General features: G+C 64.5%; 99 protein-coding genes and 8 tRNA genes (2 of these 107 running past the window's edge). 55 read left to right on the forward strand and 52 right to left on the reverse strand.

The features are described 5' to 3' along the window. The 4 genes from NFG58_RS03375 to nhaD all read right to left on the reverse strand — a co-directional run. Positions 1-2,791 carry the 5' portion of an EAL domain-containing protein gene (locus NFG58_RS03375; RefSeq protein WP_348827607.1) on the reverse strand. 71 nt of this gene lie to the left of the window's left edge, so only the first 2,791 of its 2,862 coding nucleotides appear in the window; the start codon lies at positions 2,789-2,791; its stop codon lies off the left edge, out of view. Next, entirely contained in the window at positions 2,791-4,011 is a 1,221-nt protein-coding gene (locus NFG58_RS03380; protein WP_348827608.1) for a hypothetical protein, read from the reverse strand. The genes NFG58_RS03375 and NFG58_RS03380 overlap by 1 nt, the downstream gene beginning before the upstream one ends. Further along, positions 3,980-4,492, reverse strand: a complete 513-nt coding sequence (locus NFG58_RS03385) for a substrate-binding domain-containing protein (RefSeq protein WP_231498441.1) — start codon at positions 4,490-4,492, stop codon at positions 3,980-3,982. Before NFG58_RS03385 ends, NFG58_RS03380 begins: the two co-directional genes overlap by 32 nt. Before the next feature lie 259 nt (positions 4,493-4,751). Next, positions 4,752-6,230 carry a sodium:proton antiporter NhaD gene (nhaD, locus tag NFG58_RS03390; RefSeq protein ID WP_045991758.1) on the reverse strand — a complete coding sequence of 493 codons (1,479 nt, stop codon included), beginning with the start codon at positions 6,228-6,230 and terminating at the stop codon, positions 4,752-4,754. Between the two features lie 258 nt (positions 6,231-6,488). Here nhaD and NFG58_RS03395 point away from each other — a divergent pair, with 258 nt between their 5' ends. Beyond that, positions 6,489-7,205 (forward strand): DUF3581 family protein, encoded by a 717-nt coding sequence (locus NFG58_RS03395; RefSeq protein ID WP_222568215.1) that lies wholly within the window; start codon positions 6,489-6,491, stop codon positions 7,203-7,205. Positions 7,206-7,457: 252 nt separating this feature from the next. On the opposite strand, the gene chrA is transcribed toward NFG58_RS03395, so the two are convergent. Together chrA and NFG58_RS03405 are read right to left on the reverse strand one after the other, a co-directional pair. Continuing rightward, positions 7,458-8,621, reverse strand: a complete 1,164-nt coding sequence (gene chrA, locus NFG58_RS03400; protein ID WP_308812407.1) for a chromate efflux transporter — start codon at positions 8,619-8,621, stop codon at positions 7,458-7,460. Between the two features lie 435 nt (positions 8,622-9,056). Continuing rightward, entirely contained in the window at positions 9,057-9,782 is a 726-nt protein-coding gene (locus NFG58_RS03405; RefSeq protein WP_052704305.1) for a hypothetical protein, read from the reverse strand. 397 nt (positions 9,783-10,179) lie between these two features. Between NFG58_RS03405 and NFG58_RS03410 the strand changes: the two genes are divergently transcribed. Beyond that, a complete protein-coding gene (locus NFG58_RS03410; RefSeq protein WP_045992174.1) occupies positions 10,180-10,536 on the forward strand; it encodes a DUF427 domain-containing protein in 357 nt (118 codons plus the stop codon). Between the two features lie 163 nt (positions 10,537-10,699). Here NFG58_RS03410 and NFG58_RS03415 read toward each other — a convergent pair whose 3' ends face one another. Continuing rightward, entirely contained in the window at positions 10,700-11,233 is a 534-nt protein-coding gene (locus tag NFG58_RS03415; RefSeq protein WP_108131303.1) for a methylated-DNA--[protein]-cysteine S-methyltransferase, read from the reverse strand. Next, positions 11,217-12,728 (reverse strand): AlkA N-terminal domain-containing protein, encoded by a 1,512-nt coding sequence (locus NFG58_RS03420; protein WP_231498443.1) that lies wholly within the window; start codon positions 12,726-12,728, stop codon positions 11,217-11,219. Before NFG58_RS03420 ends, NFG58_RS03415 begins: the two co-directional genes overlap by 17 nt. A gap of 113 nt (positions 12,729-12,841) precedes the next feature. Here NFG58_RS03420 and NFG58_RS03425 point away from each other — a divergent pair, with 113 nt between their 5' ends. After that, positions 12,842-14,152, forward strand: coding sequence for a DUF2252 family protein (locus NFG58_RS03425; protein ID WP_045992173.1), 1,311 nt, complete (start codon positions 12,842-12,844; stop codon positions 14,150-14,152). 13 nt (positions 14,153-14,165) lie between these two features. Here the strand turns inward: NFG58_RS03425 and NFG58_RS03430 are convergent, their stop codons facing one another. The 10 genes from NFG58_RS03430 to dctP form a co-directional block, all read right to left on the reverse strand. After that, complete coding sequence (locus NFG58_RS03430) at positions 14,166-15,041, reverse strand: SDR family oxidoreductase (protein WP_108131304.1); 876 nt, start codon at positions 15,039-15,041, stop codon at positions 14,166-14,168. A 95-nt stretch (positions 15,042-15,136) separates the two neighbouring features. Further along, complete coding sequence (locus NFG58_RS03435; RefSeq protein ID WP_108131305.1) at positions 15,137-17,101, reverse strand: acyl-CoA synthetase; 1,965 nt, start codon at positions 17,099-17,101, stop codon at positions 15,137-15,139. Positions 17,102-17,175: 74 nt separating this feature from the next. Continuing rightward, positions 17,176-18,615 carry a coniferyl aldehyde dehydrogenase gene (locus NFG58_RS03440; protein ID WP_108131306.1) on the reverse strand — a complete coding sequence of 480 codons (1,440 nt, stop codon included), beginning with the start codon at positions 18,613-18,615 and terminating at the stop codon, positions 17,176-17,178. Then, the gene (locus tag NFG58_RS03445; protein ID WP_348827609.1) at positions 18,612-20,426 is read right to left on the reverse strand and encodes a GMC family oxidoreductase; all 1,815 of its coding nucleotides are present in this window, start codon (positions 20,424-20,426) and stop codon (positions 18,612-18,614) included. Before NFG58_RS03445 ends, NFG58_RS03440 begins: the two co-directional genes overlap by 4 nt. An 81-nt stretch (positions 20,427-20,507) precedes the next feature. Further along, positions 20,508-21,533, reverse strand: coding sequence for an AraC family transcriptional regulator (locus NFG58_RS03450; RefSeq protein WP_045992169.1), 1,026 nt, complete (start codon positions 21,531-21,533; stop codon positions 20,508-20,510). A gap of 189 nt (positions 21,534-21,722) precedes the next feature. Further along, positions 21,723-23,246, reverse strand: coding sequence for a malonyl-CoA synthase (locus tag NFG58_RS03455; protein WP_348827610.1), 1,524 nt, complete (start codon positions 23,244-23,246; stop codon positions 21,723-21,725). Continuing rightward, positions 23,243-24,598 (reverse strand): malonyl-CoA decarboxylase, encoded by a 1,356-nt coding sequence (locus tag NFG58_RS03460; protein WP_108131309.1) that lies wholly within the window; start codon positions 24,596-24,598, stop codon positions 23,243-23,245. Before NFG58_RS03460 ends, NFG58_RS03455 begins: the two co-directional genes overlap by 4 nt. Positions 24,599-24,674: 76 nt before the next feature. Next, the gene (locus NFG58_RS03465; protein ID WP_348827611.1) at positions 24,675-26,024 is read right to left on the reverse strand and encodes a TRAP transporter large permease; all 1,350 of its coding nucleotides are present in this window, start codon (positions 26,022-26,024) and stop codon (positions 24,675-24,677) included. Beyond that, positions 26,024-26,581, reverse strand: coding sequence for a TRAP transporter small permease (locus tag NFG58_RS03470; RefSeq protein WP_348827612.1), 558 nt, complete (start codon positions 26,579-26,581; stop codon positions 26,024-26,026). Before NFG58_RS03470 ends, NFG58_RS03465 begins: the two co-directional genes overlap by 1 nt. A gap of 67 nt (positions 26,582-26,648) precedes the next feature. Further along, positions 26,649-27,644, reverse strand: coding sequence for a TRAP transporter substrate-binding protein DctP (gene dctP / locus NFG58_RS03475; protein ID WP_108131311.1), 996 nt, complete (start codon positions 27,642-27,644; stop codon positions 26,649-26,651). A gap of 291 nt (positions 27,645-27,935) precedes the next feature. On the opposite strand from dctP, the gene NFG58_RS03480 reads away from it, so the two are divergent. Both NFG58_RS03480 and NFG58_RS03485 read left to right on the forward strand, forming a co-directional pair. Beyond that, the gene (locus NFG58_RS03480) at positions 27,936-28,634 is read left to right on the forward strand and encodes a GntR family transcriptional regulator (RefSeq protein WP_045992163.1); all 699 of its coding nucleotides are present in this window, start codon (positions 27,936-27,938) and stop codon (positions 28,632-28,634) included. A gap of 112 nt (positions 28,635-28,746) precedes the next feature. Further along, positions 28,747-30,270: a protein adenylyltransferase SelO gene (locus tag NFG58_RS03485; protein ID WP_348827613.1), complete on the forward strand. Its 1,524-nt coding sequence runs from the start codon at positions 28,747-28,749 to the stop codon at positions 30,268-30,270. Between the two features lie 90 nt (positions 30,271-30,360). Here NFG58_RS03485 and NFG58_RS03490 read toward each other — a convergent pair whose 3' ends face one another. After that, positions 30,361-34,305, reverse strand: coding sequence for a NahK/ErcS family hybrid sensor histidine kinase/response regulator (locus NFG58_RS03490; RefSeq protein WP_222515632.1), 3,945 nt, complete (start codon positions 34,303-34,305; stop codon positions 30,361-30,363). Between the two features lie 391 nt (positions 34,306-34,696). Here NFG58_RS03490 and NFG58_RS03495 point away from each other — a divergent pair, with 391 nt between their 5' ends. The 6 genes from NFG58_RS03495 to ttcA all read left to right on the forward strand — a co-directional run bounded on the left by NFG58_RS03495 (position 34,697) and on the right by ttcA (position 41,064). Further along, positions 34,697-34,954 carry a DUF4212 domain-containing protein gene (locus NFG58_RS03495; RefSeq protein ID WP_045992160.1) on the forward strand — a complete coding sequence of 86 codons (258 nt, stop codon included), beginning with the start codon at positions 34,697-34,699 and terminating at the stop codon, positions 34,952-34,954. Positions 34,955-34,992: 38 nt separating this feature from the next. Beyond that, positions 34,993-36,786: a sodium:solute symporter family protein gene (locus NFG58_RS03500; protein ID WP_108131315.1), complete on the forward strand. Its 1,794-nt coding sequence runs from the start codon at positions 34,993-34,995 to the stop codon at positions 36,784-36,786. A gap of 102 nt (positions 36,787-36,888) precedes the next feature. Then, on the forward strand, positions 36,889-38,712 hold the full coding sequence (locus NFG58_RS03505; protein WP_213228117.1) for a DUF294 nucleotidyltransferase-like domain-containing protein: 1,824 nt from the start codon (positions 36,889-36,891) through the stop codon (positions 38,710-38,712). Continuing rightward, on the forward strand, positions 38,709-39,401 hold the full coding sequence (locus NFG58_RS03510; RefSeq protein ID WP_308812406.1) for a 3'-5' exonuclease: 693 nt from the start codon (positions 38,709-38,711) through the stop codon (positions 39,399-39,401). Before NFG58_RS03505 ends, NFG58_RS03510 begins: the two co-directional genes overlap by 4 nt. Positions 39,402-39,473: 72 nt before the next feature. After that, on the forward strand, positions 39,474-39,713 hold the full coding sequence (locus tag NFG58_RS03515) for a hypothetical protein (protein ID WP_239452527.1): 240 nt from the start codon (positions 39,474-39,476) through the stop codon (positions 39,711-39,713). A 391-nt stretch (positions 39,714-40,104) separates the two neighbouring features. Beyond that, a complete protein-coding gene (gene ttcA / locus NFG58_RS03520) occupies positions 40,105-41,064 on the forward strand; it encodes a tRNA 2-thiocytidine(32) synthetase TtcA (protein WP_231498446.1) in 960 nt (319 codons plus the stop codon). Between the two features lie 160 nt (positions 41,065-41,224). On the opposite strand, the gene fnr is transcribed toward ttcA, so the two are convergent. The 10 genes from fnr to ccoN form a co-directional block, all read right to left on the reverse strand. Continuing rightward, positions 41,225-41,965 (reverse strand): fumarate/nitrate reduction transcriptional regulator Fnr, encoded by a 741-nt coding sequence (fnr, locus tag NFG58_RS03525; protein WP_045992157.1) that lies wholly within the window; start codon positions 41,963-41,965, stop codon positions 41,225-41,227. 154 nt (positions 41,966-42,119) lie between these two features. Further along, a complete protein-coding gene (locus NFG58_RS03530; protein ID WP_253029125.1) occupies positions 42,120-42,806 on the reverse strand; it encodes a sulfite exporter TauE/SafE family protein in 687 nt (228 codons plus the stop codon). Then, a complete protein-coding gene (gene ccoS, locus NFG58_RS03535; protein WP_253029124.1) occupies positions 42,803-43,033 on the reverse strand; it encodes a cbb3-type cytochrome oxidase assembly protein CcoS in 231 nt (76 codons plus the stop codon). The genes NFG58_RS03530 and ccoS overlap by 4 nt, the downstream gene beginning before the upstream one ends. Continuing rightward, a complete protein-coding gene (locus NFG58_RS03540; RefSeq protein WP_287163153.1) occupies positions 43,030-45,504 on the reverse strand; it encodes a heavy metal translocating P-type ATPase in 2,475 nt (824 codons plus the stop codon). The genes ccoS and NFG58_RS03540 overlap by 4 nt, the downstream gene beginning before the upstream one ends. Continuing rightward, the gene (locus tag NFG58_RS03545) at positions 45,504-46,025 is read right to left on the reverse strand and encodes a FixH family protein (RefSeq protein WP_348827614.1); all 522 of its coding nucleotides are present in this window, start codon (positions 46,023-46,025) and stop codon (positions 45,504-45,506) included. The genes NFG58_RS03540 and NFG58_RS03545 overlap by 1 nt, the downstream gene beginning before the upstream one ends. Continuing rightward, positions 46,025-47,443 carry a cytochrome c oxidase accessory protein CcoG gene (gene ccoG, locus NFG58_RS03550; protein WP_287163150.1) on the reverse strand — a complete coding sequence of 473 codons (1,419 nt, stop codon included), beginning with the start codon at positions 47,441-47,443 and terminating at the stop codon, positions 46,025-46,027. The genes NFG58_RS03545 and ccoG overlap by 1 nt, the downstream gene beginning before the upstream one ends. 116 nt (positions 47,444-47,559) lie before the next feature. After that, positions 47,560-48,504 carry a cytochrome-c oxidase, cbb3-type subunit III gene (gene ccoP, locus NFG58_RS03555; protein WP_287163147.1) on the reverse strand — a complete coding sequence of 315 codons (945 nt, stop codon included), beginning with the start codon at positions 48,502-48,504 and terminating at the stop codon, positions 47,560-47,562. After that, positions 48,501-48,713 (reverse strand): CcoQ/FixQ family Cbb3-type cytochrome c oxidase assembly chaperone, encoded by a 213-nt coding sequence (locus NFG58_RS03560; RefSeq protein ID WP_045992151.1) that lies wholly within the window; start codon positions 48,711-48,713, stop codon positions 48,501-48,503. The genes ccoP and NFG58_RS03560 overlap by 4 nt, the downstream gene beginning before the upstream one ends. A 2-nt stretch (positions 48,714-48,715) precedes the next feature. Next, positions 48,716-49,333: a cytochrome-c oxidase, cbb3-type subunit II gene (gene ccoO, locus NFG58_RS03565; RefSeq protein WP_287163145.1), complete on the reverse strand. Its 618-nt coding sequence runs from the start codon at positions 49,331-49,333 to the stop codon at positions 48,716-48,718. Between the two features lie 23 nt (positions 49,334-49,356). Then, positions 49,357-50,781, reverse strand: coding sequence for a cytochrome-c oxidase, cbb3-type subunit I (gene ccoN / locus NFG58_RS03570; RefSeq protein WP_045992149.1), 1,425 nt, complete (start codon positions 50,779-50,781; stop codon positions 49,357-49,359). A 165-nt stretch (positions 50,782-50,946) separates the two neighbouring features. Between ccoN and NFG58_RS03575 the strand changes: the two genes are divergently transcribed. The 10 genes from NFG58_RS03575 to NFG58_RS03620 all read left to right on the forward strand — a co-directional run bounded on the left by NFG58_RS03575 (position 50,947) and on the right by NFG58_RS03620 (position 60,074). Next, positions 50,947-51,657: an alpha/beta family hydrolase gene (locus NFG58_RS03575; protein ID WP_124802784.1), complete on the forward strand. Its 711-nt coding sequence runs from the start codon at positions 50,947-50,949 to the stop codon at positions 51,655-51,657. A gap of 179 nt (positions 51,658-51,836) precedes the next feature. Further along, positions 51,837-51,912: transfer RNA gene (locus tag NFG58_RS03580), tRNA-Val, on the forward strand. A gap of 40 nt (positions 51,913-51,952) precedes the next feature. After that, positions 51,953-52,029 (forward strand) — tRNA-Asp (locus NFG58_RS03585). A 29-nt stretch (positions 52,030-52,058) separates the two neighbouring features. Continuing rightward, positions 52,059-52,135, forward strand: a tRNA-Asp gene (locus tag NFG58_RS03590). 63 nt (positions 52,136-52,198) lie between these two features. Further along, a tRNA-Val gene (locus tag NFG58_RS03595) sits at positions 52,199-52,275 on the forward strand. Between the two features lie 3 nt (positions 52,276-52,278). Beyond that, positions 52,279-52,355, forward strand: a tRNA-Asp gene (locus NFG58_RS03600). Positions 52,356-52,785: 430 nt separating this feature from the next. Beyond that, positions 52,786-54,798 carry an NADPH-dependent 2,4-dienoyl-CoA reductase gene (locus NFG58_RS03605; protein ID WP_287163144.1) on the forward strand — a complete coding sequence of 671 codons (2,013 nt, stop codon included), beginning with the start codon at positions 52,786-52,788 and terminating at the stop codon, positions 54,796-54,798. 337 nt (positions 54,799-55,135) lie between these two features. Beyond that, entirely contained in the window at positions 55,136-57,058 is a 1,923-nt protein-coding gene (locus NFG58_RS03610) for a PrkA family serine protein kinase (protein WP_108131323.1), read from the forward strand. A 63-nt stretch (positions 57,059-57,121) separates the two neighbouring features. Continuing rightward, positions 57,122-58,408 (forward strand): YeaH/YhbH family protein, encoded by a 1,287-nt coding sequence (locus tag NFG58_RS03615; RefSeq protein ID WP_045992146.1) that lies wholly within the window; start codon positions 57,122-57,124, stop codon positions 58,406-58,408. A 100-nt stretch (positions 58,409-58,508) separates the two neighbouring features. After that, complete coding sequence (locus tag NFG58_RS03620; RefSeq protein WP_108131324.1) at positions 58,509-60,074, forward strand: SpoVR family protein; 1,566 nt, start codon at positions 58,509-58,511, stop codon at positions 60,072-60,074. Between the two features lie 127 nt (positions 60,075-60,201). On the opposite strand, the gene NFG58_RS03625 is transcribed toward NFG58_RS03620, so the two are convergent. Then, a complete protein-coding gene (locus NFG58_RS03625) occupies positions 60,202-60,516 on the reverse strand; it encodes a high-potential iron-sulfur protein (RefSeq protein WP_045992144.1) in 315 nt (104 codons plus the stop codon). 346 nt (positions 60,517-60,862) lie between these two features. Between NFG58_RS03625 and NFG58_RS03630 the strand changes: the two genes are divergently transcribed. Together NFG58_RS03630 and NFG58_RS03635 are read left to right on the forward strand one after the other, a co-directional pair. Beyond that, positions 60,863-61,138: an Lrp/AsnC ligand binding domain-containing protein gene (locus NFG58_RS03630; protein WP_045992143.1), complete on the forward strand. Its 276-nt coding sequence runs from the start codon at positions 60,863-60,865 to the stop codon at positions 61,136-61,138. Positions 61,139-61,253: 115 nt separating this feature from the next. Next, positions 61,254-62,126, forward strand: a complete 873-nt coding sequence (locus NFG58_RS03635; RefSeq protein WP_287163138.1) for a DNA/RNA non-specific endonuclease — start codon at positions 61,254-61,256, stop codon at positions 62,124-62,126. 200 nt (positions 62,127-62,326) lie between these two features. Here the strand turns inward: NFG58_RS03635 and NFG58_RS03640 are convergent. From NFG58_RS03640 to NFG58_RS03650, 3 genes are all read right to left on the reverse strand, one after another. Beyond that, a tRNA-Leu gene (locus tag NFG58_RS03640) sits at positions 62,327-62,413 on the reverse strand. 65 nt (positions 62,414-62,478) lie between these two features. Beyond that, positions 62,479-62,565, reverse strand: a tRNA-Leu gene (locus NFG58_RS03645). A gap of 65 nt (positions 62,566-62,630) precedes the next feature. Continuing rightward, positions 62,631-62,717: transfer RNA gene (locus NFG58_RS03650), tRNA-Leu, on the reverse strand. A 263-nt stretch (positions 62,718-62,980) separates the two neighbouring features. On the opposite strand from NFG58_RS03650, the gene rnr reads away from it, so the two are divergent. The 9 genes from rnr (at position 62,981) to NFG58_RS03695 (ending at position 71,137) form a co-directional block, all read left to right on the forward strand. Next, the gene (gene rnr, locus NFG58_RS03655) at positions 62,981-65,428 is read left to right on the forward strand and encodes a ribonuclease R (RefSeq protein ID WP_348815382.1); all 2,448 of its coding nucleotides are present in this window, start codon (positions 62,981-62,983) and stop codon (positions 65,426-65,428) included. A gap of 165 nt (positions 65,429-65,593) precedes the next feature. Next, positions 65,594-66,334, forward strand: coding sequence for a 23S rRNA (guanosine(2251)-2'-O)-methyltransferase RlmB (rlmB, locus tag NFG58_RS03660; protein ID WP_204248931.1), 741 nt, complete (start codon positions 65,594-65,596; stop codon positions 66,332-66,334). Positions 66,335-66,498: 164 nt separating this feature from the next. Next, positions 66,499-66,870: a 30S ribosomal protein S6 gene (rpsF, locus tag NFG58_RS03665; protein ID WP_045992140.1), complete on the forward strand. Its 372-nt coding sequence runs from the start codon at positions 66,499-66,501 to the stop codon at positions 66,868-66,870. A 45-nt stretch (positions 66,871-66,915) separates the two neighbouring features. Then, entirely contained in the window at positions 66,916-67,143 is a 228-nt protein-coding gene (rpsR, locus tag NFG58_RS03670; protein ID WP_016853668.1) for a 30S ribosomal protein S18, read from the forward strand. Positions 67,144-67,153: 10 nt separating this feature from the next. After that, positions 67,154-68,005 carry a hypothetical protein gene (locus tag NFG58_RS03675; protein ID WP_045992139.1) on the forward strand — a complete coding sequence of 284 codons (852 nt, stop codon included), beginning with the start codon at positions 67,154-67,156 and terminating at the stop codon, positions 68,003-68,005. 16 nt (positions 68,006-68,021) lie between these two features. After that, positions 68,022-68,468 carry a 50S ribosomal protein L9 gene (rplI, locus tag NFG58_RS03680; protein ID WP_045992138.1) on the forward strand — a complete coding sequence of 149 codons (447 nt, stop codon included), beginning with the start codon at positions 68,022-68,024 and terminating at the stop codon, positions 68,466-68,468. 209 nt (positions 68,469-68,677) lie between these two features. Then, the gene (dnaB, locus tag NFG58_RS03685; RefSeq protein ID WP_045992137.1) at positions 68,678-70,066 is read left to right on the forward strand and encodes a replicative DNA helicase; all 1,389 of its coding nucleotides are present in this window, start codon (positions 68,678-68,680) and stop codon (positions 70,064-70,066) included. A gap of 78 nt (positions 70,067-70,144) precedes the next feature. Then, positions 70,145-70,438, forward strand: coding sequence for a hypothetical protein (locus NFG58_RS03690; protein ID WP_045992136.1), 294 nt, complete (start codon positions 70,145-70,147; stop codon positions 70,436-70,438). Between the two features lie 396 nt (positions 70,439-70,834). Beyond that, the gene (locus tag NFG58_RS03695) at positions 70,835-71,137 is read left to right on the forward strand and encodes a DUF6482 family protein (protein WP_045992135.1); all 303 of its coding nucleotides are present in this window, start codon (positions 70,835-70,837) and stop codon (positions 71,135-71,137) included. Between the two features lie 141 nt (positions 71,138-71,278). Here NFG58_RS03695 and NFG58_RS03700 read toward each other — a convergent pair whose 3' ends face one another. Both NFG58_RS03700 and NFG58_RS03705 read right to left on the reverse strand, forming a co-directional pair. Then, a complete protein-coding gene (locus tag NFG58_RS03700; RefSeq protein WP_124802774.1) occupies positions 71,279-71,659 on the reverse strand; it encodes a DUF393 domain-containing protein in 381 nt (126 codons plus the stop codon). After that, positions 71,656-73,236, reverse strand: a complete 1,581-nt coding sequence (locus NFG58_RS03705) for a cryptochrome/photolyase family protein (RefSeq protein ID WP_348827615.1) — start codon at positions 73,234-73,236, stop codon at positions 71,656-71,658. The genes NFG58_RS03700 and NFG58_RS03705 overlap by 4 nt, the downstream gene beginning before the upstream one ends. Before the next feature lie 108 nt (positions 73,237-73,344). Between NFG58_RS03705 and hemH the strand changes: the two genes are divergently transcribed. Next, entirely contained in the window at positions 73,345-74,415 is a 1,071-nt protein-coding gene (gene hemH, locus NFG58_RS03710; protein ID WP_108448054.1) for a ferrochelatase, read from the forward strand. A 91-nt stretch (positions 74,416-74,506) separates the two neighbouring features. On the opposite strand, the gene NFG58_RS03715 is transcribed toward hemH, so the two are convergent. From NFG58_RS03715 to NFG58_RS03740, 6 genes are read right to left on the reverse strand one after another with little or no spacing between them, the layout of a single operon-like run. Then, positions 74,507-74,890, reverse strand: coding sequence for a Na+/H+ antiporter subunit G (locus NFG58_RS03715; protein WP_045992131.1), 384 nt, complete (start codon positions 74,888-74,890; stop codon positions 74,507-74,509). Positions 74,891-74,905: 15 nt separating this feature from the next. Next, the gene (locus tag NFG58_RS03720) at positions 74,906-75,175 is read right to left on the reverse strand and encodes a K+/H+ antiporter subunit F (protein ID WP_045992130.1); all 270 of its coding nucleotides are present in this window, start codon (positions 75,173-75,175) and stop codon (positions 74,906-74,908) included. Next, entirely contained in the window at positions 75,169-75,669 is a 501-nt protein-coding gene (locus NFG58_RS03725; RefSeq protein ID WP_045992129.1) for a Na+/H+ antiporter subunit E, read from the reverse strand. Before NFG58_RS03725 ends, NFG58_RS03720 begins: the two co-directional genes overlap by 7 nt. Beyond that, on the reverse strand, positions 75,666-77,174 hold the full coding sequence (locus tag NFG58_RS03730; RefSeq protein ID WP_108448056.1) for a monovalent cation/H+ antiporter subunit D: 1,509 nt from the start codon (positions 77,172-77,174) through the stop codon (positions 75,666-75,668). Before NFG58_RS03730 ends, NFG58_RS03725 begins: the two co-directional genes overlap by 4 nt. Next, complete coding sequence (locus tag NFG58_RS03735) at positions 77,171-77,515, reverse strand: Na+/H+ antiporter subunit C (RefSeq protein ID WP_045992127.1); 345 nt, start codon at positions 77,513-77,515, stop codon at positions 77,171-77,173. Before NFG58_RS03735 ends, NFG58_RS03730 begins: the two co-directional genes overlap by 4 nt. 1 nt (position 77,516) lies before the next feature. Beyond that, positions 77,517-80,369: a monovalent cation/H+ antiporter subunit A gene (locus NFG58_RS03740; RefSeq protein ID WP_213228097.1), complete on the reverse strand. Its 2,853-nt coding sequence runs from the start codon at positions 80,367-80,369 to the stop codon at positions 77,517-77,519. 320 nt (positions 80,370-80,689) lie between these two features. On the opposite strand from NFG58_RS03740, the gene NFG58_RS03745 reads away from it, so the two are divergent. From NFG58_RS03745 to NFG58_RS03755, 3 genes are all read left to right on the forward strand, one after another. Further along, positions 80,690-81,991 (forward strand): DASH family cryptochrome, encoded by a 1,302-nt coding sequence (locus NFG58_RS03745; RefSeq protein WP_348827616.1) that lies wholly within the window; start codon positions 80,690-80,692, stop codon positions 81,989-81,991. Between the two features lie 220 nt (positions 81,992-82,211). Beyond that, on the forward strand, positions 82,212-83,510 hold the full coding sequence (locus NFG58_RS03750) for a lytic murein transglycosylase (RefSeq protein WP_348827617.1): 1,299 nt from the start codon (positions 82,212-82,214) through the stop codon (positions 83,508-83,510). Positions 83,511-83,675: 165 nt separating this feature from the next. Beyond that, positions 83,676-84,227 carry a RimK/LysX family protein gene (locus NFG58_RS03755; RefSeq protein ID WP_231498512.1) on the forward strand — a complete coding sequence of 184 codons (552 nt, stop codon included), beginning with the start codon at positions 83,676-83,678 and terminating at the stop codon, positions 84,225-84,227. A gap of 39 nt (positions 84,228-84,266) precedes the next feature. Here NFG58_RS03755 and NFG58_RS03760 read toward each other — a convergent pair whose 3' ends face one another. Continuing rightward, on the reverse strand, positions 84,267-84,980 hold the full coding sequence (locus tag NFG58_RS03760; RefSeq protein WP_045992123.1) for a 16S rRNA (uracil(1498)-N(3))-methyltransferase: 714 nt from the start codon (positions 84,978-84,980) through the stop codon (positions 84,267-84,269). A 119-nt stretch (positions 84,981-85,099) separates the two neighbouring features. Here NFG58_RS03760 and phaR point away from each other — a divergent pair, with 119 nt between their 5' ends. From phaR to NFG58_RS03780, 4 genes are all read left to right on the forward strand, one after another. Then, positions 85,100-85,573 (forward strand): polyhydroxyalkanoate synthesis repressor PhaR, encoded by a 474-nt coding sequence (phaR, locus tag NFG58_RS03765; protein WP_045992122.1) that lies wholly within the window; start codon positions 85,100-85,102, stop codon positions 85,571-85,573. 102 nt (positions 85,574-85,675) lie between these two features. Then, complete coding sequence (gene purD / locus NFG58_RS03770) at positions 85,676-86,959, forward strand: phosphoribosylamine--glycine ligase (protein ID WP_045992121.1); 1,284 nt, start codon at positions 85,676-85,678, stop codon at positions 86,957-86,959. 63 nt (positions 86,960-87,022) lie between these two features. After that, complete coding sequence (locus NFG58_RS03775; protein ID WP_108448062.1) at positions 87,023-87,457, forward strand: thioesterase family protein; 435 nt, start codon at positions 87,023-87,025, stop codon at positions 87,455-87,457. Beyond that, a complete protein-coding gene (locus NFG58_RS03780) occupies positions 87,457-88,329 on the forward strand; it encodes a phosphoribulokinase (protein ID WP_045992119.1) in 873 nt (290 codons plus the stop codon). Before NFG58_RS03775 ends, NFG58_RS03780 begins: the two co-directional genes overlap by 1 nt. Here the strand turns inward: NFG58_RS03780 and NFG58_RS03785 are convergent. Beyond that, positions 88,299-89,270 carry a DMT family transporter gene (locus tag NFG58_RS03785; RefSeq protein WP_348827618.1) on the reverse strand — a complete coding sequence of 324 codons (972 nt, stop codon included), beginning with the start codon at positions 89,268-89,270 and terminating at the stop codon, positions 88,299-88,301. The two genes, NFG58_RS03780 and NFG58_RS03785, sit on opposite strands and share 31 nt — an antisense overlap. 136 nt (positions 89,271-89,406) lie before the next feature. Here NFG58_RS03785 and NFG58_RS03790 point away from each other — a divergent pair, with 136 nt between their 5' ends. Continuing rightward, positions 89,407-90,834: a PLP-dependent aminotransferase family protein gene (locus tag NFG58_RS03790; protein WP_108448063.1), complete on the forward strand. Its 1,428-nt coding sequence runs from the start codon at positions 89,407-89,409 to the stop codon at positions 90,832-90,834. A gap of 43 nt (positions 90,835-90,877) precedes the next feature. On the opposite strand, the gene NFG58_RS03795 is transcribed toward NFG58_RS03790, so the two are convergent. After that, positions 90,878-92,122, reverse strand: a complete 1,245-nt coding sequence (locus NFG58_RS03795; RefSeq protein ID WP_045992117.1) for a sodium:proton antiporter — start codon at positions 92,120-92,122, stop codon at positions 90,878-90,880. A gap of 222 nt (positions 92,123-92,344) precedes the next feature. On the opposite strand from NFG58_RS03795, the gene NFG58_RS03800 reads away from it, so the two are divergent. After that, positions 92,345-92,686: a histidine triad nucleotide-binding protein gene (locus tag NFG58_RS03800; RefSeq protein ID WP_045992116.1), complete on the forward strand. Its 342-nt coding sequence runs from the start codon at positions 92,345-92,347 to the stop codon at positions 92,684-92,686. Positions 92,687-93,059: 373 nt separating this feature from the next. Next, positions 93,060-93,704, forward strand: coding sequence for a 2-polyprenyl-3-methyl-6-methoxy-1,4-benzoquinone monooxygenase (coq7, locus tag NFG58_RS03805; protein WP_348827619.1), 645 nt, complete (start codon positions 93,060-93,062; stop codon positions 93,702-93,704). A 138-nt stretch (positions 93,705-93,842) separates the two neighbouring features. On the opposite strand, the gene NFG58_RS03810 is transcribed toward coq7, so the two are convergent. The 3 genes from NFG58_RS03810 to NFG58_RS03820 form a co-directional block, all read right to left on the reverse strand. Next, positions 93,843-94,262, reverse strand: coding sequence for an OsmC family protein (locus tag NFG58_RS03810; protein WP_108131335.1), 420 nt, complete (start codon positions 94,260-94,262; stop codon positions 93,843-93,845). Positions 94,263-94,350: 88 nt separating this feature from the next. Beyond that, positions 94,351-95,028: an N-acetylmuramate alpha-1-phosphate uridylyltransferase MurU gene (murU, locus tag NFG58_RS03815; RefSeq protein ID WP_045991846.1), complete on the reverse strand. Its 678-nt coding sequence runs from the start codon at positions 95,026-95,028 to the stop codon at positions 94,351-94,353. Further along, a complete protein-coding gene (locus NFG58_RS03820) occupies positions 95,025-96,065 on the reverse strand; it encodes a phosphotransferase (RefSeq protein WP_348827620.1) in 1,041 nt (346 codons plus the stop codon). The genes murU and NFG58_RS03820 overlap by 4 nt, the downstream gene beginning before the upstream one ends. A 188-nt stretch (positions 96,066-96,253) precedes the next feature. Here NFG58_RS03820 and NFG58_RS03825 point away from each other — a divergent pair, with 188 nt between their 5' ends. The 8 genes from NFG58_RS03825 (at position 96,254) to NFG58_RS03860 (ending at position 104,141) form a co-directional block, all read left to right on the forward strand. Next, positions 96,254-98,716 carry an LPS-assembly protein LptD gene (locus NFG58_RS03825; RefSeq protein ID WP_348827621.1) on the forward strand — a complete coding sequence of 821 codons (2,463 nt, stop codon included), beginning with the start codon at positions 96,254-96,256 and terminating at the stop codon, positions 98,714-98,716. Between the two features lie 77 nt (positions 98,717-98,793). Next, positions 98,794-99,435 carry a SurA N-terminal domain-containing protein gene (locus NFG58_RS03830; RefSeq protein WP_348827622.1) on the forward strand — a complete coding sequence of 214 codons (642 nt, stop codon included), beginning with the start codon at positions 98,794-98,796 and terminating at the stop codon, positions 99,433-99,435. An 11-nt stretch (positions 99,436-99,446) separates the two neighbouring features. Beyond that, on the forward strand, positions 99,447-100,496 hold the full coding sequence (gene pdxA, locus NFG58_RS03835) for a 4-hydroxythreonine-4-phosphate dehydrogenase PdxA (protein WP_348827623.1): 1,050 nt from the start codon (positions 99,447-99,449) through the stop codon (positions 100,494-100,496). 41 nt (positions 100,497-100,537) lie between these two features. Then, positions 100,538-101,350: a 16S rRNA (adenine(1518)-N(6)/adenine(1519)-N(6))-dimethyltransferase RsmA gene (gene rsmA / locus NFG58_RS03840; RefSeq protein WP_108448069.1), complete on the forward strand. Its 813-nt coding sequence runs from the start codon at positions 100,538-100,540 to the stop codon at positions 101,348-101,350. After that, a complete protein-coding gene (apaG, locus tag NFG58_RS03845) occupies positions 101,347-101,727 on the forward strand; it encodes a Co2+/Mg2+ efflux protein ApaG (RefSeq protein ID WP_045991851.1) in 381 nt (126 codons plus the stop codon). Before rsmA ends, apaG begins: the two co-directional genes overlap by 4 nt. Positions 101,728-101,766: 39 nt before the next feature. Further along, the gene (locus tag NFG58_RS03850) at positions 101,767-102,579 is read left to right on the forward strand and encodes a symmetrical bis(5'-nucleosyl)-tetraphosphatase (RefSeq protein WP_045991852.1); all 813 of its coding nucleotides are present in this window, start codon (positions 101,767-101,769) and stop codon (positions 102,577-102,579) included. A 66-nt stretch (positions 102,580-102,645) separates the two neighbouring features. Continuing rightward, on the forward strand, positions 102,646-102,984 hold the full coding sequence (gene glpE / locus NFG58_RS03855; protein ID WP_045991853.1) for a thiosulfate sulfurtransferase GlpE: 339 nt from the start codon (positions 102,646-102,648) through the stop codon (positions 102,982-102,984). Continuing rightward, positions 102,981-104,141 carry a polynucleotide adenylyltransferase gene (locus NFG58_RS03860; RefSeq protein WP_348827624.1) on the forward strand — a complete coding sequence of 387 codons (1,161 nt, stop codon included), beginning with the start codon at positions 102,981-102,983 and terminating at the stop codon, positions 104,139-104,141. Before glpE ends, NFG58_RS03860 begins: the two co-directional genes overlap by 4 nt. Before the next feature lie 13 nt (positions 104,142-104,154). On the opposite strand, the gene folK is transcribed toward NFG58_RS03860, so the two are convergent. Both folK and folB read right to left on the reverse strand, forming a co-directional pair. Then, positions 104,155-104,697: a 2-amino-4-hydroxy-6-hydroxymethyldihydropteridine diphosphokinase gene (gene folK, locus NFG58_RS03865; protein ID WP_045991855.1), complete on the reverse strand. Its 543-nt coding sequence runs from the start codon at positions 104,695-104,697 to the stop codon at positions 104,155-104,157. After that, complete coding sequence (gene folB, locus NFG58_RS03870; protein ID WP_045991856.1) at positions 104,697-105,062, reverse strand: dihydroneopterin aldolase; 366 nt, start codon at positions 105,060-105,062, stop codon at positions 104,697-104,699. Before folB ends, folK begins: the two co-directional genes overlap by 1 nt. A 204-nt stretch (positions 105,063-105,266) precedes the next feature. On the opposite strand from folB, the gene NFG58_RS03875 reads away from it, so the two are divergent. Next, a complete protein-coding gene (locus tag NFG58_RS03875) occupies positions 105,267-105,854 on the forward strand; it encodes a glycerol-3-phosphate acyltransferase (protein WP_348827625.1) in 588 nt (195 codons plus the stop codon). Positions 105,855-105,933: 79 nt separating this feature from the next. Here the strand turns inward: NFG58_RS03875 and tsaD are convergent, their stop codons facing one another. Then, positions 105,934-106,962 (reverse strand): tRNA (adenosine(37)-N6)-threonylcarbamoyltransferase complex transferase subunit TsaD, encoded by a 1,029-nt coding sequence (gene tsaD, locus NFG58_RS03880; RefSeq protein ID WP_348827626.1) that lies wholly within the window; start codon positions 106,960-106,962, stop codon positions 105,934-105,936. 389 nt (positions 106,963-107,351) lie between these two features. Here tsaD and rpsU point away from each other — a divergent pair, with 389 nt between their 5' ends. From rpsU to rpoD, 3 genes are all read left to right on the forward strand, one after another. Next, positions 107,352-107,567, forward strand: coding sequence for a 30S ribosomal protein S21 (rpsU, locus tag NFG58_RS03885; RefSeq protein WP_013333229.1), 216 nt, complete (start codon positions 107,352-107,354; stop codon positions 107,565-107,567). 198 nt (positions 107,568-107,765) lie between these two features. Beyond that, positions 107,766-109,580 (forward strand): DNA primase, encoded by a 1,815-nt coding sequence (dnaG, locus tag NFG58_RS03890; protein ID WP_045991859.1) that lies wholly within the window; start codon positions 107,766-107,768, stop codon positions 109,578-109,580. Between the two features lie 312 nt (positions 109,581-109,892). Continuing rightward, positions 109,893-111,728 (forward strand): RNA polymerase sigma factor RpoD, encoded by a 1,836-nt coding sequence (gene rpoD, locus NFG58_RS03895; RefSeq protein ID WP_108131339.1) that lies wholly within the window; start codon positions 109,893-109,895, stop codon positions 111,726-111,728. Positions 111,729-111,944: 216 nt separating this feature from the next. Here the strand turns inward: rpoD and NFG58_RS03900 are convergent, their stop codons facing one another. Together NFG58_RS03900 and NFG58_RS03905 are read right to left on the reverse strand one after the other, a co-directional pair. Then, on the reverse strand, positions 111,945-112,592 hold the full coding sequence (locus tag NFG58_RS03900) for a hypothetical protein (RefSeq protein ID WP_348827627.1): 648 nt from the start codon (positions 112,590-112,592) through the stop codon (positions 111,945-111,947). A 179-nt stretch (positions 112,593-112,771) separates the two neighbouring features. Then, a protein-coding gene (locus tag NFG58_RS03905; protein ID WP_108448077.1) for a LysR substrate-binding domain-containing protein crosses the window boundary here: on the reverse strand, positions 112,772-113,079 show its 3' portion. The gene runs 616 nt beyond the window's last position; only the last 308 of its 924 coding nucleotides appear in the window; its start codon lies off the right edge, out of view; the stop codon is at positions 112,772-112,774.

Raw genomic sequence — 113,079 nt, forward strand, 5'->3', positions numbered from 1 at the left:
GGTGATACCCCTGGCCATAGGTGATGTTGTAGGACGACAGCAGCGGAATCAGCGCCTCCTGGTCGACGAACTCCGCCACGGCCTGTTTGCCGAAGCCGGTGGCGATGTCGGACACCGCCTTGACGATGACGCGGCTGTCGGGATTGGTCGCCAGGCTGCGGATGAAGGAGCCGTCGATCTTGATATAGTCCACCGGCAACTGGCCCAGATAGTGGAAACTCGAGAAACCGACGCCGAAGTCGTCCAGCGCGGTCCGACAGCCTAGATCACGCACGCTCTGCAGCACCCCGCGGGCGGTGGAGAAGTCGGTGACGGCGGCGGTCTCGGTGACTTCCAGCACCAGATGATGGGGATCGGCCTGACTGACCGTCAGCAGGTTGGCCAGGTACTGCTTCAGCCCTTCGTCGTGGAGCGACTGTCCCGACAGGTTGACCGCCAGGCTGATGCCCTCGAGCCTCGCCAGGGCATGCACGCAGTGATGCAGCACCCAGCGATCGATGGCCACGATCTGGCCTGAATGTTCGGCCACCGGGATGAAGCGTGCCGGTGATATCAGGCTGCCATCGTCGTCGCGCATGCGCAGCAGCACCTCGTAGTGGCGGATCGAGCGATCCTCCAGCCGCACGATGGGCTGTACCATCAGCACGAAGTCACCCTCCACCAGGGCTCGGCGAATGCGGTCGACCCAGTAGACTCGCTCGTTGAGCTCATCCCGGGCGTTTTCCAGGGTGGCCAGCAGGTGCCAGCGCTGCAGGTTGCTGGCCTTGGCCTTGTACATGGCCACGTCGGCGCTGGCCATCAGGTCAGCGGGGGTGGCGCCCTCGGTGGGGAAGGGGACGATACCGATGCTCGCGGTGACCCGGTGGCGACGTCCTTCGGCGACGAACCCGAGGCTCTCGAACAACTGGTTGAGGTGCTGGGCGACGCGGATCGCGTGGTCGTCGTCGACCCCAGGCAGCAGCAGGGCGAACTCGTCGCCGCCGAGGCGCGAGATGACCCCTCGGTGGGCGTACTCCTGCTGCAGCAGGCGGGCCACGGTATGCAGCATGCGATCCCCGGCATGATGGCCGCTGAGCTCGTTGACCTCCTTGAACTGGTCAAGGTCCAGCAGCATGACCACGCCCTGCTCGTCACGGGCCAGGGCCTTGCGCAGCGACTCCAGGAAGAAGCGACGATTGTAGAGCTCGGTCAGCGGATCGCGCTCGGCGAGCCAGGTCAGTCTGGCCTCGGCGGCCTTGCGCTCGGTGATATCAAGTCCCACCGATATGCGTGCCAGGGAGGCTTTGGCACCGCTGTTCAGCGGGCTGTGGTACCAGATGATGGTGCGTGGCTCCCCATCGGGAAGGGTCAGGGTGCGTTCTTCCTGATGCAAGGGCTGGCTGGGCTCGCTGTCCCCCGGGCCTGCGCCGAAGATGTCGTCGAAACGACGCCCCAGCAGTTCCTGGGAGGGGCAGCCGAGCTGGTCCTTGAGGTAGTCGTTGACCATGTCGATGCGCCCCTCTTCGTCCAGCGTGAGGATATGCACCTGGGCGGTATCGATCAGATTGCTGACAAAGTCCCGCTCCCTGGCCAATTCATCGATACGACGTGCCAGCTCATCCCCCCGCTGAGCCACCTGGCGCTGCAGGCGCTCGAGCTTGTCGGCCAGGGTCAGGGTGCTGGATTCCAGCACGTCGATCTCGTCCGGCAGGCGACGTGGCGCCAGCGGCAAGGCTTCGCGCGCCTGGGAAAAGCCACCACTGGCCAGCGGCGGCAGCACCGAGGCCACCCGGCGCAGTCGAGCCATGGGACGCAGCAGGATCGCCAGCAGCAGGAGTTCGGCAGACAGCCAGCCAAACAGACTGGCCATCATCTGGGTCCGGGTATCGAGCTGGATGGCATGGATCTGGGTGGTGATGTCCGAGATCAGCACGAAATAGGCGGGTGCACGAGCCCCGGAGGACGAGGTCAGCGGGACGGCGGAAAGCTCCAGATGACGTCCCTGCTGTTCGAGGCGCAGGGGTTCCTGCGCCAATGCCTCGAGGGAACCTTTTCGGCTTGCCTGGTGCAGCAGCGGCAGGCTCTGTGAGGCGTTGGTCACCGCCTGTACCCGTCCCTTCCAGCCGTCCAGTCGACGTGGTTCAAAGGCGGCTTCGGTGGCGCTGGTATCGACGCTGATCAGGGCGACTTCGCTGGTGGATATCTCGCGAGTCTGGCGGGCGACGTCCGCCAATGAGCGAGACAGCAGCAGGGTGCCTGCGCTGCCGCCGCTGGCCAGTATCGGGACCACGGCATACTGGCGGCACTCGGGAGAGCACTCGAGCGGCGACAGGGGGAGCTCCCGGGACATGACGCTTTCCACCCAGCGCCGATAATGAGGCGGCGGCGACTGGCCTGGTTCGAGCCCCAGCGACATGACCGCACGGGTGCGATCATCGTAGACCAGCATCTGTTCGATGCCCGCCTCCAGCTGGAGCGAGGGCCACAGTGAGGCCAACGCAGGGGACAGCGCCTCGGGCGGTGACGGCGGGGCCCCCTGCTCCAGCGCAGGGCCCAGGTCGGGCGAGGCCGCGATCAGTCCCGCCAGCTGCTGCAACCCTTTTTCCGAACGGCGGATGGCGAACTCGAGCTCACGCTGCTGGCGCTCGATCTGCTCCTGGCGCGTGGCGGTGAACTGACGTGTCAGGTTGGTGTGAGACAGGTAGGTGAACAGCACTGCCAACGCCACCAGCAAAAGGCTGGTGAGGGTGACCACTCGCCATGTGAGGCCCAGGCGAAGGCGCTCGGGGCGTGACGGGCTGGTAACCGGCATCAGAACCTCAACGAGAGCTGGAAGAGCCACATGTTCCAACGTCGCTCGGTGTCTTCAGGATCTGGATTATCCTGAACCGGCAGCCAGGCGGTCCCGTCCACATAGTGATATTCGCCCGCCAGCATGACCCGTGAATGGGGCTGCCACTGTAGACCGAAGGTCCAGTCATTGGCGTACTGGGAGTGGGCCGGACCACGGCCTTCGCGTTCGTAGTCGGTGCCGTTGCGGTCGTCGCGGTCGTTGACCAGGCTGTCGTAGCGGACCAGCCAGCGCCAGTCGTCGAAGAAGCGCCGGCGATATTGCACGTACCAGCTTTCACCCTGGTTCTCGTTGTCCTCGAAGGCGTCGAAGCCGGTGAGGCTGACGTCGCGCAGCGCGTACTCCGCGGTCAGGCTCCACAGCTCGGCGTTGTATTGAGCAGAGAAGATCCACGGCTGGAAATCGAGCTTGCCGTCTCCGGGAAAGGCACCGGGGGAATCGTAGTCGGCCTTGACCGAAGCCGCGCTGACGGCAAATACCATGCGACCGCCGTCGTGTTCGTAGCGCACCTGGCCTACCGCCGAGGTGTCGGCGTCGAAGGAGCCGGGTAACACATCGAGACCCAGCACCTCTTCCACATCGTCATCCACCTGCGCCTGGCCGACACCCAGCTGGGCATGGATCACGCCGTTGTCGATGCGCTCTTCGTGGTAGAGGCTGACGCCGTCGGCAGACAGCCCCAGGGAACGGGTGCGGTCGAAATAGATCGACTGTGGCAGCAGAATGCTGGGGCGGGTAAAGGCCACGTCCCGGGTCTGGTTGTAGAAGCCGAAGGGATTCTTGAAGCGCCCGACCTGAATGCCGAAGGTGCGATCCCGGTCGGACAGCATCTGCCAGTCGACGATACCGTAGTCGAGTTCCACCGAACCGTTGTCGACCTCGCCGGCGCGCCGGCTCAGGGCCTGGGCGGCCAGCAGCAGGTTCTCGGTGGGTCGGATGGAGGCGTTGATGCCGAGCTCCGTGTAGTCCCAGCTGCCGCCACTATCGCTGCTGTCGCCGAACATGTTGTTGTCGTCGGTGATCACCAGCGCCTGGCTCAGAAAACCGTGCACCTGGAAGGTGTCCAGGGGGGACGCCTGTGCGGTGGACACCAGCAGCAGCGGCACCAGCAGCGAAGGCGCCAGCAGCCCCAGGCGGCAACCCACCGACCTAATCCCTGGCAATGGCTTGGACGCGCTCATCCAGATACTCCCTTTCGATGTAGCCGATGGCTCCGGGGGTGGTGGCCACCGTGTCGATCATGTCTTGCTGACTGCGCACACGATGTGGCGCCTGCCCGGTACCCGAAAAGACGATGCGGTCCCAGGCCAGCTGCAACTGGTGAGGATAGACAGACAGCCATTCCTTGACGAAGGTGGCGTGGACGGGGTCGTCACTGGCCAGGACGTACACCTCCGCGCCTTGCCCGCTGGGCCAGGTGCGCAGGCGCATGGCAAAGATCGCCCGCAAGGTATCGCGGTCGAGCTCGTTCAGGGCAAGGCCAGGATGAGAAATGACCACCACCTCGTCTGCGGTCTTTCCCCACGCAGCCGTGCTGGCCAGCCCTCCGGAGATCAGGACCGTCCAGATGCAGAACAGGAGGCGAAGAGATAACCGACGCATCAACGCAGCCTCTCTGCAGCCTCGATGGAGGACAATCGCCACCTGGAGAGTGGCATCCACTGTGTCATAGTGCTCCGGATTCCCTGCATGGCTTCCTTGCGACGTCGCATTTCTTGGGCTTGGCCGCAGAAAAACGCTCTTTATAGGTAGATAGCCAGATGTCGTTACGCATCAAATGCGCCCAGCTTGTGCATTAACAAGCTTATCCTAAGGTGAGTCACTGTGGGGGAAAAGAGAGGTAGTAAAGAGTTTATGCCACCAACGCAAGGCGATGTGGTGCTTGCGAAGGTGGCATGGCAGAGAGAGGGACGGCCGGGATTCAGCCCTGAATGGCGAAGCTGGCCTGGTTCAACCACAGGTGCGCCGCGACGCTGGCGGCGTAGCCCAGCGCGATCACCGGGGCCCAGCGCAGGTGGCCCATGAAGGTGTAATAGCCGCGTGCCTGGCCCATCAGCGCGACGCCAGCAGCGGAACCGATCGACAGCAGGCTACCACCGACGCCAGCGGTCAGGGTGATCAACAGCCAGTGGCCGTGGGACATCTCTGGCTCCATGGTCAGTACCGCGAACATCACCGGAATGTTGTCGACCACCGCCGAAATGACACCGAGCGCGATATTGGCCCAGGTCGCGTCCCACTGGTTGTACATCACGTCAGACAGCAGTCCGAGATAGCCCATGAAGCCAAGACCGCCAACGCACATGACGACACCATAGAAGAACAGCAGGGTGTCCCACTCAGCCCGGGCGACCCGGTTGAACACATCGAAGGGGACCACGCTGCCGAGTTGCTCGAGCTTCTTCCAGTCGCCCTTCTGGGTATAGACGGTGCGCTTGCGATCCAGCGACTTGGGCAGGCTCTTGCGCAGATAGAAGCCAAAGAACTGCAGATAGCCCAGTCCGGTCATCATGCCAAGCACCGGCGGCAGGTGCAGCAGGGTGTGGCAGGCAACGGCGGTGGCCACCGTGAGCAGGAACAGGACGATGATGCGGCGTGCCCCACGCTTGAGCTCCACCGTCTCCTCGAGGCTGTCCGGGGTGCGATTGTGGATGAAGAAGCTCATCACCACCGCCGGGACCACAAAGTTGATCAGCGAGGGAATCAGCAGTTCGAAGAACTCCTGAAATTCGATCAGGCCGGCCTGCCAGACCATCAGGGTGGTGATGTCGCCGAAGGGGCTGAAGGCGCCACCTGCGTTGGCTGCGACCACGATGTTGATACAGCAGAGATTGATGAAGCGCTTGTCACCTTCGGCCACCTTGGTCACCACCGCACACATCAGCAACGCCGTGGTCAGGTTGTCGGCGATCGGCGAGATGACGAAGGCAAGGCCGCCGGTGAGCCAGAACAGGGTGCGGTAGCTGAAGCCTTTCTGGACCATCCAGGAACGCAGGCCATCGAAGATCCGGCGCTCGTCCATGGCGTTGATGTAGGTCATCGCTACCAGCAGGAACAGCATCAGCTCGGAGAATTCCAGCAGCGTCATATGGAAGGCATGCTCGGCCTCATCCGGCATACCGGATTGCACGTAGGTCCAGCCGATCAGCGCCCAGATAAGGCCTGCCGCCACCAGCACGGGCTTGGACTTGCGCATGTGCAGCTTTTCTTCCGCCATCACCAGGGCGTAGGCCAGTACGAAGATGGCCACCGCCAGAAAGCCGGCGAAGGAGCCGGTGAGGTCGAGTTCTCCGGTCACCGCCTGGCTGGCTCCCGCCAGGGTGAGCCCCATCAGCAGCAGAGCGGCGAGGACGAGCCAGCGACCCGGTCGTCGTATCCTCTTGTTGTCATAATTATGCATGACGATGTCATCCTGAAAGTGAATGAGAAAGGGAGAAATCGACGTCGAGACTACCACAGCGTTTTGCACTGCAATATGCTGCCAAAGGCGCGCTGGAATGCACCTTTGGTAGGAGTAGTGAGGCCCTGTCCGGTTGTCGGGGCAAGAATCTGTGCTAGTTGATGCCGGCGGTGCTCATCTCGGCAGGTTCTGTGGCATCATGCTCGCCTGGAGAGCCTCCGGGAGCTCCATCTTCAGTTTCAGCCAGGCGCCTGTTCCATGTTTCTTGATGACTACCACTCCTGCGTCGATGATCGCATCGTGATTTCCGCTGACCAGGCGAGCCGCTTCGCCAAGTGCATAGCCGGCGACTTCAACCCCATTCACACACCGGGCGCACGGCGGTTCTGCGTACCGGGCGACCTGTTGTTCGCTCTGGTGCTGAAGCGTTTCGGACTGTCGCCGCACATGAACTTTCGCTTTCTCGCCATGGTGGGGGCGGATCGGGCGCTCAGTTTTCGCGAGGAAGGCGACCGGGTGATACGGGTGCTGGACGATGACGGCAAGTGCTATCTGGAGGTCGAACGGCGCGGAGAGGCGACCTTCGACGAGAGCGTCGTCGAAGCCTTCACGCGCTGCTACGTGGCGTTTTCTGGAAAGAACTTTCCTCACTACATGAAGCCGCTGATGGAAGACTGCGGTGTCATGTTCAATCCCAAGCGGCCGCTGGTGATCTACGACAGCATGGGCTTTTCGCTGACGCGACTGGATGCGCTGGAGCCGGCGTTACGGCTGCTGGATTCCCGCCTGGAGGTCATCGGCAAGCGCGGTGACGTGCACCTCGAGTTCGCCATCGACGCCGCTGGAGAAAGTATCGGTCATGGTGGCAAGAAGCTGGTGGTCAGTGGCCTGTGTCCCTATGACGCCGAGGCCATGGACGACATCGTCGACCAGTTCTACCAGTTGAAGCGGGATCACGCCGGCACTCCCTGCTGAGTCCGGGCCGGACCTGACGGCCGGCTGCTGGTATCGCCGGCGTCGGGAGCGACACCTTCTTCATGGGCAGGCACCTTTCGTACCCGCCAAGCCCTAGGCGCTGTCCGAAAAGTCGACGAGCGAAGGTTAGACAAGGCAAAAATCGGTGAGAAAGCGCAGTTTACGGGGTGTAAATGAGCATTTTGACCGGGCTGGCGCACCAGCCGATTTTTAACGCCGTATTACCGAGCGCAGGCACTTTTCAGACAAGCCCTAGCCCAGCAGCCCCCTGACCAGCCCCAACGCCAGAAACGCCAGCACCAGTGCCCACACCGGCAGCCGCTTCAGCAGCACGAATCCTGCCACCACGATCGCCACGTCGAGGGTCGAGACGATGGCGCTTTGCCACACCGGATCGATGAAGGCGGCCCCCAGCAGCCCGACCACAGCGGCGTTGGCACCGCTCATGGCGGCCCTCAGGCGAGGGCGACGGCCGAGCCGTTGCCAGGCCGGCAACAGCCCGATCACCAGCAGGGCCCCGGGAAGGAAGATGGCGACCAGCGCCAGGGCGCCCGCCCACACGCCGCCGGCAATGCTGCCCAGATAGGCGGCGAAGGTGAACAGCGGCCCCGGAACAGCCTGAGCGGCGCCGTAGCCAGCCGTAAACTCCTGAGTCGAGACCAGCCCGCGGCCGACCACCTCGGCGTCCAGCAGCGGCAACACCACATGGCCCCCGCCAAACACGAGTGCGCCGGCGCGATAGAAACCGTCGGCCAGCGTCGTCCAGGCGTTGGGCGAGAGCCAGTGCAGCAGGGGCAGCCCTCCCAGCAGCAGCGCGAACAGCACCAGGGCAACGGGACTCACCCAGGACGCCAGCGATGGTGCCGGCACGCCAGCGTCGTCGGTCGACGTTGGCGTCGCGCCTTCCAGCAGCAGGAGACCTGCCAGGGCTCCCAGCACGATGACCGCCACCTGGGCGCCGATGCCGCCGACGACCAGCATGATGGCAAGCGCCACCAGCGCCATCCCGGCACGCGGAAGATCCGGGCAGAGGCTGCGGGCCATGCCGGTCAGGGCCTGGGCGACGACCACCACGGCGACCAGCTTGAGCGAGTGGATCAGCGCTTCGCCAAGGGCGCCGTCCATGGCACCGGCACCATAGGCGAAAGCCATCATCGCCAGTGCCGAGGGCAGGGTGAAGGCGAGCCAGGCCAGCAGGGCGCCGACCAGGCCGCCGCGGATCAGTCCGATGGCGAGCCCCACCTGGCTGCTGGCCGGGCCGGGAAGAAATTGGCACAGCGCCACCAGTTCGGCGTAGGCGGATTCGCTCAGCCAGGCCCGGCGCTTGACGAAGACCTGATGGAAGTACCCCAGATGAGCGACCGGACCGCCGAAGGACGTCAGCCCGAGGCCAAGGAAGGTCAGAAAGATATCCAAGTGGCGTCGCGGCTGTTGTCGGAGGGGTTGTTGCGATTGTTGAGGGCTGTGTTCCATGACGTCACCGCGAGAAGTGGCAGTCCAGTCTGGCACCTCGAGGTGACAGTGAAATGAAAAGAGATAACGGAAGGCAGGTGGCATGGATAGGGGGCGTCATGCCCCCTCTCTGTCTGCGCTCTGTCTCCAGTCTATCTCAACTCAATCTCCGCTCTATCTCCAGTCTGGCCGACTAGCCCTTCGGCCAGGGCCTCATCCCACCAGTCAGCCAGCGCCGGTACTTTTCAGGAAAGCCTTAGGCGCTGTCCGAAAAGTCGACGAGCGAAGGTTAGACAAGGCAAAAATCGGTGAGAAAGCGCAGTTTACGGGGTGTAAATGAGCATTTTAAGCCGATTTTTAACGCCGTATTACCGAGCGCAGGCACTTTTCAGCCAAGCCTTAGCGCAGGTAGAGGCGGCCCTGTTCGTACAGACTGCGGCAGTCGCTGGCGTCGTGGAAGCGATCGGCTTCGATATTGCCGCTGGCAACCCCGGGGCCGGCGAAGCGAGGATCATCGCACTCACCGTCGTGGCTCCACTGGCTGCCGTCGTCGCCCCACTCGATCTCGCCACCGACGTAGCTGCTCGATGCGCTGGCAGAGGCGCCGGCCGACGCTGCGCTGCTGGTGGACAGCGACTCGGATACCACCAGGGTCGCGGGTGCCAGCTGGCCGCTGCCATCGTAGCTGCCGACCCAGACGTTGTAGTTGCCGCTGGGGGGCGAGGTCAGTACCACCGCCGGATCGGTGCCGTCGGCGTCATCGCTGCAGTGCCAGATGCCGCTGGCGTCGTAGACCACCAGGGTGGTATCGCTGGCCGAGGTGGCGGCGATCTTCAGCGGATAGCTGCCGGCGGTGTAGTTGATGTCCACATCCGGAGCCTCGGCGTTGACGAAGCCGGCGCAGTCGGCGCTGACCACACTGGCCCGGGTATTGCCGCCGGCCATCACGTCGAGGGTCTGGGGATCCGGCTGGAAGCCGGCGCTCAGGGTCAGGGTGGAATAGACCGGAGCGGCGGACCAGTCGAGCTGCTGGGCCACGGCAGGCTTGCTGGTGGACATGCCGGCGCAGGCGGTGGTCAGCAGAGGAAGCGCCAGAATGAGGGAGGTACGTGCGAAGGGGGGCATCGGATGTCCTTGGATGGCGACGGGGCGAATGAGACACCAGGTCAGTTGAACGAGGGGGCAGTCGAATGGACGGACGACATGACAAGAGCGACGCCCGAATTTCAGCGCACGCCCGGTCCTTAGCATAAAAAACCTGGATATCGGATACCACTTAATAAGCACTCACTGGCTCTGGGCGATAGTGCTGTGCTGAATCGGCGCATCAGGCTGAATCAGCAAAAAGTACGCTGAAAGTGTGTTCTACAGGCGTGGTACTGTGATTCATGGAAATTTGAGAGCAGGCGATGGCGTCGGGGGTCTTCGGAATGGGCCCGCGCAGGGCACCCGGGAATCCGGTTCGGTCTTCGCCAGCACTCGACGAGACCGTCATCTTCCCGACACGCAGAGGATGCTGCCGATGGATACCCCCCGTACGGAGCGAATCTCGATCTACCCCTTGACCACCCGCGTAAGAGTGGACGTCGAAGGCCAGGTCCTGGCCGACACCCTGCACGCGCTGGAACTCACCGAACCGGGCTACCCGCCACGTCTCTACCTGCCTCGCAGCGACGTCGACATGAGTCGTCTGGTAGAAAGCGACACCCGGACCCACTGCCCGTTCAAGGGTGACGCTCGCTACTTCCATGTGGAGGTCAACGGCCGCCGTTACGAAGATTCGGTGTGGAGCTACGAACAACCCCTCGATGGCGTCCAGGCGATCCGCGCCCACCTGGTATTCGATCCCAGGGTCGCGACCGCCAGCGTCGAATCCTGAAGAGGGGCCGCTTGGCGATAGAGAGCCCTGTCAGGCGGTCAGGCTGCCAGAAACTGGTCAGCACAGCTCCAGCGGCACTTCTTGGGCCTCGAAGGCCAGCAGCCATTGCTTGCGGCCCATGCCACCTGACGATAGAGAGCCCTGTCAGGCTGCCAGGAACTGGTCAGCACAGCTCCAGCGGCACTTCCTGGGCCTCGAAGGCCAGCAGCCATTGCTTGCGCCCCATGCCACCTGCATAACCCGTAAGGCTGCCATCACTGCCGATGACCCGGTGGCAGGGCACCACGATGGCGATGGGATTGCGTCCGTTGGCCGCGCCCACCGCCCGGTGGGCTCCCTTGCGGCCGAGTCCTTCGGCGATCTGGGCATAGCTTCGGGTCTCGCCGAAGGGGATCTCCGACAGCGCCTTCCACACCTGACGCTGGAAGTCGGTGCCCAGGGGATCCAGCGGCAGCGAGAAGCTCTGGCGTCGCCCCGCAAAGTAGTCATCAAGCTGTTCGCGGCAGGCGCGAGTGTGCTCCGAGGGGCGAGCCGTGATGGTCTCGGCACGACCGATGTCGATAAAGTCGAGTCGGGCGACGCCGCCAGCGGTAGCGGCGATGACGATGGCTCCCAGAGCGTCGACCTCGGGCGGATGGTAGACCTCGAGTCCAGCGAAGGCGTCGAGACAGGCGATGGGATCAAGGGTCGTTGTCATGGTCATGACTCCAGAGTTGCAGCAGCAGATAGCTGCGCCAGGGGCGGGCCTTGTCAATGTCGATGCCGATGTCGCTGTCGCCCCCAGCCAATGAAGGGGGGGACAGGACGCGTCGAATCACGGCGTCACCGGCGAGCCAGACATCGGGATCGCTTTCGCCCCTTAGACGGGCGTAGCCGGCGGTCCAGGGGCCGATGCCGAGAATGTCCTCCCAGTGCGGAGGCTTGCGCTCGTCACCTGCCACCGCCTCGGCCAGGCGTCGAAGCGTCTGGCGTCGGCTGTCGGGCATGCCGAGAAAGGCAAGCGGCGAGCCTGCCAGCGACGCCGCGCTCGGAAAGTGGCAGCCACCGTCCGGGGTCCTCTCGCCGAGGGCATCGACCAGCGTCTGGGTCAGGGCGCGCGCCTGGACGAGGCTGACCTGCTGGCCGAGTACGGCGCGAACGGCAGCCTCGAAGGGTGACCATAGCCCAGGCAGGCGCAGGCCTTCCACCAGCGGCAGAACGGGAGCCGCGTCGCGCAGGGTCGCGTCGATCAATGAGGGGGTAGCGTCCAGGTCGAGCATGCGCCGAATATTGGCGATGACGCCGGTCACCTGATTCAGATCGTCGATGACCAGTTCGACACGAAAGCCATGGCGTTCGGGCTGATGGAAGGCGGTGAAGTGCCCACGGGCGCTACGCCAGCGGAAACGTCGGCCGTAGTGATCGTCGCCGACCCACTCGAGACCGCGGATCGCTCGGCGAGCGAAGAAGTCGCGCAGCGTGGCGAAGGCGTAAGGGGGACGATAGCCGAGGGTCAGGCTCAGGCACTGGCCGAGCCCCTGCCCTGTGTCCTTGCGCGTGCTGGTGCTCGACACGCGCCGGCGGATATCACGGGGGCTGAGTCCGATGCGCTCGCGGAACACCTCGTTGAAGCGTCGTACGCTGCCGAAGCCGCTGGCCAGCGCGACCTCGCCGATGGTCAGGCTCGATTCATGCAGCAACTGTTTGGCGAACAGACAGCGACGATGCTGCGCATAGCCCGATGGCGAAATGCCCAGGTGGCGCTGAAACAGCCCTCGTAGATGGCGAGCTCCGATACCGAGCCGTGCGGCCAGGGCCTCGACCGAGTCACCATCCAGCGCGCCCTGGTCGATCAGCGCAAGCGCTCGCTTGAGGGTGGTGTCACTACCTTGCCAGGCAGGCGAGCCCGGGGCGCTGTCGGGACGACAGCGCAGACACGGTCGGTAACCCGCCTGGAGCGCGCCCAGCGCACTTTCGTAGTAGCGCACGTTGTCTTCCCGCGGCAGTCGCGCCGGACAGATGGGCCGACAGAAGATACCGGTGGTCAGCACCGCCACGAAGAAGCGACCGTCGAAGCGTGGGTCCCGGCTGAGCCGGGCACGTCGCAGCGTCGCGAGGTCAAGCGTCATGGGGTGGGATGCGCGGGCGCCTGATGCGTGGCCCGGGGCGCCTGGCTGGCGGGTGGCGTTCAGGTTGGCGGACGGCGCAGGCATGTCCCTCTCCCAGACGGTATGCTTGAGGACAAGTCTATCGCGTCCTTGTCCCCACAATGGCGGAAATCGGCACTCACTGGAAGATCGTTGTCCCCCCCGCACAGGAGAACCGCATGTCGCTACCCTTGACTCGCCACAATCGTCCGCGTCAGGTGCTTGACGCCATCGAGGCAGCCAATACCGGTCTCAGGGAAGACGACCGGCAGGCCAAGTTCGACAAGATCGCGGCCTCGCCCTACGCCTTCTTTCGAGGCACCAATCATCTGTACTGGGCCGATGTCTGGCATGACTGGCGCTTTTCGCTCTACGGCGGTCAGGTCGACACCCAGACCTGGTTGCAGGGTGACGCCCACGCCTTCAACTTCGGCGCCTATGGCCACCACGATGACCACGTGCGCTACGGCATGGACGATTTCGACGACTCGCTGATCGGTGACTATCAGTATGATCTCTGGCGCCTGGCCATCAGTCTGGTGCTGGACGCCCACGACAATCAGGGTCTTTCGCCCAAGGCGCTGCGCCGTGGTCTCAAGCACCTGGTGCTGGCCTACCATCGGGAGCTTGCCGACCATCGCCGAGGCGAGACCCCAGGGTACGTCAATGTGGAGAGCGCCAAGGGGCCGCTCAAGCCGTTCATGCAAAAGGTCGAGCGCAAGAAGAGTCGGGCCAAGATGCTCGACAAGTGGACCCGGCTCGACGATGACGGCCGCCGGCTCGAGCGTGAGGGCAAGCTGTCCAACCTGCCTGCCCACCTGGACAGCCAGTTGCGCAAGGCCATCAACGAGGAGTATCGCGATACCCTGAAAGGCGAGCGCAGCGAGTCCGAGGACGAGCACTTTCGCATCAAGGACACCGCGCGGCGTCTGGATGCGGGCACCGGTTCACTGGGACTGGACCGTTTCTACGTGCTGATCGAGGGTGGCAAGGACCACGAGCACGACGATGTCATTCTCGACGTCAAGGAGCAGCCTGGGCCGGCCGGACTGGTGCTGATGAGCGAGGCCGGCAAGCGCGCCTGGAAGGCGACCTTCCCGCATGAGGGCATTCGTCATGCCGCCGCTTTCCACGCCATCGCCGAACACCCGGATATCTACCTGGGCTGGCTGCACCTGGGCGACAAGGTGTTCTCGGTGCGCGAGCGCTCGCCCTACAAGGAAGACTTTCCTACCCACAAGCTGAAGGGCGGCAAGGACTATCGCCAGCTGGTAAAGCAGTGGGGTGGCATCCTCGCTCGCGAGCACCTGCGCGGCGCCGCTGCGCTGACGCCGGACGATCCGGGCCGTTTTGCCCGGGCGGTGGGCCGGCGGGTCGACGGTCACCTCGATCAGGTGGTCGAGATGGTGACCACCCTGGCGCACAGCTACGCGCGTTGTGTGGCCCAGGACCATCAGACCTTTGTGCAGTCACGCAAGGATCGGCAGTGATGCCTGGCCTGGCTCAGGTCTGCTCGCCCGGCTCCAGCGGCTCGCGGGTGGGGCCTCGATAGACCCGCGCCAGGGTCCGCGTCATCAGCTTGCGTGACAGACCCGGCACCAGGCGCATGCCAAGGGTGGCCAGGCGTGCCTGGCGGGTCGGCACGATCAGGTAGTCACCCTTGTGCAGTCCCGTGAGGGTATCGTCGGCGATGGCGTCCAGGCTGGCCTTGGGGATGGACAGGGTCTGGGCGCGATTTTCCGGCGTCCGGCCCTGTTCCAGGGTGTCGACCATGGGCGAGTCGAACTCGCCGGGGCACACCAGCTGTACACGGATGCCCTGGGGCGCGAGCTCGTAGTAGAGCGACTCGGTCAGCCCCACCAGGGCGTGCTTGCTGGCGCAGTAGGGGGTGTAGCCGAAGACCCCGGTCAAGCCCGCCACCGAGGCAATATTGATCAGCCAGGCCGCGGGGGCATTGCCCTTGTGTCCGTGCTGGCGCCCGCCCTGGGCCGCCAGAAACGGCAGCGCCGCCCGAGTGGCGTTGAGCGGGCCGAAGTAGTTGACCTCCATGACCTCGCGAAAGTCCCGCTGGGTCAGTGTCTCGAAGTAACCCTCGCGCATTACCCCGGCGCAGTTGATCAGACCGTCGATGGCGCCGCTTTCGGCGGCGATGGCGGCCATGGCCTCCTGCATCGCGGTTTCATCGGTGACGTCCGCCACCCGACAGTCGACCACCGCCGCCGGCGACTCGCCTCGCAGCGTCTCGAGCGCGGCAAGCAGGCGCTGTTCGTTGCGGGCCACCAGGGTGACCCGCGCGCCCTCGCGTATCAGCCGCTGTGCCAGCGCCAGGCCCAGACCCGAGGAACCTCCGGTGATGACGAAGTGACGATGTTCGAACATGGTGGCTCTCCAGCCGCCAGCCTGTCATGGCAGTCTGACAAGCGTGGCCTCTTGTGGATGGTGGTGGTCGACGGTGTGCCAAACGCTCTCGGTGATCAGGATGCCTGTCGCCAGCGACAGGGGATCGGAAAGGCCTCGAGGCGGGCCTTGAGAGAGGAGAGATCGACATCACCCGGCACCCTGATCTCCGCCACCAGGCCGAGGGTCGCATCCTGGCATGCCGTGATGCGTGCCACCCCGGGCCCCAGTTCGGCTTCGGCGATCTCGCCATAGACCCGGGTGACCGCGTCCTGTCGCAGGGCCGGCTTGAACACCTTGCCCACCGCCGTCAGTGGAATGCTGTCGAGGATCCAGATGTTCTTGGGGATGGCGGCCTTCTCGGCCAGGTGGGCCTGACAGTGGCTGAGCAGGTCGTCCTCGTTGACCTGGCGATTGGGCTGCAGGCTGACGTAGGCCACCGGCAGTTCGCCGACTCGGTCGCAGGGCTTGCCCACGGCAGCGGCCATCTGCACCGCAGGGTGGCGGTAGAGCGCGTCTTCGATCATCTGCGGATCGATGTTGTGCCCCCCGCGGATGATCAGATCCTTGGCGCGCCCGGTGATCCACAAATAGCCGTCGGCATCCTGGCGGGCCAGGTCGCCGGTGTTGAACCAGCCATCCTCGACCCAGATGTCGCGGTTCTGTTCGGGCCTGGAGTAACCGTCGAAGACGTTGGGGCCGCGGATCAACAGCGTCCCGATCTCGTTGACCTCACAGTCGCGCAGGTAGCGGTCCTGGTCGTCGAGGGCGACCACCCGGGCACCGGTATAGGGCAGCGCCAGGCCCACCGATCCGGTGCGACGCTCGCCTGCGAGCGGGTTGGCCATGCTGCCGCAGGTGCCCTCGGTCATGCCGAAGCCCTCGATCAGCGAGATGCCGGTCAGCTCCTCGAAGTGGCCGTGGACCGCCCGGGGCAAGGGCGCGCCGCCACTCAATGCACTTTCGAGGCTCGATACCTCGGCGTCGCCGAAGGGCACCTCGAGCAGGCGAGAGAAGATCGCCGGCACCGCACTGAAGAAGCTGACCCGGTGGCGCTCCATCAGCGACCAGAAGTTGTCGACCAGGCCGGGGCTGCGAAAGCCGCCCGGGGTGGCCAGCAGGATCTCCGCGCCGATCATCAGCGGCACCAGGCCGGTAATCAGTACGGCGTTGACGTGAAACAGCGGCAGGCCACAGAGGATCACCGCGTCCTCTCGGTGGCGAAACAGCATCTGCATCATCGCCGCGTTGGCCACCTCGTTGGCGTGGCTATGGGGTGCCAGCTTGGGCAACCCAGTGGTACCGCCGGTGTGGAACAGCGAGGCGCGCTCCTCGGGGCGAATCCTACGTTCATTGATGAGCCGATCGGCGGGGGCCCGATCGAGGCAACGGTCGAAGTCCTCGCACCAGTCGGCGGCGTCGGGCAGCGGCAGACGTTCGCGCAGAGCGCGGGCTTCGTCATCGCCGAGAAAGCGCGCGGCATCGACGTACAGCACCTTTTCGAGGCTCGGTACCCGGTCCTTGATGGCTTCCACCTTGTCCCAGATGTCGCTGCCCGGAAAGGGCGCCAGCGCCACCAGCACTCGGGTGCCGGCGGCGTTCATGATGCCGGCGATATGCTCGGGCTCCAGCATCGGGTTGATCGGGTTGACCACGCCGGCCGCCTCGCCGCCCCACAGGGTGAAGTGGGTCTGGGGCAGGCTCGGCAGCAGAAAGGACACCACGTCGTCAGCGTCCACGCCGAGGCGGTGAAAGGCGTTCGCAGCCTGCACCACACGGGCAAGAAACTCGGCGTAGGTGTAGCGCTGCCCCTGCTGCTGGGCCGTGGCGTCCATCACGAAGCGCAGCGCGGTGGCGTCGGGTCGGCGCCTGGCGCTGATCTGAATCAGCTCGAGGGTGCTGTCGGGCAGCTCCAGCGAGGCCCACGGGGTCGCCTCGATGACCTCGATGTCGGCGCGATCGCGAATCGCCGGAAAACGACTAATTCGCTCGAGATAGGAGGGCAGGGACGAGGCTGCGGCGGAAGCGGTGTCGATGGTCATCTTGGTTTCTCGAGGCGTCGCGGCGTCAGGACCAGGCGCGACAGCAGCAATCGTAAGTGTTGTTGTTGAACGTGCTAGCGGACCAGCCACTGCATCAGCTTGAGGACCTTGTGGGTGGTGCTGGTGTAGGGCGGTATCAACAGTTTCATGCTGTCGACAGGGCCCTGACGGTAGACCGGGCGCATCTTGGAGAAGGTGATGAAGCCGTCGCGGCCGTGGTAGTGACCCATGCCGCTATCACCCACGCCACCGAACGGCAGGTCATGCTGGCCCACGTGCAGAAGGGCATGGTTGACCGAGACGCCGCCCGACTGGATACGCTCGATGTAAAGGTCCACCAGCGCCCTGTCCTGGGAGAACGGATACAGCGCCAGCGGACGAGGACGTGCGTTGATGTAGTCGATGACTTCTTCCGGCTGGCGGTAGGTCTTGACTGGTAGCAGCGGACCGAAGATTTCGCGCTGCATGATCTCCATGTCATCGGTCACGTCCAGCACCAGGTGCGGGGCGAACTTGCGTGTCTCAGGGTTGCTTTGCTGTTGCGACAGGGGAATCACCCGCGCGCCCTTGGCCCTGGCGTCCTCCAGGGTCGCCTCGAGCCGGGCGAAGGAGGCGTCGTCGATGATCGAGGTGTAGTCGGGACTGGCGAGATCCGGATAGCGGTGTCCGACGATGCCCTTGGCGGCGTCGACCAGGGCATCCACGCTACCTTCCGGGAGAAACAGGTAGTCCACCGTGGTACAGATCTGGCCGGCGTTGAGCAGCTTGACGAACAGGATTCGCCGAGCGGCCTCGGCCAGGGAGAAGTCCGGGGCGATGATTGCCGGCGCCTTGCCGCCCAGTTCCAGGGTGACCGGGGTCAGGTTGTCGGCGGCGTTGGCCATGACCTTGCGCCCGGTGGCGGTGGACCCGGTGAACACCAGATGGTCGAAGGGCAGGCGGGTGAAGTGAGGCCCCAGCTCGCCGTCGTCGGCGAAGAACTTGAGCTTTTCCTCGGGGAAGTAGTCGGGGCTGAGGTCGATCAGCAGTTGGGCCAGTCGGGGAGAACGATCCGACATCTTGACCAGCGCCCGGTTGCCGGCGGCGAAGATGCCGATCAAGGGGGCGAGGCTCAGGTTCAGCGGAAAGTTCCAGGGCACCAGTACACCGACGACGCCCAGCGGTTGCGGGATAACGCTGTTGCGTGCACCGAAGTAGAGGCTGTGGTCGACCCGCCGGCGCTGGGGCTTCATCCACGACTTCAGGTGCTTGATGGCGTCCTTGATATCGCCGAGCACCACCACGAACTCGCAGAACAGGGTCTCCTCGCGGGAGCGATTGCCGAAGTCGTCGCTGATCGCCTGGACGAACGCCTCCTGGTGGTCCTTGAGCATGTTGGCCAGGGCCTTGAGGTGGCCGATGCGCTCCCGGTAGCTTGGCACCGGCGCCGCCAGATAGGCGCTTCGCTGCTGGTGGAAGGACTGCTCAAGCTGATCGAGGGTGCGGGGATCGGGTGACATCAGGGGGGCATTCATGCGTCGACTCCAGAGGTCGCGGTGGTCGTTGTGGCGGCGTCGCTGGCAATCAGGCCATGCAGGTCGCCGTGGCCGTCCAGCGCCGAGCAGGAGCCCGGCAGGGGCTTGGAAAAGTGGACGCGCGACACCTCGGCGGCCCGTCCTTCATCGAACACAGGCTCCTCTGCCCAGGCGTACTCCGCCAGGGCGAGGATGGTCAGCGAAGGGTTCACCCCCAGGTTGCCGGGAATCAGCGAGCCATCGATGACCCTCAGATTGTGGTAGCCGAAGGCGCGACCGCGATCATCGACGACGCCATCCTCGGCGCTGGTGCCGATGGCGACGCCGCCCATCAGGTGGGCGGTGCTGGGGGCGCCGGAGAGCACTTCGGTGGCCACGTTGCCGGCCTCGCCGCCACCGGCGGCCTCGACGAAGTGACGCGCCGCCTCGTGGGCGATGGGGAAGTAGTTCGACAGCGCCCGGTCATCCTTGTCCTGGTATACCGACCAGCCGGGCTTGAACATGGTGTACCAGGGGCGCTGGCTCTTCAGGTGGACGTAGGTGTCCCTGGTCTGCATCACCAGAAAGATGATCGAGTGTTTCGACTTGCCCACCGGGTTGAGCATTCGCAACGTGGTCAGCGGCTGGCGCAGGATATTGATCAGCATGCTGACAGAGCGCGGCACCTGACCATGGGTATCGGTCAGCGGCACGGCGCTCTGCAGCGCGAAGGTGGCGTCGCCGTAGCGGGGGAAGCGGTTGATCTCGATGCGGGTCTCGTCGTCGGGATCGAACATCGAGGTGATGGTCGGGCCGTGGCAGATTTCCTGGGGCTGGCCGCTGGCGTCGGCGAACCTGGCGGTGTTGACGATCAGCGTCTCGGAGTTGGTGCGGACCTCTCGCCCCAGGCGCGATGACAGCCGGGGCAGGGTCTGGTCCTGGTCCCTGGCCTTGAGCAGCAGCGGGATGGTGCCGAATACGCCGGCGGACAGCACCAGGCCCCGGCAGCGCAGCCGGTAGGGCTTCTTGGCGAACCAGGCGGTGGAGGACTGCACCGTGATCTCGTAGCCGGCGCTGCCGTCGCGCTGACCCTTGGCATCGGGCAGCGCCTCGATGCGCGTGACCTCACTCTCGGCGCGTATTTCCACGCCGTTGCGTTCGGCAAACCATAGGTAGTTCTTGACCAGAGTATTCTTGGCGTTGTGGCGACAGCCCATGGTGCAGCCGCCACAGTATTGACAGCTGTTGCGCTCGGGGCCGTCGCCGTCGAAGTAGGGGTCGCCGCGCTCGGCGCCGCTGGCGTCGTCGGGGTCCTCGGGAAAAAGCACCCCGGTATTGACCGTCTGGTAGGTGTGTTCGCGGCCCATGCGCCTTGCGGTTTCCTTCAGCGCTTCGTCGGCGGCGTTCTCGTAGTGGCTCTTGGTGACGCCGAGCATGCGCTGGGCCAGGCCGTAGAAGGGCGCCAGGCGTTGCTTCCAGTCGCCATGAACCCGGGTCCAGGACTCGGCGGCAAAGACCTCGTCCTTTGGAATCAGGTGCACATTGGCGTAGACCAGCGAGCCGCCGCCGACGCCGACGCCGTGCAGGGCGGTGATCTTGCGGGTCAGGCTGATCTGCAGATTGCCGGTCAGACCGAGCCTGGGGGCCCACAGGAATTTTTTCAGGTTCCAGGAGTTGTCCGAAAATTCCTCGTCCTTCCAGCGCCGGCCCTTCTCCAGCAACAGCACGCGATGGCCCTTTTCCGAGAGCCTCAGCGCGCTCACCGAGCCGCCGAAGCCGGTGCCGATGATGATCTGGTCATAGTCGAAACGGTCGTCTTGGCTGGACGTCATGGACTGGCCCCTCACGCTGTCGTTGTTGTCTACACCGAGCATAGTGAAGGCAGGGCCGGGCGGATTGACCGAAGGCGCGCGCTATTTGACAGATCGCGCAATATCGAGCGTTTCGGTCTTATGCTTTCGTCGCCATTGGGCGGGACTCTCGCCCATGATTCGCTTGAAGCTGCGGGTCAGGGCGCTCAATTGGCTGTAGCCAAGCAGGTCGGCGATCTCGGTCAGGCTCAGTTGGGTGTCGAGCATGTAGACCCGAGCGCTGCGCATGCGCACGCGATCGAGCAACTGCTGGAAGCTCAGGCCGCGCTTGAGCAGGCGGTCCTGGAGGGTACGTGGTGGTACGTCCAGGGCCTGGGCCACGGCCTCCAGGCTGACCTGATCGAGCGGCAGCAGGTTGGTGATGATCCACTCCACCTTGCTTTCGATGTCGTCCCAGCGATGACGGTGCATCAAGGAGTTGATCAGGTGCCGCAGGGCCGGACTGCCTCCGGCGATGGCGTGGTCGAGACAGCTGCGGTCGAACACCAGGGTGTTCTCGGGATGATTGAAGCGCAGCGCCGAGTGCAGCTGCTGGGTGTAGGGTTCGAGGTCTCGTGGCTCCTCGCCGCACAGGTAGACGGCGCGTAGCTTGATCGGCTCGCCGTAGAGAAAGGTGAGGATGTTGTAGGCGCCCATCAAGGTATTGTCGTTGTGCTGGCGCGATGGGGCACTGCGCCCGGGCACACGATAGGTGAAGTGGTAGTAGGCCTGGTCATCGCGCTCCTCGAGACGCACATCGAGTCCTTGCACGTGGCGGCCGATTTCCTCGGCCACGGTGACCATCGCCTCGCGCAGGGTGGCGCACTGCTGGATCAGCAGGCCCACCATGCCCAGCATCGAGATATTCTGGTAGCGCCCCAGCAGCAGGCCGAAGTGGCGACAGCCGCTCATCTGGGCACCCAGTTCGAGCAGGTCGATCTTGGTGGCCACCGGAATCAGGCGGTCCGGCCGGTCGAGGTAGTCCGGCGGCAACGACAGTCGTGCCAGCGCCTGGTCGGCATCGACACCCTGCTCGTCGAGCAGGGTACGGTAGCCGGTCAGGGCCGCGGCACGCACCATGGGCTGCATGGGGGTATCTCCGGGACAGGGTGTGATCAGTATATCGCTCTGTGCGCGGGGCCGCGCTTGGTCAAAAGATATAGATGCCAGGCGTCTAATATGCCGAAGCGGGAGGTGCTGGAATACGCCGGCGGCGCCCCGCAGGGCGCCGCCGATGATGGAGCGAGTGTCGAGCTGCGCCGAAAAGGCGTCCCGGACTCAGCGATAGGTGTCCTTGAAGCGATCGCGCAGCTGATTCTTCTGCACCTTGCCCATGGTATTGCGCGGCAGGCTGTCGACGAAGAATACCCGCTTGGGCTGCTTGTAGCGGGCCAGCTTGTCGCTCAGCGCGGCGATGACGTCGGCCTCCTGGGGCGAGGCGCCTTCGGCGGGCACCACCACCGCGGTCACCCCTTCGCCCAGGTCAGGGTGGGGCAGGCCGATGACCGCGGATTCGGCGACGCCGTCCATCTCGTCGATATGCCCCTCGACCTCCTTGGGGTAGACGTTGTAGCCGCCGGAGATCACCAGATCCTTGTCGCGTCCGACGATCTGCACATAGCCTCGCTCATCGATCTGGGCCAGGTCGCCGGTGATGAAGAAGCCATCTTCCAGCAACTCCTCGGCGGTCTTCTCGGGCATCCGCCAGTAGCCCTGGAACACATTGGGGCCACGCACCTCGAGCATGCCGATCTCGCCCTGGGGCAGCGGCGTATGGTCACCACCCTCACGGTCGGTGATGCGTACCTCGACGCCGGGCAGCGGCATGCCCACGGTGCCGGCGATGCGATCACCGTCGTAGGGGTTGGAAGTGTTCATGTTGGTTTCGGTCATGCCGTAGCGCTCGAGGATGGCGTGGCCGGTGGCGGCCTCGAAGGCCTCGTGGGTCTCCGCCGTCAGCGGCGCCGACCCCGAGGTGAACAGGCGCATGCGGGCGGTGGCCTCGCGGGTCAGGCGGGGATCCTTGAGCAGCCGGGTGTAGAAGGTCGGCACCCCCATCATGGTGGTGCCTTCGGCCATTTCCTCGAAGATCACGTCCGGGTCGAACTTCGCCAGGAAGCGCATGCTGGCGCCGGCCATCAGGATCACGTTGCAGGCCACGAACAGTCCATGGGTATGGAAGATCGGCAGGGCATGGATCAGCCGGTCGTGCTCGTCGAAGCGCCAGGCCTCGACCAGCGACTCGGCGTTGGAGCCAAGGTTGCGATGGCTCAGCATGGCGCCCTTGGAGCGGCCGGTGGTGCCGGAGGTGTAGAGGATCGCGGCCAGGTCATCCGGCCCGCGCTCGAGCATCTCGTTGACCGGTGTGGCCGCCTCGGCGGCCTCCATCAGGCTACCGTCGGCGGCGGTGCCCAGGGATTCGACTCGGGCGCCACCGCAGGAGGCAGCGACCTCGCGGGCGGCCGCGAGTGAATCCGGGCGGCAGACGAACAGGGCGGGTTCGGCGTCACCGAGGAAGTAGCGAATCTCCTCGCTGGTGTAGCCGGTATTGAGCGGCAGGTAGACCCCGCCGACCTTGAGGCTCGCCAGGTACAGAAGGATCGCCTCGGGGCTCTTGTCGACCTGGACGGCGACCCGGTCACCGGGCCCCACGCCGAGCGCGACCAGCGCCCCGGCGAGCCTGGCCACCGCTTCCAGCGCATCGCTGTAGCGGTAGTCACGGCCTTCGCGGGTGGTGATGAAGGGCGCGTCGCCACGCTCGGTCATGCGCTTTTCAAAGGTGGCAAAGAGGTTGTGATTCATGTGACGGGATCTCCCTTCAAGTGCTTGCGGGCGCGACGACGCTGGTCCCTGACCTGAGACGAGCAGGCCACCTTGCCTTCGGTGGTGTAGCGCTCATGGTTGCCTTCGATGTCGTCGAGCACGTAGAGATAGTTGACCATCAGTGAGCCGAACTGTGACAGCCCCCGGCGAGAGGTATCACCGAGCCAGTTGATGCGGTGCAGTTCGGCGCCATTGCCGAGATGGAAGCGAGCGACGGTATTCAGCGGCAGATTGCGCGCGTTGCGCTCCTTGGTGAGGTAGTGAGCGGCCAGCGGCTTGATCACCTCACCCAGGGCCTTGCTGCGCTCGGAGTCCTCGAGCCAGTCGTCCTGATCGAGCTCGGCCAGCAGGGCGCGGGTGTCGTCGTCGAGGCGACCGCGTTGGTCCTGACGTTCGGCGTCCAGCCAGGCGCGAAAGCCGGGTACCGGTGACAGGGTGACGAAGTTCTTCAGCCGCGGCAGTTCCGACTTCAGCTCCTTGACCACCTGTTTGATCAGGAAGTTGCCGAAGGAGATGCCGCGCAGGCCGACCTGGCAGTTGCTGATGCCGAAGAAGGCGGCACTGTCGGCGTCTTCGGCCTCGATGGCCTCGTGGTTGGCGTCCAGGATCGGCTGGATGCGCTCGGGCATGCCCCTGGTCAGGGCCACCTCGACGAAGATCAGCGGTTCGTCGCCGATAGCCGGGTGAAAGAAGGCGAAGCAGCGCCTGTCGCGGGCGTCGAGGCGCCTGCGCAGGTCGTTCCAGTCGCAGATCTCGTGCACCGCCTCGTAGCGGATGATCTTCTCCAGTACCGCCGCCGGGGTGTTCCAGTCGATCCGCTTGAGCACCAGAAAGCCACGATTGAACCAGGACGCGAACAGGTGGGAGAAGTCGGCATCGAGCGCCTCCAGCGCCGGGAAGGCCTTGAGCCGGGGCAGTAGGTCCTCGCGCATGCGCACCAGCTCATAGGTGCCGCCGGCGGTCAGGTTGAGCCGGCGCAACAGCTCCTGGCGCTGCGGTTCGCAGGCCTCGAACAGTCGCTGCAGGTCGACATTGCCGCGACTGTCCCGGTAGCACTCGTAGGCGCCGTCGACGGCCTCGGGATCGGCACTGAACTGCTCGGTCAGGCACTGGAAGAAGCGAGTCTTCTCGTCTTCATCGAGGCAGCTGTAGCCGTCCAGGGCCTGGCCGGCCAGGGCGATGCTGGAGGCCTCGCCATCGCTTTCCAGAAGCTTGCGACAGGCGTCGATCACCTGGGTATGTTCCAGCGGCGGGCCATCGCCCCGGCGTCTGAGCAAGGCGTCACGCTGGGTGATACTGGAGAACAGTTCCTGCAGAAAGCTGAAGTTCATCGGGGACATCTCCTCGGGGCTGGGCCAGGTGGGAGCGGGCCTGGTGGCCCGCTGGTCACACGCGTCGGCGTCGGGATCATCCGGCGCTCTCCATGATCAGGTCCGGCAGCCAGGTGGCGATGCCCGGGAAGAAGCACAGCAGCACGATGCCGAGCACCATGCACAGGGCGTAGGGCAGGCTGCCGAGCAGGATGTCCTTGAGCGCGATATCCGGCGCGATCCCCTTGATGATGAACAGGTTAAGGCCCACCGGTGGGGTGATCAGTCCGATCTCCAGGTTGATGGTCAGGATCACCGCGAACCAGTAGGGATCGAAGTTGGCCGCCAGAATGATCGGCAGCAGGATCGGCGCGGTCATCACGATCACCGCCACCGGCGGCAGGAAGAAACCGGCCACCAGCAAGAAGACGTTGATGATCCCCATCAGTACCCAGCGATTGACCTCCAGTGCCGCGATCGCCTCGGCCACTGTCTGGGTGATGAACAGCGACGACAGGGCGTAGGCGAAGATCTCGGCGCAGGCGATGATCAGCATGATCATCACGCTCTCGCGCAGGGCGTCGCGCATGATGGTGGTGAGCGGTTTCACCTGCCACATGCGATAGACCACGATGGCCAGGGCCAGACACAGGAAGGCCCCGGCGCCGGCCGCCTCCGAGGGCGTGGCGACACCGCCGTAGAGGGCGAACAGGATGCCGCTGACCACCACCAGGAAGGGCAGCACCCGCACCAGCGCCTTCATGTTGGTCTCGACGTTCTTGGCGACGGTGTCCTTGAGTTCGCGGGCGGCGTCGGCGACGGGGCTGGGGGTGTCATAGCCCCCGGCCAGCTTGCACGCGATCAGCGTCCAGGCCATGAACAACAGCGCCAGCATGATGCCGGGCAGGGCGCCGGCGATGAACAGCCGTCCGATCGAGGTCTCGGTGGAGATGCCATAGACGATCATGGTGACCGAGGGCGGAATCAGGATGCCCAGGGTGCCACCGGCGGCGATGCAGCCAGCCGCCACGCCGTCGGGATAGCCGCGCTTGCGCATCTCGGGGATACCCAGCTTGCCGATGGCGGCGCTGGTGGCAGGCGACGAGCCGGACAGGGCGGCGAAGATCGAGCAGGCGCCGATATTGGAAATGGCCAGTCCCCCCGGCACCTTGCCGAGCCACAGGTCCAGCGAACGGTAGAGGTCACGGCCGGTGGGGGAGGAAGCCACGGCAGCGCCCATCAGGATGAACATCGGAATCGCGACGAAGCCGAACGACGCCAGGTTGCCGAAGAAGGTCTCGCCGAAGTAGGTCAGCTCGCTGACGCCCCGGTCCATCACCAGGGCGGCGAGGGACACGCCGCCGAGGGCGAAGGCGATGGGCGTGCCGATGGCCATCAGCACGAACAGGGCGGTAACGATAAGGATGCCACTGGTAACCGGATCCATCAGCGTGCTCCTCCCAGAATTTCCGCCAGGTACTGCAGCGCCAGCAGGGTCGAGCCCAGCGCCAGCGGCACCAGCGCTGGCCACAGTGGCGGATTCCACACCGTGCCGGTGGTCCAGCCGCCGTGGTAGGCCTCCAGCAGGTAGAGCCAGGAGCCGTAGGCCAGGGCGATGCTGAAGGCCAGGCCGCACAGTGAGGCGATCAGGTTCATGGCGCACTTGATGCCGCCCTTGAGCGCATCGGGCAGCACCGTGACCGCCACCTGGCCGCCGGTCAGCAGCACATAGGGGGCGCCCAGCAGCATGGCGCCGGTGATCGAGAAGATCGCGAATTCGGTCTGCCAGGTGGTGCTTTCACCGAGCAGGTAGCGCACGAAGGTCATGTGGCAGACGGCCAGCACCCCCGCAAAGAGGGCGGCGCCGGCCACCACTGCCATAGCGATGGATAGCCGGTCCATCAGCCGACAGAAAGCGCCCACCGGGCCGGAGGCATGTCGCCGGGAGCCGGGGGCTGCGGGTGCAGAGACGTGGGGGGGAGAGTGGGACGGTGTGTGTGACATGGAGCCTCCGAGGTGACACGACAGCGACGAACGACGAGGCGCGGCCAGCGGCCGCGCCCACCTCGGTCTATTCCACCGCCAGGGCGGCGTCGATCAGTGCCTGGCCGTTGTCGACGTTCTCGGCAAAGCTCTTGTAGGCGCTCTCTTTCGCTACCTCGAGCCAGGCGTCGTAGTCTTCCTGGGACATCTGGACCACTTCGACGCCGTTTTCCTCGAACACTTCCACCATGGTCTGGTCGAGCTGGGCGGCCTGCTCGGCGAAGTACGCCTCGGCCTTCTCGCCAGCGTCGATCAGTGCCTGCTGTTGCTCCTCGTTGAGCCCGTTCCAGCTCTGCTCGGAGATCAGGATCGGCTCGTACATGAACCACAGGGCGTTCTCGCCCGGCGCCGTCAGGCAGCTGACCTGCTCGTAGATGCGATAGGAGACGAAGGAACCCGACGAGGTGTTGGCGCCGTCGAGCACGCCGGTCTGCATGGCGGTGTAGATCTCCGACGAGGGCATCGAGGCGATGGAGGCGCCGGCGGTGGCCAGCATCTCGTCGAAGGCCGGGCCAGCCGCACGCATGGTCTGGCCCTGCACGGTGTCGGGCGAGGTGATGCACTGCTGGTTGGAGGCAAAACCGCCGGCCAGCCAGGCGTCGGCCAGCACGCGAGCGCCGGCGTCCTCGATCACCTGCTTGATCATGTCCATGAACTCGGAGTCGTTGAGGCGCTGGGCACGCTCGTGATTACGCACCAGACCCGGCATCAGGGTGGCCGAGAATTCGGGATGGCGACCGCTGGCGTAGTCCAGCGGCAGCGAGGTCATGTCCAAGCGGCCGCGTACCAGCGCGCCCCACTGCTCCTTGGCCTTGAACAGGGACTGGCCGGGATAGACCTGCAGGGCCAGGTCGACGCCGGCGGCTTCGACCTCCTTGGCCATCAACTGGACCATTTCGTCGCGCACGTCGCCCTGGCCACCGGGAAACTGGTGGGACACGCGCAGGGTGGTCTCGGCGCTGGCAATAGACGCGCTGGCGGTGGCGATGGCGGCGACGGCGAGAGTGAGAGCTTGGCGTTTCATGGTGACTCCTCGAGGCGTTGTTGTTGTGATGATTGTTGTAGTGGGTGTTGTAGCGAGCGTGATGATCAGTGTTGTGGTGGTGGGATAAACGCGCCGAGGTCGGCGCGGGGGATAGAGGTCAAACATTTTTTATCTGCTATGATGTATACATCAATAGCTAGCATGTATATTCCTGTCAATTCGTAGGGCTTAGACCATGGTGGAGTGAGGGCGCCGAGGGGTCAGTCGCATCAGGACAGGATATGCTGGAACGATTCGAGTTCAGCCAAGGGACAGCCAGGGGACAGCCATATGAGCAAGAAGCCCTCCAACGCCCAGCGTCTGCGGGACTCTCTCGAGGACGACATCATCAATGGTCGGCGCACACCGGGTGAGCGACTGGACCCCGAAGAGCTGTGCAGGACCTACCAGGTATCGCGTACCCCGGTGCGCGAGGCCATCCAGCAGCTGGTGGCCAGTGGCCTGGTGACCGTCTACCCCAAGAAGGGCACCTTTGTCGCCAGGCTAGGGCTCGAGCGACTGATCGAGATGTTCGAGGTGATGGCCGAACTCGAGGGCATGTGCGGTCGACTGGCGGCGCGGAGAATCTCAGCCGATGAACTCAAGGCCCTGCGCGACGCCTTCGAAGGATGCCGCCGCGCCGGCGAGACCGGCGACAGCGACGACTACTACTACGAGAACGAAGCCTTCCACAGCGTCATCTATCAGGCCAGCCACAACGCCTTCCTGGCCGAAGAGGCTCAGACCCTCAAGCAGCGGCTCAAGCCCTATCGACGCCTTCAATTGCAGGTGCGTTCACGCATGCAGAGCTCGCTCGATGAACACCGTGAGGTGCTCCAGGCGATCGAAGCCGGTGACGCCGAGAGCGCCGAGCGCATCCTGCGTGACCACGTGCTGATCCAGGGCGAGCGCTTCAGCGACTTTGTCTCCAGCGTGCGCAAGCTGGAGGAGGGAGGGGGCGAGTTGCGGCGCGCCACTGCCTCGAACTAGCCGGGCCCTGCCGTACCGAGATGGTGGTGTCGCAAGCAATGTCGCTTGACGACCACCACAGGCAGGGCCGAGGGTAGTCGGCATCCCACTTGCCAGCTTGAGGTAGCAGCCCATGTTTCCTGCCTTTTCCGGGCGCTATGCGTCCCTGCCCGATCGTATGCGCGCCGAGATGGCGCCCACCCCTGTGGCGGCGCCGCGTCTGCTGGCCTTCAATCGTCCGCTGGCCGAGGCGCTGGGTTTCGACCTTGACGCCTTCGACGCGACCCGTGCCGCCGAGGTGCTCGGTGGCAACGCCGTGCCCGATGGAGCGACGCCGATCGCCGCGGCCTACGCAGGGCATCAGTTCGGCAACTTCGTGCCACAGCTCGGCGATGGTCGGGCGATCCTGCTGGGCGAGCTAGCCCATCGAGACGGCGGCCTGCGTGAGGTCCAGCTAAAGGGCGCCGGACGCACGCCCTTTTCCCGCGGCGGTGATGGTCGCGCGCCGATCGGACCGGTGCTGCGCGAGTATCTGGTGTCAGAAGCCATGGCCGCACTGGGGGTGCCCACCACCCGGGCGCTGGCGGCGGTGGCCAGCGGCGAGCAGGTGGTGCGCCAGATGGTGGAGCCCGGGGCGGTACTGACCCGGGTAGCCTCGAGCCATGTGCGGGTCGGCACCTTTCAGTATTTTGCCGCCCGCCGTGACAGCGAGGCGCTGTCGCTGCTGGTGGACTTCTGCATCGAGCGACACTACCCCGAGCTGGCCGACTTGCCCGAGGCCGAGCGCGCGCTGGCGCTGGTCGAGGCGGTGGTCGAGCGCCAGGCCAGCCTGGTCGCCCAGTGGAAGGGGCTCGGCTTTATTCATGGGGTAATGAACACCGACAACTGCGCGATCTCGGGGGAGACCATCGACTATGGTCCCTGCGCCTTCATGGACGCCTTCCACCCGCACAGGGTGTTCAGCTCCATCGATGAGCGCGGGCGCTACGCCTGGGACAACCAGCCGGCCATCGCCCAGTGGAACCTGGCGCGCCTGGCCGAGACGCTGCTGCCGCTGATCAGTGACGATCAGGAGCGAGCGGTGGCGCTGGCCACCGAGGCCATCGAGGCCTTCGCCGAGTGCCATGACGCCGCCTGGACGGCGGTGCTGCGTGCCAAGCTGGGACTCGGGGCTGATGACTCGCAAGGCCAGCCGGAAAGCCGCTCGACCGATGGGCAGGGGGGGCCGTTGGCAGACGAGGACCTGGCCCTGGGCGAGGACTTCCTCAAGGCCATGGAAGAGGGCAACGCCGACTTCACCCTGAGCTTTGCCCATCTGCCCCTGGCGCTGGCCGGCGATGAGGCAGCGCTTGCCGAGGGCTTCGAGCGCAGTGGCAGGCTCGAGGCCTGGCTGCCGCGCTGGCGCGAGCGTCTGGCCCGTGAAGGCGTCGCCGACGAGGTCGTCGGCGCGCGCCTGGCGGCGGCCAACCCCCAGGTGATACCGCGCAATCATCTGGTCGAGAAGGCCATTCGCGCCGCCATCGATGACGACGACCTGAGCGTATTCGAGACGCTGCTCGCCGCCGTGACCCGGCCCTACCAGACCCCGGACGATACCAGCCTGCTGGCCCCACCCGGGCGCGACGAGCGAGTGCTCAGAACCTTCTGCGGTACCTGAGGGACCCCACCGGCACGTCGCCGCCGCCGGTGGGCTGCTTGCCAGCAGGGCTTACGCCGACAGAACTTTCGCCAGCACGGCTCGCGCCGGCTACTGCGGTGCCTGGCTGGCCTGCAGGGTGCGCGTCAGCAGTGCCCGCAGGGCGGCCGGGCGCACCGGCTTGAGCAGCAGCTGGTAGCCGCCGCGGCGGACCTCTTCGGCCACCTCCTCGGTGCGGTCGGCGGTGATCACGATACCGGGCACCGCGCCGGTCAGGCGCTCGCCCAGGGCGTCCAGCGCCATCAGGCCGGTGACCTCGTTGTCCAGGTGATAGTCGGCGAGGATGGCGTCGGGGTCGTCGTCCAGATGGCGCAGCACCGACTTGGCGCCACCGATGGAGGTGGCGGTGAACACCTCGCAGCCCCAGCCCGACAGCATCGCCTTCATGCCCTCGAGGATCAGCGACTCGTTGTCGATACACAGGATGCGCTTGCCGTCGAGCTTGCTGGCGACCTTGCGCGCAGGCCGGGAGTCCGTGTCCTCGGCCGGGGCCTTTGCCTCGACCCTGGGTACGCTGACCGAGAATACCGTGCCCACGCCGACCCAGGAGCGCACCCGGATGGGGTGGTCGAGCACCCGGCTCATGCGGTCGGCGATGGACAGGCCGAGGCCCAGTCCCTTCTCGCTTTCCTTGTGGCGCGAGGCCTGATCCAGGCGACGAAACTCCTGAAAGATCTCGGCCTGCTTGGCCTCGGGGATGCCGGGGCCGCTGTCCCATACCTCGATCAGCAGGCGCTCACCGCGCCGGCGAATGCCCAGCAGCACCCGGCCCTCCTGGGTGTAACGGATGGCGTTGGACAGGAAGTTCTGGATGATCCGGCGCAGCATCTGGCTGTCGCTGTCCACCCACAGGGCCGACCCCACCACCTTGAGATCCAGGCCGCGGTCTTCGGCCATCACCGCAAACTGGGCCTGCAGCGGGCGCAGGATGTCGGTCAGCGCAAAATGGCTGCGTCTGGGAGTCAGCGCGCCGGCGTCCAGCTTGGAGATGTCCAGCAGGGTGCCGAGGAGCTCTTCGGCGGACTGCAGTGAGCTGTCGATATGGCCGATGGTGCGCTTCATGTCCTCGGCGCCCATGTCCTGGGACAGCGCCGAGGTAAACAGCCGCGCCGCGTTGAGCGGCTGCAGCAGGTCATGGCTGGCTGCGGCCAGGAAGCGCGTCTTGGAGGCGTTGGCGTCCTCGGCCACCTGCTTGGCCTGGCGCAGGGCCTGCTCGGCTTCGGCGCGCACTCGGTTCTCCTGGCGCAGCGCGGCGTTGGCTTCGGACAGGGCCAGGGTGCGCGAGCGTACCCGCTCCTCCAGGGTCTCGTTGGTTTCCTTGAGGGCGATCTCGGCCCGCCGGCGTTCGGTGATGTCCTGGTAGAGCGCGAAGAAGCCGAGGATCGCGCCGCTGTCGCCGAAGTGCGGAGTATAGGTCACCAGCATGTAGCGCAGGCCTTCGTTGGTGATCTCGAGCGAGACCTCGAAGCTGACCCTTTCGCCACTCAGGGTGCGCTGAATCCAGGGAATGCGCTCCTCGGCCATGGTCTCCGGAATCACCTGGGTCACCTTCTTGCCGATGACCTCGTTGCGGTTGATGTTGAAGGCCTGCTCGTAGGCACGGTTGGTAAAGAGGTAGCGACACTCTCGGTCGAAGTAGGCGATCAACGCCGGCACGTTGTCGGTATAGATGCGGATATTGTTTTCCGAGCGGATCAGCGCTTCTTCGGTGCGTTTCTGCTGGGTGATGTCCTGATAGGTGTAGACGAAGCCGCCACCGGGCATGGGGTTGCCCTGGACCTCCAGCACGCTGCCGTCCTGGCGATATCGCACGTAGCGGTGGGGCTGGCCCTCACGAATATTGTCGAGCAGCAATTCCACGTGCTCTTCCGGGTCGCCGGGGCCGTACTCGCCGTTATGGGCGTTGTAGCGGAAGATGCGGTCGATCGGGGCGCCGACACGGATCAGGTGGTCAGGGAAGCGGAACAGCTCCAGATAGCGCTGGTTCCACACCACCAGGCGCAGGTTCTGATCCACCACGCTGATGCCCTGGTTGATGTTCTCGATGGTGGCCTGGAGCAGGGCGCGATTGAACTCCAGCACCTGGGAGGCCTCATCGACGATGGAGATGACGTCGGAGATACCGATGCCACGCCCCTGCAGGGCGGAGTTGACGACGATGCGCGCCGATGAGGCGCCCAGCACCGAGGCCAGAAAGCGCTCGGTGAACTGGATCACGTCGATGGACGCTCGGGCACTGTCTTCCAGCGCCTTGCCATTGCGCCGGGCGTAGTCCGAGAAGGCGCGGTCGACCTGGCCGGCGCTGAGAAAGCGCTGGCACAGCACCTTCAGGTCGCCAACCGTGGTAGCCCCGGTCCAGGGGCGATTGACCGAGGTCTGGCGGGTCTCGACGCTGTCGACGAACAGCGACGCCTGAATCCGTTCCACCACCCGCTGAGGGGTTACCTGGGAGACAAAGATGTAGGCCACCAGGTTGACCCCCAGCGACAGCATCACACCGTGGGTAAAGCTGTCACCCACGTGCAGGCCGAACAGCGAGGTCGGTGACAGCCAGGCGATCCCCAGCGGCCCACCCTGGAGCCAGCCGGCGGGCAATACACCGGCGTTGATCATCGCTGGCAACAGCAGGGTGTAGGCCCAGATGGCGAAGCCCGCGTTCATGCCGACGATGACCCCCAGGCGATTGCCGCGCTTCCAGTAGAGCCCACCGATCAGCGCCGGGGCGAACTGGGCGGCGGCGGCGAAGGACAGCATGCCGATGGAGGCCAGCGAGGTGAATTCGCCGATCAGCTGATAGAAGCCATAGGCCATGGCCAGGATCACGGCGATGGTAATGCGCCGTGCCCGCAGGACCAGGCGTCCGTAGTCGCGGGCCTTGGTGTCGAACCAGCGCATGCGGAACAGCGCCGGGATGACGATCTCGTTGGAGATCATGATCGAGACCGCCACGGCGGCGACGATGACCATGCCGGTGGCGGCGGAGAAGCCGCCGATAAAGGTCAGCAGGGCCAGCCAGCTCTGGTTGGCGGCCATCGGCAGCGACAGCACATAGGTATCGGGTGATACGTCGGTGCCGGCGAAGATGGTCAGGCCGGCGGCGGCCAGCGGCAACACGAAGAAGGCGAACAGCACCAGGTACAGCGGGAACATCCAGCGCGCGCGGGCGGCGTCGTCGCGGTGGGTGTTCTCCACCACGGTGACGTGAAACTGACGCGGCAGACACAGGATCGCCAGCATGGCCAGCAGTGTCTGGGCCCAGAAGCTCTGGCCGAAGTCCTGCTGGGCCAGTTGCCGCTGCAGCTGCAGGTGGGTGTCGGCCCGGGTCATCAGGTCCTGCAGGCCATCGAACATGCCCCAGGTGACGTAGGCGCCGAGGATCAGGAAGGCCACCAGCTTGACCAGCGACTCGAAGGCCACCGCGTGGATCAGGCCCTCGTGGTGCTCGGTGGCGTCGGTATGGCGGGTACCGAACAGGATGGCGAAGATCGCCATGACGATGGCCACATAGAAGGCGGTGTCACCGAACAGCGGCGCCTGGGTGATGTCGGAGGCGTCGGTGAGCACGGCAAAGGACGTGGACACTGCCTTCAACTGCAGGGCGATGTAGGGCAGGGTGCCGATCAGCGCGACCAGGCTGGCGAAGGCCGCCAGAGACTGGGTCTTGCCGTAGCGAGAGGCGATGAAGTCGGCGATCGAGGTGACGTTCTGATGCTTGGCGACCCGCACCATCTTGGCCAGTACCGGCCAGAACAATAGAAGCGTCAGCACCGGACCGACGAAGATGCTGGCGAACGACCAGCCGGAGGTCGCCGCCTGGCCCACGGCGCCGTGGAAGGTCCAGGAGGTGCAGTAGATCGCCAGCGCCAGGCTGTAGACCAGCGGGCGACGATGGCTGGCCCCCAGGTGGCGTGCACGACGATCGCCGCGCCAGGCGATGGCGAACAGCACGGCGATGTAGAGCAGTGAAACAGCGATCAATAGCCAACCGGCAAACATGGGCACCTCCTCGACGTCAGCGGCCATTCTAGGGCATTGGCGGCCTGCTCGGCAGGGGCGCAGGGTGGTTGACTCGATTCGGGCGCCTGAAGCGCGAAGCATTGACGGAATTTTGCGCCATCAAGGGAAAGGCATTGCCTGGTCTCAAGGCCTTGAATCGCGACTAAGGTGGATTGCACCTTTGTAGTGATAGACCATCGGCTAATATTCCAGGAATGTTTGTAAGTTGCTGAAATATTTAATGTAATGGTTTTCTTGGTGCGGTGCATTTATGCTTTTCGACTAAAGTTATCGTTCCAGGAAAGGCCATTTTGTCTAGTCTGCTTCTCGAGCCTTTGTGTCGTCTTTGCGGCGGCATTTGGCGATCAAACCACTTCTTGAGGGTAGCCTTATGCTAGACAAGAGCGCACAGGCCTACTGGAAACGAAACATACGAACCATCCTCGGCTGTCTGGCCGTATGGTTCATCGTCTCCTATGGCTTCGGCATTCTGCTGGTGGATGTACTCAACAATATCCAGTTCTTTGGCTTCAAGCTCGGCTTCTGGTTTGCACAGCAGGGATCCATCTACACCTTTATCGTGCTGATCATTTTCTATGCCTGGAAGATGAACAAGCTCGATGAAGAGTACGACGTCCACGAACAGTGACACCCGCAAAATAACGTCAATGAACGGGAATTGATTCCATGGATGTACAACTACTTACCTATATATTTGTAGGGGCGTCCTTCGCGCTCTACATCGGTATCGCGATCTGGTCGCGTGCCGGGTCTACCAAGGATTTCTACGTCGCCGGCGGCGGCGTCCACCCTGCCGCCAATGGCATGGCTACCGCGGCAGACTGGATGTCGGCGGCCTCTTTCATCTCCATGGCGGGTCTTATCGCCTATCTGGGTTACGACGCCTCGGTCTACCTGATGGGCTGGACCGGTGGCTACGTCATGCTGGCCATGCTGCTGGCGCCTTACCTGCGCAAGTTCGGCAAGTTCACGGTGCCGGACTTTATCGGTGACCGTTACTACTCGAATATCGCCCGTACCGTGGCGGTCATCTGCGTTATTTTCGTGTCCTTTACCTATGTCGCCGGTCAGATGCGCGGCGTCGGTATCGTCTTCGCCCGTTTCCTCGAAGTCGAGGTCAATCTGGGCGTGGTCATCGGCATGGTCATCGTGTTCTTCTACGCGGTGCTCGGTGGCATGAAGGGCATCACCTACACCCAGGTGGCCCAGTACTGCGTGCTGATCACCGCCTTCATCGTGCCGGCGGTGTTCCTGTCGATCATGATGACCGGCCACGTGCTGCCGCAGACCGGGCTCGGTGCCACCTTCGTCGATGCCGCCGGCAACGACAGCGGCCAGTACATTCTCGATCGTCTCGACGGTCTGCTGACGGATCTGGGCATCACGCCCTACACCGACGGCAGTCAGCCGATGATCAACGTGTTCTTTATCACCGCAGCCCTGATGTGCGGTACCGCGGGTCTGCCCCACGTCATCGTGCGCTTCTTCACCGTGCCGCGGGTGCGTGACGCCCGGGTCAGCGCCGGCTGGGCGCTGGTGTTCATCGCACTGCTCTACACCACCGCTCCGGCGGTCGGCGTGTTCGCCCGCACCAACATTATCGAGACGGTACACGAGACCAGCTACGAAGAGGCACCGGCCTGGTTCAAGAGCTGGGAAGGCGTGGGCCTGATCGGTTGGCTCGACAAGAACGACGACGGTCGTGTGCAGATGGGGCCGGGCGCGCCGTTCGAGGGCAAGCCGACCTTCGAAAGCGGCCCGCTGGAAGAGGAAACTCCCGGCGAGCACGGGCAGCGGGTGGTGACCAATACGCCTACCGACAGCCCCAACGAGGTCTATATCGACCGCGACATCATCGTGCTGGCCAACCCCGAGATCGGCGGCCTGCCGGCCTGGGTGATCGCCTTGATGGCCGCCGGTGGCGTGGCCGCGGCGCTGTCCACCGCAGCCGGTCTGTTGCTGGTGATCTCGGCGGCGGTGTCCCATGACCTGATCAAGAAGCAGATCAATCCCAACCTCAGCGAGAAGGGGGAGCTGCTGGCGGCGCGTAGTGCTGCTGCGGTGGCGGTGGTGGTAGCCGGCTACTTCGGCATCAACCCGCCGGGCTTCGTGGCCCAGGTGGTGGCCTTTGCCTTCGGTCTTGCTGCCTCGTCCTTCTTCCCGGCGATCCTGCTTGGCATCTTCGACAAGCGCATGAACCGCGAAGGGGCCATCGTCGGCATGGTGCTGGGTCTGAGCTTCACTTTCATCTACATCGTCTACACCAAGTTCATCAACACCGATCCTTCGATCTGGTGGTTCGGCATCTCGCCGGAGGGTATCGGTACCCTCGGCATGATCCTCCACTTCGTTGTGGCCTTCGTGGTCTCGCGGGCAACCGCGGCACCGCCGGAGCACATCCAGGAACTGGTGGAGAACGTGCGTGTGCCGAGAGGCGCGGGTGAGGCCCACGCTCACTAGAGCGGGCCATCAGGCAGGGGCGTCGGCCCACCATCCGTCGCCCCTTGCCAGACGACAACACTCCCCGACCCCGGCCTCGCCGGGGTCGGTCATGGAGCAGACATGATCGACATCGACTTCACTCATCCACCGTTTTCATTGCTCGACGAGGCCGAGCGCGAGCGGGTCCTGGGCGGGCTGGATATCGCCTACTACGGGCGGGATGACGTGATCCTCGATGCAGGGCAGTCCGGCGAGTTCGTCTTTGTGATCCACAAGGGCGAAGTCGCCGAACTGGACCCGGCCGAGGGCCCCGCCGGGGGGCGCATCGGCCACTACACAGGGGGCGATCTGTTCGGTGCCATCAGCGTGATCAACGGCCAGAGCCGTTACCGCTTCGTCGCCGAAGAAGAAAGCCTGTGTTACCTGATGCCGCACACCTTGTTTCTGTCGCTGTGCGAGAACAACGCCGCCTTCTCGGACTACTTTCACCAGCGCCTGATCAGCAAGACGCGCTTGCTGGCCGAACGTCGCGCCGAGGGCGGGGTCACCCTGGCCGGATTCATGCTCGCCCGGGTGAACGAGTGCATGCGTGAACCGCTCAAGGTCGGCTCGACGACATGCATTCGCGACGCCGTGCTGACCCTCAAGGACAAGGGCGCCGACAGCCTGCTGGTCGAGACGCCCGATGGTCCTGGCATGCTGACCAAGACCGACCTGCTCGAGGCCCTGGTGCTGGAGGGGTGCGACGGTAATGCCGAGGTCGGTGGCATCGCTCATCTGTCGCTGGTGACGGTGAACGAAAGCCAGTACCTGTTCGAGGCACTGATCGAGATGACCCGCCACAAGGTGGCCAGGGTGGTGGTGCTTCAGGGCCAGCGGCTGATCGGTGTCGTGGAGCTGACCGATGTGCTCAGCTTCTTTTCCAGCCGCAGCTACGTGGTCAGCCTGCAGGTCGAGCAGGCGACGACCCTGGCCTCGCTCAGCGAAGCAAGTCAGCGTGCGCCGGAGCTGGTCGAGGCGCTGATGGCCCAGGGGGTACGCATGCGCTTCGCCATGGGCATGCTGTCGGCGCTCAATGGGCGCATCATCAGCAAGGCCTGGCACTTCTCGATGCCGGCCCCTCAGCGCGAGCGCGCCTGTCTGCTGGTGCTCGGCAGCGAAGGGCGCGGCGAGCAGATCCTGAAGACCGACCAGGACAATGCGCTGATCCTGGCCGATGACCAGCAGTGGGACGAGCTCAGCGCAGATACCGCGCGGTTCACCAGCGTGCTCGACGATCTGGGCTATCCGCGCTGCCCGGGCAACATCATGGTCTCCAACCCCCAGTGGGTCGGCACCCTTGCGCAGTGGCGCGCGCGCATTCGTCGCTGGGTCAGCGAACCCGACGGAGAAAGCCTGATGCGTCTGGCAGTGCTTGCCGACGCCTCGGGGGTGGCCGGTGACTTTGCCCTGGTGGACCGACTCCACGACGTGCTGATCGAAGAAACACGGGGCAATGAACTGTTGCTGACCCATCTGGCGAGGGGGGTGTTGCGGTTCTCGACGCCCTTGACCCTGTTTGGAACGCTGAAGAAGCCCGAGCACGGCGTCGACATCAAGAAGGGTGGCATCTTTCCTATCGTCCATGGTGTTCGCACCATGGCACTGGAGTGCGGGCTGCGCGAGACCTCGACCCACGACCGGCTGGCGGCGCTGGCGTCACTCGGGCGCATCGAGCGGGTGGTGGCGGAGGATCTCGGCGAGGCGTTGTCGCTGTTCTGTGAGCTGCGGCTTCGGGCGCAGCTGGCCTACCGGCGCGACGATGCCCGGGCCACGGACGCCCCGGACAGAGTGGTGGTTCAGTCGCTCAATTCGCTGGAGCGGGACCTGCTGCGCGAGGCGCTGCATCTGGTCAAGGAGTTCAAGGCCAGCCTGTCCCACCGCTATCACCTGGAGTATGCATGAGTGTCGAGGCAGCCCCCCAGGGCAAGCTGCCTTGGCGTCAATGGTTTCGCTTGGGAGAGTACCCGATGCTGAGAGCGATCAGGCGTGTGGCCGACAGGCGTCGGCAGGCCGATGGCGATTTCGCCTGGCTGTTCAATCCCTATACCGGCGATGAGCTGGTGTCCCTGGACTGCGAAACCACCGGTCTGGATACCCGTCATGCGGAGCTGGTGTCCATCGCTGCGGTGCGCATCCGTGACGATCGCGTCTTGACCAGCGAGTCGCTGGACCTGCGGCTCGCGCGTCCTGCCAGTCTGAGTGGTGACTCCATCTGCATCCATCGCCTGCGAGGGGTCGACCTGGAAGGCGGCCTCGAGGTACGCGAGGCCTTGACGACGCTGCTGGAATTTATCGGCAATCGCCCATTGGTCGGCTGGTGTATCGACTTCGACCTGGCCATGCTGGATCGCTACCTGAAGGCGGAGTTTGGCTTCTCGCTGCCCAACGCCACCATCGACGTGGCCCAGCAGTACCGCAAGCGGCTGCGCCGAAGTCACCCGGAAATCGAGGTGCAGCCGACCTTTGAACAATTGGCAGAGCGACTTGGAGTCCCGATCATGGGACGCCATACGGCCCTGGGCGACGCCGTCACCACGGCGCTGATGCATCTGCGCCTGGAGAGCGGGGCACTCACGGCGCCATCGCGCTGACCCGGTGCCGTCATCCGCGCTGACCCGGTGCCGCCCGCACCGGCAACCATTCACCTGCAAGGAGATCCTGTCATGAGTCTGCACGCCATGTTGACCCTTCTCGAGCCCACGCTGCTGGCGCTGGGCCTGGTCTCGGTGCTGGTGGCCTACCTCCAGTACTATCGCCGTACCCGGGACCTGTGGGGCATGGTCAAGTTCTGGGAGAAGCGCCTGACCCTGACCGTGCGCGAGTTTGGCTGGCAACGTGCCGGCATCCTGCTGCTGTTGCTGGGCGTGGTGGTGCGCTATCTGCTGGCGCTGAACGTCGTCTAGGGCTTGTCTGAAAAGTGCCTGCGCTCGGTAATACGGCGTTAAAAATCGGCTGGTGCGCCAGCCCGGTCAAAATGCTCATTTACACCCCGTAAACTGCGCTTTCTCACCGATTTTTGCCTTGTCTAACCTTCGCTCGTCGACTTTTCGGACAGCGCCTAGGGCCTGGCTGACAGGCACTTGCGTTCTTCGACTTGCCAGGCCAGACCAGGCCACGACGCGCAAGAGCGCCACTACGGCGGTGTCGTCCTTGGCGGTTTCCGATGTGCCGCCGACGAAAAGCCCCTGCCGTATTGTCCTCGTCGGGGTAAGCGGTCGCTGACCTCTTCGCCACTAAAGCGTCCGGATGGTAGACTGGCGCCTCTTTCATTTTCAGCCGTGATGTCCCGCTCCCATGTCGCCACAGTCCGCCTCCGCCACCCTGTTCGATCCCCGTACCCCCGAGGATGACCATCTCTCGATCGATGCCGGCGTCAGCCCGGCCGACCCTGCTGCGGGTGGCGATCAGACGGAAGCCCAAGTTCAGGCCAAGGCACGGCGTGAATTCAACAAGCTGCAGAAGCGCCTGCGCCGCCAGGCCGGCAACGCCATCATCGACTACGGCATGATCCAGGAAGGCGACAAGATCATGGTGTGTCTGTCTGGTGGCAAGGACAGCTACACCATGCTCGAGATCCTGCGCAGCCTTCAGCGCAACGCGCCGGTCAACTTCTCGCTGGTGGCGGTGAATCTGGATCAGAAGCAGCCGGGCTTTCCGGAGCATGTGCTGCCGAACTATCTGGACAGCATCGGCGTGGACTACCACATCCTCGAGCGCGACACCTATTCGGTGGTGAAGGAGAAGACGCCGGAGGGCAAGACCACCTGCGCGCTCTGCTCACGCCTGCGGCGCGGCTCTCTCTATGGCTTCGCCGAGGAGATCGGGGCGACCAAGATCGCTCTGGGCCACCACCGCGAGGACATTCTCGAGACGCTGTTTCTGAACATGTTCTTCGGTGGCAGCCTCAAGGCGATGCCGCCCAAGCTGCTCTCCGACGACGGCAAGAACATCGTCATCCGTCCGCTGGCGTACTGCCGCGAGGCCGATATCCAGGCCTACAGCGAGGCGATGGAGTTCCCGATCATCCCGTGCAACCTGTGTGGTTCCCAGCCCAACCTGCAGCGCCAGGTGGTCAAGGAGATGCTGGCCGAGTGGGAGGTCAAGCATCCCGGGCGCCTCGAGAGCATGTTCAAGGCGGTGACCAATGTGGCGCCGTCGCAGCTGGCGGATCGGCAACTGTTCGACTTCGAGGGGCTGGAGGCCGTACAGGCCGAACGCCAGGCCCGGCGCATCGACGTGGTGGATGCCGGCTGATCTCGCCAGCAGCGAATGTGCATGATGCCATGACAGCGAAAGAGGCCGCATCTCCGGATGCGGCCTCTTTCTTGTCACACGCCATCTATTACGCTTTGCTTTCCAGATCCTGGATACCGGGCCCTGCCGGCCAAGCCCGGCACACTGCCGCCAGGCCCGCTCAGGTAACTTCGGTGTCGGCCAGGGTCGACAGCGCGGTCAGGTCGAGGATATTGACCTCACGTCCCGATACCGCCACCAGATCCTGCTGCTGGAAACGCCCGAGGATACGGCTGACCGTTTCCACCGCCAGCCCCAGGTGATTGCCGATGTCGGCGCGGGACATGGACAGGCGGAAGCTGAACGGTGAATAGCCGCGGCGGCGGAAGCGGTCCGACAAGCCGAGGAAGAAGCAGGCCAGGCGCTGATCGGCGGTCTTGCGTGACAGCAGCTGCATCATCCGGCGGTCTTCTCGCAGCTCCTTGCTCAGGGTGCGAAACAGCTGGGCACGCAGCTCCGGTAGGGTCTGGGTCAGCGCATCGAGGCGGTCGAAGGGAATCTCGCACACCGTGGTGGTCTCCAGCGCCACCACGCTGCCGGGATAGCGGCCGTCGTCGATGCCATCCAGGCCAACCAGTTCACTGGGCAGGAAGAAGTTGGTCAACTGAGCTTCGCCGCTGCCTTCGGTGGTGATCTGCTTGAGACTCCCCGATCGGACCGCGAAGACGCTGGTGAAGCGATCTCCCTGCTCGACCAATCGTGTGCCTTTCTTGATCGGCGGGTGACGACGGATGATGGAATCGAAGCGCTCGAGGTCGGCGGTCTCCAGCGACAGCGGAAGGCACAAGGAACTCAGGCTGCAGGACTCACAGCGAGTCTCATGCAGCATGGGACGCCGCCGATCTTGGGCCGTAGGACTCATTCGCAGCTCCTGTGGATCTGGGATCGATATTGACTGGGCCATGGGGAGAACAGACGTCGCCCGTACAGCACGTTGATGGCACTATTCTACACCCTCAGATCAGCTAAAAGTGGCGTCTACCTCTTTAGGATTAATAACTTAGAGGTAGGATGCGTCATTGATGCAGCCCAGTCCAAAGTTGCCAGACGGCAAAGGCGATGATCATGCCAGCGGCGACAAGGCGTGTTGCCCGATGCGCCAGCAGGGCCTGCATTTGTCTGGCGGCGAGGCCCGTCACCACCAGCGCCGGAAGCGTGCCAAGACCGAAGCTCGCCATTAGCAGTGCGCCCTCGAGGGGCTCGGCCCGTGCCAGGCTCCAGGCCAGCATCGAGTACACCAGGCCACAGGGCAGCCAGCCCCAGATGGCGCCCAGCGCCACCGCCTGGGGCAGACGCACCACCGGCAACAGGCGTCTGCCTGCGGGTTCCAGGTACCTCCAGAGGTGACGTCCCAGTGCCTCGACGTGACGCAGGCCTTTCCATAGATCGGCAATGTAAAGCGCCATCAGGATCAACATCAGGCTGGCGACGATCTGCATCAGGCCACGCAGGGTCGGCGAAAGGCCGATCACCGAACCCAGGGTGGCAACCAGAGCGCCCGCCACACAGTAGCTAGTGATACGACCTACATTGTAGCCGAGCACAAGTGTGCTCACCCGCCAAGGTTGACGCATGCTGGGGGGGATGGCAAAGGTCAGGGCGCTCATGATACCGCCGCACATGCCAATACAGTGTGCACCGCCGAGCAGGCCAAACACGAAGGCCGCCATCATGGGGGGCAGTTCCAGGCCGGTAGGGTTCACTCAGGCCCTCTGGACGATGGATCACGCTCGGATGTCTGCGCAGGCGTTTCGGAAGAGGAAGCGCCGTCATCGGCACCGCGAGTGTCGTCCTCATCCTCGAACAGGATGCGATAGGCGGGGCCTTCGAGGTCCTCGAACTGGTCGTTGCGCACCGCCCAGAAGAAGGCCCAGACCGCCAGGCCCAGCAGGATCAACGACAAGGGTATCAACAGGTAAAGGATGCTCATGGGCCGGGGCTTGCGGTGACGGGTGAAGGCGTCGCGGTCGGCCTGGTGCGTCCGCGCCGCAGACGCAGGGCATTGCCGATGACCAGCAACGAGCTGAGTGACATGCCGATGGCGGCAAGCCATGGGGGCACGAAGCCCAGAGCCGCTGCGGGCAGCGCCACGACATTGTAGAGCACCGACCAGGACAGATTCTGGCGAATGATGCGACGGGTCTGGCGGGCCACCTCGATGGCTTCGACGATACCCGTGAGCGGTTCGCCCAGCAATACCAGATCGGCGCGGGTGCGGGTGAGGTCGCTGGCCCCGGCCATGGCGAGGGCAAGGTCGGCGCCCGCCAGTACCGGCACGTCATTGATGCCATCACCGACCATGGCCACCTTTTCGCCCTGCGCCTGCCGCGCCTTCAAGTGCCCGAGCTTGTCCTCGGGGGAGGCCTCGCCACGCCACTGATCGACGCCCAGCGTGCGGGCCAGCTGGCCAACGTTGACGGCGCGGTCGCCCGACAGGATCTCGATGGCAAGCCCCCGCTGGGCGAGGGCGGCGAGGGTCTCGGCGGCGTCGTCACGGGGCTGATCGTCGAGCTTGAACCAGGCCTGGGGCTTGCCTTCGCAGGCCAGCAGCAGCCAAAGCCCTGCGCCAGGGAGCTCAGTAGCGGGTTGGCCCAGGCAGGCAAAACGCGGCTGGCCCAGTCGCCAGCGCCGGCCGTCGATCACGCCTTCCACGCCCTGACCCGGGTGATTGCGCAGTTCGCTGGCCTGGCAGCTGGCGTCGCGCCAGGCAGCGAAGGCACGGGCGATGGGGTGCTCCGAGCCGGTCTCCAGTGCCGCCGCCAGGGCCAGATGCCGGCGCTTGGTGGCAGGGTCCATCTCGCCATTGTTGGCGCTTCCTTCGGCGTCGCTCAGCGGCCGGTGTTCGGCGAGTTGCATGCGACCCCGGGTCAGGGTGCCGGTCTTGTCGAAGACGACGCGATCGAGGCAGGCCAGGGTCTCCAGCGCATCGGCTCGGGTCACCAGTACCCCGGCACGTCTCAGCCGGCCGTGGGCCACGGTCAGGGCTGTGGGGGTCGCCAGCGCCAGGGCGCAGGGGCAGGTCACCACCAGTACCGACAGGGTGATCCACAGGCTGCGGCTAGGATCGATCAGGCTCCAGACCAGCGCCACCAGGGCGGTGATGACCAGCAGGTTCAACACGAAGCGATGGGCCACCTGCTCGGCCAGGCGGGCGATACGTGGACGATGGGCGAAGGCACGGTCGGTGAGATCGAGAATGCCGGCGGCGCGGGTGTCGTCGCCGACGCGGGTGACCATCACTTCGATCGGGCTGTCCATGCACAGGGTACCTGCGTGCACGGTATCTCCCTGGCGACGCAGGCAGGGCAGCGATTCGCCGGTCAGCAGCGACTCGTCGATCTGGGCCAGGCCCGAGGTCAGGTTGCCGTCCGCGGGGATCTGGGCGCCGGGGCTGACCCGAACCCGGTCACCCGGGACCAGCCGACTGGCGGGGATGACGCGTTCATCGCCATGCTCGTCGAGGCGCACCGCGGCACTCGGCAGCGCGCTGGCCATGGCATTGCCGCTACGGCCGTAGTGGGTACGGGCGCGAGACTCCAGGTAGCGTCCGAACAGCAGGAAGAAGGTGAACATGCTGACCGAGTCGAAGTAGCGATCACCGGAGTCGCTCACGACCGACCAGGTGCTGGCGACGAAGGCCCCACCGATGGCCAGGGCCACCGGCACATCCATGCCCAGCACGCGGGTTCGCAGATCGCGCAGGGCGCCGACGAAGAAGGGTTGGGCCGAGTACAGTACCACCGGAGTGGTCAGCGCCAGCGATAGCCAGGCAAACAGACGCTCGAACTCGCTACTGAGATCACCGCCGTCGACGTAGTGCGGGATGGAAAACATCAGCACCTGCATCATGCCGACGGCCGCCACGATCAGGCGTCTTATCATCTGGCGCGACTGTTGCTTGAGCCGCTGCTGAGCCTGGTCCGGCTCGTAGGGCTGGGAGGGATAGCCGATGGCGGCCATCTCGGCCAGCAGGCGCGACAGCGACAGGCGTTCGGGATCCCAGCGCACCTGAAGGCGATGCTGGGAAAGATTGACAGCGCAGCTCTCCAGGCCGTCGAGGGCATTCAGGCGGTGTTCGATCAGCCAGGCGCAGGCGGCGCAGGTGATGCCATCCACCGCCAGGGTCGCTACCTTGGTGTCGCCATCCTGACGCACGAAACGATCCTGCAGGCCCGGATCGTCGAATACCTGATAGCGGGCCTCGTCGGCGGGTGTCGGCGATGGGCGCTCCGGCAGGGCGGTGCGAAAGCGATAGTAGCTGTCCAGGCCGCCGCCGACGATGGCCTGGGCCACCGCCTCGCAGCCCGGGCAGCACAGCGGATGGCGCTGGCCATCCAGGGTGATCGACCAGGGTGCTGTGGCCTCCACCGGGGCGCCACAGTGGTAGCACGAGGCCGCCATCAGAGTCCCGGTGTCAGGCGCACGGAGGTCTCCCGCGGGAACTCTGCCTCGCCGGTCAGGCGCCATTCAGGCTGTCCTGACGCGCCTTCTGCGTGGGGCTGCAGCTGAAGGTACCAGCGATAGCGCAGATTGCGCTCGAGGGTGCCGACATAGTGGCCTGCACGGGTGTGGGTCAGCACCAGTGCCCGGTCGCGGGCGCCATCGGTGGGGAACTTCAGCGCCAGATCCAGCCGCTCTGGGCGTTCGTCGCCATCGAGCGTTACCACCACGTCGCCGGTGGTGGCGTCGATGCGCAGCTCGGCCGCCAGCCCCAGCGCCTCGGCACGTTGCTGCTTTTCGAGCTGGACGTTGATGGCCAGACCTTCCTTGTAGTAATCGTCCGGCACCGAACCGTCGAAGTAGCGGATCGAGAAGGCCAGGTAGACCATGCTGAAGGTGACCGACGACAGCAGCAGGGCGATCAGGAACCAGGGCCAGAACTGCTTGTACCAGGGCGGCACCTGGGGATCGGACAGGGACATCAGGGGGTAACTCCTATAAAGCGGCTTTCACGTTCGATGGCCACGGACGGATCGTCCTCGGCGAGGACGCGAACGCTGATATCGGCACTGCGTTGTTCCATCTGATCAGGATTCACGCTCAAGGTCATCACCAGTTGGCGGGACTGGTTGGCGGGAACCTCGATGGCGGTGGTGTCGCTCTCGAGACCCTCGATGCCGGCTACCTCGATCACGTAGCGATGAGGGCGGTTGTCGAGGTTACGCACGGTCATGGCGTAGGAGTTGGCGATGCGTCCATCGGTCAGTGTCTGGTAGAGCCGAGCGCGATCGCGCTCCACATCCACATCCAGCGGTGTGCGGTCGGCGATGGTCCAGACGAACAGGCCGATCATCACCACCAGGGCGACCAGGTAGCCGATCAGGCGTGGTCTCAACAGGTGGGTCTTGTTGCCGTCGAGGGCGTGCTCGGTAGTGTAACGCACCAGGCCACGGGGGTAGCCCATCTTGTCCATGACGCTGTCGCAGGCGTCGATGCAGGCGGCGCAGGTGATGCACTGGTACTGCAGACCGTCGCGGATGTCGATGCCGGTCGGGCAGACCTGAACACAGAGGTCGCAGTCGATGCAGTGGCCAAGGCCCTGCTCTGCCGGGTCGGCGTTGCGCTTGCGCGGGCCGCGAGGCTCCCCGCGGTGGTAGTCGTAGGACACGATCAGGGTGTCGCGATCGAACATCACCGACTGGAAGCGGGCGTAGGGGCACATGTACAGGCAGACCTGCTCGCGCAGCCAACCGGCGTTCAGGTAGGTGAAGACGATAAAGAAGCCGACCCAGAAATAGGACCAGCCGCTGGCCGAGAGGGTGGCAAGGTCCGTCATTAGGCCACCGATCGGGGTGAAGTAACCGACAAAGGTGATGCCGGTGGCCGCCGAGATGATCAGCCAGATGGCGTGCTTGGCACTCTTGCGCCAGGCCTTGTCGGCGTCCCAGGAGCGTTTGTCGAGCTTGATGCGACGATTGCGCGGCCCCTCGATACGGTGCTCGACCCAGATGAACAGGAAGGTCCAGACGCTCTGGGGGCAGGTGTAGCCGCACCATACTCGACCGGCAAAGACGGTGATGAAGAACAGGCCGAAGGCGCAGATGATCAAAAGCCAGGACAGCAGCACGAATTCCTGGGGGTAGAAGGTGGCGGCGAAGATATGAAATTCGCGCCCCGGCAGATCAAACCAGACCGCCGGTCGATCACCCCAGGGAATCCAGGGCAGCAGCAGAAAACCGAGCATCAGCGCCCAGTTGGCGACCCGACGGACACGCTGGAACACGCCTTTGATCTCGCGTACGTAGATGTGCCGGCGGCTCTCGTACATGCTCTGGCTGTCGGGGGAATGGTGCGACACCGCAGGGTCGGTGACGTCGTGGGCAGGGATCTTGTCGCTCATGGCAGACTCACATCGCGTCGATGGGGCCGAAGCCCCAGTCTAGCGATTGACGGGTAGGTGGGTGGCGAGTGCGGCCAAGCGCCGCACTCGCCGCGGGAGCGATCCCGCTGGGGTCACTACTGACTCTTCTGGTCTTGATTCTGGCTCAGACCATAGACATAGGCGGCGACCAGGTGGACCCGCTCCTCGCCGATGTAGGCGGCCTGCGCCGGCATATGGCCATTGCGGCCGTTGCGCAGCGTCTGACGCACGGAGTCGGCCAGGCTCTGGCCCGGTGCCTGGTACAGCCAGCTGTCGTCGGTCAGATTGGGCGCGCCCAGCGCCTGGTTGCCGGTACCGTCAGGCATATGGCAGGCGGCACATACCGAGGTGAAGACGGCGCCGCCTTTTTCGGCACGTTCGGCGTCCTCGGCCTGGCCGGACAGCGACAGCACATGCTGGGTCAGGTTCTCGATATTGTCCGCGCCGAGCTGCTGCCATGACGGCATCAGGCCATTGCGTCCGTTGTTGATGGTGGTGACGATGTGCTCGGGCTCGCCGCCGTAGAGCCAGTCGTCGTCGGTCAGATTGGGGAAGCCGTAGCCGCCCTTGGCGTTGGAACCGTGGCAGATGGCGCAGTTGTTGAGGAAGATGCGCTCGGCCACCTGCATGGCGTCACCGTCCTGGGCGAGTTCCGGGATGGGTACCTGCTGGTACTTCTCGAAGATCGGTGCAAAGCGCTCTTCGGCCTGGGCGACCTCTTCCTCCCACTGACCTTCCTGGCTCCAGCCCAGCACACCGGCGAAGTTGCCGAGGCCCGGATACAGCACCAGATAGCCCAGGGAGAAGATCACCGTGGCAACGTAAAGCTGAAACCACCAGCGAGGCAGCGGGTTGTCGTATTCGTCGATACCGTCGGCGGTGTGGCCGGTGGTCTCGACGGTGCCGTCGGCGTCAGGGCGCTTGTCGGTCTTGCGGTTGGCCCACAGAAGCCAGAACGCAAAGCCGATGGTGCCGAGCGTGATGACGATGATCCAGGCACTCCAGAAGCCTGAGAGGGCATCACCCCAAAGCGTATTCATGTGTTCTTCTCTCCCCTGTCCTCTCGGGAATCGGCCTGTCGCTCGGCCGTGCGGTCACGATTCGGTTGTTCGTCGTCGTCGGCGAACGGCAGCTGCGCCGCCTGATCGAACTCGCGCTTGCGGCGGCTCGAGTAGGCCCAGGCCACCAGGCCCAGGAAGGCGATCAGCAGGATGCCGGTCAAGATGCCGCGAAAGGTTCCGATATCCATGGTTACGGGCTCTTCGCCGAGCTGGGCAACACCGTGCCAAGCTGCTGCAGGTAGGCGACCAGGGCGGTGATTTCACGCTCACCGCGGACCTCGCTGGTGGCGTTGGCGATCTGCTCGTCGGTGTAAGGCACGCCCAGTTTCTGAAGGGTGCGCATCTTGGCCGGGGTGTCCTCGCCGTCCAGGGTGTTCTCGAACAGCCAGGGGTAGGCCGGCATCACCGATTCCGGCACCACGTCCCGCGGGTTGTAGAGGTGGGCACGATGCCAGTCGTCACTGTAGCGACCGCCGACGCGGGCCAGGTCCGGGCCGGTGCGCTTGGACCCCCACAGGAAGTTGTGCTCGTAGACGGATTCACCGGCCACACTGTAGTGGCCATAGCGCTCGGTCTCGGCACGGAAGGGGCGAATCATCTGCGAATGACAGCCGACGCAGCCTTCGCGGCGATAGATGTCCCGGCCTTCCAGTTCCAGCGCGGACAGCGGCTCGAGGCCCTCGACCGGCTCCGTGGTCTGCTTCTGGAAGAACAGCGGTACGATCTCGGCCAGGCCACCGAAGCTGATTACCACCAGCACCAGCACCGCCATCAAACCGATGTTCTTTTCTATGATCTCGTGTTTCATGTCAGTCTCGGTCCTTCGTTGACTCAGGCGGTCTGGGGCAGGGGCGCGCCGCGCTTGGCGGAACCCTTGACGGTCATGGCCACGTTGACGGCCATGATCAGCATGCCGGTCACCCAGAAAAGGCCACCGATCAGGCGCACGATATAGCCGGGGCCGCTGGCCTCGACGGTCTCGACGAAGGTGTACATCAAGGTGCCGTCTTCGTTGATGGCGCGCCACATCAGGCCCTGCAGGATGCCGTTGACCCACATCGCGGCGATGTACAGCACGGTGCCGATGGTGGCCAGCCAGAAGTGCACCGCCACCAGCTTGACGGAGTACATCTCGGTGTGACCGAACAGGCGTGGAATCAGGTGGTACATCGAGCCGATGGTGATCATCGCGACCCAGCCGAGGGCGCCGGCGTGGACGTGACCGATGGTCCAGTCGGTGTAGTGGGACAGGGCGTTGACGGTCTTCACCGCCATCATCGGGCCTTCGAAGGTCGACATGCCGTAGAACGACAACGCGACGACGAGAAAGCGCAGGGTCGGGTCGGTTCGCAGCTTATGCCAGGCCCCGGAGAGGGTCATCATGCCGTTGATCATGCCGCCCCAGGAGGGCGCCAGCAGAATGATCGACATCACCATGCCCAGCGACTGCGCCCAGTTCGGCAGGGCGGTGTAGTGCAGGTGGTGGGGGCCGGCCCACATGTAGACCATGATCAGCGCCCAGAAGTGGACGATGGACAGGCGGTAGGAGTAGACCGGGCGCTCGGCTTGCTTGGGCACAAAGTAATACATCATGCCGAGGAAGCCGGCGGTCAGGAAGAAGCCTACCGCGTTGTGGCCGTACCACCACTGCACCATGGCGTCGATGGCGCCGGAGTAGATGGAGATGGAGTAGGTGGCGGTGACCGGAAGGGCCGCGCTGTTGACGATGTGCAGTACGGCAACGGTCAGGATGAAGGCGGCGAAGAACCAGTTGGCCACGTAGATGTGGGAGGTCTTGCGGACCTTGATGGTGCCGAGGAAGACGGCTGCGTAGGTAACCCACACCACCGCGAGCAGAATGTCGATGGGCCATTCCAGCTCGGCGTATTCCTTGACCTCGGTGAGGCCCAGCGGCAGGGTGACGACCGCGCACAGGATGACCGCCTGGTAGCCCCAGAAGGTAAAGGCGGCCAGCTTGTCGCTGATCAGCCTCACCTGGCAGGTGCGCTGGACGACGTAGTAGGACGTCGCGAACAGGGCGGAGCCGCCGAAGGCGAAGATGACCGCATTGGTATGCAGCGGGCGAAGCCGACCGAAGCTTGTCCAGGGCAAGCCAAGGTTGAGTTCCGGCCAGACCAGTTGGGCGGCGAGAATCACACCGAGGGTCATGCCCACGATGCCCCACACCACCGTCATGATCGCGAACTGCCGGACCACCTTGTAGTTGTAGGTCGGATGTTCAAATGCTGTGCTCATGATCAGTTTCCCATCGATCGCGTAAAGGGGACGATCCCCCGGCCATAGTGCCTGCCCGGCAATTGCCTCAGAATGATGCAGATCAACAACCACTCAGAATTCTAGCCCAGCCTGGCAGTGAGAAGAACTTAGCCTCTGGTGGCAGTGAACTTTGGAAACTTTGCCGTGTCACAACTCGTTTTACCCGACGCTTTTACTCAGGAATTCAGCCAGGCACTCGCCGCCGGGCACCGTGGCGAGTGGCAGGTGCCCGACCTGGCGCCGGTGATCCTGGAGGGACCACCTTGCCGAGACGTGTTGTTGCTGGCGCATGGGGCCGGTGCCGGACACGATTCACCCTTTTTGCTTGAATGGCGCGCGGCGCTGGCCCGGGCCGGCGTACAGACGCTGTCATTCGAGTTTGCCTATCTGCGCGAGATGCGTGCGGCGGGGCGTCGGCGGCCGCCGCCCAGGGTGGCTCGGCTGGTGGAGGAAATGCGCCTCTGGCGTGACGTTTTGTCGCAGATGGTGCCAGGGGCGCTGTGGCTCGGCGGCAAGTCCATGGGCGGGCGGGTGGCCAGTCTGCTGGCCGCCGAGGACGGTGCACCGGGGCTGGTGCTGGCTGGCTACCCCTTTCATCCCGTGGGCAAGCCCGAGCGCCTGCGGCTGGATCACTGGCCGTCGCTGGCTTGCCCTCTGGTGGTGCTGCAGGGTACCCGGGACCCTTTCGGTACTCGAGACGAGGTGGCGGGCTATGAGTTGCCGGCGCATGCGCGTCTTGAATGGCTCGAGGATGGTGACCACGACTGGTCGCCGCGGCGCTTGAGTGGACTGTCGCGTCAGGACCTGATGGCTAAGGCGGCGCGCGCTACCGCGGACGCCATGGGCAAGTCGTGAGCGCTTCTTTCTGCAAGGGTGGATATCACGGCGCTGTGGCGCCAGCCCTTGCGCCGTCTGGCTTTCGGCCCAAGTCGATGAATGCACGGGCAAAAGTCGGGACAAAAAAAACGAGAAAGATGCGTGGAGCGCGTTGACATCCCCCGGATGTTCTGTAGAATGCAGCGCCACGTGACCAGGGGTGGTTAGCTCAGCTGGGAGAGCACCAGCCTTACAAGCTGGGGGTCACAGGTTCGAACCCTGTACCACCCACCATCATGAAAATGATGGATGGACACGTAGAGTAGAGAGCGCTGGACCGGTAGTTCAGTTGGTTAGAATGCCGGCCTGTCACGCCGGAGGTCGCGGGTTCGAGTCCCGTCCGGTCCGCCAGCGTCTCTTCTCGAATTGGTCATCATTGCGGACCGGTAGTTCAGTTGGTTAGAATGCCGGCCTGTCACGCCGGAGGTCGCGGGTTCGAGTCCCGTCCGGTCCGCCACGATGACAAGCCAAAGACGACGTCTTCAGGAAACTCGAGACATCGCACCGTGTGAAATAACGTGGGTGATTAGCTCAGTTGGTTAGAGCACCAGCCTCACATGCTGGGGGTCACTGGTTCGAATCCGGTATCACCCACCACGCGGACCGGTAGTTCAGTTGGTTAGAATGCCGGCCTGTCACGCCGGAGGTCGCGGGTTCGAGTCCCGTCCGGTCCGCCAGTTTCACTCGATCCAGTTCGCTGGAAAAGTCCGGTCCTGTTACCGGCGCTTATTTCGGAAGGCCCCGCTGCTACGCAGCGGGGCCTTTTTCGTGTGCGTCAGGTCAGCGGTGGTGGACGAGGGTTGACTGGAGGGCTATCCAGAGAGCTGTTCCAGGAGGGCGATTCCAGGGGCTATTTTAGGAGCTGTTTCAGGAGCTCTTTCAAGAGCTCTTTCAAGAGCTCTTTCAAGAGCTATCCCCGGAGCTGGCCAGAAAGAAACCTTTGCCCGACGATGCGTTTTGCGCGCATTTTCATCGAGGGGGGTGGCAGAGGGTGGACTGCTATCATACAGTTGTTTGAAATTGGTCGATGAGTGGCGCCAATTGTGTGAGCGCGCCATCCGACACCGCCAACAACAACGCGCAGCCTGTGCTGCGAAGGACCGCCCCGTGACCGCCTATCCCCAGCTCTTCACTCCCTTGCGCCTGGGCCATCTGAGCCTGCCCAATCGTGTGCTGATGGGCTCCATGCATACCAACCTGGAAGAAGCACCGCGCGGCTTCGAGCGTCTGGCCGCCTTCTACGCCGAGCGCGCCCGCGAGGGAGTGGCGCTGATTGTGACCGGCGGCATCGCCCCCAACGCCGAAGGCGCCGTCTTCCAGGGGGCCTCGCAGTTGACCAGCGAGGACCAGCTCGAGGGACACCGTCAGGTCGTCGAGGCGGTGCACGCCGAGGGCGGACGCATCTGCATGCAGATCCTGCACGCTGGGCGCTACGCCTATTCGCCGGAGCTGGTGGCGCCGTCGGCGATCCAGGCGCCGATCAATCCCTTCGTGCCGCGTGAGCTTACTGACGAGGATGTGGAGCGGCAGATCGACGACTACGTGCGCTGCGCGCGCCTGGCCCAGCAGGCCGGCTACGATGGCGTCGAGATCATGGGGTCCGAGGGCTACCTGATCAACCAGTTCATCTGTCGGCGCACCAATCAGCGCCAGGATCGCTGGGGCGGCGACTTCGACAATCGCTGTCGCTTTGCGCTGGAGATTTTGCGCCGGGTACGCGCGGCGGTGGGGGATCGCTTTCTGCTGATCTACCGGCTGTCGATGATCGACCTGGTGGAGGACGGCAGCACCCATGACGAGGTCATCGCCCTGGGGCGGGCGGTGGAAGCCGCCGGTGCCGACGTCATCAACACCGGCATCGGCTGGCACGAGGCCAGGGTGCCGACCATCGTCACCAGTGTGCCGCGGGCGGCCTTTACCGAGGTGTCCCGGCGCATGCGCCAGGCGGTGACAATTCCGCTGATCACCACCAACCGCATCAACATGCCCGAGGTGGCCGAGCGGGTGCTCGCCGAGGGCCACGCCGACATGGTCTCCATGGCTCGGCCTCTGCTGGCCGACCCCGCCTGGGTGGCCAAGGCTCGCGGCGACAGGGCAGACGAGATCAACACCTGCATCGCCTGCAACCAGGCCTGCCTCGACCACACCTTCCAGGGCAAGCTGACCTCGTGCCTGGTCAACCCTCGCGCCTGTCACGAGACCGAGCTGTCGCTGGAGCCGGCCGCCACGCCGCAGACGGTGGCGGTGGTAGGGGGCGGTCCTGCTGGACTCGCTACCGCCGTCAGTGCCGCCGAGCGGGGCCACAGGGTCACCCTGTTCGAGCGCCAGGCCAGTCTGGGGGGGCAGTTCAACTTTGCCCGTCGGATACCTGGCAAGGAGGAGTTCGACGAGACGCTGCGCTACTTCCGGGTCATGCTCGACAAGACCGGTGTCGACGTCAGGCTGTCCTGTGAAGCAACGGTGGCTGATCTTGAGGGCTTTGATCATGTGGTGCTGGCCACCGGCGTCCGTCCCCGCCAGCTTCAGTTGCCCGGTGCCGATCATGCCAGTGTGCTGAGCTACGCAGAGGCAATCGAGTCACCCGGGCGGGTCGGGCGGCGGGTCGCCATCATCGGCGCCGGCGGTATCGGCTTTGACGTGGCGGAGTTACTGACCCACGTCGCCCCGGGTGACGACCCCCTGGCCGAGTGGTGTGACGAGTGGGGCGTGGATCTCTCCGTGAGCGCGCCGGGAGGGCTCAAGCCCGCACAGCGTCCCGAGTCACCGCGGGAGGTCTTTCTGCTGCAGCGCAAGAGCTCCAAGCCCGGCAAGGGGCTCGGCACTACCTCTGGCTGGGTGCATCGGGCCTCGCTGCGCCATCGGGGAGTCCAGGCGATACCCGGCTGCGAGTATCAGCGTATCGACGACCAGGGCCTGCATCTGAGCGTTGACGGCGAGGAGCGCACCCTGGCCGTGGACAGTGTGGTGGTGTGTGCCGGGCAGGAGTCGGTGCGTGAGCTGGTAGCGCCACTTGAGGCCGCCGGCGTTCGGGTGTCGATCATCGGTGGGGCGGACAAGGCAGCGGAGCTGGACGCCAAGCGCGCCATCGATCAGGGCGTGCGTCTGGCGGCGTCACTGTAGGATTGTCGACAATAAAATATGCAGATTCGGTAATCCTCAGGAGGTGCGCTGTCGTGCCTCATGAGGACCGGGCAGGTGGCGTCCGGCGCTGGCTTCCCGGCCGTCGGCTACCTCGGCTTTGGTGCCTCTTGACCCTCTTAGGTCGAATTACGTCTGGACAATGAAACGCTTCTGCTGGCATGAGTTCTTATAGGTAAGGACGTTCAGCGTTGAAGATCCGAGCATCGTCATTGGCTAATGCTGTTCTACGCTGAGAGTACCCCCTCGACAAGGGCGATGGCAGGCAAGGGTGGGTGACGTCGTCCAGATCGAGTCCCGGGCATCACAGGAGGCATCGATGAGCATCTTCGACCATGTGCAGAACCGCTTCGCTCGCGTCCAGCAGGAAGAAATGTCCCTGCAGGAATATCTGGAACTCTGCCGTCAAGACCCTTCCGTCTACGCCAGTGCGCCAGAGCGCATGCTGGAAGCCATCGGTGAACCGGAGGTGATCGACACCGCCAAGGACCCGAGGCTGGCGCGGATCTTTTCCAACAAGGTGATACGCCGCTACCCGGCGTTCAGTGAATTCCATGGCATGGAGGAGGCCATCGAGCAGATCGTGGCCTACTTCCGCCACGCCGCTCAGGGCCTGGAAGAGAAAAAGCAGATTCTCTACCTGCTGGGGCCGGTGGGGGGCGGCAAGTCGTCGTTGGCCGAGCGGCTCAAGCTGTTGATGGAAAAAGTGCCGTTCTACGCCATCAAGGGTTCTCCGGTGCACGAGTCCCCGCTTGGCCTGTTCTCGCCCGAAGAAGACGGCGAGCTGCTCGAGAAGGAGTACGGCATTCCCGGTCGCCACCTGCGCAGCGTGATGTCGCCCTGGGCAGCCAAGCGACTCAAGGAGTCCGGTGGTGACATCTCCCAGTTCCGGGTGGTGCGGCTGTATCCCTCACGTCTCAATCAGATCGCCATCTCCAAGACCGAGCCTGGCGACGAGAACAACCAGGACATCTCCTCGCTGGTGGGCAAGGTGGACATCCGCCAGCTCGAGCTTTATTCCCAGGATGACCCGGACGCCTACAGCTTCTCCGGTGGCCTGTGTCGGGCCAACCAGGGTCTGATGGAGTTCGTCGAGATGTTCAAGGCGCCGATCAAGGTGCTGCATCCGCTGCTGACCGCCACCCAGGAAGGCAACTACAACCCCACCGAGGGCATGGGCGCGATACCCTTCGATGGCGTTGTGCTGGCCCACTCCAACGAGAGCGAGTGGCAGGCGTTCCGCAACAATCGCAACAACGAGGCCTTCCTCGACCGGGTCTACATCGTCAAGGTGCCTTACTGCCTGCGGGTCTCCGAAGAGATCAACATCTACAAGAAGCTGCTCGAGCACTCCTCGCTCAACCAGGCTCCCTGCGCGCCGGATACCCTGCGCATGCTGGCCCAGTTCTCGGTGCTGTCGCGGCTCAAGGAGCCGGAGAACTCAAGCGTCTACTCCAAGATGCGGGTCTATGACGGCGAGAACCTGAAGGACACCGATCCCAAGGCCAAGTCGATCCAGGAGTATCGCGACAGCGCCGGGGTGGACGAGGGCATGGACGGGCTGTCCACACGCTTCGCCTTCAAGATCCTGTCGAAGGTATTCAACTTCGACAACCATGAGGTGGCGGCCAACCCGGTGCACCTGCTGTACGTGCTGGAGCAGCGTCTGGAGCAGGAGCAATTGCCCAAGGAGACCTTCGAGCGTTACCTGCGCTACATCAAGGAGTACCTGGCGCCGCGCTACGTCGACTTCATCGGCAAGGAGATCCAGACCGCCTACCTGGAGTCCTACTCCGAGTACGGTCAGAACATCTTCGACCGCTACGTCACCTACGCCGACTTCTGGATCCAGGATCAGGAGTACCGGGATCCCGAGACCGGCGAGCTGTTCGATCGCCAGTCGCTCAATGACGAGCTGGAAAAGATCGAGAAGCCGGCGGGCATCTCCAATCCCAAGGACTTCCGCCACGAGGTGGTCAACTTCGTGCTCAGGGCGCGTGCCCAGAACAACGGCATGAATCCGGGCTGGCAGTCCTACGAGAAGCTGCGTGGTGTGATCGAGCACAAGATGTTCGCCAACACCGAGGAGCTGCTGCCGGTGATTTCCTTCAACGCCAAGGCATCCTCTGCCGACATCAAGAAACACGAGGACTTCGTGGCGCGGATGAAGGATCGAGGCTACACCGAGAAGCAGGTGCGCCTGCTGTCGGAGTGGTACCTGAGGGTGCGCAAGTCGCAGTAGCCGTGAAGGCACCGGGAGCGTCCCGGTGCCTGCCACCCTTGTCGACTGCGCCCAGGAGGTCTCATGACCTACTTCATCGATCGCCGAGCCAACGCCAAGAACAAGAGCGCGGTCAACCGCCAGCGCTTTCTTGACCGTTATCGGACCCATATCAAGCGCTCCGTGGAGGAGGCGGTGAATCGCCGTTCCATCACCGACATGGAGCGCGGCGAGAAGGTCTCGATCCCGAGCCGTGATATCTCCGAGCCGGTATTCCAGCACGGCAGCGGGGGGCGTCGCTCCATCGTCGCGCCGGGCAATCGCGAATTTCAGGAAGGGGATCGCCTGCGCCGTCCGGACGGTGGCGGCGGTGGTGGCGATGGCAGCGGCGAAGGCGGCGCTTCCAATCAGGGTGAGGGCATGGACGAGTTCGCCTTCACCCTGACGCGGGAGGAATTTCTCGAGTTTGTCTTCGACGGCCTGGAGTTGCCCCACCTGGAGCGCAAGCCGCTGGTCGACGTCGAGGAGGTGCGGCCGGTGCGCGCCGGGGTGTCCCGGGACGGGGTGCCGGCGAGGATCAACATCGTGCGCTCCATGCGCGAGGCCCAGGCCCGACGTATCGCCATGCGGGCGCCCATTCGTCGGGCCCTGCGCGAGGCTCAGGAGGCACTGGAGGTCGAGGAACGCAAGGATCCGGTGCTCCGAAACCCCGCTCGCATACAGGAGCTCAAGGACGAGATCGAGCGCCTGGAGCGGCGCCTGGAGGCGGTGCCCTTCATCGACACCTACGATCTTCGCTACAACCACCTGATCAACCAGCCCCAGCCATCGAGCAAGGCGGTGATGTTCTGCGTGATGGACGTCTCCGGGTCGATGACCCAGGCCCACAAGGACATCGCCAAGCGCTTCTTCCTGCTGCTGTACCTGTTTCTCGAGCGCAGCTACGAGCGGGTCGAGCTGGTCTTTGTCAGGCATCATACCGCCGCCAAGGAGGTCGACGAGGAGGAGTTCTTCTACTCCAGGGAGACCGGCGGCACCATCGTCTCCAGCGCCTTGACCCTGGTCGACGAGATCATCGACAAGCGCTACCCGCCGGGTCAGTGGAATCTGTACGTGGCCCAGGCCTCGGATGGCGACAACTGGGACGATGATTCGGTGAACTGTCGCGAGCTCCTGACCAAGTCACTGATGGGGCGCCTGCAGTACTTCACCTACGTGGAGATCACGCCCCACGCCCACCAGGCCCTGTGGGAAGAGTACGAGCGGGTGGAGGCGGCCTATCCTGACCGTTTCGCCATGCGTCAGATCGTCGAGCCGGGGGATATCTATCCGGTGTTCCGTGCCTTGTTCAAGCGTCGCGCCGAGAGTTGACCCCTCGGTCGATTCGACAGCAGGCCGGGGCCTTGCGGCCCCTGAACAAGCGCTACGCAACTCCGGGCGATGATAGAGCCCCGGAGAGGAGGGGAGCTCCATGACCACCTTGACCAAGCGCCACGCCAAGCCCATCGCCACCGGCTCCGACTGGAGCTTTGACGATCTCACCGAGTTCGAGGCCGAGATCGCGCGACTGGCAGACGAGTACCGGCTCGATACCTACCCCAACCAGATCGAGATCATCACCACCGAGCAGATGATGGACGCCTACGCCAGCGTCGGCATGCCGGTGGGCTATCACCACTGGTCCTTCGGCAAGCAGTTTCTGGCGGTGGAGCAGGCCTATCGGCGTGGTCAGATGGGGCTGGCCTACGAACTGGTGATCAATTCAGATCCCTGCATCGCCTACCTGATGGAAGAGAACACCCTGATGATGCAGGTGCTGGTCATGGCGCACGCCTGCTATGGCCACAACTCCTTCTTCAAGGGCAACTATCTGTTTCGGACCTGGACCGACGCCTCCTCGATCGTCGACTACCTGGTGTTCGCCCGCAAGTACATCAGCCAGTGCGAAGAGCGCCACGGTGTCCAGGCGGTGGAGCAGCTGCTCGACGCCTGTCACGCCCTGCAGAATTATGGCGTCGACCGCTACAAGCGTCCGTCCCCGGTATCTCCCGAGGAGGAGGCTCGCCGTCAGCAGGAACGCGAAGACTACCTGCAGACCCAGGTCAACACCCTGTGGCGCACCATTCCAACCGGTGATGTGGGCAGCATCGCCGAGCCCATGGCGTCCGAGGACGATCCGCTGGGGCTGCGAGGTGGCGGGCGTTATCCGCCGGAGCCCCAGGAAAACCTGCTGTACTTCATCGAGAAGAACGCTCCGCTGCTGGCGCCCTGGCAACGTGAGGTGGTGCGTATCGTGCGCAAGCTGGCCCAGTACTTCTACCCCCAGCGCCAGACCCAGGTGATGAACGAGGGCTGGGCGACCTTCTGGCACTACACCCTGATGAATCGTTTGTTCGACGAGGGCGCGGTGGACGAAGGGCTGATCCTCGAGTTCCTGCAGTCGCATACCGCCGTGGTCAGTCAGCCGGCCTTCGATAGCCCCTACTACAACGGCATCAACCCCTACGCCCTGGGGTTCGCCATCTTCACCGACCTGAAGCGTATCTGCGAGGCGCCCAATGACGAGGACCGCGAGTGGTTCCCCGACATCGCCGGCAGTGACTGGCGCGAGACGTTGAACTTTGCCATGCGCAACTTCAAGGACGAGTCCTTCATTCAGCAGTTTCTCTCGCCCAAGGTGATCCGCGATCTGAAGCTGTTCCAGATCGTCGACGATGACCAGGAGGAGACCCTGGAGGTCGGCGCCATCCATGATGAGCGAGGCTACCGGCGGGTGCGCGAGGCGCTGTCCACGCAGTATGCGCTGTCGCTGCGTGAGCCCAATATTCAGGTCTATGAGGCGGATATCCGTGGTGATCGTTCGCTGACGCTGCGCCACGTGCAGGATCAGCGGCGACCGCTGGCACGCAGTGTCTATCCGGTGATCCGTCATCTGCATCAACTGTGGGGCTTTCCGGTCAAGCTGGAGTCCTGGGACGGCGATGAGGTGGTGCGTCGCTATCAGTGGCCGCTGCCGGACAGCGAAGAAGGCGCTTGAGACTCGGCAAGAGCGGCAAACGACAACACCCCGGGCCATCGGCCCGGGGTGTTGTCGTTCTGGTGTGGCTCAGGGGCGCGCTCTTTTCAGCCTACCCCTGGTGAATCCGACGCTGGTCAGCCAGACGTCAGGGCTTGGCGGTCCAGGACTGGCACCACCCGCCCGGCTCCACGCTGTTCTGCGGGAACAGCTGGCAGCCTTCGGTCTCGGCGTTGAAGAACATGCAGTTGGCGCAGGTCTCTCCCTCTTCGTAGGCGGCGTTGCCACTGGCGTCGCTGGCGTTCTCGACGTAGCCGAGCGCCTTGGCCTGGGCGTTGTCGGTATCCAGGCGCGGCAGGCTCTGGGCCAGGGCGGTGCGGGACAGTACGCCAGCGCCCAGAGGCAGGGCGGCGATGCCCAGCAGACTGTGGCGCAGGAAGTCACGGCGGCTGTGCTTGGCCATGGTGGGGCTCCTCGTTGTGGCTCGATCGATGGTGATCGAAGTCGATAGTCGAACGGTCTTGGTTGGGCCCGTTTCTGCTGGACCGATGTTATCGAGTGTGCCCGGTGAGCCTGGGCGACCTCGTGCGCTCTAGGCGGCGCTGAACATTCAGATTAGCTAAGCCTTTGAGTCTTGGCGAATCCTCGCTACTCCGCTGCGGCAATCCGCCACGCAGGTGGTGCCTGTCGGGTGGTGCTGCCCGTGCCGCGCCGGCGCTGATATACTGCGCCGCGAGCACACCACATCTTGCCGTCTGTGCCGTGGGCTTGGTTGGCCTGGCGAAGACGGACATCGAAGGAGGGCGACCATGCAGAATGCAGTGATCCTGATCAATGCCGAAAAGGGCCAGGTCAAGGCGGTGGCGGAGCGCCTCGCCGAGGTCGACGGCATCAGCGAGGTGTACTCCACCTGCGGTCGCTACGACCTGGTGGCGATCGCGCGCACCCGTGATTTCGAGAGCCTGGCCGAACTCGTCACCGGGCGCCTGAACGCGGTGGAAGGGATCGCCGACACCGAGACCCTCAACGCCATGCAGGTGCACTCCCGTCACGACCTGGAGACCATGTTCTCGCTGGGGTGGTAGCAAGATCGCGTCGGCGGCCCGGTGACTGCGCCGGGCCGGCGCAACGCCGCTCGTTCGACGCGCCGGCGACCAGCACCTCTTCGCCATCTCGTGACTCTTTGCATCAAGGAAGCGTGTGGACCTTTCACTCGATCGCCTGATACCCCGCCCCCGAAACCTCCTTGTCTCGCTGGTGCTGGTCGCCGCGGGTGCCTTTCTGTGGCACAGCACAGAGCAGGGCTACCGTGATCGCATGAGCTGGATGGGGGTAACCGAGTGGGCCGAGCCCGGCGTCTTGTCCTTCACCCGCGTCATGCGTAACGATGGCTATCTGCTGGGATGGTCGGATGTCCGCGTCGGTGCGCTGTGGGTCAGCTATGAGCTACGCCAGAGCGGGGATCGGCAGATCGGGCCGCGACCCGGTTTCCGCCAGGACTGGCGCACGCTGTGGCCTGTCAGCACCTCTAGCTACTCGGGCAGTGGTTACGACCGTGGCCACCTGGCCCCGAACTACGCCATGGCCAAGGTGTGGGGAGAGGACGCCCAGGACGACAGCTTTCTGATGAGCAACATGATGCCGCAGAAGCCCGCGCTCAATCGGCAGCTGTGGCAGCGCCTGGAGGAGGTGGTGATGGACCACTTTCTGCCGCGCTTCGGCCGGCTGCAGGTGATCACCGGCCCGATCTACGCCGAGACACGAATCACCGATCTCGAGATCGATCGTCTACTCGATCGCGTCGGCTTCGTCGAGGTGCCGGTGGCGTTCTACAAGATCGTGGTGGTGCCGGGCGATACGCCGCTGGCGGTGGCATTTATCATGCCCCAGGACGTGCGTGGCGACGAGTCGCTCAAGCAGTTTCTGGTCAGCATCGACGAGGTAGAAGCAAGCACCGGGCTGAATTTCCTGCCGCGGCTGCCGGCGAGTCAGGAATCTGACTGGGAGTCGGTCGCGGGTGTCGGCGACTGGGCGTTGTCCCAGGTGGCGGAGTTGCCCTCGCGATTTGATTAGGGGGCGAAGTCGCGGGTAGCGCAATACCGTCGGGTCGCCTGTTGCTGTTCTGCTGCGTCAGGAGGGGGCGCAGAGGGATAGGGCAAGAGGAAGGTGAGGTAGAGGGATATCTGGGATCGGTGCAGATTTCAGACACAAAAAAACCGCGACGAGGCGCGGGTTCTTGTCGATCCAATGCGGATCCGTTGTCTGCATGACGATGGTGCCCAGGAGAGGACTTGAACCTCCACGTCCATAAGGACACTAGCACCTGAAGCTAGCGCGTCTACCAATTCCGCCACCTGGGCATGTCATGCGATTCTCTTGTCAATCTTGCATCAGTCTGTCGTGTTCGTCGACCCTGACGAGTCGATGGTGCCCAGGAGAGGACTTGAACCTCCACGTCCATAAGGACACTAGCACCTGAAGCTAGCGCGTCTACCAATTCCGCCACCTGGGCGAACACGTGCTGCTTGACTGACAAAGAGCGTGACGACTTGCATCGTCGTGATCCCGAAGGATCGTTGGTGCCCAGAAGAGGACTTGAACCTCCACGTCCATAAGGACACTAGCACCTGAAGCTAGCGCGTCTACCAATTCCGCCATCTGGGCAAGTGGCGCGTATGTTACCGAATCATCTGGATAATGCAAGCGTCTCGATGAGGATTCGCGCGATTTTTTTTGCCGTTGTGACCATTGCCTGAATGGGTCCTCGGCGGGCGGCCGGTCTATCCACGGGCGCTTATGGTTGGGTCAAGGCCGCGCCAGCGCTATACTGCGCGCATGTTACGACAAATTTTCGACAAGACCGCACGCTCGCGCCCGGGAGTCGGCGCTCACCTGCCGTCCTCGACCCTGCCAAGGATGCCTTTCGCATGACCCATTGGACGCTCGACGCCGACGAACACGCTCTCCGCGAAGCCCACAAGTACGACAACCCCGCCCCGTCCCGCGAATACCTGCTCAAGCGGCTCGAGGAAATCGGGGCGCCGGTGACCCATGAGGCCATGAGTGATCAGCTGGGTCTCGATGACGAGGACCTGCGCGAGGCGGTGCGTCGCCGCCTGTCCGCCATGGAGCGGGACGGCCAGGTGCTGCGCAACCGTCGCAACGCCTATGCGCTGATCGACAAGCTCGATCTGATCAAGGGCAAGGTGCTGGGGCATCGGGACGGTTTCGGCTTTCTATTGCGCGACGACGGCAAGAAGCCTGATCTGGTGATCCCCCCGCGACAGATGCGCCGGGTGTTTCACGGTGACCACGTGCTGGTGCGCATCAGCGGACGCGATCGCAGGGGCCGTGACGAGGCCACGGTGGTGGACGTCATCGCGCGCAACACCCAGACCATCGTCGGTGTGTATCGCGAGAATACTCCCGAGTTCGGGGTACTGATCCCCGAAAACAATCGGATCACCCAGGAGGTGATCATCCCGCACAGCGCCTGTGGTGGCGCCCAGGACGGCCAGGTCATCTCGGCACGCATCGTCAAGCAGCCCGAGACCCGGGTGCAGCCGGTGGGCGAGGTCATCGAGGTGCTGGGAGAGCGTATGGATCCCGGTATGGAGATCGACATCGCGCTGAGAAGCTACGAGATCCCGTCCGAGTTTCCGCCGGATGTCACCGACCAGATCGCCAGCATGTCCGCCGAGGTCGCCGAGGAGGACAAGCACCACCGCATTGACCTGCGTGACAAGCCGCTGGTCACCATCGATGACGAGACCGCCAAGGACTTCGACGACGCGGTGTGTGCCTACAAGACGCGTTCGGGCAGCTGGAAGCTTCTGGTGGCCATCGCCGACGTGTCGCACTACGTGCGTCCCGGCAGCCCGCTCGATCAGGAGGCCATCGCCCGCGGCAACTCGGTGTACTTCCCGGGGCAGGTGGTGCCGATGCTGCCGGAGCTGCTGTCCAATGGATTGTGCTCGCTGAACCCGGACGTCGATCGTCTGGCGCTGGTGTGCGAGCTCAACATCTCCAAGACCGGGGCCATCAGCCGTTATCGCTTCTACGAGGCGGTTTTCCGTTCCCATGCCCGGCTGACCTACAACAAGGTGGCGGCGATCCTTCAGGACGAGGGGGAGGAAGGCGAGGCCCTGCGCCAGGAGTACAAGTCGCTGGTGCCGTCGCTGAAGAACCTGCACAGCCTGTATCAGTTGCTGCGAGAAGCGCGTACCGAACGGGGTGCCATCGACTTCGAGACCACCGAGACCGCCATCGTCTTCAACGACGAGCGCAAGATCGAGAAGATCGTGCCGCGCTCGCGCAACGACGCCCACAAGATCATCGAGGAGTGCATGCTGGCGGCTAACGTTGCCACCGCGCGCTTCCTCGACAAGCACGACCTGCCGGCGCTGTACCGTATCCACGAGCGTCCGTCGCCGGAACGCCTGGACAAGCTGCGGCTGTTCCTCAACGAGATCGGCATGTCACTCGGCGGTGGTGATGAACCGACGCCCCAGGACTACCGTGACCTGGCCGAGGCGATCAAGGGGCGCGACGATGCCGACATCATTCAGACGGTGATGCTGCGCTCGATGAGTCAGGCGGTGTATTCGCCCCACAACGAGGGCCACTTTGGCCTGGCCTACCCGGCCTACGCCCACTTTACCTCGCCGATTCGTCGCTATCCCGATCTGCTGGTGCACCGTGCCATTCGTTCGGTGATCCGCGGACCGCGCCAGACCAACACCGTGCTGCGCGCCGAGGGAGCGCCGGTGGAGCCGCCGACCAAGTGGTGTCCCTATACCTTCGAGCAGATGCTCGAACTTGGCGAGCACTGCTCGATGACCGAGCGTCGTGCCGACGACGCCACCCGTGACGTCGAGGGCTGGCTCAAGTGCGAGTTCATGTCCGACAAGCTCGGCGAGGTCTACGACGGTACCATCGCCTCGGTCACCCAGTTCGGTATCTTCGTGCGCCTCGACGCGTTCTATGTCGAGGGACTGGTCCACGTCACCTCCTTGCCGTCGGACTACTACCACTACGAGCCCGAGAAGCATCGTCTCAAGGGCGAGCGTACCGGCACCAGCTATCGTCTGGGCGATGGGGTCACCGTTCAGGTGGCTCGGGTCGACCTCGACGAGCGCAAGATCGACTTCGAGATGGCCGACGACAAGCCGCGCCCTCGTCGGGCACCGCGCAAGCGTCGCGACGCAGGCGCCCAGAGTCAGGGCAAAGGCCAGGGCAAGGGGCGCGGCGGCAGGACGGCCCAGGGCGACACCAAGCGCCGTGCCGACGGCCCTTCCGGGGTCGGCGAACAGGATGCCCCGAAGAAGAAGGGCGGACGTCGGCGCCGCGGTCCGCGGCGTGGCAACAAGGGATGAACACCCGCGTGAAGATTGACCAGGAGGCCGCCCGTGGCCAAGCATGATTCCAGACGCCGTCGCCACGGCCAGAGCCAGTCCCAGACGCATGACCAGGCGCGTACTCAGGCGCGTGGCAAGGGACGTGGTCAGCATGGTCCTGCAGTGCCGAACGGCCTCGACAGTGTGTTCGGCGTCCACGCCGTCCGGGCGCTGCTGGAGCGTGGCGAATCACCCAAGGAACTGTGGGTGCAGGAGGGCGACGCCGGGCGTCGTCTCAGTGAGCTGGTCGATACCGCGCGCAGTCGCGGCGCCAGGCTCAGGAGCGTGCTCCGTGAAGAGCTCGACGGCCTTTCCCAGGGTGCCTCCCATCAGGGTATCGTGGCGTTCTGTCCGCCACTGGCGCCGGAGGGCGAGGAGTCCCTGTGGCACAAGCTCAAGGCCTGGCCGCTGGAGACGCCGCCGCTGCTGCTGATCCTCGATGGTGTCACCGACGTTCACAACTTCGGCGCCTGTCTACGCAGTGCCGATGCCGCCGGGGTGCACGGCGTGATCGTGCCCAAGGACAAGTCGGCACCGCTCAACGCCACCGTGCGCAAGGTGGCCTGCGGTGCCGCCGAGAGCGTGCCGGTGTATCAGGTGACCAACCTGGCCCGCGCCATGGCGCGACTGAAGGAAGAAGGGGTGTGGATCACCGGTACCGCCGGCGAGGCCGACGCCAGCGTCTTCGCTGCCGACTTCACCGGGCCCATGGCGCTGGTGATGGGGGCCGAGGGCAAGGGCATGCGTCGGTTGACCCGGGAGGCCTGCGACAACCTGGTCAAGCTGCCCATGGCGGGCACCGTCTCGAGTCTCAATGTGTCGGTGGCCACCGGCGTCTGTCTGTTCGAGGTGGTACGCCAGCGCGAACTCAAGGCCCGCGGGTGACGGTGTCGCTCCAGCATCGGCTTGCAACCCTGATCACAACTCCGTAGAATCTGGGCGCCCGTGCGTTCTGCGCGGGACAGGCTAATTGTTATTCACTCCTTGCTTCCCCCGGCGCCGAGACTACTCAGGCCCCTGCGGAAGCTGCCAAACCGAAAGGAGAATCCATGCGTCACTACGAGATCGTCTTCATGGTCCACCCGGACCAGAGTGAGCAGGTTCCGGCCATGGTCGAGCGCTACACCAGCATCGTCACCGAGAACGCCGGTACTGTTCACCGTCTCGAGGATTGGGGCCGCCGTCACCTGGCCTACCCGATCAACAAGATCCACAAGGCTCACTACGTGCTGATGAACGTCGAGTGCAGCGGCGAGACCCTCGAGGAAATCGAGAACATCTTCCGTTTCAACGACGCCATCATTCGCAGCCTGGTGGTGCGCTGCAAGGAAGCCATCACCGAAGCGTCTCCGATGATGAAGCCGGTGGAAGAGAAGCGTGCCCGTCGCGAAGAAAAGCCGCGCACCGCTGAATCCGCCTGAGCCGCGCATCACTAGCTCTGCAACGCACGTATAAGGAGTCTTTCCATGGCACGCTTTTTCCGTCGCCGCAAGTTTTGCCGTTTCACCGCTGAAGGCGTGAAGCAGATCGACTACAAGGATCTGGACACGCTCAAGGCCTACATCACCGAGACCGGCAAGATCGTTCCCAGCCGCATCACCGGTACCAAGGCCCGTTACCAGCGCCAGCTGTCCACCGCGATCAAGCGCGCACGCTACCTGGCCCTGCTGCCTTACACCGACAGCCACCAGTAAGTCGTCGCCGATGCTGCCCGTCGCCCGATGGTCGATGAAAGGCATGCCCCAGGCGACTCTGGTCGCGCTGGTGGCGTCTGCGGTGCCCTGGCTGTTCTGGTTCGGGGCGGCGATTGCCGCTCTGGTGACCTTGCGCAAGGGCATGGCACCGGCGATGCCGGTGATCGCCGCTGCGGCGGTGCCGGCAGGCTGGTGGTGGACCCAGGGAGATCCGATCCCTCTGGCGACCACCCTGCTGGCGCTGTTGATGGCCATCGTGCTGCGCTCCCGCATGCGCTGGGGCGAGGCGCTGATCCTGGGGTCGCTGGCCGGCGCTGCGATGATCCAGTTGGGGGTGTTCCTGCCCAAGGCAGACACCGCCCTGATGCTGGAGCAGCTGCGCCAGAGTTCCTCCGAGGTGGCGGCCATGCTCGACGAGCTGGCTGCCCAGGGGCTCGACGCCAGTCGGCTGGCCGAGCTGGTCATCAGCGGTGTCACCGGTCTGGTGGTGATGCTCGCTGCGGTGGCCTGTCTGGCCCTGGCACGCAGCTGGCAGGCGGGGCTCTACAACCCGGGAGGTTTCCGGGAAGAGTTCCACGCCCTGCGGCTCACCCCGAGGGAGCTGATCCTGTTGGTGGTGCTGGTGATCGCCGGCACCCTGCTGGGTCTCCCCGGGATCGGCATGCTGGCCTGGATTCCGCTGCTGATGGCCGGCATCGGCCTGACACATGGTGTAGTTGGACGTAAGGGAATGAACGGGTTGTGGCTGGTCGCGTTCTATCTGCTGCTGATCACCACCTGGCCCATGATTCTCATCGTGCTGGTTGTGGCCCTGATCGATACCTTCGCGGACTTCCGCGGGCGTCTGGGTCACAACAACTGACATAGAGGTTTACGAGATGGAAGTCATTCTGCTCGACAACATTGGCAAGCTGGGCGGTCTCGGTGACAAGGTCACCGTCAAGCCTGGTTACGGCCGCAACTACCTGGTGCCCTACGGTCTCGCCGTGCCGGCCACCAAGGACAACATCGCTGCCTTTGAAGCCCAGCGTGCCGAGCTCGAAGCTCAGGCCGCCGAGCGCAAGGCCGAAGCCGAAGCTCGCGCCGAGCAGCTCAACGACATCGAGCTGTCTCTGGTCGCCAAGTCTGGCGACGAAGGCAAGCTGTTCGGTTCCATCGGTCCGCGTGACCTGGCCGAGGCGATCTCCAGCGCCGGTATCGACGTCGCCAAGAGCGAAGTCCGCATGCCGGAAGGCCCGATCCGCCAGACCGGCGAATACGACATCGTGCTGCACCTGCATGCCGACGTCGACGCCACCGTGCGCGTGGTGGTGGTGGCCGAGTAAGGTCGTCTCCCACGGCAGTGGCAAGGGCGCGGGAGTCACATCCCGCGCCCTTTTTTGTGGCTCGCGATCGCCCGCACGGGTGATCGTGCGACGGACCCGGCTTCGGGTAGACTAAGGCTTGTCTGGAGAGTGGCTGCGCTCGTCGACTTTTCGGACACAGCCTGGATCCAGTGGCATGGCGCCGTGAACAACAGCGAAGAGACAAGCGCATGAGTGACGTCCAGACCATCGATCGTGAAGCCGCGGCGCTGAAGGTTCCGCCGCACTCGGTGGAGGCCGAGCAGTCGGTGCTGGGTGGCCTGATGCTCGACAATCAGGCCTGGGACAATATCGCCGACCGGCTGGTGGCCGACGACTTCTATCGCTACGAGCATCGCCTGGTGTTCAACGCCATGGTGGCGCTGGCCGAGTCGAGCCGTCCGCTGGACGTGGTGACCCTGTCCGAGGCCCTGGAGGGGCGCGACCAGCTCGACACCGTGGGCGGGCTCGCCTACCTGGCGGAGCTGGCCCGCAACACTCCCTCGGCCAGCAATATCCGCGCCTACGGCGACATCGTGCGCGAACGCGCCACCCTGAGAAAGCTGATCCAGGCGGCCAACCAGATCGCCGACGGCGCCTTCAGCCCCAATGGGCGTCCTGCCGATGAGCTGGTCAACGAGGCCGAGCGGCTGGTGTTCCAGATCAGCGAGGATCGCCCCAAGGCCGGCGGCCCCATCGGCATGAGCGAACTGCTGACCAAGGCCGTCGATCGCATCGACGAGCTGTTCAACATGAAAGGCGAGATGACCGGCCTGTCGACCGGCTTTCGCGATCTCGATGACATGACCTCCGGGCTGCAGCCCTCCGACCTGGTGATCGTCGCCGGCCGCCCGTCCATGGGCAAGACCACCTTCGCCATGAACCTGGTGGAGCACGCGGTGGTGTCCAGCGACAAGCCGGTGATGGTGTTCTCCATGGAGATGCCGGCGGACTCGATCATGCTGCGCATGCTGTCGTCACTCGGGCGTATCGACCAGACCCGAGTGCGCTCCGGTCAGCTCGAGGACGAGGACTGGCCGAGGTTGACCTCGGCGGTCAACCTGCTCAAGGACAAGCAACTGTTCATCGATGACACCGCTGCGCTGTCGCCCAACGAGATGCGCTCACGGGTGCGTCGCGTGGTGCGCGAGCATGGCAACCTGGCGATGATCATGATCGACTACCTGCAGTTGATGCAGGTGCCGGGGTTCGGTGACAACCGTACCGGCGAGATTTCGGAGATCTCGCGCTCGCTCAAGGGGCTTGCCAAGGAGTTCGGCTGCCCGGTGATTGCGCTGTCGCAGCTCAACCGCTCGCTGGAGCAGCGCCCCAACAAGCGTCCGGTGATGTCGGACCTGCGTGAATCCGGGGCCATCGAGCAGGACGCCGACCTGATCGGTTTCGTCTATCGTGATGAGGTCTACAACCCGGATAATCCCGACAACAAGGGGCTCGCCGAATTCATCATCGGCAAGCAACGTAATGGTCCCATCGGGACGGTGCACATGGCCTTTATCGGCAAGTACACCCGCTTCGAGGATCTGGCGCCGGACAGCTACGGTGATACCTTCGGCGAATAAACGTGCTTGAGCCTGACCGACGGGCTCGTATAATGCCGCCCCTTGCGATTTCGACAGACACAGTGAAGGAGACCTGACATGGCAGGCGGATTTCGACGCGGCAATCGCCGTCGCGCGCCCAAGCTGGAAGCCCGTGGCGAATTGACCTCGGTGGAACGGGAAGGCCCGTTCAAGGAATGGCTCGGCATGCCCGATCTGTATCGCTATCACCTGGTAGTGGACGGCGTGGACTACAGCTACCAGACAGAAGACTCCGAGCTGCCGGTGCAGATCGGCGACAAGGTGGTGTTTCGCTACAAGGAGACCAAGGCCGGCAATTGGGTCGACCGCAACTCCCTCGGCAAGGCCATCGATCCCTCCGACTACCAGTAGTCTCACCGCCGGATCCGTCGCCCGCGAGCATTCGTGTCGCGGGCCTTCGTTTTCCCTCCTTCAAGCTCTCCACTTCCTCCCGCAAAGGCGCTGCCTGCCGCTGAAGACCCCCTTTTCTCCGCCGCGATCATGGAGGTCGTTTAACCCGCTGTGCGCGCGAAACGGCCAATATGTATCCAGATCAGAGAAATTCTTCACACCGTCACGGGAATGTCACCCGAAGGGCCCAGGCTGTGCCATGATCAGAGAGTCACATGCGCGGCACAGGGAAATGAAACGAGCGTCATGGTCTGCCGAAATATCATCGGCACGCTCGTCGCCGTAGTGTCGTCACATAAGGAGGGCGGGGGCCACAGGACCCCCGTCGCGACAGGATGAAAAGAGGCGAAAGATACGATGGAAATTAATGATCTCAAGGCCTTTGTCGGCCGCCACGACAACTTCGAGATTCGCGTGATCGGCCATGCCGGCAGCCGTTTTTACCAGGTCGAACTGGAAGACGTGGAAGGTGCCCGCAAGATGCTCTGCCGCCGCGGCAAGCCGGTGTTGTTCCGCTCGCTGGACGACGTCTACCTGGAGCTCAAGCGTGCCGGTATCCACCGCGCCTACCTGGTCCAGCACGTGGCCCACGACGAGGTGATCGGTCGCGAGGCCCACTATGCCGAACCGCTGGCCTCACGTATGCCCCTGGTGTTTTGAGTGACATCGTTCCACACCACCCTGGTGCTGGAACCCTCTCGACGGCAGTCTCGCCGTCTCTGCCTTGCCACTGATGTACCCACGTTCACCGAACAAGTCCCTGGCGCAAGCTGCCAGGGCCCTTGGCGGTGTCGACCTGCCTTATCGCTTCCTTTGAGTCCCTGTTAGCCAGGGGCGCAGTCGGGCGAAGCCCAGATAGCCGATGTCCAGCAGTCCACGCAAACCGGGTACGCTGCTTAGCTGCACCCAACGGCGATGACCCAGCGTCGCGTACAATGCGCGAGTGGCATCCATGCCGATGAACCAGCGACCTGTGGCGTCGCGCAGGTGCAGCTTGCCCAGCATGTCATCGAAGCGCTGGCCCCAGGCCTCGGCGCAAAAATCGTCGTCGCGGATATCGATAAAGTGGATCAGCCGGCTGCGCGGATGCCGCCTCAGCCAGGCGATCTCCTTGCGGCATAGTGGGCACTGACCATCATGAAACAGCGCAAGCGGTGTGGCGAGTGTCTCGAACCGATTCATGGATTCGCTCCCTGAGGTCGATAGCCGTCGCGGTGGGGACCCTGACCGTAGCTCGGTTCGCATGCCAGGTTGTCGAGAAAGGACGTGGCCTGGCGGCGCATGGCGCTGCGCTTGTCATCGCTCATGCGGCGCAGCGAGCCATAGATCAGCTTCATGCGAGGATTGCTCGCCAGGGTGTCGGCGTGACGTTCGAGAAAGTCCCAGTAGAGGCTGTTGAAGGGACAGGCGTCTTCGCCCAGGGTCTTTTTCACGTCATAGCGACAGTGGCGGCAATGGTCAGACATCCGATCGATGTACTTGCCTGACGCACAGTAGGGCTTCGAGCCCATCAGTCCACCGTCGGCGTGCAACACCATGCCAAGCGTATTGGGCAATTCGACCCATTCGCAGGCGTCGGCGTAGACCGCCAGGTACCAGTCGCACAGGGCCTCGGGGCTGACGTCGCACAGCAGAGCAAAGTTGCCGGTCACCATCAGACGCTGGATATGGTGCGCGTAGGCGTTGTCCCGGGTCATGCCAATCGCGCGGGATAGACAGCGCATGTCGGTGTCACCGCTCCAGTAGAAGTGGGGTAGACCCCTGCGGGCCTGCAAGGCGTTATAGCTCTTGTAGTCCGGCATACGGGTCCAGTAGATGCCCCTGACGTACTCTCGCCAGCCGAGGATCTGGCGGATAAAACCTTCCACCGCATTGATCGGTGCATGCCCCTCGAGATAAGCGGTTTCGGCGGCCTCGCAGACTTCTCTCGGGCTGAGCAGGCCAAGGTTCATGGGAGCGGACAGGCGCGAGTGGAAGAGAAAGGGATCGCTGTCGCTGATGGCGTCCTGGACGTCACCGAAGCTCGGCAGCAGGTGATCGATGAAGTGTCTGAGATCGACCAGCGCCTGGCGTCGGGTGACCGGCCAGTGGAAGCCATCCAGACGACCGAAGTGTTCATCGAAGTGTTCCTCCACCAGTGTCAGCACCTCACGGGTCATGTCGTCGACGGTGTGGCGGGGAGGCTTGGGCAGCGTGTAGTGCTGGGGCAGGGGTCGTCGGTTGTCCTTGTCGAAGTTCCACTGGCCGCCCATGGGTTCATCGCCCTCCATCAGCAGGCCGGTGCGGCGACGCATCAGTCGATAGAAGCCCTCCATGCGAGGCTGCCGGCGATGGGACAACCAGTCGCCGAATTCACCAGGCGTGCAGTAGAAGCGGTCGTCCTCGACCCATTGCCAGGGTATCCCGCCCTGGCGGCGCTCCATGGCATCCAGCAGCCGCCATTCGCCGGGCCTTGTGGTGACAATCCGCGAACAGTCGTAGGCTTGCGCGAGGCGTTCCGCCTCCGCCAGCAGGCCATGGGCGTTGTCCGGATCATCGAGGGCGCTGTAGTGGACACGATAGCCCTTGTCGCGAAGAGTGGCAGCGAAGTGGCGCATGGCCGACAGCATCATGGCGATCTTCTGAGGGTGATGCGGCACGTAGCGGCCTTCCTCGGCGACCTCGCACAGCGCGACGACGTCGTTGTCGCCAGCGGTCTGCAAGAGTCCTAGGTCCAGGCTCAACTGGTCGCCGGTGATCAGGATCAAGGATCTGGACATGGATTCACCAAAAATTGTACAAATCCTCTTCATAGTAACACTTCATTCGAGCCTGATACCCACCGGTGATAGGCTTTGTGCATTCGCTACCAAGAGGAAGTCACCTTCATGGATCAGTCCGTTCCCCCCTCAGTGGTGGAGGCCCATCGCCCGGAGCAGGCGCCGGTCGACCACCCCGCCGTCGCACGTGAAAAGATCGGCGTGCTGGTCGCCAACCTGGGTACGCCGGACGATACCGACTACTGGTCCATGCGCCGCTATCTCAGCGAATTTCTGTCGGACCAGCGAGTGGTCGACTATCCGCGATGGCTCTGGCAGCCACTGCTGCAGTTGATCATCCTGAGTCGCCGGCCATTTGCTTCCGGGGCGGCCTATCGCAGCATCTGGAACACCGACAAGGACGAGAGTCCATTGCTGACCATCACCAGAAGCCAGAGCGAGAAGCTGTCGACGCGGCTGCGCGCTGAGCTGGGGGACTCGATCGAGGTCAGCTTCGGCATGCGCTACGGCAATCCTTCCACCGACAAGGCGCTCAAGGAGCTGGAGGAGAAGGGATGTCGGCGTATCCTGTTCTTCCCGCTGTATCCCCAGTACGGCTCGCCCACCACCGCCACCGCCTGCGATCAGTTCTTCCGTCAGCTGATGAAGCGCAAGTGGCAGCCATCGGTGCGAACGGTGCCGGCCTACTTCGACGAGCCGGGCTACATCGAGGCCCTGGCCGCCTCGGTCAGCGAACGCCTGGAGAACGAGACGCACCAGCCTTCGGTGGTGGTGGCGTCCTATCACGGCGTACCCAAGCGCTTTCTGGAGGAAGGCGACCCCTACTACTGTCAGTGCAGGAAGACCACTCGGCTGCTGCGCGAACGGCTGGGGCACGCCGAGGACGAAGTGGTCACCGCCTTCCAGTCCAAGTTCGGGCCTGAAGAATGGGTGGGCCCCGCCACCGTCGACAAGGTGGCGGAGCTGGCGCGTCAGGGACACAAGAGTATCGCCGTACTGTCCCCCGCCTTCAGCGCCGACTGCGTGGAGACCCTGGAAGAGATCGAGGAAGAGATCCGCGACGCCTTCATGGAGGCCGGCGGCGAGCACTTCATCTACATTCCGTGTCTCAACGATCGCGACGACCATATCGCGGTGCTGGCCGATATCGTCAAGCGCGAACTGGGCGGCTGGATCTGATCGCTCGGCCTTTCGCGCCACGATAGCCAGACACAGAACGGGCAGCCCATGGGCTGCCCGTTTCGTATCCAGCTTGCATGAAGCTAGGCTTTTAGTCTCGGTCGGGGTGGGGCACCGGCTTATCCCCAACCTCTTCCTCACGGAATTCGAGCGGCTTGCCGCGGGTCTTGTCCAGATACTTGAGGCGCTGGTGCAGGCCAGTCTTGGCCAGCATGTGGGCGCTTACCGGGGCGGTGATGAACAGGAACAGGGTGATCAGCATCTCCTGTAGGTGGGTGCCTTCCTGGGTGGCGCTGAAGTACACCATGGAGCCGGACAGGATGCAGCCCATGCCCAGGGTGGTGGCCTTGGTCGGGCCGTGCAGGCGCATGTAGAAGTCCCGCAGGTGGGCCATGCCCAGCGAGCCGATGAAGGCAAACAGCCCGCCGGCGATCAGCAGCACCGAGATCAGCCCCTCGAGAATGACGTAGAACATGGAATTCTCCCGAAGTTACTCGATGATATCGCCGCGCAGCAGATACTTGCAGACGGCAATGGTGCTGATGAAGCCGAGCAGCGCGATCAGCAGCGCGGCTTCGAAGTAGGTCTTGGAGTTGAGCCACACTCCCATCAGGATGATCAGGGCGATGGAGTTCACGTACATGGTATCCAGCGCCAGGATCCTGTCGGGCATGTCCGGGCCCACGGTCAGGCGAAACAGGTTCAGCAGCAGCGCCAGGCAGACCAGCGCCAAACTGATGGTCAAGGCGGTGTCTAGCATTCGAAGATCTCCTTCAGCGGCTGCTCGTAGCGTTCGCGGATGGTGCGGATCAGGGTCTGTTCGTCACGCACGTCCAGAGCGTGGATCAGCAGCGTCTTGCCGTCCATGCGCAGGTTGGCCGACACCGTCCCTGGGGTCAGGGTGATGGTGCTGGCCAGCAGGGTGATGGTGAATCGCTCCTCGAGCATCAGCGGATACTCGACGAAGTGGGGCCGAGTGCGGCGCCAGGGATTGATGATGATCCAGGCCACCTGCATGTTGGCCACCACGATGTCACCGATCACCCGGAAGAAGAAGCGCAGCAGTTTCCAGGGCTTCTTTACACCGGGCTGCATGTCCCAGAAGGGGTAGGTCAGCCAGGGGATGAGCACGGCCAGAAAGCCGCCAAGCAGCAGGTGACCGACCGAGACCGTGTTGACCAGCAACAGCCACACGACCAGCAGCAGCAGGCTGAGCAGCGGTGTCGGCAGTAGTGAGCGAGTGCGTCGGTTCATTGGGCGTCTCCCTGATCGATCAGAACGGCCTGAATCATCGGTTGCGGGTCGCTCAACTGTTCTGCGGTGGCCTCGGTGTAGCCGGCCAGGGGGCCGGCCAGGATCACCAGCAACGGCGACGATGCCAGCAGCCAGCCGGTGCCCGCCCACTGCCAGGGGGACAGCGAATCGCCGTCATCGCTGGCCTGGCTGCGCCAGAACAGGGTGGACCCTGCCCGCGACAGCGCCACAATGGCGCACAGGCCGGTGGCCAGCAGCAGAGGCCAGAACCATAGACGTTGGGCGCTGTCGCCGGCGTTCATCAGCATGACCTTGCCCAGCGCCCCGGACAGCGGAGGCAGGCCCGCCACCGCCATGGACCCGATCAGGAACATCAGGCCCAGCGCCGTGGCGTTGCGCGGTATCCGGCCGCGCACCAGGCGGGTACCGGCCTTGCCACGTTGGACGCCGATCATGTCCGCCAGCAGGAACAGCCCGCCGGTGACCAGGGTGGTGTGCACCAGATAGAACAGGAGGCCCGATACCGCCTCGGGGGAGCGCATGCCGACGCCGGCGAGCAGGGTGCCCACCGATACCAGCACCAGATAGGCCACCAGCAGACGCAGGTCGCGGGCGGCCAGCACGCCGACACCGGCAATCGCCAGGGTGCCGAGCGACAGCCACCACACCCAGCTCTGCTCAAGCGCCTCCAGGGGGCCTGCCTGGTCGCCGAAGACCAGCCAGTAGACCCGCAGGATGGCGTAGACGCCGATCTTGGTCATCACCGCAAACAGGGCGGCCACCGGCGGCGGCGCGCTGGCGTAGGCCCGCGGGAGCCAGAAATACAGTGGCAGTACCGCCGCCTTGAGGCCAAATACCACCAGCAGCAGCAGAGCGCCGGCGACGACCATGCCCTGACGCTCTCCCGGCAGCTGACTCACCGCCTGGGCCATGTCCGCCATGTTGAGGGTGCCGGTAGCCCCGTACAGCAGCCCCACGGCGAACAGGAACAGCGCCGATCCGGCCAGGTTGAGCACGGCGTAGTGCACCGCCGACTGGATGCGCGCCTTGCCACCACCGTGGACCAGCAGGGCGTAGGAGGCCAGCAGCAGCACCTCGAAGAACACGAACAGGTTGAACAGGTCGCCGGTCAGGAAGGCGCCGTTGATTCCCATCAGCTGCAGCTGGAACAGGCCGTGGAAGTTGCTGCCCTTCTCGTCGTCGCCGCCGCAGGCGAACAGCACCGCACCAACCGCCAGCATCGAGGTCACGAACAGCATCAGCGCCGATAGCCGGTCCAGCACCATGATGATGCCGAAGGGCGGCTGCCAGTTGCCCAGGGCGTAGTACTGGATCTCGCCGCTGGCCGCCTGGCGCAGCAGCATCACGCTGATCACCAGCAGCGCCAGGGTGGTGGCAAGGCCGAGACCACGCTTGAGCGTGGCATTGCCGAATCGGGTCAGCAGCAGCGCCACCGCTGCTGCCAGCGGCAGCACGATGGGCATCACGATCAGGTGGGACATCAGCGTCGCTCCTCCTTGTCCTCGGCCTTGCGCCCGTCCACGTGGTCATTGCCCATGTCGCCCCGTGCACGCATCGCCAGGATCACCGCGAAGGCGGTCATGGCGAAGCCAATGACGATGGCGGTCAGCACCAGCGCCTGGGGCAGCGGATCGCTGTAGTCGCTCTTGCCGTCGATGATGGCGGAACCACCGGTGGTCAGTCCGCCCATGGAGAACAGAAAGAGGTTGGTGGCGTAGGAGAGAAGCGTCAGACCGACCACCACTGGGAAGGTTCGGCCGCGCAGCATCAGATACAGGCCACTGGCGGCGAGCACGCCGGTCGTTATGGCATAGAGCATTTCCATGTCACACGGTCTCCTTGCCGTCGGGGGTGGGGTCGTCGGTGCGGTGCAGGCCGCGTTCCGTCGCGTCATGGTCTTCCTTGGCCGGACGGTGGGGGGTGGTCACCTTGCCCAGGTTGGCCAGGATCATCAGGGTCGCACCGACCACCGCCAGATAGACACCGAGATCGAACAGCATCGCGGTGGCCAGTTCGATATCGCCGATCAGCGGGATATGGAAATGGCCGAAGGACGAGGTCAGGAAGGGTGCGCCGAACAGCCAGCTGCCGAAGCCAGTCAGGGCGGCGACACCGACGCCGAGGATCGCCACCGGCTGGTAGGGGAAGTCGAGACGCTTCTGGGTCCAGGCAACGCCCCGGGCCATGTACACCAGGATCAATCCCACCGCGGTGATCAGGCCGGCGATAAAGCCGCCACCGGGCTGGTTGTGGCCGCGCAGGAAGATGAACACCGACACCAGCAGTGCCAGCGGCAGTACCGTCTGGGAGATGGTGGTCAGAATCATCGGGTAGCGGTCCGGTGCCCAGATGCGTCCCTCGCTGTCGCTGTGAGGCATGAACAGGCGCAGACGGTTGAGCAGCTTGAAGATGGCGAGACCGGCGATCGCCAGCACCGTGATCTCGCCCAGGGTGTCGAAGCCACGGAAGTCGACCAGGATGACATTGACCACATTGTGGCCGCCGCCGCCGGGCACGCTGTTGTCGAGGAAGAAGTCCGAGATGCTTTCGGTGTCGCGGGTCAACACGGTGTAGTTGAGTCCGGCGATCACTCCGCCCAGTCCGGTACACAGCACCAGGTCGCGCAGCGCCCGCGCCGGGGTGGATTCCCGAGGGGTCTTCTGGGGCAGGAAGAACAGCGCCAGCATCAGCAGGATCATGGTGACCACCTCGACCGATAGCTGGGTCAACGCCAGGTCCGGTGCCGAGAAGCGGGCAAAGGTCAGTGATACCAGCAGGCCCACCACCGACAGCATCAGCAGCGAGATCAGACGATGGCGATGGGTAATGGCGGTGCCAATGCCGGTGAACACCAGCAGCAGGGCGCCGACTAGCAGCACGCTGTCCACCGGTTGGTTGCCCTTGGCCCCGGTCAGGGTATCCATCTGGGCCAGACCGATGGCGCCGACCACCAGGGAGGCGGTCAGCAGCAGGGTCATGAAGCGCTGCAGCGAGGCGTTGTCGACGCATTCGGTGATGCGCTCGGCGCGATCGCCGATGCACTGGATGACACCCTCGAAGATACGGCTGGCATCACGCGGCGGGAAGTCCCGCACGAACTGGCGAATCTTGCGATGCAGGATATAGGTGATGACGCCGGCGACCAGGGCCACGGCGCTCATCGCCAGCGGCAGGTTGAAGCCGTGCCACAGGGCCAGGTGGAACTCCAGCGGCTCGAGCAGCACCGCCTCGACCGCAGGCGCCATCAGCCAGGTGGCCATCAGCGCCGGGAACAGGCCGACCAGGATACACAGCACCGCCAACAGCTCCGCCGGAGCTCGCATCAGATGGGGCGGCTCGTGCGGCGTCTTGGGCGGCGCGTGGCGCGGAGGGGAGAAGAACACCGCGTGAACCAGCCGCGCGGAATAGGCCACGGACAGCACGCCGCCAATGGTGGCCAGTACCGGCAGCACCAGGCTGAGGCCGCCGAAGGCGTGGGTCTCGAGGGCCTCGGTGAAGAACATTTCCTTGGAGATGAAGCCATTGAACAGCGGCACGCCCGCCATGGCGGCGCCGGTGATGCTCATCACCACGCAGGTGACCGGCATCGCCTTGGCCAGTTTGCCCAGCCGGGCCAGGTCGCGGGTGCCGGCCTCATGGTCGATGATCCCCGAACACATGAACAGTGCGGCCTTGAAGGTGGCGTGGTTGAGGATATGAAACAGCGCCGCCAGCACCGCCATGGGACTGCCGATGCCCAGCAGTACGGTGATCAGGCCCAGATGGCTGACGGTGGAGAACGCCAGGATACCCTTGAGATCCGCCTTGATCAGAGCAAACCAGGCGGCATACACCATGGTGACGATACCGATCACGGTCACGATGGCCGACCACAGCTCGCTGCCGGCGATGGCGGGATGCAGGCGCGCCATCAGGAAGATCCCCGCCTTGACCATGGTGGCGGAGTGCAGGTACGCAGACACCGGAGTCGGTGCCGCCATGGCATGGGGAAGCCAGAAGTGGAACGGGAACTGGGCGGACTTGGCGAAGGCGCCGAGCAGCACCAGGACCAGCATCAGCGGGTAGCGCGGGTCGGCCAGGATCGTCTCGCCGCTTTCCAGCACCACCTGCATGTCGAGACTGCCGACGATATCGCCCAGCAGCAGAAAGCCCGCCAGCAGGGCGAGGCCACCGGCGCCGGTGACCGTCATCGCCATGCGCGCGCCCTTGCGCGCCTCCGAGCGGTGTGACCAGAAACCGATCAGCAGGAAGGATGACAGGCTGGTCAACTCCCAGAAGAACCACAGCACCAGCAGGTTGTCGGCCATGGCGATGCCCACCATGGAGGCCATGAACAGGATCAGGTAGGCGTAAAAGCGGGCGTAGTTCTCGCTGGCGTCCAGATAATAATGGGCGTACAGGATGATCAGCAGGCCGATGCCCAGGATCAGCACATTGAACAGCAGTGACAGGCCATCGAGGCGAAAGGCCAGGTCCAGCCCCAGTTGGGGCACCCAGCTCAGGGAGACCCGAGGGATATCGCCGGCACCCAGGGCGGGTAGCTGGGCCAGGGTCATGGCCAGGGCAATGGCGGGAAGGACCGCCGTGGCGAGGGTGCAAAGAGGGCGGCCTCTAGATCCGGTCAATGCGGGGACCAGCACACCGAGAAGGGGGAGCAAGGGAATCCATAGCAAAGTCATCTGTCGGTCATCCTGCCTGTCCTTGAACGTGGTGAGCGCCGCGATGGTCTGAAAACACGAGCCCTCACAATGCCTTGGCCTACCGCCAGGGGTGTTGATCAGCTCACCCTGAAGCGCCGACCCACTTTACCCGAAAGATGGACGGACCGCTGCCCCGTGCGGATTCAACGTGATAGCCGTAGGCGCTCTAAAAATTGTACATGTAGTGTACAAGGCCTATATATTATCGCTATGCAGTAGGGCAATGCCTCCGTCGGTAGCGCACGATCTGTGCCCACGGGGCGCGTGCCGCGAATCCTCAGGCCTGTCGGGAGCGTGACATGGAAACAGAGCTGGTGTGGTTGCGTGGGGAACTGCGGCTGGCCGACAACCCCTTGCTGGACATCGCGCCCTCGGTCAGCGAGCGCCTGGTGGTGTTCGTGATCGACGAGGCGCTGCTTGATGGCACATCGGCAGACGGCGTGGCCGGTATCGGCGCTCGTCGGCTGCTCTTTCTGTGGCAGTGTCTCAAGGAGTTGCGTGGGACGCTGTTGAAGAAGGGTAGCGACCTGCTGGTGGCGGTGGACGAGCCGGTGTCGCTGGTCGCCCGGCTGGCCGAGCAGTATCAGGTGACACGGGTGGTGGCCAGCGAGGCAGCAGGCGGGGACGACCAGCTTGAGCGTCTGGCACGCTGCCTGCCAAGGCAGTGTCGACTGGAGCGTCGTGGTGCGGGCACGCTGTGGACGTCGCAGACGTTGCCGATGACGTTGGATGAGGTACCGGCAAGCTGGTCGGCTTTCCGGCGTCGTCTCGGCGAGGCGTCTCCTCGAAGCCACAGTCGTCCGGCCCCGGCGACGCAGCCGGCGTGGCCGGAGCGAGCGCCGCGCGGACTGCCCTCGTTGCAGCGATTGTCACGCGAAGCGGACGCCTTGAACGACGCACCCGACAGCGCCGGGCTTGCCTTTGTCGGCGGTGAAGCGCCCGCCTGGCAGCGTCTCGACGACGTCGTGTGGGAGTCCGATTTGCTGGCGACCTATCAGCAGACGCGCAATGGTTTGATCGGCGCTGGCTTTTCGTCCCGTCTATCGCCCTGGCTGGCGCTTGGCTGTGTGTCGGCGACCCAGGTCCTCGAAGCACTGAGAGAATGGGAAGACCGGCGGGGTGCCAACGCATCATCTCGCCACTTCTATCACGAGTTGTTATGGCGCGAGTACTTCCACTGGGCGGCACGCCAGGAAGGCAAAGCGCTGTTCGGCGATCCCCCATCATCGCCGGGGCAGGCATTCGAGTGCTGGCGCCTGGGCGCTACCGGGCAGCCGCTGATCGATGCAGCCATGCGTGAGTTGTCGGTCAGCGGCTGGCTCTCCAATCGAGCGCGTCAGCTCGTCGCCAGCTACCTGGTACACGATCTCGGGGAGGACTGGCGCCACGGCGCCGCCTGGTTCGAACGCTGTCTGATCGACCATGACGTCGCCAGCAACTGGGGCAACTGGAAGTACATCGCAGGAGTGGGCCGCAACGCCAAACCCAGGATCTTCGATATCGACGAACAGAGCCGGCGCTACGACCCCGATGAACGCTATGTCCGCCACTGGAAGGAGGTGAGCTTGCAGCCGTCTTCCTACGAGGCACTGGGGCATTGAGGCACTGGGGCATTGAGGCACCGGTGTAGGGAAGAACGAGCGATGCCCTGTTCACTACGTTGTTCGACCTACCGTATGAGGTCTCTTGCCCCTGCGGGTGGCTCTCACCTTGGTGGTAGTGGTGCCACATCTTGCGATGCTCTGGCGGCCTGACTGGCTGGTATGACAGCGGGTCCTGGGTCATCATGCCCGCATATTGATCGCCAAGGATTGCTTCATCATGCTGACCCGATTGTTCCCCGCCCTTCTCGTGGTGACCCTGGCCGGTTGCCAGAGTACCTCCGCCGCCCCCTCCGGCGATGCCGCGGCCGGTACCAATGCCAGTGCTGGTGCAAGCGTCACCGCCAGCGCCAGTGGCGAAGCGTCTGGGCAGGCCGCCCCTGCCGCCGCTACAGCCGAGCCCCAGAGCTTCGATCAGTGGCTGGCCGGCTTTCGTGATCAGGCGCGTGCAGAAGGCATCAGCGAAGCGACCCTGGCGCGCGCGCTGGATGGCCTGCGCTACCGTCCCCGGGTGATCGAACTCGACGGCTCCCAGCCGGAGTTCGTGCGCCCGATCTGGCAATACCTGGATACCGCGGTCTCCAACGCCAGGGTGACCCAGGGGCGTGACAAGCTCGCCGCCAATCGCGCTGCGGCCGACCGCGCCGAGGCCGACTACGGTGTGCCCGCCGAGGTCCTTACCGCCATCTGGGGTATCGAGAGCAACTACGGCCAGAACTTCGGTGACTTCTCGACCCTGGAGGCACTGGCGACCCTGGCCTATGACGGTCGGCGCCGAGACTTTGCACGCGGTGAACTGATGGCAGCGCTCGAGATCATCGACGCCGGCGATATCACACCGCAGCGCATGAAGGGCTCCTGGGCGGGGGCGATGGGCCACACCCAGTTCATTCCTTCCAGTTTCGTGGCCTACGCCAAGGACGGAGACGGCGACGGTCGCCGTGATATCTGGGCGAGTATCCCCGACGTCATGGCGTCGACTGCCAACTATCTGGATCGTGCCGGTTGGCGTCAGGGCGAGCCCTGGGGTGTCGAGGTGCAACTGCCGTCCGGGTTCGACTACGCCCAGACCGAGCTCGATACCCGCAAGAGCGCCTCGGCCTGGGCCGGCCTGGGTGTGAGCCCGCTGGGCGGTGGCGATCTGCCGGCCTTCGATGAGGCGTCGGTGATCACTCCTGCCGGCGCGCGTGGTCCTGCTTTCCTGGTGGGACCGAACTTCCGCGCCATTCTGCGCTACAACAACGCCACCAGCTACGCCCTGGCGGTGGCCTCGCTGAGCGACCGTATCGCCGGGCGCGCCGGCATCGAGGGTGGCTGGCCTCGTGACGAGCAACCGCTCTCTCGTACTCAGGTGAAGACGCTGCAGTCGCGGCTTCAGGCGCTTGGCTACGAGGTGGGAACCCCGGACGGCATCATGGGTCCCAATACCCGGGCAGGGTTGCGCGCCTGGCAGCGCGACCAGGGTCTGGTGCCCGACGGCTTCGCCACGCTCAACCTGCTCGAACGCCTGAGCCACTGAGCGATCAATCAGCCCTGAAAACATCAAGGCGGCCCCTGACTCAGGGGCCTGACGTATCGGCGTCCGGCGGGACGCCCTCCACATGGAAATGGCACGATGACTCTCTGGAATCGATGGCTGTCGGGCCCCGCCCGACGGATGGCGCTGGCGGCGCTTCCCCTGTGCATGGCGCCGGCCGGCGGCGCCCTGGCCGATGACGGCCCTGACGTCTTTGGCTGGGTCGAGATGGCGACCCTGGAGCCCTGGGACGTCGAAGTGAAGGCAAAGCTGGACAGCGGGGCGCTGACGTCTTCGCTGGATGCCCGGGATATCGAGCGCTTCGACAAGGAAGGCGAGCCCTGGGTGCGTTTCGCCCTCGAGCTCGAGGACGAGGAGACCGGCGAGACCTTCAAGAAGCAGCTCGAACGCCCGCTCTATCGCGACATGACGGTGCGCGGGGCCGGCGGTCGCGACGAGCGCCTGGTGGTGTTGATGGAGGTGTGCATGGGGGACACCATCCACGAGGAGCAGTTCAGCCTGCGCAACCGGGAAGAGATGAACTACCCGATGCTGCTGGGGCGCCGTACCATCGGTGAGCTCGGGCTGCTGGACGTGCGCGAGACCTTCATGATCGAGCCGAGTTGCGACGAGAACTCTCCGGTCATCGAGCATGAGGGAGAGGGCGAGTACGGCACCAACAAGGATGACGGTGCCGATGACGAGGACAGCGAGAGCTGATACGTCGATGGCACCGCTGGTGTGGTCTACAGGGTTGGCCTAGAAGAGCCTGGACAGTAGCGCGGTCACCGCGGTTTCCACCCGCAGGATGCGCTCGCCCAGGTGGATGCCCTCGCAGCCTGCCGCCAGCATCTGTTCCACCTCCCATTCGATGAAGCCGCCCTCGGGGCCGACCAGCAGGGTCACAGGCTCGGTCAGGCCTCGAGGGCAGGCAGTCGCCATCCCGGGGTGCGCCAACAGGCCCCGCCGTCCCTCCAGCAGGGACGGCAGACGGTCCTCGACGAAGGGCCGAAAGCCCCGCGCCGTGTCCACCACCGGCAGCGCAGTATCGCGGGCCTGCTCCAGGCCAAGCACCAGGTGCTGGTGGATCTTGGCGGGATCGAGTTCGGGGGACTGCCAGTAGCTCTTCTCCACCCTGCGGCTATGCAGCAACGTGATGCGCTTCACCCCCAGCGCGGTGGCATGCTCTATGCTTCTTGCCAGCATGCGTGGGCGAGGCAGCGCCAGCACCAGGTGCACCGGCAGCGCCGCGGGCGGAGCCTGATCGAGCCCGGAAACGTCGAAGCAGGCCTCATCGTCCGTCAGCGACACGAGCTGACCGCGGCCCAGCGGGCCGTTCTCCAGTCCCAGGGTCATCACGTCGCCCTGGCGGGCGCGGTGGACCTGGCGCAGGTGGGCCAGGCGCCGGGGGTCGCGGACCCGTGCCAACCCGGCGTCATCGACGTCGTTCCGGGTGAGAAGTATCAGATTCATGGAGCCTCGAGTACCGGTTTGTCTTGCAAGGGCCGTGTCGCGGTGCAAAATGGATGCGAACGAAGCCGAGGATCTGCAGCTGCAGTCCCTGGGCTTCCCACGAACAAAGGAGCAGCGCCGTGCGCGTGATTCGCAAGTATGCCAATCGCCGGCTCTATGATACCGAACAGAGCCGCTATGTAACGCTCGAGGATCTACGAAGCCTGATTCTCGAGGAAGTGCCTTTCCGTGTGGAAGATGCCAAGAGTGGCGAGGACCTGACGCGTACCATTCTGCTGTCGATCATCATCGAGCAGGAGCAGGCCGACAGCGACGCCGAGGTGTTCTCCAATGACCTGCTGCAACAGCTGATTCGGGTGTACGCCATGTCTCAGCCGCTGCCCCTGGCGCGCTACCTGGAGCAGGGCACCCGGTTGATGATGGAGCAGCAGAAGAAGATGCAGGATCAGTGGCAGCAGGCCATGCGGCATTCGCCGATGGAGCTGATGCGCGAGCTGGCCGAGGAAAACATGCGTTTCTGGCAGAACACCATCAGCCAGGGCGGAACCAGCCAGGGCGGGACCACCAAGGACGACGACGAGCGTTCCTCCTGACCCTCCCACGCCCGGCTCTGATGGAGAGAGGCCAGGAGGGCGAGAGCGGGCTTTTTCTGCCATAATGCCGCCTCATTTGGTACTCGAAAGGTAGTTGAGCGGATGAAGGTCCTGATCATCGGCGGCGGTGGCCGCGAACATGCCCTGGCCTGGAAGGTCGCCCAGTCGTCCAGCGTCTCCTCGGTCTTCGTGGCGCCAGGCAATGCCGGCACCGCACGGGAGGCGGGACTGACCAACGTCGATATCGCGGTATCCGACCTCGACGGGCTGGTGGACTTTGCCCGGCGCGAGAGCGTCGGCCTGACCATCGTGGGCCCCGAGGCGCCGCTGGTCGAGGGAGTGGTGGATCGTTTTCGTGACGCCGGGCTCGCGATCTTCGGCCCGACCCAGGGCGCTGCCCAGCTCGAGGGGTCCAAGTCCTTTACCAAGGACTTTCTGGCTCGCCACGCCATTCCCACCGCTGACTACAGCACCTTCACCGCCGTGGAACCGGCGCTGGCCTATCTGCGGGACAAGGGCGCACCCATCGTCATCAAGGCCGACGGCCTGGCGGCGGGCAAGGGCGTCATCGTGGCCATGACCGAGGCCGAGGCCGAGGCGGCGGTTCGCGACATGCTCGAAGACAACGCCTTCGGTGATGCCGGTGCTCGTGTCGTGATCGAGGAATTCCTCGAAGGTGAGGAAGCCAGCTTTATCGTCATGGTGGATGGCGAGTCCATCGTGCCCATGGCCACCAGCCAGGACCACAAGCGGGTGGGCGAGGGCGACACCGGCCCCAACACCGGCGGCATGGGCGCCTATTCGCCGGCACCGGTGGTCACCGACAGCGTCTACCAGCGCATCATGGACGAGGTGATTCGCCCCACGGTGCGTGGCATGGCCGACGAAGGGCATCCCTATACCGGCTTCCTCTACGCCGGGCTGATGATCACCGACGCGGGTGAACCCAAGGTGATCGAGTACAACTGCCGCTTCGGCGACCCCGAAACCCAGCCGATCATGATGCGTCTGCAGAGCGATCTGGCCGAGCTGTGTCTGGCCGGCGCCGAGGGTCGCCTGTCCGGTCACGATTGCCGCTGGGACCCGCGTCCGGCCATCGGTGTGGTGATGGCCGCCGAAGGCTACCCCGGCAGCTACCGCAAGGGCGACGTGATCAGCGGAGGCGACAGTGCCGAGGCCTTGGGCGTCAAGGTTTTCCACGCCGGCACCGCGGAAAAGGATGGCCAGGTGGTCACCTCCGGCGGACGAGTGTTGTGCGTAACCGCCCTCGGTCAGGATCTTGGCGAGGCTCGGGAGCTGGCCTACCGCGGGGTCAAGACGGTGAGTTTCGAAGGCGCCTTCTGGCGTTCGGACATCGCCCACCGCGCCATGGCCCGGCAGTCCTGATCGTCGGGTACCGGTCTGGCTTGCCCCATGGTACTGACCAACAATAATCAGCAAGGAGCGAGCATGGAACGCGTCAAACTGGAGTTTCCCGAGCAGGCGATCGTCCACCGTCATGGTTTGACGGTGCGCGTGACCGACATGAACTACGGGCACCATCTGGGCCATGACGCCGTGATTTCGCTGTTGCACGAGGCCAGGGCGGCCGCCCTGGCCCATCTCGGGCTTCACGAAGGTGACATGGGAGGCTATCCCAGTGTCGCCGCTGACCTGGCGGTGCAGTACCAGGCCGAGTCTCGTTGGCCGGATGCCTTGACGGTCGAGACCGCCATCCCCGAACCGGCGCGCAAGGCCATCACGGTCTACCATCGCATGCGTCGCGACAGCGACCAGCGGATAGTGGCGACCGCCAGGCTCAACCTGATGGTGGTCGACCCCCAGGCAGGGCGTGCGGTGGCGGTGCCCGAAGCGGTACGTAACGCCCTGGCGAGGGCTGGCTGATGTCGAGGGAGTATCCAGTCATCGCGGTCACCGGTTCGTCCGGTGCCGGCACCACTACGGTCAAGCGTACCTTCGAGCGCATGTTCGCCCGGGAAGACGTCCATGCCGCCTTCGTCGATGGTGACGCCTTCCATCGCTACACCCGCCAGGAGATGGCGCGGATCTTTCGCGAGGAGCCCGAGCGCAAGGATGAGTTGTCCCACTTTGCGGTGGAGGCCAACCTGCTCGATCGCCTGGAGACCTTGTTCCAGGAGTACGGTGACAGCGGCGCCGGGACCTTCCGGCACTATATCCACGCCGAAGACAAGAAGATGATCGAGGCCGGCTACCAGGTCGGCACCTTCACCGAATGGCAGCCGCTGCCCACCGGTACCGACCTGCTGTTCTACGAGGGCCTGCACGGTGGGCTGGTCACCAGTGAGGTGGACATCGCCCGCCACGTCGATCTGCTGGTGGGCGTCGCCCCGACCATGAACCTCGAGTGGATCCAGAAGATCGACCGCGACATGCACGCCCGCGGCTACACCCAGGAAGCGGTCATCGACACCATCCTGGGGCGCATGGATGACTACGTGCGCTACATCCTGCCGCAGTTCTCGCGTACCCATATCAACTTTCAGCGGGTGCCCACGGTAGATACCTCGAACCCCTTCGAGGTCCAGGATATCCCCACCGATGCCGAGTCCTTCGTGGTGATCCGGTTCCGCGATCCGTCCACCGTGGATTTTCCCTACCTGCTGGCGATGATTCAGGACGCCTTCATGAGTCGCCCCCACACCCTGGTGGTGCCCGGCTCTCGTCTATCCTTGGCGATGGAGCTGATCCTCGGTCCGCTGGTGCGTCATCTGCTGGCCCAACGACGTTTTCGTTGAGCTGCCGCACCGTTGATGCCGGCTTCGTCTGACTGACAGGTCGGGATCGACGGCACCGGAGCTGGTGTGGCGAAGCGTTTTGCGCCGGCGACGCACACCACGACCGCGGCACAGGTGGCGAGCATCGCCACGCTGATCGACTCGTTCAACAACCAGGCCGCCAGGCCAAGCCCGAGAAACGGCTGCAGCAACTGTAGCTGACCCACCGCGGCCACCCCACCGAGCGCCAGGCCGCGATACCAGAAGATGAAGCCAATCAGCATGCTGAACAGCGATACATAGCCCAGCGACCACCAGGCGGCGCTGCCGATACCCTGCAGGGTCAGCGGTTGCGATGCGACCGCCAGAGGCAGCATCAACGGCAGGGTCAGGGTCAGCGCCCAGCAGATCACCCGCCAGCCTTGCAGCCGTCTTGATAGTCGCGCGCCCTCGGCGTAACCGAGCCCGCAGACGGTCACGGCGGCCAGCATCAACAGATCGCCGGTCAAGGAGGCGCTGCCAGGCTGGCCGAGCGCGAAGCCTGCGACCAGCGCAGCACCGCTCAACGAGCAGGCCCAGAACGCCGGGCGGGGCCTGTCGCCGGTACGCAGCACCCCGAACAGCGCGGTAGCCATCGGCAGCAGGCCGATATAGACCAGCGAGTGCGCTGCGCTGACGTGCTCCAGCGCCATGGCGGTCAGCAGTGGAAACCCCACCACCACGCAGGCGGCAACCAGCCCCAGTGATGCAAGCTCATCGGTCCGCGGCCGGCGTCCCTTCAGGCACGCCAGCAATACCACCGCCACCAGTCCCGCCAGGCTGGCCCTGGAAAAGGTCAGAAACAGCGGATCGAAGGCCCTCACCGCCACCCGGGTGGCGGGCAATGAACCGCTGAAGATGGCCATGCCGAGGGCGCCGCAGGCCCAGCCCTTGCCAAGGTCCGGGCGGTGTGTCGGGTTCAATGGTCGGTGTCGTGAGGGCATCTGCGCGAACTCCGTGGCGGGTCAGTAGCGCCTAGGGTGAAGGGCGTGCGCTGGTGCAGCCAGAGACGGTGCAGTACAGTTTTGACAAACTGTCATGGTGGAGCCTCCAGTACAGATGAAGGCACAGGACATCGATCGTCGGGCGGGCATCAGCCTGGTCGAGCAGGTGGTAGCGCTGATCCAGCGCCGCATGGCCCAGCGTCAGCTGGCGCCAGGTGCGCGCCTGCCGTCGATTCGCGGCTTGGCTGAATCGCTCGGGGTGTCACGCTCCACCGTGGTCGAGGCCTACGATCGGCTGGTCGCCGAGGGCGCCATCCATTCCCGTCGCGGCGCCGGCTTTTTCGTCGGTGATCGCTTGCCGCCGCTGTCCCTGGCGGAGCTGGCGCCCCGTCGCGAGCGCGAAGTGGACCCGCTGTGGCTGACCCGCCAGGCGCTCGAGAGCGACCATTACCGGCTGAGGCCAGGCTGTGGCTGGCTGCCGGCAGAGTGGATGCCCCACGAGGAGATTCGCCGTGGGCTGAGGCAGTTGGCGAGGCGTTCCGGCGCTGTCGCCAGCCTGACCGACTATGCGTCGCCCCAGGGCCTGCAAGCACTGCGTCAGGTGCTGGCGCATCGCCTTACCGAGCGGGGGGTCGAGGCGGCGCCGTCCCAGATCCTGCTGACCGAGTCCGGCACCCAGGCCATCGATCTGTTGTGTCGGTTTCTGCTCGAGCCGGGCGACCGCGTGCTGGTCGATGACCCCTGCTATTTCAACTTTCATGCCCTGCTGCGTGCCCACCGGGTCAAGGTGGTGGGGGTGCCCTTCAGCCCTGCGGGGCCGGACCTATCGCGCCTTGCCGAGGCCCTCGAGCAGCATCGTCCGCGGCTCTATATCACCAACTCGGGGCTGCATAATCCAACCGGTGCCAGCCTGTCACTGGCGGTGGCCCACCGCGTGCTGCGCCTGGCCGAGCGTCACGACCTGCTGATCATCGAGGACGACATCTTCGCCGACTTCGAGCACCAGGCGTCACCACGCCTGGCGGCGCTGGACGGGCTCGAGCGGGTAATCCAGGTGGGCAGCTTCTCCAAGACCCTGTCGGCCTCGGTGCGCTGTGGCTATATCGCCATCCGCCCCGAGTGGTTCGAGGAGCTGGTCGACCTGAAGCTGGCGACCTCCTTTGGCGCCAGCGCGCTGTCGGCAGAGCTGGTGTTCCAGCTGGTCAGGGAAGGCGCCTATCGACGTCACCTCAACGTGCTCAGGACGCGCCTGGCAGACGCCATGGGACAGGTCATGCCGCGACTGCGCTCGGCGGGCCTGGAGCCCTGGGTGGAGCCCAGTGCGGGGCTCTTTCTGTGGACGCGACTGCCCGCGGGGCTCTGCGCCAAGGACGTGGCCAGAGCGGCGTTGGACGAGGATCTGGTACTGGCGCCTGGGGAGGTGTTCAGCCCGGAAACGGCGAACAGTCACTACCTGCGCTTCAATGTGGCGCAGTCGCTGGATGATGACGTCTTCAGGGCGCTGGACCGGGCCATGGAGCGGGCGGCCCGGGGCGGGGACTGACCTTCGTGGTGCCATGCCAGTCCCGCTCATCCTGGAGGGGGGGTCAGTGGCCGGGAGGCGCCTGCTTGACGGGGGCGTCCTTGGCGGCGCCAGAGCCGACAAAGCGCTGGGCCATGGGCTGGGCGCTGACGCCGTGCAGCACCACCGAGATCATGACCGTCAACACCACGCAGGCGAGGATCTCGTCGCTGCCGGGGATCGGGTACTGATCGTAGATCAGCAGTGCGAACAGGATGCTGGCCAACCCCCGAGGTCCGAACCAGCCGAGGAAGGTCTTTTCATAGGCGGACAAGCCGAGTCCGGTGAGCGATATCCAGATCGGAATCATGCGAATCACCGACAGGTACATCAGCGCCAGAGCAACGGTCTTCCAGGACGCATGCGAGAGGGCCAGCGGCACCATTACCGCACCGAAGATCAGGAAGGTGGCGATGGTCAAGAGCTGGCCCTCGCTCTCCATGAACTCCTCGATGAAGGTGGTGTCATGGCGTAGCTGGTTGCCGAAGGTCAGGCCGCCGAGGAACACCGCGATAAAGCCGTTGCCGCCGACGGTTTCGGCGACCAGATAGATCAGGAAGGCCAGCGCCAGAAACAGGATGCCCTGATAGATGACGGTGACGTAGCCGCGGTCGATGGCGGCGTCGAGCAGGCGGGCAAAGCCCCAGCCGAACAGCACCCCGACCAGCGGCCCGAGGGTCAGTTGCAGCAGGGCGAAGGTCCAGAGGTTGTTCGGGGCGTCGGCGACCTCGGTGCCGGTGGCCGCCACCGCCAGCAGTGCCGAGGCAAGAATCACGGGTACAGCCAGACCATCATTGAGCCCACTTTCGACGTTGATCGACTGGCGGATACGTTCCGGCACGCTGGGGCTCGATACCACCGCCTGGCCCAAGGCCGCGTCGGTCGGGGTAAGAATCGCCGCCACCAGCATGGCGGTGCCCCAGGCTGCTTCCGGCGAGACCCACTTGGCCATCAGCGTGCCCAGCAAGACCGTCAGGGGCATGCCGATCAACAGCATGCGCAGCGGAATCGCCAGGTTCTGGCGCAGAGACTTCAGCTTGACCACCGAGGCATCGGCGAACAGCACGATGATCAGGGTGATCTCGGCGATTACCTGGGTCAGCTCCTGCTGCATGTCCATGGGCACCAGGTCCGGCGTCAGCGCGCCCAGCCCCATCCCCGCGGCCATGAACACCATGGGCAGACTGATCAGCGAGGCCGAGATGCGCCGCGACAGCAGGGCAAAGGCGATGATGATCAGAAGGATCAGCAGCAGGGCGGTGTGATGCATGGCAGGCGACACTCCGAAAATGCATGGGAGCTACGGTTGTACCATAGCCGCAATGGCTTGGGGGGGCAGGCGAGCGCGATGACCAGAGATGCATAACTGGCGGTTTGGGAACGTTGCTCATGGGGCCTGGGTCAGTGATCGGGCGAGTCAGGGGACTGACAGCAGCCCTGTTGGCGGGTAATCTCGAAGACACCGTTTTTTCAGTGTGCCCCGGAGCCTGCCATGGATTGCCTGTTCTGCAAGATCATCAACCGCGAGATTCCCGCCGATATCGTCTACGAGGACGATCAGGTGCTGGCCTTCAACGATATCGATCCCAAGGCCCCGACCCATATGCTGGTCATCCCCAAGAAGCATATTGCCACCCTCAACGACATCACCGAGGAAGACCAGGCACTGGTGGGGCGCCTGCCGCTGACCGCCTCGCGTCTGGCCAAGGACCTCGGGTTTGCCGAAGACGGCTTCAGGGTGGTGATGAATTGCAATGAAGACGGCGGCCAGACGGTCTATCATATTCACATGCACGTGATGGGCGGTCGTCGCTTCACATGGCCGGCTGGCTAGCCGGCGCGCAACGGAGTCTCTTCCGGCAGTTCAAGCGCTCGACGCATCCGTGCATTCTCCGGCGTCGCCTGGTGTCCCCCAGGCGGCGCCGATCGCTTTTTGTTTCTAGGCGCAGCCGAGGGGCTGGTGCCCCATTTGAAAAGCCGGCGCCGATCGCTTTTGGTGTGTGTTGAGCGTCGAGGCGTCGCCGCCCTCAACATGAAGAACCGGCGCCGATCGCTTTTTGTTTCTAGGCGCTGCCGAGGGGCCGGTGCCCCATTTGAAAAGCCGGCGCTTGAGTGCCGCCGACGCTTGCGTAGAATAATCCCTTGATGCGAACGTTCATCGTTTCGCCCATGTTCGCTGGCTCACTTAGTCGTACAAGGATCGCGCCATGTCCCGCTCTCTCAGCCCCGCCGATCGGGCCATCCATCAGTTCGACAATGTATTGCGCACCCTGGTGCCGGGGGCGGCGCGGGCATCTCGGCCGACGCCCGCGGTCGATACGATCCATGACGGCGAAATGAGCCCGGATGAGCGCCATCACGCCGCCGGCCTGATGCGCATCAACCACACCGGCGAGGTATGCGCCCAGGCGCTGTACCAGGGCCAGGGCCTGACCGCCAAATTGCCGGAGGTGCGTGGCCAGATGGAGGAAGCCGCCCAGGAAGAGATCGATCACCTTGCCTGGTGCGAGGACCGGCTCAGGGAGTTGAATGCGCCCACCAGTCGACTCAATCCGCTGTTCTATGCGGCGTCCTTCGGCATGGGGGCGCTGGCGGGGGCGGTCGGCGATCGTGTCAGCCTGGGCTTTGTCGCCGCCACCGAGGAGCAGGTAGGCAAGCACCTGGACGAGCACCTCGAGACCTTGCCCGGAGGGGACAAGCGCTCCCGGGCGGTGCTCAGGCAGATGGCCATCGACGAGGCCCACCACGCCCAGCAGGCGCTGGAGGCTGGTGGCGCCAGGTTCCCTGGCCCGGTCAAGGCCGGCATGACGCTGATGTCCAGGGTGATGACCAAGAGCGTCTACCGCATCTGATCCTGTGTCGGTGGCCAGCGCCTGATGCTGCGATGGCCTCTCCCTGACAGCAAAAGCCCCTGCCGATCGGCAGGGGCTTTTGCGTGAGGGTGGCTGTCGATCCGAGGCGCTCGCTGCTGCGCGGCGCTCGAAGCGGCCTCAGGATTCGACGATGGTGTAGGAATGGGTGACCTCGACGCCGCCCTTGGCCAGCATGATGGAGGCGCTGCAGTACTTGTCGGCGGAGAGTTCCACCGCGCGCTGGACCTGCTTTTCCTTGAGCCCCTTGCCGGTGACGGTGAAGTGCACGTGGATCTTGGTAAACACCGACGGCACGCTGTCGGCGCGTTCGGCCTCGATGTCGGCGACGCAGTCTTCCACCGGGGCGCGGGACTTCTCGAGGATCTCCAGCACGTCGAAGGAGGTGCAGGCGCCCATGCCCATCAGCAGCATCTCCATCGGGCGCGGCCCGGTGTTGCGGCCACCGTGATCGGGGGGGCCGTCGATGACCACGGCGTGGCCACTACCGGATTCGGCCACGAACTGACGGCCGTCGGTCCATTTGACGCTGGCTTTCATGGGGATTCCTTCTTTTTCTGCGATAGTGATGTCGATGTTTTTTGATGCGGTCTGCAGGATGCGGTCTGCAGGATGCAGCCGGACTCAATCAGCGTTCGCCAGGAGCGCCGCCGAGTCTGTGATTCAACGCCTCGAGGCGCTCGGGCGTACCCACGTCGACCCAGTCTCCCCGATGGTGGGTGCCGGCGACGAGGTCGCGGGCCATGGCCTCGCGAAGCAGTGGAGCGACAGGATAGCAGGGAGCGGGCAGGTCATTCACCAGACGCGGGTCGATCAGCGCTATCCCCGAGTAGGTCAACTTTGGCGAGCCGTCGCTCGAAACTCTGCCGCCGGCCGCCAGGTGGAAGTCGCCGTCCGGGTTGTGGACGGGGTTGTCGACCAGCACCAGATGGGCCAGATCGCCCTCCAGAGAGGGCAGGGCGCTGGGGTCGATGTCGCAGAAGGCATCGGCGCTGACCAACACGAAGGGCTCCTCGCCGAGCAGTGGGCGAGCCTTGGCGATACCGCCGGCGGTCTCCAGCGGCTCGTCCTCGCGACTGTAGGCAATCGATACCCCGTAGCGTTCACCGTCGCCCAGGGTCTCGATAATCTGGTCGGCACGGTAGCTGACGTTGATCACCACCTGTTCGATACCGCAGCCGGCCAGGCGCCTGAGGTGGTGGCCAATCAGCGGTTCGCCGGCCACCGGCAACAGGGGTTTGGGGCAGTGGTCGGTCAGCGGCCGCATGCGTTTGCCGAGACCGGCGGCCAGGATCATGGCTTTCATGGGCGCACCTCTGCGACGCGGGCTTCGATCAGCGGGCGCAGGCTGTCTTCGACCCAGGCGCTGAAGTCGGCGTGTCCCGCGAGGCCCTCCAGCCCCTCGAGGCTGTCCTGAAGATGGGCAAGAAAGTGAGGTAGACGCGCCAGGTAGCCGTCGCGCTGGTCGCGCAGGGTCAGGCGACAGAAGATGCCGAGCACCTTGAGCGCACGCTGGGCAGCCATGGCATTGACCCAGCGCAGGAAACTGTCGCTATCTACCGAGTCAGACAGGCGCCCGTCGGCTATCGCGCGCTGGCGGAAAGCCTCGCTCCAGGCCGCCCGGGTGGCCGCATCGAAGCGCCGATAGCGCCCGTGCAACAGCGAGATCAGGTCATAGGTGATGGGGCCTGCCAGGGCGTCCTGGAAGTCGATCAACCACAGTTCGGCGGCGTGACGCATCAGGTTCATGGCATCGAAGTCGCGGTGCACGGTGACCGCCGGCTGGGCCAGCGCCTGTTCGATCAGCGCCTGGCGCAGCGCAGGCCAGCCGGGAGGCTGGCCATCCAACTCCAGCCACTGGGCGAGGCACCAGTCGGGGAACAGGTCCAGCTCCCGGGCCAGCGTTACGGCGTCGTAGGGCGGCAGGCTATCGCTCGGAGCCTTCCGCTGAAGCTCCTCGAGCAGCGCGATGGCGGCGTCGAAATGGGCGTGGGTGGTGGCCTCGTCGGCACCGTCGAGGGCCAGGTGTAGCGGCTCGTCGCCGAGGTCCTCAAGCTCCACGAAGCCCTGGTCGGCGTCCACGGCATAGACCCGGGGTACCGGCAGGCCCGCTGCGTGCCAGTCACGGGCGATGGCGACGAAGGGGCCGACGTCCTCCTGGGGGGGTGGGGCGTCCATCAGCATGCGGGTCTCCCCACTTTCCAGGGTGAGGCGGTAGTAACGCCTGAAGCTGGCGTCGCCGGCGGCCAGCACGAGATCGCTCGAGCCCTCGATGGACGGGTGCTGTGCCTGTGCCCAAAGGCGCAGTTGCTCGAGTCGGCGGGGGCTTTCAGCCTGGGACATCGGGGGGAAAACTCCTGGTGGCGGCAGGGCGAAGGATGCCAATGTCGGTTGACGCTCCGTTGGCCTCACCGCATGCTGTGCATGGATCAAGGGCGGCCGTGGCGCGAATCTCGTTGGAACAGATCGGCGTTACAGGTCGGCCGCGGCCTGTATAATACCGATTCACCCCGTCGAGGACAGCGTGCAACATGGCCAAGCGATACGCATGGACGGCCCTGGCGGGCCTCGCCACCACCAGTCTGGTGTCGTCCCCCCTGTGGGCGGCCCCACCTGAACCCCTGCCGGCAAGCCAGATGGATTGGCAGCCCTGGGGCGATGACCGTCCCGCCGGGACGGTGTGCCGAGGCTACTACGTTCAGCCCGAATACCGCCTTCCTGCGCCGGCCATCGATGGCCAGGTCAACAGCGAATCCAACACCGCCAACTACGGCACCGATGGTGACACCGTGCTCGACGGTGAAGTGGTGCTGCGCAAGGGCGATACCCAGCTCGAGGCAACCCGGGTGCAGGTACCACCGGAGCGTGACCTGGCCAACGCCAGTGGTCCCCTGACCCTGCGCGACAAGGGCCTGCTGGTGCGCGGTGACAGCGCCGAGGTGTCGCTGAACAGCGACCAGGCCACCATCGATTCGGCCCACTACGTGGCCCACGAGTCGCGCCTGCGCGGCGATGCCATCCAGCTCGAGCGAGTCAGTGACAACGTCTTTCGTCTGCGCGAGGCCAGCTTCACCACCTGTGAGCCTGGCGACAGCACCTGGCGCCTGATCGGCAACGATATTCTGCTGGATCGCAACAAAGGCTACGGTACCGCCAAGCATGCCCGCCTGGAGGTAGGCGATGTGCCGGTGTTCTACTGGCCCTGGGTGCGCTTTCCCATCGACGAGCGGCGCCAGACAGGCTTCCTGTGGCCGACCATCGGCGTCTCCGACGGTGGTGTCGACTACGCACAGCCCTTCTATCTGAATCTGGCGCCCAACTATGACGCCACCATCACCCCGCGCTGGATCGACGACAGCGGGTTATTGATGGGGGCGGAGTTCCGTTACCTGTTTCCCACCGATCAGGGCACTCTGGAAGGTGCCTACATCGGTGACGACGAGTCCGCCGGAGATGACGACTCCACCACCGAGCTCGAGAACGGCGACGAACGCTGGTACTTCGACTACAGCCATTACGGGCGCTTCAGCTCGCGCGTTCCCTACCGGCTGCGCTATGGCGCCGCCAGTGACGGCCGCTATTTCGATGACTTCGGGCGTACCTTTGGTGAGACCGATACCAGCAACATGGCGCGTCTGGCCCAGATCGACTACCTCGGCGACACCTGGAACCTCCAGGCCAAGGCCCAGGGCTATCAGCTGCTGGACGATCCGGTCGACGAAGGCGACAAGCCCTTCTACCGGCTGCCGAGCCTGACCGCCAACGGCCGCTGGTCCCAGGACCTCGGCTTCTATCAGGAGTGGAACTCCAACGCCACCTACTTCTGGCGCGATATCGAGGGCGACGAGAACGGCTTCTACGACTACGAGGATACCCAGCGCCGCATCCCGCTCAGGGAAGACGTCAAGGGCGCCCGCCTGGATCTGGCGCCGGCGGTGGGCTACCGCTTCGAGCCGAGCTGGGGGTTCTTCGAACCCCGCGTGGCGCTGCAGCACACGAGCTATGACCTCGACTATGACGAGCGCATCACCGACAACAGCGAGAGCCCGACGCTGACCGCACCGGTGACCACCATCGACGCCGGGCTGATCTTCGAGCGCGACTTCGCCTTTGGCGGTGACGACTGGCGCCAGACCCTCGAGCCACGCCTCAACTACGCCTACGTACCGGAGCGCGACCAGAGCGACTTCCCCGACTTCGACACCGAGGAACTTGCGTTCTCCTGGGGCCAGCTGTGGTCGCCGTACCGCTTCTCCGGCGGCGATCGTCTGGGTGACCTGAACCGTTTGTCCTACGGCGTGGAAAGCCGCTTCCTCGAAGACCAGAGCGGCCGCGAGCGGTTGTCTGTGGGGGTCGGGCAGTCGGCCTACTTCGAGGACCGCAATATCGATATGGCCGGTGATCCCGACACCTTGCCCGGTGATGAGGAGTCGTTCGACTACTACGAAGCCACCCGCGATCGTTCGCCCTGGGTGACCCGAATCAACTGGCAGATCACCGACAACTGGAGCACCCGCTGGCAGTGGCTCTACGACGACGAGGAGAGTCGCACCGAGAGCACCGGCCTCGGCGTGCAGTACCGTGCCGACGCCGGTCACGTGCTCAACCTGGGCTACCGCTGGGAGATCGAAGGCTTCGACAACGCCGACGATGACGATGACGTTCGCAACTACAACCGCGAAGAGTACGACATGTCCTTCGCCTACAAGGCGACGGATCGTTTCGACGTCATCGGCCGGGTGCTCTACGACAACACCAACGACCGTGCCCTCGACCAGATGGCGGGTGTGCAGTGGAACGACTGCTGTTATGGTGTGCAGGTCGTGTGGCGCGAGTGGATCGAAGACGAGGACACCGCCAACAACATCGAGGACGACACCACGGATCGCGGGCTCTTCCTGCGCTTTGTGCTCAAGGGCTTCGGTGGCATCGGTGGCGACGCGGACACCTACTTCCAGTCTGCGGTGCCCGGTTACCGTCCCGGCCTGAACTAAATACCCTGGCGTATCCCCAACGGCGAGCACGAGACGTGCTCGCCGCATCGAATCTGAGTGAACGAGGAAGCATGACTATGCGTAGCCGACCCCTTGCCGCCCTGGCGATGGCCGCCTGCCTGGCACTGACCACCGTGGCGGCCCACGCCCAGGACGGTTACCGCCAGCCGCTGGATCGGATCGTCGCCGTGGTCAACGAGGACGCCATCATGGCCTCCCAGCTCGATGACCGTGTCGAGCAGGCCATGGCCAGACTGCGCGCCAGCGACATGGACACTCCTCCGGAGCAGGCCCTGCGTGAGCAGATTCTGGACCGCATGATCGTCGAGGAGATCGAGGTGCAGATGGCCGAGCGCATGAACCTGAGCGTCGACGATACCGAGCTCAATCGTCAGGTGCGCGCCGTGGCCAACCAGAACGGTGTCAGCCTGGAGCAGTTCGCCGATCGGCTCGAGTCCCAGGGCATGAGCCTGTCCCAGGTGCGTGATCAGATCCGTCGCGAGATGCTGATCATGAAGGTCCAGCAGGCCCTGGTGTCCAGCCGGATCAACATCTCCGAGTCCGAGGTCGAGCGCTATCTGCAGCAGCAAGGCGTCGGTACCAGCCGCGAGGAGGCGCGCCAGGCGATCTTCCAGCGCAAGGCCGGCGATGAACTCGAGAAGTGGGTTCAGGAAATTCGCGGCGAGGCCTTCGTCGAGAAGCGCCTGAACCAGGGCTGATGTCGCAGCGGATGAAGGCACCGATCGTGGTGACCACCGGCGAACCCGCCGGCATCGGTCCCGAGCTTGCCCTGATGCTGGCTGCGCGCCACGCCACCGACTGGGTCGCCATTGGCGACCCAGAGCTGTTGAGGGCTCGCGCCTTGGCGCTCGGACTGGATGTCGAGGTGGTAATAGTGGCACCGGGCGAGGCGCATCCGGGGCCGCGCCGGCAGCGTCTGGCGGTGTGGCCGGTCGCGCTCAAGGAGGCCAGCGAGCCTGGCGTGCTGTCGACGGCCAACGCCGACTATGTGCTCGAGACCCTGGATATGGCGGTGGCCCAGTGCCTGGCCGGCAAGGCCTCGGCGATGGTCACGGCGCCGCTGCACAAGGGGGTGATCCGCGACGCGGGCCATCACCACTTCACCGGCCACACCGAGTACCTGCGCGATGCCTGCGGGGTCGAGGAGGTGGTCATGATGCTGGCCACCGACAGCGCCCTGCACGGGCGCGTCGTCTCGGCCGACGCCACCACTGATTCATTGCGTTCGATACCGCTGCGGGTGGCCCTGGCGACCACCCACCTGCCGCTGCGCGAGGTGGCCGATGCGCTGTCTCAAAAGGGGCTCGAGCGAGTGCTGCGTATTCTGGCCCGGGACCTGACAGACTTCTTTGGCGTTGTCTCTCCGCGGATCGCCGTGTGCGGTCTGAATCCCCACGCCGGCGAGGATGGGCATCTCGGGCGCGAAGAGATCGAGATCATCACCCCGGTGCTCGAACGGCTACGTGAAGAAGGACTGGCCCTTGACGGGCCGCTGCCGGCGGATACCCTGTTCACCCCGCGCCATCTCGACGGCGTCGACGCGGTGCTGGCGATGTATCATGACCAGGGTCTGCCGGTGCTCAAGTACTCGGGATTCGGCCAGGCCGCCAACATCACATTAGGGCTGCCGCTGGCACGGACCTCGGTGGACCACGGCACCGCCCTGGACCTGGCCGGGCATGGCACCGCCAGTCCCGATAGCCTGGCGGTGGCGATTGCCCTCGCCGAGGATATGGGCACCCGGGTGGCCGAGCGCTGAAGGTCCGTCACCCCAACCCTCGTTTTGCAAAGGATTCAAGCATGTCATCCCGCCCCACGGCGCACCGGGCCCGCAAGCGCTTCGGTCAGAACTTCTTGCGTGATCCCGGCGTCATCTCGCGCATCGTGCGTTCCATCGGGGCGCGCCCCGGCGACCGTATGGTCGAGATCGGCCCAGGCCAGGGGGCGCTGACCGAACCACTGCTCGATGCCACCGACGGTGATCTCGAGGTCATCGAGCTGGACCGGGACCTGATTCCGGGGCTGCGGGTGCAATTCTTCAATCACCCGAACTTCGTCATCCACGAAGGCGACGCCCTCAAGATGGACTTCGTTGCGCTACGCGGCGAGGGCCAGCCACTCAGGGTCGTCGGCAACCTTCCCTACAACATCTCGACCCCGCTGATCTCGCACCTGCTCAAGGCCGGCGACGCCATCCAGGACATGCACTTCATGCTGCAGAAGGAGGTGGTGGATCGTCTTGCGGCGCCACCGGGCGGAGGTGATCGTGGGCGGCTGTCGGTGCTGGCGCAGTACTTCTGCGACGTCGATTCGCTGTTCGTGGTACCGCCGGAGGCCTTCGTGCCGCGTCCCAAGGTGGACTCGGCCATCGTCAGGCTGACCCCGCGTGAGCGACCCCAGGGGCGGGCCAAGGACGAGACGTTGCTGTTCGACGTGGTGCGCGAGGCCTTCGGTCAGCGGCGCAAGACGCTGCGCAACAATCTCAAGGGACGCATCGACGGTGACGCCCTCGAGGCCCTCGGTATCGATCCGAGCCGGCGGCCCCAGACGCTGGAGGTGGAAGAGTTCGTGTCCATCGCCAACGCCCTGAGTGCAGAGGAGAATCCGTCATGAGCGAGATGCCCGACGTAAGGGTCGATGTGGAGCCCGCCTATCGTGAAGATGAATCTTCGCCGATGGAGAACCGCTTTGTGTTCAGCTACACGGTGACGGTACACAATCATTCGCCGGGGAATATTCAGTTGATGGCGCGTTTCTGGAAGATCACCCAGACCAGCGGGCAGGTCCAGGAGGTTCGCGGCAAGGGGGTGGTCGGCAAGCAGCCGATGATAGGCCCCGGTCAGACCTTTCAGTACACCAGTCGTGCCATTCTCGACGGGCCGGTAGGGTTCATGGAAGGGGCCTACACCTGCGTGGACACCGCCAGCCAGCGTCCCTTCGAGGTGCCGATCACGGTGTTTCGCCTGGCCACACCCAACCAGATTCACTGATCTGGCGAATCGAACGCCCTTCAAGAGCCCCGAGATCCTATGAAACGCTACGCTATCGGTGACCTTCAAGGCTGTCACGAGGAATTCATCGCCCTGCTCGAGGCGCTCGACTTCGATCCACGTCGGGATCAGTTGTGGCTGGCCGGAGATCTGGTCAACCGCGGGCCGGGGTCGCTGGCCTGCCTGCGCGAAGTGATGGCGCTGGGGGAGGCGGCCAGGGTGGTGCTAGGCAACCACGACCTGCATTTGCTGGCGGTGGCGCGAGGTGGCGCCGCGACCAAGCGCAAGGACACCATCGACGATATTCTAGAGGCCGAGGATCGCGAGACCCTGCTCGACTGGCTCCAGGCCAGGCCGCTGCTGGTGCGCGATGGCAATACCCTGATGACCCACGCCGGCCTGCCGCCCCAGTGGGGGCTGGATCAGGCCGAGTCGCTGGCCGGTGAGGTCGAGTGGATGCTGACCGGCGAGCGTGCCGGCGATTTTCTCACGCGCATGTACGGCAATCGTCCGCGCCGCTTCAAGCCGCACCAGGAAGGGGTCGACCGCCTGCGGGCCATCGTCAACACCCTGACCCGTATGCGCTTCATCGACGCCGAGGGGCGCCTGGATTTCGACGCCAAGGAAGGCCTGGACAGTGCGCCGGATGGCTTCGCTCCCTGGTTTCAGTACCCTCGCCAGGATGATCCCTGGCTGCTGTTCGGCCACTGGGCCGCGCTCAACGGCGAGGCCATCGGCAGTCGGGTTCGCGCCGAGGCGCTGGATACCGGCTGCGTCTGGGGCGGCAGTCTGACCGCGCTGGACCTGGACAGCGGCGAGCGCATCAGCGTGCCCAGTCGGCAGTTTGCGTAACGCCGCAGGCCACTCGCCGATACCCGCTTCCCCGTGCCCGACCCTTCCCTTTATCAAGGAGTCCATATGACGTCCGCCGCCTTCGAACATCTGGATATCGAGCGCCTGAGCCAGTGGCTCGATGAGCAAGGCGAGCTGTGTCTCGTCGATATTCGCGATCCCGGCAGCTACGCCCAGGGCCACATTCCCGGCAGCCGCCATCTGGACAACCACAGCGTAGGGCCGTTGGTCGAACAGACGCCGAAGGATAGACCCCTGGTAGTGGTGTGCTATCACGGCCATTCCAGCCAGCAGGCGGCAAGCTGGCTCAGCGCCCAGGGCTTCGAGCGCGTCTACAGCCTCGATGGTGGCTTTACCGAGTGGCAGCATCGCCTGCCCGAACGGGTGAGCCGGACGGCGTCATGACCCAGGAACGCGAGCAGCGTCAGGGCGACGAGCCTTGTGCGGGGCTGGAGGTCTATCGGGTGGGTGGCGCGGTACGCGACGCGCTGCTTGGCTGGCCGGTGAAGGACACCGACTGGGTGGTGGTCGGTGCCACCCCCGAGGCCATGCGCCAGCGTGGTTTTCGCCCGGTGGGGCGCGACTTTCCGGTATTTCTGCACCCCGAGACCCACGAAGAGTACGCCCTGGCGCGGACCGAGCGAAAGTCCGGTCACGGCTATACCGGCTTTGTGGTGCACGCCAGCCCCGAGGTGACCCTGGAGGAAGACCTGGCCCGCCGCGATCTGACCATCAACGCCATGGCCGAGTCACTCGACGGCGCGCTGGTGGATCCCTTCGATGGCCGTCGAGACCTCGATGATCGACTGCTGCGCCACGTCAGCCCGGCTTTCGTCGAGGATCCCTTGAGGGTGCTGCGTACCGCCCGCTTTCTGGCCCGTTATGCAGGTCTTGGCTTTCGCATCGCCGAACCGACCCAGGCGCTGATGCGCCAACTGGCCGACAGCGGTGAGCTCGACCATCTGGTGGCCGAGCGGGTCTGGGTGGAGACCGAGAAAGCGCTCGGCGAGCCCGAGCCGCGGCATTACTTCGATGCCCTGGCCGCCTGCGGTGCACTTGAGCGGCTGATGCCGGCGCTGAACGAGGCGGGCGGTGATGCCCTGGAGCGCGCGCTTGTGCGGATGACGAGATTGCCCGAGGCGTTGTCCGGTTCGCCCTGTTGGCGCTGGGGGCGCCTGGTGGAGGCGCTGAGTGCGCCCGCACGCAAGGCCCTGGAGGAACGCCTCAAGCTACCCAACGACTATCGTGACGCCGGGCATCAGTTGGCGTCGACCCGACAGCTGGCGGCGTCGCTTGCTCAGGACGGTGATCGCTCGGCGCCGTTGATCGCCATGGACTGGCTCGATGGCATCGACGCCTGGCGCCGCGGTGAGCGGGTGGCGCCGCTGCTGGCGGTGCTGGCACTTAGGCGTCCCGGGGACGCCGAACGCTTGGCGCTGGGCTATCGTACGGCGCGGGCGCTCTCGCCCAGAGACCTGCTCGATGAGGGCTTCAAGGGTGCGGCGCTGGGTCAGGAGCTACGACACAGGCGGCTTGCCGTCCTGGAAGACGCCTGGCGCTAGCGGGCTTGCGGGGCTACTGCTCGAGAGTCCCCTCGAGTGCTGCGCGTGAAGGCAGCGCCCGATCCCCCCAGTGGAACTCGATGGGCCACAACGGCTGGTCGTCCGCGTCGAAGGCCTGCCAGATCTCTTGATAGCAGCGCCCGTCGAGGGGGTGGCGGTGCTCCGGCAGCAGCTCGGCCATGGGCCAGAGCACGAAGGCGTGGTGCAGGATTTCGCCTCGCGGCAGGCTGACGCCGTCGATGTCGCCTACCTGCTCGCCGACGGTGAGGATGTCCACGTCGAGGGTGCGAGGGCTGAACTTGGGGCTGTCCTTGCGTCGACCATTGGCGGCCTCGAGACGTTTGCACCAGGCCTGCAGTTCGCCAACGGACCAGTCGCTGTAGAGGGCGACCACCAGGTTGTAGAAGTTGCGACCGTCTTCGAAGCCGACCGGCTTGCTTTCGTAGACCCGCGAGATGGCAAGTTCGCCAAAGGTCTCCGACAGGGCGTCCAGGCAGACGCGAATATGCTGGTCGCGCTCGATATTGCTGCCAAGACTCAGGGTTACCAGCGCCATCAGTGGCCCCCGGGGCGCTGACCGCGCTCGATGCTGACGCCTACGGCGCGGGCGTTGGCCACCGCCCCGGGCTTGCGCAGGGTCATCTTCAGCCAGGGCACGCCGAACTCCTCCTGCAATAGTTCCGCCAGCCGCTCGGCGAAGGTTTCCACCAACTCGAAGCTGTGTTCTTCGGCGAAGACCCCGATGCGACGGCTGATGGCGTCATAGTCGAGGGTCTGGCTCAGGTCATCGTCTTGCGCTGCAGCGCGGATGTCGGTGGCCAGCACCAGGTCCAGCGTCAGGCGCTGGGTGATGCTGCGCTCCCAGTCATAGACGCCGATGACGGTATCCAGTTCAAGGCCTTCGATCAGTACCTGATCCATCGGTGATCCCCGGTGATTGTCCTCCCGGCCGCTAAGCAAGAACCGGGAAAAGCAGGTGTGACAAGGCGCCCGATTGTACTTGAGCCGCCCCCCGGGAAACAGGCCGCGGGTGACTCGCGAGTGCTCGTACTGGCAAACTACGACGGAATGCCCTTGAGTGTGGCATCTTTCGCCAGCACCGGTTGCGTCGGGTCAGGAGTCGCCATGGGTTCATCGTTGGAAGTGATACTGCCCTTGACCGCTCTTGCCTACCTGAGCGGCACCTGGCTGGGCGCCATCAGCGTCTGCCGCTGGGCCGGGCGCCCGGATCCGCGGCTCAGCGGCTCCTGCAATCCCGGCTTCTCCAATGTGCTTCGCCAGCACGGCGTGCCGCTGGCGCTGGCGACGCTGGCGATCGACGCCCTGAAAAGCTGGCCTGTGCTGCTGCTCGGCCTGTGGCTCGAACTGCCGCCCTGGGGGCTAGGCCTGGTGGGGCTCGGTGTGCTGCTGGGCCACTGCTACCCGGCGTGGTTTCGCTTCCGTGGTGGCAAGGCGGTGGCCAGCGCCTTCGGCGTGATGCTGTTGTTGACCCCTGGGGTAGCCCTGGTCAGCGCCGTGATCTGGGTGCTGCTTGCCTGGTGGGCGCACACCGCGGCGGTGGCCTCACTGACCAGCGCCACCCTGGCCCCGCTGCTGAGCCTGTGGCTGGCGCCGGACTTTGTCTGGGTGGTGCTGGTATTCGCCGGTCTTGTGGTGGCCCGCCACGCCATCAATATCGGCCGGTTGCGCCAGGGCAAGGAGCCCCACCTGTAACGCGACCGGCTCGATGGGGCAGGCAGGGCACCTGGGCGTATAGAGAGCGCAATCATGGCCCTTTCTTCTTGCTAGTCGACTACGGCGCACTGAGTTGATCCATCGGCCAGCGCGGCACCGCCTGCATCTGACCCACGATATCCTTTTCTCCTGCGATCAAACGCTGAGCACCGGCATAAGCGATCATGGCCCCGTTGTCGGTGCAGAAGCGGCCGCGAGGGTAGTAGGCGCGAGCCCCCTGTTTTCGCGTCGCTTCTTCCAGCTTGGCGCGCAGGCGCACATTGGCACTGACACCGCCGGCCACCACCAGGCGGGTGAGCCCGGTCTGCTTGAGGGCCCGACGGCACTTGATCGCCAGGGTGTCGGCGACGGCTTCCTCGAAGGCCCTGGCGACGTCGGCGCGGGCCTGGTCGTCGAGCTGGCCAGCCTGTTCTAACTGACGAATGGCGGTCAGGGTGTGGGTCTTGAGCCCCGAAAAGCTGAAGTCGAGACCCGGGCGATCGGTCATCGGCCGGGGGAAGCGGAAGCGGCCCGGGTCGCCGCCCTCGGCCAGGGCGGCTACCCGCGGGCCGCCGGGATAATCGAGGTCCAGCATCTTGGCAGCCTTGTCGAAGGCTTCGCCGGCGGCATCGTCCACCGATTCGCCCAGCAGCTGATAGCACCCGATGCCGTCAACCTGGACCAGCTGGGTGTGGCCGCCCGAGACCAGCAATGCCACGAAGGGAAAGGCCGGAGGCTCGTCCTCGAGCATGGGAGCGAGCAGGTGTCCTTCCATATGATGAACGCCGAGCACCGGAATGCCGAGTGCGCGGGCCATGCCGTGGGCGGTGCTGGCGCCGACCATCAGCGCGCCGACCAGTCCGGGGCCTGCCGTGTAGGCGATGGCGTCCAGCTGGGTGCGTTCGAGCTGTGCTCCAGAGAGCACCTGGTCGATCAACGGCAGCAGGCGCCGGGTATGGTCGCGAGAGGCGAGTTCCGGCACCACACCGCCGTAGTCCGCGTGCATCGCCACCTGGCTATGCAACGCATCGGCCAGCAAGCCGCGGTCGGTGTCGTAAAGGGCGACGCCGGTCTCGTCGCAGGAGGTTTCGATGCCTAGTACGCGCATGGATCGGGCTCGGGAAACGGTGAAAGGGGGGAGTATTCTACGCCGATTTGGCTTCCGCTGCATAAGCGACGGGCTCCCTTTCGGCGGCCGCGGCGCGCCTTGTGGCAGGCAAGCAGCGCTGGCGGCGGGTACAGATTGAAGGGTGAGCGAGACGAAAGCATTTGCAAGAAAGCGGGATGGTCACTAAAATACTGTCCGCTGCAAGACTGGGTCGTGCATCCAGGGCTCGCTTCCCCCGTCTCTGTTCCGTTTCAGGTCATGCCCGCAGGGTTCCTGCGCTGAGCTGTTGTCAGCTCAAGGGTTGGCCGGACAAGGAGTGGTGCGGGGTATTGGCCTTGAAGGTGTGCGTACAAACCGAACTCAAGTTACCCAAGGTAGGTGAGTGCTTAATGCCTTCTGTCAAAGTACGTGATAACGAGCCGTTTGACGTCGCTCTGCGTCGCTTCAAGCGTTCCTGTGAAAAAGCCGGCGTTCTGTCCGAGGTTCGTCGTCGTGAGCAGTACGAGAAGCCGACTGCCGAGCGCAAGCGCAAGGCTGCTGCCGCTGTCAAGCGTCACGCCAAGAAGCTCCAGCGCGAGCGCAAGCGTTTCGAACGGCTCTATTGATCCGTACTTGAGTCGAGCGCGGTCCGCCGCCCTCGGTTCAGGAGGACGCCAAGCGGCCGCCATTGAGGTGGCCGCTTGTTTTTCTGACGTTTGTCGCCGACTCCCGCTTCGCTTCTCTTGCTCCTGCTAGTGCATTGTCTAGCGCGTTTCAGTCCAGACTAGCGCGCTTCAGTCGAGAGGGCTCCTGTCGAGCAGAATATGGCCGGTCAGATTCCCCAGCGTTTCATCGATGATCTCCTTGCCCGCGTCGACGTGGTCGAAGTGGTAGGAGAGCGCGTCAAGCTGAAAAAGGCCGGGCGCAACCATTCCGGTCTGTGCCCCTTCCACCAGGAAAAGAGCCCGTCTTTCACGGTCAGTGCGGACAAGCAGTTCTATCACTGCTTCGGCTGCGGCGCCCACGGCAACGCCCTGCGCTTTCTGATGGAGTACGACAAGCTGCGGTTTCCCGAAGCGGTGGAGCAGCTGGCCTCGCGGATGGGAATGGAAGTGCCGAGGGAAGGGGCGGACGACCCTCGCGCCCAGGCCCGCGAGAAGAAGCGCAAGGAAGGCGTCAACCTGCTGGAAATGTCGGCCAGCTATTTTCGCGAGCGGCTCAAGATGCCGGAAGGCAAGGCGGCGCGCGAATACCTCGAGGGTCGAGGGCTGTCCGATGAGGTGCGCGAGACCTTCGGCATCGGTTACGCGCCGGCCCAGTGGGAGGCGCTGAAGCGACACCTGGGCAGCCAGGGCGTCGATGAATCGGTGCAGATCGAGTACGGCCTGCTGGTGCATCACGAGGACAGTGGCCGCAGCTACGACCGCTTCCGCGACCGGGTGGTCTTTCCGATCCGCGATATTCGCGGCAGGACGCTTGGCTTCGGCGGCCGAGTGATGGGCGACGCCAAGCCCAAGTATTTGAACTCGCCCGAGACGCCGGTGTTCCACAAGGGGCGCGAGCTCTACGGCCTCTATGAGGCACGTCAGGCCAATCATCGCCTGGAACGCCTGCTGATCGTCGAGGGCTACATGGACGTGGTGGCGCTGGCCCAGTTCGGCATCCGCAACGCGGTGGCGACGCTTGGCACCGCCACCACCGCCGATCACCTGCGTCGGCTTTTCCGTCTGGTCAGCGAAGTAGTGTTCTGCTTCGACGGCGACAAGGCGGGACGTCAGGCGGCGGCGCGGGCGCTGGAAACGGTGCTGCCGGAGATGATCGATGGTCGCCAGGCACGCTTCCTGTTCCTGCCGGAGGGGGAGGATCCCGACTCCCTGGTGCGCAAGGAGGGAACCGAGGCCTTCGAGGATCGGGTGACGTGCGCAAGCCCTCTGTCGGAGTTTCTGTTCGAGCACGCCGCCCAGGGGCGCGATCTGGCCCAGCTTGAGTCGCGAGAGCGCTACGCCAGTCAGGTGCTGGCAGCGATCGAGAAGCTGCCGCAGGGGGTGCTCAAGTCGCTGATGCTGACCGAACTCTCGCGTCGCACCGGGGTCGAGCAGTCGCGCTTCGAGGCGCTGCTGGCGCCGGCGCCCGAGGACAACGACGTCGCGCCGGTCGATGAGTTTTTCGAACCCGTCGTCGAGGACGGCGAGCCGGCTCCACGGCCGCGCCGTTCCGGCGGCGCCCTTGGCCTGATGGCGCGAACCCTGCAATTGCTGGTTCACGAGCCCAGGCTGGTGGAGCGCTTGCCCGAATCGCTGGACTGGTGCGGGGGGCAGGATGAGGACGCCCGGTTGTGCCGGGAGGTCATTACCTTGCTGCGCGCTGGCGGCTACTCAAGCGCTCAGGTGCTGCTGATGCACTTCCACGGTAGCGAGGACGGTGAGCGGCTGGCGGCGCTGGCGCGACGGGAGTTGTTGATCCCGGTGGCAGCCAGGGCGGCGGAGCTCGATGGTCTGGTGAGCTATTTTCAGAGAGCCAGTCAGACCCCGTCCCGGCAGGAAGAGATCGATGCCTTGCTGAGGCGGCAACAGTCCGGCGAGCGGTTGTCGAGTGAAGAACGCGGGCGCTTGATGGAGTTGCTGGCGGCGGGGCGCTAGGTCGCTTGCGGCAGGGCGCGAGCGCTGTCACGACGGCAGGTTCGGCTACCACCAATGGTAAGAACCTGTGAGCGTTCGACGACAAATATGAGGTATGGATGTGGGTAGGGTTGAATTTTGTCCTACCATCACCATCTAAGGGATACGGCGCTGACAAGTGGCGCAACCAGATAAACTAACACACCTGAGACATCGCGCAAACACTCCAGACTGGCAGAAGTGGCCCCAAAACCGCTATACTGTCCGGCTTACCGAGTTTCTCCACCTTAGCGCTTCAGGTGCTTCATTCTTCTTCGTCGAGATAGGGTTTCTATGGCTGGAAATGCGCAGCAGCAGTCACGTCTGAAGGAGTTGATCGCGCGCGGCAAGGAACAGGGCTTCCTGACCTATGCCGAGGTCAACGACCACCTTCCCGAAGATATCGCCGACCCCGACCAGGTGGAAGATATCATCGGCATGATCAATGACATGGGTATTAACGTCGTCGAGGAAGCTCCCGACGAAGATACCCTGATGATGTCGGATCACTCAACCGATGAATCCGCGGCTGAAGAGGCAGTGGCGGCCCTGGCCGCGGTGGAAAGCGATGTCGGTCGCACCACGGACCCGGTGCGCATGTACATGCGCGAGATGGGCACCGTCGAGCTGTTGACTCGTGAAGGCGAGATCGAGATCGCCAAGCGCATCGAAGAAGGCACCCGTGAAGTCATGTCGGCGCTGGCCTATGTGCCGGGTGCCGTCGAGTCGATCCTCGATGCCTACGATGCCACCCAGGACGAGGAAGCGCCGGGACGTCTCTCTGACCTGTTTTCCGGCTTCATCGACCCCGACGAAGGCATCCCCGGCGTGGCCGAGGCCGAAGTGCCCGAGGTGGACGAGCAGGCTGCCAGCGACGACGACGAAGACGGCGAGGAAGAAGAGGACGACTCCGGTGGTGGCCCGGATCCGGAAGAGGCCCGTGCGCGTTTCGGGCAGATTCGCGAGCAGAGCCAGGCCGCCAACGCCGCCATCGAGACCCACGGTCGTCAGTCCCGTGAGGCTCAGGAAGAGCTGGCACGTCTGGCCGAGCTGTTCTCTCCGATCAAGCTGGTGCCCAAGCACTTCGAACGTCTGGTCGGACAGGTCCGCATCAGCGTCGAGCAGGTGCGTGCCCAGGAAAAGACGGTGATGCAGCTCCTGGTGAAGCAGGCCAAGGTGCCGCGCAAGGCCTTTATCAAGGCCTTCCCGAGCAACGAGTCCCGGCTCGACTGGCTCGACGACTTCATGGCCGACAACGCCCGCTACGCCGATCGTCTCGCGCCGCTCAAGGCCGACGTTCAGCGTGCCCAGCGCAAGATCGCCTTCGAGGAGGAGATGATCCAGCTGCCGGTGAGCGAGGTGAAGGAGGTCAATCGTCGCCTGTCCATCGGTGAGGCCAAGGCTCGCCGTGCCAAGAAGGAGATGGTCGAGGCCAACCTGCGTCTGGTCATCTCCATCGCCAAGAAGTACACCAATCGCGGCCTGCAGTTCCTCGACCTGATCCAGGAAGGCAACATCGGCCTGATGAAGGCGGTGGACAAGTTCGAATATCGTCGCGGCTACAAGTTCTCGACCTACGCCACCTGGTGGATTCGTCAGGCGATCACGCGTTCCATCGCCGACCAGGCGCGCACTATCCGTATTCCGGTGCACATGATCGAGACCATCAACAAGCTCAACCGCGTTTCGCGGCAGATGCTGCAGGAGATGGGGCGCGAGCCGACGCCTGAAGAACTGGGCGAGCGTCTCGAGATGCCGGAAGACAAGGTGCGCAAGGTGCTCAAGATCGCCAAGGAGCCGATCTCCATGGAGACGCCGATCGGTGACGACGACGATTCGCACCTGGGTGACTTCATCGAAGACTCCACCATGGTGCTGCCGATCGACTCGGCCACCGGCGAGGGCCTCGTCGAAGCCACGCGCAACGTGCTCGGTGGCCTGACCGCCCGCGAAGCCAAGGTGCTGCGGATGCGCTTCGGTATCGACATGAACACCGACCACACCCTCGAGGAGGTCGGCAAGCAGTTTGACGTGACCCGCGAGCGTATCCGTCAGATCGAGGCCAAGGCGCTGCGCAAGTTGCGCCATCCGACCCGCTCCGAACCGCTGCGCTCCTTCCTCGACGAGTAACGCCTGTCTCGACCGAGCAGGGCTTGCGTCGACAGCGAAGCAGTAGGGTGAGCACAGGACGCCCGTGGCGGAAGCCACGGGCGTTTTTTCATGTCATCGAATCAGGGTGAAGCGCTGCCGCACGCGAGCGTTTCCGGCGAGCGAAGGCTGAAAGCGACAACGCCCGCGGTGATGGCCGCGGGCGTTGTCGTGTCACGACGCTGTGGTGGTCGCGAGCTATTCGCTTTTGGCCTGGCGCCGGCGGATCCACAGCACCAGTTCGACCATGGCGAACATCAGCAGGGTGTACCCGAACAGTTCCGTGACCTCTTCGGCGGCGTCCTTGAATACCCTGACGTAGCGTTCGGCGAGCAGGGCCTCCCACATCTCGCTGCGGCCGTAGAGCCGCGAGAAGGCAAAGGTGCAAAGGAAGCCTGCTGCAAACAGGCCGAAGGCGAAGCTTTCGACGAACTCCTCGAACTCGCGTACGAAGGCGTGACGCTGGCGAAGCACGCAATAGAGAATGGGCAGCAGCAGCAGGGTCACCAGGGTCTGCCAGGCGCCGTCGAAAACGTAGGCGTCGAGAAAGGCGTCCTGCTCGCGAATCAGGGCGGCGCCGAGCAGACCGAACATCAATAGCGTCACCCGTGGCAGGCCGCCCAGCACCTGGCGGGCGTAGATCAGCAAGAGGCAGCTGATCAGCAGCCACAGTGTCTGCATGCTCTCGGTAAAGCCGACTTCGCTGAAGCGAATCTTTTCGGGCAGGCCGGTCTCCCACAGCACGCCCTGCATCATCGCGCCGATGATCAGGATATAGAGCAAGGCTCTGGCGCAGGTCGCGCGAAAGCTGATGGTAGGCGTGATGGAAGGGGGGGTATTGAGCATCCCTCTCAATCTCCAGAAAAGGGGTGTATCTGGGCGTGATTATACCCGTCGAGCCGGGGGAGTGTCTGGGAATCCCGAAGGATTCTTCGCCAGTCTTCGCCATATGCTTATACAGCATAGGTAAGGCGCAAGACAGGTGCCCGATGACCTGGTCAGGGCCGCTCGTCCAGGCACGGGGGTTAGTGGTTTGTGCTGCGGCTGGCCTCCTCCACCAGCCAGTCGTGCACGGCCTTGACCCGGCGATCGTCGGTGGCGCCTGCCGCGTGGACGATGCCGTACTGCTTGCCACTGTCGACGCGGGCACGGAAGGGGGCGATCAGGGCGCCGCTCTTCAACTCGCTGGTGATCAGTGTTTCCCGGGCGATCGCCACGCCCATGCCGGCGATGGCGGCCTCCATGGTGAGGTGATTGCGGTTGAAGGTGTAGCCACGCTCCAGATTGATCGAAGGGGCGCCGATGGCGGACAGGTAGTGGCGCCACTCGCCAT

It is taken from the genome of Halomonas sp. RT37 (assembly GCF_040070525.1).
GTDB classification, from domain to species: domain Bacteria; phylum Pseudomonadota; class Gammaproteobacteria; order Pseudomonadales; family Halomonadaceae; genus Halomonas; species Halomonas litopenaei.

Excerpts from the sequence above, each read along its gene's own strand:
- NFG58_RS03675 (WP_045992139.1), top strand. The coding sequence starts at position 67,154 with ATGCTGCCCGTCGCCCGATGGTCGATGAAAGGCATGCCCCAGGCGACT.
- ttcA (WP_231498446.1), top strand. The coding sequence starts at position 40,105 with ATGTCGCCACAGTCCGCCTCCGCCACCCTGTTCGATCCCCGTACCCCC.
- ccoO (WP_287163145.1), bottom strand. The coding sequence starts at position 49,333 with ATGAAACACGAGATCATAGAAAAGAACATCGGTTTGATGGCGGTGCTG.
- NFG58_RS03800 (WP_045992116.1), top strand. The coding sequence starts at position 92,345 with ATGGATTGCCTGTTCTGCAAGATCATCAACCGCGAGATTCCCGCCGAT.
- NFG58_RS03405 (WP_052704305.1), bottom strand. The coding sequence starts at position 9,782 with ATGCCCCCCTTCGCACGTACCTCCCTCATTCTGGCGCTTCCTCTGCTG.
- NFG58_RS03795 (WP_045992117.1), bottom strand. The coding sequence starts at position 92,122 with ATGCATCACACCGCCCTGCTGCTGATCCTTCTGATCATCATCGCCTTT.
- NFG58_RS03720 (WP_045992130.1), bottom strand. The coding sequence starts at position 75,175 with ATGCTAGACACCGCCTTGACCATCAGTTTGGCGCTGGTCTGCCTGGCG.
- coq7 (WP_348827619.1), top strand. The coding sequence starts at position 93,060 with ATGTCCCGCTCTCTCAGCCCCGCCGATCGGGCCATCCATCAGTTCGAC.
- NFG58_RS03410 (WP_045992174.1), top strand. The coding sequence starts at position 10,180 with ATGGATACCCCCCGTACGGAGCGAATCTCGATCTACCCCTTGACCACC.
- folK (WP_045991855.1), bottom strand. The coding sequence starts at position 104,697 with ATGGCGCTGGTAACCCTGAGTCTTGGCAGCAATATCGAGCGCGACCAG.
- folB (WP_045991856.1), bottom strand. The coding sequence starts at position 105,062 with ATGGATCAGGTACTGATCGAAGGCCTTGAACTGGATACCGTCATCGGC.
- NFG58_RS03695 (WP_045992135.1), top strand. The coding sequence starts at position 70,835 with ATGGAAATTAATGATCTCAAGGCCTTTGTCGGCCGCCACGACAACTTC.
- NFG58_RS03515 (WP_239452527.1), top strand. The coding sequence starts at position 39,474 with ATGAGTCTGCACGCCATGTTGACCCTTCTCGAGCCCACGCTGCTGGCG.
- NFG58_RS03545 (WP_348827614.1), bottom strand. The coding sequence starts at position 46,025 with ATGTCCCTGTCCGATCCCCAGGTGCCGCCCTGGTACAAGCAGTTCTGG.
- rnr (WP_348815382.1), top strand. The coding sequence starts at position 62,981 with ATGACCCATTGGACGCTCGACGCCGACGAACACGCTCTCCGCGAAGCC.
- hemH (WP_108448054.1), top strand. The coding sequence starts at position 73,345 with ATGGATCAGTCCGTTCCCCCCTCAGTGGTGGAGGCCCATCGCCCGGAG.
- NFG58_RS03560 (WP_045992151.1), bottom strand. The coding sequence starts at position 48,713 with ATGGATATCGGAACCTTTCGCGGCATCTTGACCGGCATCCTGCTGATC.
- NFG58_RS03470 (WP_348827612.1), bottom strand. The coding sequence starts at position 26,581 with ATGTCACACACACCGTCCCACTCTCCCCCCCACGTCTCTGCACCCGCA.
- NFG58_RS03465 (WP_348827611.1), bottom strand. The coding sequence starts at position 26,024 with ATGGATCCGGTTACCAGTGGCATCCTTATCGTTACCGCCCTGTTCGTG.
- ccoS (WP_253029124.1), bottom strand. The coding sequence starts at position 43,033 with ATGAGCATCCTTTACCTGTTGATACCCTTGTCGTTGATCCTGCTGGGC.
- NFG58_RS03460 (WP_108131309.1), bottom strand. The coding sequence starts at position 24,598 with ATGAACTTCAGCTTTCTGCAGGAACTGTTCTCCAGTATCACCCAGCGT.
- NFG58_RS03740 (WP_213228097.1), bottom strand. The coding sequence starts at position 80,369 with ATGACTTTGCTATGGATTCCCTTGCTCCCCCTTCTCGGTGTGCTGGTC.
- NFG58_RS03480 (WP_045992163.1), top strand. The coding sequence starts at position 27,936 with ATGAGCAAGAAGCCCTCCAACGCCCAGCGTCTGCGGGACTCTCTCGAG.
- NFG58_RS03820 (WP_348827620.1), bottom strand. The coding sequence starts at position 96,065 with ATGTCCCAGGCTGAAAGCCCCCGCCGACTCGAGCAACTGCGCCTTTGG.
- NFG58_RS03690 (WP_045992136.1), top strand. The coding sequence starts at position 70,145 with ATGGCAGGCGGATTTCGACGCGGCAATCGCCGTCGCGCGCCCAAGCTG.
- NFG58_RS03430 (WP_108131304.1), bottom strand. The coding sequence starts at position 15,041 with ATGTTCGAACATCGTCACTTCGTCATCACCGGAGGTTCCTCGGGTCTG.
- ccoP (WP_287163147.1), bottom strand. The coding sequence starts at position 48,504 with ATGAATACGCTTTGGGGTGATGCCCTCTCAGGCTTCTGGAGTGCCTGG.
- NFG58_RS03495 (WP_045992160.1), top strand. The coding sequence starts at position 34,697 with ATGCTAGACAAGAGCGCACAGGCCTACTGGAAACGAAACATACGAACC.
- dnaB (WP_045992137.1), top strand. The coding sequence starts at position 68,678 with ATGAGTGACGTCCAGACCATCGATCGTGAAGCCGCGGCGCTGAAGGTT.
- NFG58_RS03395 (WP_222568215.1), top strand. The coding sequence starts at position 6,489 with ATGTTTCTTGATGACTACCACTCCTGCGTCGATGATCGCATCGTGATT.
- NFG58_RS03775 (WP_108448062.1), top strand. The coding sequence starts at position 87,023 with ATGGAACGCGTCAAACTGGAGTTTCCCGAGCAGGCGATCGTCCACCGT.
- NFG58_RS03440 (WP_108131306.1), bottom strand. The coding sequence starts at position 18,615 with ATGAATGCCCCCCTGATGTCACCCGATCCCCGCACCCTCGATCAGCTT.
- rpsU (WP_013333229.1), top strand. The coding sequence starts at position 107,352 with ATGCCTTCTGTCAAAGTACGTGATAACGAGCCGTTTGACGTCGCTCTG.
- NFG58_RS03630 (WP_045992143.1), top strand. The coding sequence starts at position 60,863 with ATGCAGAATGCAGTGATCCTGATCAATGCCGAAAAGGGCCAGGTCAAG.
- purD (WP_045992121.1), top strand. The coding sequence starts at position 85,676 with ATGAAGGTCCTGATCATCGGCGGCGGTGGCCGCGAACATGCCCTGGCC.
- NFG58_RS03745 (WP_348827616.1), top strand. The coding sequence starts at position 80,690 with ATGGAAACAGAGCTGGTGTGGTTGCGTGGGGAACTGCGGCTGGCCGAC.
- rplI (WP_045992138.1), top strand. The coding sequence starts at position 68,022 with ATGGAAGTCATTCTGCTCGACAACATTGGCAAGCTGGGCGGTCTCGGT.
- NFG58_RS03750 (WP_348827617.1), top strand. The coding sequence starts at position 82,212 with ATGCTGACCCGATTGTTCCCCGCCCTTCTCGTGGTGACCCTGGCCGGT.
- NFG58_RS03850 (WP_045991852.1), top strand. The coding sequence starts at position 101,767 with ATGAAACGCTACGCTATCGGTGACCTTCAAGGCTGTCACGAGGAATTC.
- rpoD (WP_108131339.1), top strand. The coding sequence starts at position 109,893 with ATGGCTGGAAATGCGCAGCAGCAGTCACGTCTGAAGGAGTTGATCGCG.
- NFG58_RS03900 (WP_348827627.1), bottom strand. The coding sequence starts at position 112,592 with ATGCTCAATACCCCCCCTTCCATCACGCCTACCATCAGCTTTCGCGCG.
- ccoN (WP_045992149.1), bottom strand. The coding sequence starts at position 50,781 with ATGAGCACAGCATTTGAACATCCGACCTACAACTACAAGGTGGTCCGG.
- NFG58_RS03860 (WP_348827624.1), top strand. The coding sequence starts at position 102,981 with ATGACCCAGGAACGCGAGCAGCGTCAGGGCGACGAGCCTTGTGCGGGG.
- NFG58_RS03450 (WP_045992169.1), bottom strand. The coding sequence starts at position 21,533 with ATGCAGCCCATGGTGCGTGCCGCGGCCCTGACCGGCTACCGTACCCTG.
- NFG58_RS03435 (WP_108131305.1), bottom strand. The coding sequence starts at position 17,101 with ATGACCATCGACACCGCTTCCGCCGCAGCCTCGTCCCTGCCCTCCTAT.
- dctP (WP_108131311.1), bottom strand. The coding sequence starts at position 27,644 with ATGAAACGCCAAGCTCTCACTCTCGCCGTCGCCGCCATCGCCACCGCC.
- NFG58_RS03420 (WP_231498443.1), bottom strand. The coding sequence starts at position 12,728 with ATGCCTGCGCCGTCCGCCAACCTGAACGCCACCCGCCAGCCAGGCGCC.
- apaG (WP_045991851.1), top strand. The coding sequence starts at position 101,347 with ATGAGCGAGATGCCCGACGTAAGGGTCGATGTGGAGCCCGCCTATCGT.
- NFG58_RS03715 (WP_045992131.1), bottom strand. The coding sequence starts at position 74,890 with ATGTTCTACGTCATTCTCGAGGGGCTGATCTCGGTGCTGCTGATCGCC.
- NFG58_RS03625 (WP_045992144.1), bottom strand. The coding sequence starts at position 60,516 with ATGGCCAAGCACAGCCGCCGTGACTTCCTGCGCCACAGTCTGCTGGGC.
- NFG58_RS03610 (WP_108131323.1), top strand. The coding sequence starts at position 55,136 with ATGAGCATCTTCGACCATGTGCAGAACCGCTTCGCTCGCGTCCAGCAG.
- NFG58_RS03825 (WP_348827621.1), top strand. The coding sequence starts at position 96,254 with ATGGCCAAGCGATACGCATGGACGGCCCTGGCGGGCCTCGCCACCACC.
- NFG58_RS03790 (WP_108448063.1), top strand. The coding sequence starts at position 89,407 with ATGAAGGCACAGGACATCGATCGTCGGGCGGGCATCAGCCTGGTCGAG.
- NFG58_RS03755 (WP_231498512.1), top strand. The coding sequence starts at position 83,676 with ATGGCGCCGGCCGGCGGCGCCCTGGCCGATGACGGCCCTGACGTCTTT.
- NFG58_RS03760 (WP_045992123.1), bottom strand. The coding sequence starts at position 84,980 with ATGAATCTGATACTTCTCACCCGGAACGACGTCGATGACGCCGGGTTG.
- NFG58_RS03425 (WP_045992173.1), top strand. The coding sequence starts at position 12,842 with ATGTCGCTACCCTTGACTCGCCACAATCGTCCGCGTCAGGTGCTTGAC.
- nhaD (WP_045991758.1), bottom strand. The coding sequence starts at position 6,230 with ATGCATAATTATGACAACAAGAGGATACGACGACCGGGTCGCTGGCTC.
- NFG58_RS03540 (WP_287163153.1), bottom strand. The coding sequence starts at position 45,504 with ATGGCGGCCTCGTGCTACCACTGTGGCGCCCCGGTGGAGGCCACAGCA.
- NFG58_RS03485 (WP_348827613.1), top strand. The coding sequence starts at position 28,747 with ATGTTTCCTGCCTTTTCCGGGCGCTATGCGTCCCTGCCCGATCGTATG.
- NFG58_RS03725 (WP_045992129.1), bottom strand. The coding sequence starts at position 75,669 with ATGAACCGACGCACTCGCTCACTACTGCCGACACCGCTGCTCAGCCTG.
- tsaD (WP_348827626.1), bottom strand. The coding sequence starts at position 106,962 with ATGCGCGTACTAGGCATCGAAACCTCCTGCGACGAGACCGGCGTCGCC.
- NFG58_RS03490 (WP_222515632.1), bottom strand. The coding sequence starts at position 34,305 with ATGTTTGCCGGTTGGCTATTGATCGCTGTTTCACTGCTCTACATCGCC.
- NFG58_RS03615 (WP_045992146.1), top strand. The coding sequence starts at position 57,122 with ATGACCTACTTCATCGATCGCCGAGCCAACGCCAAGAACAAGAGCGCG.
- NFG58_RS03735 (WP_045992127.1), bottom strand. The coding sequence starts at position 77,515 with ATGGAAATGCTCTATGCCATAACGACCGGCGTGCTCGCCGCCAGTGGC.
- NFG58_RS03780 (WP_045992119.1), top strand. The coding sequence starts at position 87,457 with ATGTCGAGGGAGTATCCAGTCATCGCGGTCACCGGTTCGTCCGGTGCC.
- dnaG (WP_045991859.1), top strand. The coding sequence starts at position 107,766 with ATGGCCGGTCAGATTCCCCAGCGTTTCATCGATGATCTCCTTGCCCGC.
- pdxA (WP_348827623.1), top strand. The coding sequence starts at position 99,447 with ATGAAGGCACCGATCGTGGTGACCACCGGCGAACCCGCCGGCATCGGT.
- NFG58_RS03875 (WP_348827625.1), top strand. The coding sequence starts at position 105,267 with ATGGGTTCATCGTTGGAAGTGATACTGCCCTTGACCGCTCTTGCCTAC.
- NFG58_RS03505 (WP_213228117.1), top strand. The coding sequence starts at position 36,889 with ATGATCGACATCGACTTCACTCATCCACCGTTTTCATTGCTCGACGAG.
- NFG58_RS03700 (WP_124802774.1), bottom strand. The coding sequence starts at position 71,659 with ATGAATCGGTTCGAGACACTCGCCACACCGCTTGCGCTGTTTCATGAT.
- NFG58_RS03415 (WP_108131303.1), bottom strand. The coding sequence starts at position 11,233 with ATGACAACGACCCTTGATCCCATCGCCTGTCTCGACGCCTTCGCTGGA.
- rsmA (WP_108448069.1), top strand. The coding sequence starts at position 100,538 with ATGTCATCCCGCCCCACGGCGCACCGGGCCCGCAAGCGCTTCGGTCAG.
- NFG58_RS03500 (WP_108131315.1), top strand. The coding sequence starts at position 34,993 with ATGGATGTACAACTACTTACCTATATATTTGTAGGGGCGTCCTTCGCG.
- glpE (WP_045991853.1), top strand. The coding sequence starts at position 102,646 with ATGACGTCCGCCGCCTTCGAACATCTGGATATCGAGCGCCTGAGCCAG.
- rpsF (WP_045992140.1), top strand. The coding sequence starts at position 66,499 with ATGCGTCACTACGAGATCGTCTTCATGGTCCACCCGGACCAGAGTGAG.
- ccoG (WP_287163150.1), bottom strand. The coding sequence starts at position 47,443 with ATGAGCGACAAGATCCCTGCCCACGACGTCACCGACCCTGCGGTGTCG.
- murU (WP_045991846.1), bottom strand. The coding sequence starts at position 95,028 with ATGAAAGCCATGATCCTGGCCGCCGGTCTCGGCAAACGCATGCGGCCG.
- NFG58_RS03445 (WP_348827609.1), bottom strand. The coding sequence starts at position 20,426 with ATGACGTCCAGCCAAGACGACCGTTTCGACTATGACCAGATCATCATC.
- NFG58_RS03380 (WP_348827608.1), bottom strand. The coding sequence starts at position 4,011 with ATGAGCGCGTCCAAGCCATTGCCAGGGATTAGGTCGGTGGGTTGCCGC.
- NFG58_RS03810 (WP_108131335.1), bottom strand. The coding sequence starts at position 94,262 with ATGAAAGCCAGCGTCAAATGGACCGACGGCCGTCAGTTCGTGGCCGAA.
- NFG58_RS03510 (WP_308812406.1), top strand. The coding sequence starts at position 38,709 with ATGAGTGTCGAGGCAGCCCCCCAGGGCAAGCTGCCTTGGCGTCAATGG.
- fnr (WP_045992157.1), bottom strand. The coding sequence starts at position 41,965 with ATGAGTCCTACGGCCCAAGATCGGCGGCGTCCCATGCTGCATGAGACT.
- NFG58_RS03705 (WP_348827615.1), bottom strand. The coding sequence starts at position 73,236 with ATGTCCAGATCCTTGATCCTGATCACCGGCGACCAGTTGAGCCTGGAC.
- NFG58_RS03455 (WP_348827610.1), bottom strand. The coding sequence starts at position 23,246 with ATGAATCACAACCTCTTTGCCACCTTTGAAAAGCGCATGACCGAGCGT.
- NFG58_RS03830 (WP_348827622.1), top strand. The coding sequence starts at position 98,794 with ATGCGTAGCCGACCCCTTGCCGCCCTGGCGATGGCCGCCTGCCTGGCA.
- rpsR (WP_016853668.1), top strand. The coding sequence starts at position 66,916 with ATGGCACGCTTTTTCCGTCGCCGCAAGTTTTGCCGTTTCACCGCTGAA.
- NFG58_RS03620 (WP_108131324.1), top strand. The coding sequence starts at position 58,509 with ATGACCACCTTGACCAAGCGCCACGCCAAGCCCATCGCCACCGGCTCC.